Annotated in this window: 110 protein-coding genes, 2 tRNA genes and 1 other RNA gene (1 of these 113 running past the window's edge); 73 read left to right on the top strand and 40 right to left on the bottom strand. The window is 54.9% G+C overall.

Translation table 11 applies throughout. The features are described from left to right. Positions 1-125 precede the first annotated feature (125 nt). Together CNE01S_RS09695 and CNE01S_RS09700 are read right to left on the bottom strand one after the other, a co-directional pair. Positions 126-509: a hypothetical protein gene (locus tag CNE01S_RS09695; protein ID WP_061275521.1), complete on the bottom strand. Its 384-nt coding sequence runs from the start codon at positions 507-509 to the stop codon at positions 126-128. A gap of 4 nt (positions 510-513) precedes the next feature. After that, positions 514-915 (bottom strand): hypothetical protein, encoded by a 402-nt coding sequence (locus CNE01S_RS09700; protein ID WP_061275523.1) that lies wholly within the window; start codon positions 913-915, stop codon positions 514-516. A 93-nt stretch (positions 916-1,008) separates the two neighbouring features. Between CNE01S_RS09700 and CNE01S_RS09705 the strand changes: the two genes are divergently transcribed. Further along, positions 1,009-1,512 carry an ESA_00282 family adhesion-associated protein gene (locus tag CNE01S_RS09705; protein WP_061275525.1) on the top strand — a complete coding sequence of 168 codons (504 nt, stop codon included), beginning with the start codon at positions 1,009-1,011 and terminating at the stop codon, positions 1,510-1,512. 86 nt (positions 1,513-1,598) lie between these two features. Further along, positions 1,599-2,096, top strand: coding sequence for a TIGR00645 family protein (locus CNE01S_RS09710; RefSeq protein WP_039287718.1), 498 nt, complete (start codon positions 1,599-1,601; stop codon positions 2,094-2,096). A gap of 34 nt (positions 2,097-2,130) precedes the next feature. Here the strand turns inward: CNE01S_RS09710 and mgrA are convergent, their stop codons facing one another. Both mgrA and CNE01S_RS09720 read right to left on the bottom strand, forming a co-directional pair. Then, the gene (mgrA, locus tag CNE01S_RS09715) at positions 2,131-3,171 is read right to left on the bottom strand and encodes an L-glyceraldehyde 3-phosphate reductase (RefSeq protein ID WP_061275527.1); all 1,041 of its coding nucleotides are present in this window, start codon (positions 3,169-3,171) and stop codon (positions 2,131-2,133) included. Between the two features lie 80 nt (positions 3,172-3,251). Beyond that, entirely contained in the window at positions 3,252-4,103 is an 852-nt protein-coding gene (locus CNE01S_RS09720; protein WP_008457013.1) for a MurR/RpiR family transcriptional regulator, read from the bottom strand. Between the two features lie 249 nt (positions 4,104-4,352). Here CNE01S_RS09720 and CNE01S_RS09725 point away from each other — a divergent pair, with 249 nt between their 5' ends. The 12 genes from CNE01S_RS09725 to CNE01S_RS09780 all read left to right on the top strand — a co-directional run bounded on the left by CNE01S_RS09725 (position 4,353) and on the right by CNE01S_RS09780 (position 19,600). Next, the gene (locus CNE01S_RS09725) at positions 4,353-5,858 is read left to right on the top strand and encodes a CoA-acylating methylmalonate-semialdehyde dehydrogenase (protein WP_061275529.1); all 1,506 of its coding nucleotides are present in this window, start codon (positions 4,353-4,355) and stop codon (positions 5,856-5,858) included. A gap of 11 nt (positions 5,859-5,869) precedes the next feature. Then, positions 5,870-7,798 (top strand): 3D-(3,5/4)-trihydroxycyclohexane-1,2-dione acylhydrolase (decyclizing), encoded by a 1,929-nt coding sequence (gene iolD, locus CNE01S_RS09730; protein WP_061275531.1) that lies wholly within the window; start codon positions 5,870-5,872, stop codon positions 7,796-7,798. 318 nt (positions 7,799-8,116) lie between these two features. Then, complete coding sequence (iolG, locus tag CNE01S_RS09735) at positions 8,117-9,103, top strand: inositol 2-dehydrogenase (RefSeq protein WP_061275533.1); 987 nt, start codon at positions 8,117-8,119, stop codon at positions 9,101-9,103. Positions 9,104-9,138: 35 nt separating this feature from the next. Further along, complete coding sequence (locus CNE01S_RS09740) at positions 9,139-10,068, top strand: sugar ABC transporter substrate-binding protein (protein ID WP_061275535.1); 930 nt, start codon at positions 9,139-9,141, stop codon at positions 10,066-10,068. 147 nt (positions 10,069-10,215) lie between these two features. Next, positions 10,216-11,763, top strand: a complete 1,548-nt coding sequence (locus CNE01S_RS09745; RefSeq protein WP_061275537.1) for a sugar ABC transporter ATP-binding protein — start codon at positions 10,216-10,218, stop codon at positions 11,761-11,763. A gap of 11 nt (positions 11,764-11,774) precedes the next feature. Beyond that, entirely contained in the window at positions 11,775-12,803 is a 1,029-nt protein-coding gene (locus tag CNE01S_RS09750; RefSeq protein WP_061275539.1) for an ABC transporter permease, read from the top strand. Between the two features lie 113 nt (positions 12,804-12,916). Then, positions 12,917-14,050 (top strand): Gfo/Idh/MocA family protein, encoded by a 1,134-nt coding sequence (locus tag CNE01S_RS09755; RefSeq protein WP_061275541.1) that lies wholly within the window; start codon positions 12,917-12,919, stop codon positions 14,048-14,050. Positions 14,051-14,059: 9 nt separating this feature from the next. Then, a complete protein-coding gene (locus tag CNE01S_RS09760; RefSeq protein WP_061275543.1) occupies positions 14,060-15,973 on the top strand; it encodes a bifunctional 5-dehydro-2-deoxygluconokinase/5-dehydro-2-deoxyphosphogluconate aldolase in 1,914 nt (637 codons plus the stop codon). 10 nt (positions 15,974-15,983) lie between these two features. After that, positions 15,984-16,874, top strand: coding sequence for a myo-inosose-2 dehydratase (gene iolE, locus CNE01S_RS09765; RefSeq protein WP_061275545.1), 891 nt, complete (start codon positions 15,984-15,986; stop codon positions 16,872-16,874). 9 nt (positions 16,875-16,883) lie between these two features. Continuing rightward, positions 16,884-17,708 (top strand): 5-deoxy-glucuronate isomerase, encoded by an 825-nt coding sequence (gene iolB, locus CNE01S_RS09770; RefSeq protein WP_061275547.1) that lies wholly within the window; start codon positions 16,884-16,886, stop codon positions 17,706-17,708. A gap of 208 nt (positions 17,709-17,916) precedes the next feature. Continuing rightward, entirely contained in the window at positions 17,917-18,444 is a 528-nt protein-coding gene (locus tag CNE01S_RS09775; RefSeq protein WP_061275549.1) for a GNAT family N-acetyltransferase, read from the top strand. Position 18,445: 1 nt separating this feature from the next. Further along, a complete protein-coding gene (locus CNE01S_RS09780) occupies positions 18,446-19,600 on the top strand; it encodes an amidohydrolase (protein ID WP_061275551.1) in 1,155 nt (384 codons plus the stop codon). Between the two features lie 15 nt (positions 19,601-19,615). Here the strand turns inward: CNE01S_RS09780 and CNE01S_RS09785 are convergent, their stop codons facing one another. Genes CNE01S_RS09785 through CNE01S_RS09795 form a run of 3 tightly spaced genes read right to left on the bottom strand, consistent with a single transcriptional unit; the run spans position 19,616 to position 23,230 of the window. Further along, on the bottom strand, positions 19,616-20,812 hold the full coding sequence (locus tag CNE01S_RS09785) for an aminotransferase class I/II-fold pyridoxal phosphate-dependent enzyme (protein ID WP_061275553.1): 1,197 nt from the start codon (positions 20,810-20,812) through the stop codon (positions 19,616-19,618). Between the two features lie 5 nt (positions 20,813-20,817). After that, entirely contained in the window at positions 20,818-22,128 is a 1,311-nt protein-coding gene (locus CNE01S_RS09790) for an LLM class flavin-dependent oxidoreductase (protein ID WP_425430199.1), read from the bottom strand. 7 nt (positions 22,129-22,135) lie between these two features. Next, entirely contained in the window at positions 22,136-23,230 is a 1,095-nt protein-coding gene (locus CNE01S_RS09795) for an iron-containing alcohol dehydrogenase family protein (RefSeq protein ID WP_061275555.1), read from the bottom strand. 254 nt (positions 23,231-23,484) lie between these two features. On the opposite strand from CNE01S_RS09795, the gene CNE01S_RS09800 reads away from it, so the two are divergent. Further along, the gene (locus CNE01S_RS09800) at positions 23,485-24,801 is read left to right on the top strand and encodes an MmgE/PrpD family protein (RefSeq protein WP_061275690.1); all 1,317 of its coding nucleotides are present in this window, start codon (positions 23,485-23,487) and stop codon (positions 24,799-24,801) included. Between the two features lie 17 nt (positions 24,802-24,818). On the opposite strand, the gene CNE01S_RS09805 is transcribed toward CNE01S_RS09800, so the two are convergent. The 3 genes from CNE01S_RS09805 to CNE01S_RS09815 are packed head-to-tail and all read right to left on the bottom strand — an operon-like array spanning position 24,819 to position 27,392. Beyond that, entirely contained in the window at positions 24,819-25,580 is a 762-nt protein-coding gene (locus CNE01S_RS09805) for an amino acid ABC transporter ATP-binding protein (RefSeq protein WP_061275557.1), read from the bottom strand. Further along, positions 25,573-26,499, bottom strand: a complete 927-nt coding sequence (locus tag CNE01S_RS09810; protein WP_061275559.1) for an amino acid ABC transporter permease — start codon at positions 26,497-26,499, stop codon at positions 25,573-25,575. The genes CNE01S_RS09805 and CNE01S_RS09810 overlap by 8 nt, the downstream gene beginning before the upstream one ends. Further along, positions 26,496-27,392: an ABC transporter substrate-binding protein gene (locus CNE01S_RS09815; protein WP_061275562.1), complete on the bottom strand. Its 897-nt coding sequence runs from the start codon at positions 27,390-27,392 to the stop codon at positions 26,496-26,498. Before CNE01S_RS09815 ends, CNE01S_RS09810 begins: the two co-directional genes overlap by 4 nt. A 368-nt stretch (positions 27,393-27,760) precedes the next feature. On the opposite strand from CNE01S_RS09815, the gene gss reads away from it, so the two are divergent. From gss to CNE01S_RS09840, 5 genes are all read left to right on the top strand, one after another. Further along, entirely contained in the window at positions 27,761-29,623 is a 1,863-nt protein-coding gene (gss, locus tag CNE01S_RS09820) for a bifunctional glutathionylspermidine amidase/synthase (protein WP_061275564.1), read from the top strand. Positions 29,624-30,124: 501 nt separating this feature from the next. Beyond that, entirely contained in the window at positions 30,125-31,345 is a 1,221-nt protein-coding gene (locus tag CNE01S_RS09825; RefSeq protein WP_061275566.1) for a phosphoadenosine phosphosulfate reductase, read from the top strand. Next, on the top strand, positions 31,345-31,971 hold the full coding sequence (locus CNE01S_RS09830; RefSeq protein WP_061275568.1) for an IbrB-like domain-containing protein: 627 nt from the start codon (positions 31,345-31,347) through the stop codon (positions 31,969-31,971). Before CNE01S_RS09825 ends, CNE01S_RS09830 begins: the two co-directional genes overlap by 1 nt. Positions 31,972-32,274: 303 nt before the next feature. Beyond that, complete coding sequence (locus CNE01S_RS09835) at positions 32,275-32,862, top strand: hypothetical protein (RefSeq protein WP_061275570.1); 588 nt, start codon at positions 32,275-32,277, stop codon at positions 32,860-32,862. 113 nt (positions 32,863-32,975) lie between these two features. Continuing rightward, positions 32,976-33,503, top strand: coding sequence for a hypothetical protein (locus CNE01S_RS09840; protein WP_061275571.1), 528 nt, complete (start codon positions 32,976-32,978; stop codon positions 33,501-33,503). A gap of 211 nt (positions 33,504-33,714) precedes the next feature. Here the strand turns inward: CNE01S_RS09840 and CNE01S_RS09845 are convergent. After that, a tRNA-Phe gene (locus CNE01S_RS09845) sits at positions 33,715-33,790 on the bottom strand. Positions 33,791-34,222: 432 nt separating this feature from the next. Between CNE01S_RS09845 and CNE01S_RS09850 the strand changes: the two genes are divergently transcribed. Continuing rightward, positions 34,223-36,358 (top strand): ornithine decarboxylase, encoded by a 2,136-nt coding sequence (locus CNE01S_RS09850; protein ID WP_061275573.1) that lies wholly within the window; start codon positions 34,223-34,225, stop codon positions 36,356-36,358. Positions 36,359-36,456: 98 nt separating this feature from the next. On the opposite strand, the gene mltC is transcribed toward CNE01S_RS09850, so the two are convergent. The 3 genes from mltC to mutY are packed head-to-tail and all read right to left on the bottom strand — an operon-like array spanning position 36,457 to position 38,940. Next, positions 36,457-37,536: a membrane-bound lytic murein transglycosylase MltC gene (gene mltC / locus CNE01S_RS09855; RefSeq protein ID WP_008461527.1), complete on the bottom strand. Its 1,080-nt coding sequence runs from the start codon at positions 37,534-37,536 to the stop codon at positions 36,457-36,459. Between the two features lie 43 nt (positions 37,537-37,579). Next, positions 37,580-37,855, bottom strand: a complete 276-nt coding sequence (locus CNE01S_RS09860) for an oxidative damage protection protein (RefSeq protein WP_039297939.1) — start codon at positions 37,853-37,855, stop codon at positions 37,580-37,582. A gap of 2 nt (positions 37,856-37,857) precedes the next feature. Then, positions 37,858-38,940, bottom strand: a complete 1,083-nt coding sequence (mutY, locus tag CNE01S_RS09865) for an A/G-specific adenine glycosylase (RefSeq protein ID WP_169799403.1) — start codon at positions 38,938-38,940, stop codon at positions 37,858-37,860. 155 nt (positions 38,941-39,095) lie between these two features. On the opposite strand from mutY, the gene trmB reads away from it, so the two are divergent. The 3 genes from trmB to CNE01S_RS09880 all read left to right on the top strand — a co-directional run bounded on the left by trmB (position 39,096) and on the right by CNE01S_RS09880 (position 40,927). Continuing rightward, complete coding sequence (trmB, locus tag CNE01S_RS09870) at positions 39,096-39,815, top strand: tRNA (guanosine(46)-N7)-methyltransferase TrmB (protein WP_061275576.1); 720 nt, start codon at positions 39,096-39,098, stop codon at positions 39,813-39,815. Further along, positions 39,815-40,141, top strand: coding sequence for a YggL family protein (locus CNE01S_RS09875; protein ID WP_008461534.1), 327 nt, complete (start codon positions 39,815-39,817; stop codon positions 40,139-40,141). The genes trmB and CNE01S_RS09875 overlap by 1 nt, the downstream gene beginning before the upstream one ends. A 69-nt stretch (positions 40,142-40,210) precedes the next feature. After that, positions 40,211-40,927 carry a YggN family protein gene (locus tag CNE01S_RS09880; protein ID WP_061275577.1) on the top strand — a complete coding sequence of 239 codons (717 nt, stop codon included), beginning with the start codon at positions 40,211-40,213 and terminating at the stop codon, positions 40,925-40,927. 108 nt (positions 40,928-41,035) lie between these two features. On the opposite strand, the gene hemW is transcribed toward CNE01S_RS09880, so the two are convergent. The 5 genes from hemW to CNE01S_RS09905 are packed head-to-tail and all read right to left on the bottom strand — an operon-like array spanning position 41,036 to position 44,357. After that, on the bottom strand, positions 41,036-42,178 hold the full coding sequence (gene hemW / locus CNE01S_RS09885; RefSeq protein ID WP_061275578.1) for a radical SAM family heme chaperone HemW: 1,143 nt from the start codon (positions 42,176-42,178) through the stop codon (positions 41,036-41,038). Further along, positions 42,171-42,764, bottom strand: a complete 594-nt coding sequence (locus CNE01S_RS09890; protein WP_061275580.1) for an XTP/dITP diphosphatase — start codon at positions 42,762-42,764, stop codon at positions 42,171-42,173. The genes hemW and CNE01S_RS09890 overlap by 8 nt, the downstream gene beginning before the upstream one ends. A 13-nt stretch (positions 42,765-42,777) precedes the next feature. Continuing rightward, positions 42,778-43,077: a DUF167 family protein YggU gene (gene yggU / locus CNE01S_RS09895; protein WP_061275582.1), complete on the bottom strand. Its 300-nt coding sequence runs from the start codon at positions 43,075-43,077 to the stop codon at positions 42,778-42,780. Further along, positions 43,074-43,628: a YggT family protein gene (locus CNE01S_RS09900; protein WP_061275584.1), complete on the bottom strand. Its 555-nt coding sequence runs from the start codon at positions 43,626-43,628 to the stop codon at positions 43,074-43,076. The genes yggU and CNE01S_RS09900 overlap by 4 nt, the downstream gene beginning before the upstream one ends. 24 nt (positions 43,629-43,652) lie before the next feature. Beyond that, the gene (locus tag CNE01S_RS09905) at positions 43,653-44,357 is read right to left on the bottom strand and encodes a YggS family pyridoxal phosphate-dependent enzyme (RefSeq protein ID WP_061275586.1); all 705 of its coding nucleotides are present in this window, start codon (positions 44,355-44,357) and stop codon (positions 43,653-43,655) included. Between the two features lie 16 nt (positions 44,358-44,373). Here CNE01S_RS09905 and CNE01S_RS09910 point away from each other — a divergent pair, with 16 nt between their 5' ends. The 3 genes from CNE01S_RS09910 to CNE01S_RS09915 all read left to right on the top strand — a co-directional run bounded on the left by CNE01S_RS09910 (position 44,374) and on the right by CNE01S_RS09915 (position 46,121). Next, a complete protein-coding gene (locus CNE01S_RS09910; RefSeq protein ID WP_061275588.1) occupies positions 44,374-45,399 on the top strand; it encodes a type IV pilus twitching motility protein PilT in 1,026 nt (341 codons plus the stop codon). Between the two features lie 61 nt (positions 45,400-45,460). After that, a complete protein-coding gene (locus tag CNE01S_RS24370; RefSeq protein WP_072279126.1) occupies positions 45,461-45,643 on the top strand; it encodes a type II toxin-antitoxin system HicA family toxin in 183 nt (60 codons plus the stop codon). A 22-nt stretch (positions 45,644-45,665) separates the two neighbouring features. Beyond that, entirely contained in the window at positions 45,666-46,121 is a 456-nt protein-coding gene (locus CNE01S_RS09915) for a type II toxin-antitoxin system HicB family antitoxin (protein WP_061275590.1), read from the top strand. Positions 46,122-46,126: 5 nt separating this feature from the next. Here CNE01S_RS09915 and ruvX read toward each other — a convergent pair whose 3' ends face one another. From ruvX to metK, 8 genes are all read right to left on the bottom strand, one after another. After that, the gene (gene ruvX / locus CNE01S_RS09920; RefSeq protein ID WP_008461550.1) at positions 46,127-46,546 is read right to left on the bottom strand and encodes a Holliday junction resolvase RuvX; all 420 of its coding nucleotides are present in this window, start codon (positions 46,544-46,546) and stop codon (positions 46,127-46,129) included. After that, entirely contained in the window at positions 46,546-47,109 is a 564-nt protein-coding gene (locus CNE01S_RS09925) for a YqgE/AlgH family protein (protein WP_061275592.1), read from the bottom strand. Before CNE01S_RS09925 ends, ruvX begins: the two co-directional genes overlap by 1 nt. A gap of 146 nt (positions 47,110-47,255) precedes the next feature. Further along, positions 47,256-48,203, bottom strand: a complete 948-nt coding sequence (gshB, locus tag CNE01S_RS09930) for a glutathione synthase (RefSeq protein WP_061275594.1) — start codon at positions 48,201-48,203, stop codon at positions 47,256-47,258. A gap of 12 nt (positions 48,204-48,215) precedes the next feature. Further along, complete coding sequence (gene rsmE, locus CNE01S_RS09935; protein ID WP_061275596.1) at positions 48,216-48,947, bottom strand: 16S rRNA (uracil(1498)-N(3))-methyltransferase; 732 nt, start codon at positions 48,945-48,947, stop codon at positions 48,216-48,218. A gap of 147 nt (positions 48,948-49,094) precedes the next feature. After that, positions 49,095-49,802, bottom strand: coding sequence for a deoxyribonuclease I (endA, locus tag CNE01S_RS09940; RefSeq protein ID WP_061275598.1), 708 nt, complete (start codon positions 49,800-49,802; stop codon positions 49,095-49,097). A 92-nt stretch (positions 49,803-49,894) separates the two neighbouring features. Further along, a complete protein-coding gene (locus CNE01S_RS09945; RefSeq protein ID WP_061275600.1) occupies positions 49,895-50,410 on the bottom strand; it encodes a SprT family zinc-dependent metalloprotease in 516 nt (171 codons plus the stop codon). Positions 50,411-50,480: 70 nt separating this feature from the next. Beyond that, positions 50,481-51,875: a sugar porter family MFS transporter gene (locus CNE01S_RS09950; RefSeq protein ID WP_061275602.1), complete on the bottom strand. Its 1,395-nt coding sequence runs from the start codon at positions 51,873-51,875 to the stop codon at positions 50,481-50,483. A gap of 392 nt (positions 51,876-52,267) precedes the next feature. Then, positions 52,268-53,422: a methionine adenosyltransferase gene (metK, locus tag CNE01S_RS09955; RefSeq protein WP_008461565.1), complete on the bottom strand. Its 1,155-nt coding sequence runs from the start codon at positions 53,420-53,422 to the stop codon at positions 52,268-52,270. Between the two features lie 412 nt (positions 53,423-53,834). Between metK and yqgG the strand changes: the two genes are divergently transcribed. The 11 genes from yqgG (at position 53,835) to dagF (ending at position 64,806) form a co-directional block, all read left to right on the top strand. Further along, on the top strand, positions 53,835-54,005 hold the full coding sequence (gene yqgG / locus CNE01S_RS26050; RefSeq protein WP_500784306.1) for a small protein YqgG: 171 nt from the start codon (positions 53,835-53,837) through the stop codon (positions 54,003-54,005). 107 nt (positions 54,006-54,112) lie between these two features. Next, entirely contained in the window at positions 54,113-54,253 is a 141-nt protein-coding gene (gene yqgB, locus CNE01S_RS25225; RefSeq protein ID WP_370527354.1) for an acid stress response protein YqgB, read from the top strand. Beyond that, positions 54,246-56,222, top strand: a complete 1,977-nt coding sequence (gene speA, locus CNE01S_RS09960; RefSeq protein WP_072279127.1) for a biosynthetic arginine decarboxylase — start codon at positions 54,246-54,248, stop codon at positions 56,220-56,222. Before yqgB ends, speA begins: the two co-directional genes overlap by 8 nt. Before the next feature lie 199 nt (positions 56,223-56,421). After that, a complete protein-coding gene (gene speB, locus CNE01S_RS09965; RefSeq protein WP_038479002.1) occupies positions 56,422-57,342 on the top strand; it encodes an agmatinase in 921 nt (306 codons plus the stop codon). Positions 57,343-57,487: 145 nt separating this feature from the next. Then, a complete protein-coding gene (gene dagR, locus CNE01S_RS09970; RefSeq protein ID WP_061275606.1) occupies positions 57,488-60,286 on the top strand; it encodes a transcriptional regulator DagR in 2,799 nt (932 codons plus the stop codon). A gap of 118 nt (positions 60,287-60,404) precedes the next feature. Then, on the top strand, positions 60,405-60,830 hold the full coding sequence (locus CNE01S_RS09975; protein ID WP_061275608.1) for a PTS sugar transporter subunit IIA: 426 nt from the start codon (positions 60,405-60,407) through the stop codon (positions 60,828-60,830). Positions 60,831-60,842: 12 nt separating this feature from the next. After that, positions 60,843-61,328, top strand: coding sequence for a PTS sugar transporter subunit IIB (locus CNE01S_RS09980; protein ID WP_061275610.1), 486 nt, complete (start codon positions 60,843-60,845; stop codon positions 61,326-61,328). 25 nt (positions 61,329-61,353) lie between these two features. After that, a complete protein-coding gene (locus tag CNE01S_RS09985; RefSeq protein ID WP_039287601.1) occupies positions 61,354-62,103 on the top strand; it encodes a PTS mannose/fructose/sorbose/N-acetylgalactosamine transporter subunit IIC in 750 nt (249 codons plus the stop codon). After that, positions 62,100-62,960, top strand: a complete 861-nt coding sequence (locus tag CNE01S_RS09990) for a PTS system mannose/fructose/sorbose family transporter subunit IID (protein WP_169799404.1) — start codon at positions 62,100-62,102, stop codon at positions 62,958-62,960. Before CNE01S_RS09985 ends, CNE01S_RS09990 begins: the two co-directional genes overlap by 4 nt. A 3-nt stretch (positions 62,961-62,963) precedes the next feature. Beyond that, on the top strand, positions 62,964-64,073 hold the full coding sequence (gene dgaE / locus CNE01S_RS09995) for a D-glucosaminate-6-phosphate ammonia lyase (protein ID WP_061275614.1): 1,110 nt from the start codon (positions 62,964-62,966) through the stop codon (positions 64,071-64,073). Then, entirely contained in the window at positions 64,060-64,806 is a 747-nt protein-coding gene (gene dagF, locus CNE01S_RS10000; protein ID WP_061275616.1) for a 2-dehydro-3-deoxy-phosphogluconate aldolase, read from the top strand. The genes dgaE and dagF overlap by 14 nt, the downstream gene beginning before the upstream one ends. Positions 64,807-64,844: 38 nt before the next feature. Here dagF and loiP read toward each other — a convergent pair whose 3' ends face one another. Then, on the bottom strand, positions 64,845-65,603 hold the full coding sequence (loiP, locus tag CNE01S_RS10005) for a metalloprotease LoiP (RefSeq protein ID WP_061275618.1): 759 nt from the start codon (positions 65,601-65,603) through the stop codon (positions 64,845-64,847). 268 nt (positions 65,604-65,871) lie between these two features. On the opposite strand from loiP, the gene tkt reads away from it, so the two are divergent. The 12 genes from tkt to CNE01S_RS10065 all read left to right on the top strand — a co-directional run bounded on the left by tkt (position 65,872) and on the right by CNE01S_RS10065 (position 81,612). Next, positions 65,872-67,863, top strand: a complete 1,992-nt coding sequence (gene tkt, locus CNE01S_RS10010) for a transketolase (protein ID WP_008461570.1) — start codon at positions 65,872-65,874, stop codon at positions 67,861-67,863. Between the two features lie 327 nt (positions 67,864-68,190). Further along, a complete protein-coding gene (epd, locus tag CNE01S_RS10015) occupies positions 68,191-69,237 on the top strand; it encodes an erythrose-4-phosphate dehydrogenase (RefSeq protein WP_061275620.1) in 1,047 nt (348 codons plus the stop codon). Between the two features lie 21 nt (positions 69,238-69,258). Further along, a complete protein-coding gene (pgk, locus tag CNE01S_RS10020; RefSeq protein ID WP_038479059.1) occupies positions 69,259-70,422 on the top strand; it encodes a phosphoglycerate kinase in 1,164 nt (387 codons plus the stop codon). 97 nt (positions 70,423-70,519) lie between these two features. Beyond that, positions 70,520-71,599, top strand: a complete 1,080-nt coding sequence (gene fbaA, locus CNE01S_RS10025) for a class II fructose-bisphosphate aldolase (protein ID WP_061275622.1) — start codon at positions 70,520-70,522, stop codon at positions 71,597-71,599. Between the two features lie 402 nt (positions 71,600-72,001). Next, on the top strand, positions 72,002-72,940 hold the full coding sequence (gene tdcA, locus CNE01S_RS10030; protein ID WP_061275624.1) for a transcriptional regulator TdcA: 939 nt from the start codon (positions 72,002-72,004) through the stop codon (positions 72,938-72,940). A gap of 99 nt (positions 72,941-73,039) precedes the next feature. Beyond that, positions 73,040-74,038, top strand: a complete 999-nt coding sequence (gene tdcB / locus CNE01S_RS10035) for a bifunctional threonine ammonia-lyase/L-serine ammonia-lyase TdcB (RefSeq protein ID WP_061275626.1) — start codon at positions 73,040-73,042, stop codon at positions 74,036-74,038. A gap of 15 nt (positions 74,039-74,053) precedes the next feature. Beyond that, positions 74,054-75,385, top strand: coding sequence for a threonine/serine transporter TdcC (gene tdcC, locus CNE01S_RS10040; protein ID WP_061275628.1), 1,332 nt, complete (start codon positions 74,054-74,056; stop codon positions 75,383-75,385). 36 nt (positions 75,386-75,421) lie between these two features. Continuing rightward, a complete protein-coding gene (gene tdcD, locus CNE01S_RS10045) occupies positions 75,422-76,630 on the top strand; it encodes a propionate kinase (protein WP_061275630.1) in 1,209 nt (402 codons plus the stop codon). Positions 76,631-76,659: 29 nt separating this feature from the next. Further along, positions 76,660-78,954: a formate C-acetyltransferase gene (gene pflB, locus CNE01S_RS10050; protein WP_061275632.1), complete on the top strand. Its 2,295-nt coding sequence runs from the start codon at positions 76,660-76,662 to the stop codon at positions 78,952-78,954. A gap of 171 nt (positions 78,955-79,125) precedes the next feature. Continuing rightward, on the top strand, positions 79,126-79,986 hold the full coding sequence (locus CNE01S_RS10055; protein WP_061275634.1) for a small-conductance mechanosensitive channel MscS: 861 nt from the start codon (positions 79,126-79,128) through the stop codon (positions 79,984-79,986). 142 nt (positions 79,987-80,128) lie between these two features. Beyond that, complete coding sequence (gene argO, locus CNE01S_RS10060) at positions 80,129-80,764, top strand: arginine exporter ArgO (RefSeq protein WP_061275635.1); 636 nt, start codon at positions 80,129-80,131, stop codon at positions 80,762-80,764. Positions 80,765-80,874: 110 nt separating this feature from the next. After that, positions 80,875-81,612: an oxidative stress defense protein gene (locus tag CNE01S_RS10065; RefSeq protein ID WP_061275636.1), complete on the top strand. Its 738-nt coding sequence runs from the start codon at positions 80,875-80,877 to the stop codon at positions 81,610-81,612. A gap of 53 nt (positions 81,613-81,665) precedes the next feature. Here CNE01S_RS10065 and argP read toward each other — a convergent pair whose 3' ends face one another. Then, positions 81,666-82,565, bottom strand: a complete 900-nt coding sequence (gene argP, locus CNE01S_RS10070) for a DNA-binding transcriptional regulator ArgP (RefSeq protein ID WP_008461592.1) — start codon at positions 82,563-82,565, stop codon at positions 81,666-81,668. Positions 82,566-82,753: 188 nt separating this feature from the next. On the opposite strand from argP, the gene rpiA reads away from it, so the two are divergent. Both rpiA and serA read left to right on the top strand, forming a co-directional pair. After that, positions 82,754-83,413 carry a ribose-5-phosphate isomerase RpiA gene (gene rpiA, locus CNE01S_RS10075; RefSeq protein ID WP_061275637.1) on the top strand — a complete coding sequence of 220 codons (660 nt, stop codon included), beginning with the start codon at positions 82,754-82,756 and terminating at the stop codon, positions 83,411-83,413. Positions 83,414-83,716: 303 nt separating this feature from the next. After that, on the top strand, positions 83,717-84,955 hold the full coding sequence (gene serA, locus CNE01S_RS10080; protein ID WP_061275639.1) for a phosphoglycerate dehydrogenase: 1,239 nt from the start codon (positions 83,717-83,719) through the stop codon (positions 84,953-84,955). 38 nt (positions 84,956-84,993) lie between these two features. On the opposite strand, the gene CNE01S_RS10085 is transcribed toward serA, so the two are convergent. The 3 genes from CNE01S_RS10085 to zapA all read right to left on the bottom strand — a co-directional run bounded on the left by CNE01S_RS10085 (position 84,994) and on the right by zapA (position 86,165). Next, a complete protein-coding gene (locus tag CNE01S_RS10085; protein ID WP_061275641.1) occupies positions 84,994-85,590 on the bottom strand; it encodes a 5-formyltetrahydrofolate cyclo-ligase in 597 nt (198 codons plus the stop codon). Positions 85,591-85,610: 20 nt separating this feature from the next. Further along, positions 85,611-85,794, bottom strand: a non-coding RNA gene (gene ssrS, locus CNE01S_RS10090) — 6S RNA. Positions 85,795-85,835: 41 nt separating this feature from the next. Next, on the bottom strand, positions 85,836-86,165 hold the full coding sequence (gene zapA / locus CNE01S_RS10095; RefSeq protein WP_008461599.1) for a cell division protein ZapA: 330 nt from the start codon (positions 86,163-86,165) through the stop codon (positions 85,836-85,838). 168 nt (positions 86,166-86,333) lie between these two features. Between zapA and CNE01S_RS10100 the strand changes: the two genes are divergently transcribed. The 8 genes from CNE01S_RS10100 to CNE01S_RS10135 all read left to right on the top strand — a co-directional run bounded on the left by CNE01S_RS10100 (position 86,334) and on the right by CNE01S_RS10135 (position 96,315). Further along, positions 86,334-86,912 (top strand): YecA/YgfB family protein, encoded by a 579-nt coding sequence (locus tag CNE01S_RS10100; protein WP_138089239.1) that lies wholly within the window; start codon positions 86,334-86,336, stop codon positions 86,910-86,912. Positions 86,913-86,935: 23 nt separating this feature from the next. Next, on the top strand, positions 86,936-88,252 hold the full coding sequence (gene pepP, locus CNE01S_RS10105) for a Xaa-Pro aminopeptidase (protein WP_061275645.1): 1,317 nt from the start codon (positions 86,936-86,938) through the stop codon (positions 88,250-88,252). Beyond that, positions 88,249-89,427: a 2-octaprenyl-6-methoxyphenyl hydroxylase gene (gene ubiH, locus CNE01S_RS10110; RefSeq protein ID WP_061275647.1), complete on the top strand. Its 1,179-nt coding sequence runs from the start codon at positions 88,249-88,251 to the stop codon at positions 89,425-89,427. Before pepP ends, ubiH begins: the two co-directional genes overlap by 4 nt. Positions 89,428-89,439: 12 nt before the next feature. Further along, on the top strand, positions 89,440-90,639 hold the full coding sequence (gene ubiI, locus CNE01S_RS10115; RefSeq protein ID WP_061275648.1) for an FAD-dependent 2-octaprenylphenol hydroxylase: 1,200 nt from the start codon (positions 89,440-89,442) through the stop codon (positions 90,637-90,639). A gap of 437 nt (positions 90,640-91,076) precedes the next feature. Then, positions 91,077-92,174 (top strand): glycine cleavage system aminomethyltransferase GcvT, encoded by a 1,098-nt coding sequence (gene gcvT, locus CNE01S_RS10120; protein ID WP_061275650.1) that lies wholly within the window; start codon positions 91,077-91,079, stop codon positions 92,172-92,174. A 29-nt stretch (positions 92,175-92,203) separates the two neighbouring features. Continuing rightward, the gene (gcvH, locus tag CNE01S_RS10125) at positions 92,204-92,593 is read left to right on the top strand and encodes a glycine cleavage system protein GcvH (RefSeq protein ID WP_008461608.1); all 390 of its coding nucleotides are present in this window, start codon (positions 92,204-92,206) and stop codon (positions 92,591-92,593) included. A gap of 55 nt (positions 92,594-92,648) precedes the next feature. After that, entirely contained in the window at positions 92,649-95,522 is a 2,874-nt protein-coding gene (gene gcvP / locus CNE01S_RS10130) for an aminomethyl-transferring glycine dehydrogenase (RefSeq protein ID WP_061275652.1), read from the top strand. 28 nt (positions 95,523-95,550) lie between these two features. After that, complete coding sequence (locus CNE01S_RS10135) at positions 95,551-96,315, top strand: SDR family oxidoreductase (RefSeq protein ID WP_061275654.1); 765 nt, start codon at positions 95,551-95,553, stop codon at positions 96,313-96,315. A 43-nt stretch (positions 96,316-96,358) separates the two neighbouring features. Here CNE01S_RS10135 and CNE01S_RS10140 read toward each other — a convergent pair whose 3' ends face one another. Genes CNE01S_RS10140 through CNE01S_RS10150 form a run of 3 tightly spaced genes read right to left on the bottom strand, consistent with a single transcriptional unit; the run spans position 96,359 to position 98,036 of the window. Continuing rightward, positions 96,359-96,616, bottom strand: a complete 258-nt coding sequence (locus tag CNE01S_RS10140; RefSeq protein WP_061275656.1) for a pentapeptide MXKDX repeat protein — start codon at positions 96,614-96,616, stop codon at positions 96,359-96,361. Between the two features lie 37 nt (positions 96,617-96,653). Further along, the gene (locus CNE01S_RS10145; RefSeq protein WP_061275658.1) at positions 96,654-97,415 is read right to left on the bottom strand and encodes a molybdopterin-dependent oxidoreductase; all 762 of its coding nucleotides are present in this window, start codon (positions 97,413-97,415) and stop codon (positions 96,654-96,656) included. A 9-nt stretch (positions 97,416-97,424) separates the two neighbouring features. Then, positions 97,425-98,036 carry a cytochrome b/b6 domain-containing protein gene (locus CNE01S_RS10150; protein ID WP_061275660.1) on the bottom strand — a complete coding sequence of 204 codons (612 nt, stop codon included), beginning with the start codon at positions 98,034-98,036 and terminating at the stop codon, positions 97,425-97,427. A 145-nt stretch (positions 98,037-98,181) separates the two neighbouring features. Here CNE01S_RS10150 and CNE01S_RS10155 point away from each other — a divergent pair, with 145 nt between their 5' ends. Then, a complete protein-coding gene (locus CNE01S_RS10155) occupies positions 98,182-98,895 on the top strand; it encodes a response regulator transcription factor (RefSeq protein ID WP_061275694.1) in 714 nt (237 codons plus the stop codon). Positions 98,896-98,899: 4 nt separating this feature from the next. After that, positions 98,900-100,366, top strand: coding sequence for a sensor histidine kinase (locus CNE01S_RS10160; RefSeq protein WP_061275662.1), 1,467 nt, complete (start codon positions 98,900-98,902; stop codon positions 100,364-100,366). Positions 100,367-100,437: 71 nt separating this feature from the next. Here CNE01S_RS10160 and CNE01S_RS10165 read toward each other — a convergent pair whose 3' ends face one another. From CNE01S_RS10165 to CNE01S_RS10175, 3 genes are all read right to left on the bottom strand, one after another. Next, complete coding sequence (locus CNE01S_RS10165; protein WP_061275664.1) at positions 100,438-101,871, bottom strand: 6-phospho-beta-glucosidase; 1,434 nt, start codon at positions 101,869-101,871, stop codon at positions 100,438-100,440. A 164-nt stretch (positions 101,872-102,035) separates the two neighbouring features. Continuing rightward, the gene (locus tag CNE01S_RS10170; protein ID WP_061275666.1) at positions 102,036-102,764 is read right to left on the bottom strand and encodes a MurR/RpiR family transcriptional regulator; all 729 of its coding nucleotides are present in this window, start codon (positions 102,762-102,764) and stop codon (positions 102,036-102,038) included. A gap of 42 nt (positions 102,765-102,806) precedes the next feature. Next, complete coding sequence (locus CNE01S_RS10175; protein ID WP_061275668.1) at positions 102,807-103,400, bottom strand: HD domain-containing protein; 594 nt, start codon at positions 103,398-103,400, stop codon at positions 102,807-102,809. Positions 103,401-103,578: 178 nt separating this feature from the next. On the opposite strand from CNE01S_RS10175, the gene trhA reads away from it, so the two are divergent. Next, positions 103,579-104,232, top strand: a complete 654-nt coding sequence (trhA, locus tag CNE01S_RS10180; protein ID WP_039297867.1) for a PAQR family membrane homeostasis protein TrhA — start codon at positions 103,579-103,581, stop codon at positions 104,230-104,232. 57 nt (positions 104,233-104,289) lie between these two features. Here the strand turns inward: trhA and ygfZ are convergent, their stop codons facing one another. Then, positions 104,290-105,276: a tRNA-modifying protein YgfZ gene (gene ygfZ, locus CNE01S_RS10185; protein WP_061275670.1), complete on the bottom strand. Its 987-nt coding sequence runs from the start codon at positions 105,274-105,276 to the stop codon at positions 104,290-104,292. A gap of 246 nt (positions 105,277-105,522) precedes the next feature. Here ygfZ and sdhE point away from each other — a divergent pair, with 246 nt between their 5' ends. Further along, the gene (sdhE, locus tag CNE01S_RS10190) at positions 105,523-105,789 is read left to right on the top strand and encodes an FAD assembly factor SdhE (protein ID WP_038479151.1); all 267 of its coding nucleotides are present in this window, start codon (positions 105,523-105,525) and stop codon (positions 105,787-105,789) included. Continuing rightward, positions 105,770-106,192 (top strand): protein YgfX, encoded by a 423-nt coding sequence (locus tag CNE01S_RS10195; protein ID WP_061275672.1) that lies wholly within the window; start codon positions 105,770-105,772, stop codon positions 106,190-106,192. Before sdhE ends, CNE01S_RS10195 begins: the two co-directional genes overlap by 20 nt. Here the strand turns inward: CNE01S_RS10195 and fldB are convergent. Next, positions 106,189-106,710, bottom strand: coding sequence for a flavodoxin FldB (gene fldB, locus CNE01S_RS10200; RefSeq protein WP_061275674.1), 522 nt, complete (start codon positions 106,708-106,710; stop codon positions 106,189-106,191). The genes CNE01S_RS10195 and fldB overlap by 4 nt on opposite strands. A gap of 102 nt (positions 106,711-106,812) precedes the next feature. Between fldB and xerD the strand changes: the two genes are divergently transcribed. The 8 genes from xerD to CNE01S_RS10240 all read left to right on the top strand — a co-directional run. Then, on the top strand, positions 106,813-107,709 hold the full coding sequence (gene xerD, locus CNE01S_RS10205) for a site-specific tyrosine recombinase XerD (RefSeq protein ID WP_061275676.1): 897 nt from the start codon (positions 106,813-106,815) through the stop codon (positions 107,707-107,709). A 26-nt stretch (positions 107,710-107,735) separates the two neighbouring features. Continuing rightward, a complete protein-coding gene (dsbC, locus tag CNE01S_RS10210; RefSeq protein ID WP_061275678.1) occupies positions 107,736-108,452 on the top strand; it encodes a bifunctional protein-disulfide isomerase/oxidoreductase DsbC in 717 nt (238 codons plus the stop codon). A gap of 6 nt (positions 108,453-108,458) precedes the next feature. After that, positions 108,459-110,192, top strand: coding sequence for a single-stranded-DNA-specific exonuclease RecJ (gene recJ, locus CNE01S_RS10215; RefSeq protein ID WP_039287484.1), 1,734 nt, complete (start codon positions 108,459-108,461; stop codon positions 110,190-110,192). A gap of 139 nt (positions 110,193-110,331) precedes the next feature. Then, positions 110,332-111,430 (top strand): peptide chain release factor 2 gene (prfB, locus tag CNE01S_RS10220; RefSeq protein WP_096753951.1). Its coding sequence is split into 2 segments (ribosomal slippage): positions 110,332-110,406 and positions 110,408-111,430, totalling 1,098 coding nucleotides; the frame shifts between segments, so codons are not numbered across the junction. Positions 111,431-111,439: 9 nt separating this feature from the next. Next, positions 111,440-112,957 (top strand): lysine--tRNA ligase, encoded by a 1,518-nt coding sequence (gene lysS / locus CNE01S_RS10225; RefSeq protein ID WP_061275682.1) that lies wholly within the window; start codon positions 111,440-111,442, stop codon positions 112,955-112,957. A 66-nt stretch (positions 112,958-113,023) separates the two neighbouring features. Further along, complete coding sequence (gene actS / locus CNE01S_RS10230; RefSeq protein WP_082763202.1) at positions 113,024-113,776, top strand: amidase activator ActS; 753 nt, start codon at positions 113,024-113,026, stop codon at positions 113,774-113,776. Between the two features lie 89 nt (positions 113,777-113,865). Beyond that, positions 113,866-113,939, top strand: a tRNA-Gly gene (locus tag CNE01S_RS10235). An 813-nt stretch (positions 113,940-114,752) separates the two neighbouring features. Next, positions 114,753-115,343 carry the 5' portion of a Tc toxin subunit A-related protein gene (locus CNE01S_RS10240; protein WP_061275684.1) on the top strand. It continues 6,984 nt past the right edge of the window, so the window shows 591 of its 7,575 coding nt (coding positions 1-591); the start codon lies at positions 114,753-114,755; its stop codon lies beyond the right edge, outside the window.

Genomic DNA, 115,343 nt, shown 5'->3' on the forward strand with positions numbered 1-115,343 from the left:
GGACACGTTCACAGTTATCTGAGCGTGCAGGGGAAACAAATGTACGGGTGAACGGAAAAACCGCGAATCAAAAGACATCTTCCGGAAGATTTGAAAGGGAAATGTGTAGAAGAGGCAAACCCCACTCATAGAGTGGAACTCTTCCACGTCTTCTCCGCCAGACCGCGGGTTATCGACAGCGTTTGGGCCTCTTGCTCTTTCAGACGCTGATAATGCCCTTCCAGTCGCTTAAGAATTTGCTCTTTAAGCTTCGGATGGTGGCTGAGGATCTCCTCCAGCACGGCACCATACACTTCTTCCTTGGCGCGCCACGGGAAAATCTCACGGCGGTTCATCCATTTCAGGTCGATAAGCGCCGAAGTAATATCTGTGACTTCCTGCGTATTGCGGGTGATGTTTTCATTCTTAAGGCGAATCAGAATCGCTATATTTTTACTTAACGTAAATTCATGGTCTTTATTTTCATCGACGCTAATTAGTACTGGCTGTTTTTTTATTGGCTCTGCCATAGCACTACTCCTCAATTGAATAGCATAATGGCCAGGTTTTTTCCTGAGTCATTTGATTAACCCAAATTTCCTGTTCTTTGCTACTCACCCAGGCGGTTTTATCTTCGATAAGCATCTGCAAATCGGCGGCACTAATAAGTTCTTTTTCAACCAGTTCGCCAATCATGGCGTGTAAGACCTCAATCCGGACCGCGCACAGCAACCGCTCTTTAATATGACGATCGGTTTCTTCAAGCAGGCGGTTTTTGGCCTGGCCTGCGTAATGACTGCCGCTCAGGATGTTTTTTTCCAGCGTTAAAATCTTATCCTGAACGACTTCCGGCGTGTTACTATTTTCAGCTTCTGCAGGGAGCGTTGAAGGTGCAACAACAGGATAGCGCCGTGGTAAGAAGTGTTCAGGCAGCATCGAATGTGATCCTTTGAAATCGGTTCAATATTCAGGTTCAGAGATTCGCGATATGATGCCTCAATTCAAAAATAAAAAAAACAGGAGTTTCTTATGCACAGCATATTTTATTCTATTGTTACAATTTTGATTTTGTTATGCGCCGTGCTGGTTATGCGCAAAGAATTCAGTACCTCAAATAATAAGAAGAATCGTGCTTCCGGTGAAATACAACCAGCTACCTCCAGCGAAGAACGGGAAGATTATTTCGGCATGTTAATGTCAAAAATTACGCCCAGCTATTATTGGCGTATTAACAGTGAGTATATTGACTTCACTCACGCCACAATTAAAAAAATGCGTATCGATGAGCTCACGTCTCAGCCGGTTTTATTTAGTGCCCAGCGCCGCTGCAGTGATTTAAATTCGGCGGTATATAAATATTATGACAATATTAAAAAGCGCTGTGCCGAAGGTGAGCAGGTGCCATTGTCAGATATTGAAGTGCTGAACCTGCGCCAGTGTTTTAACGAGTTTAGCCGGGAAGCTTACCCTGAGCTGGTGGCGCTGGTGTGGCCGCAGTACCAACGCCCTGAGATAAACCTGAACAGCGTATGAGCCTTGTCATCCTGCGTCCGGCACTCACGCTTAAACGCTGGAATTCGCTATAATGACGCCCTTTTTATATTTCCAGACAGGACATTATGGAACGTTTTATTGAGAATGCGATGTACGCCTCGCGCTGGCTTCTGGCCCCGGTTTACTTCGGGTTATCTCTGGCCCTGCTTGCGCTGACGGTGAAGTTTTTCCAGGAGATCATTCACGTTCTGCCGAATATCTTCTCGATTGCGGAAGCTGACTTAATTCTGACCCTGCTCTCGCTGGTGGATATGGCGCTGGTCGGTGGCCTGCTGGTGATGGTGATGTTTTCCGGCTATGAGAACTTTGTCTCGACGCTGGATATTTACGAAGGCAAAGAGAAACTGAGCTGGCTGGGGAAAATGGACTCCGGCTCGCTGAAGAATAAGGTGGCGGCGTCGATCGTGGCCATCTCTTCCATCCATCTGCTGCGTATTTTTATGGACGCTAAAAACGTGCCGGACAACAAACTGATGTGGTATGTGATAATCCACCTGACGTTTGTGCTGTCGGCGTTTGTGATGGGCTATCTCGACAAGCTTTCCCGCAGCGCAAAGTATTAAATATTAAGCCCCTGTTAAATAGGGGCTTTTGCTTTTATTTATCCGACGACGCCTGCCACAAATTCAGTTCGCCATCGGCAACGTGACGGTCGATTCTCTCCAGCTCATCCGCCGTAAATTTCAGGTTATCGAGCGCCTTAACGTTCTCTTTGAGCTGCTCTGCGCGGCTTGCACCGATAAGCACTGAGGTGACCCGCTCATCTTTCAGCAGCCAGCTCAGCGCCATCTGCGCCATCGTCTGGCCTCGCTGCTGCGCCATCTCGTTGAGCAAGCGCAGGCTGCTCAGATTAGCCTCGGTCAGCATCTTTTCATTCAGCCCGCGAATTTTATTGCCCTCTACCTGCATCCTCGAACCTTCCGGGATACCGTTCAGGTATTTGCCGGTCAGCAGACCCTGAGCAAGTGGGGTAAAGGCGATACAGCCGCTGCCGTTGCGCTGCAGCGTGTCCAGCAGGCCGCTTTTATCGACCCAGCGGTTGAGCAGGTTATAGGAGGGTTGATGGATAAGCAGCGGAATCTTCCATTCTCGCAGCAGATCGGCCATTTTTTGCGTACGTTCGGAGGAGTAGGAGGAAATCCCGACGTAGAGCGCTTTACCGCTTTGCACCGCGTGTGCCAGCGCGCCGGCCGTTTCTTCCATCGGCGTTCTCTCATCCACGCGATGGGAATAGAAGATGTCGACGTACTCCAGCCCCATGCGCTTCAGGCTCTGATCCAGACTCGCCAGCAAATATTTGCGCGAGCCGCCGGAGCCGTAAGGCCCTGGCCACATGTCGTAGCCCGCTTTGGTGGCAATAATCAGCTCGTCGCGATAGCCGCTAAAATCCTGCTTCAGCAGGCGGCCAAAGTTTTCTTCCGCCGAGCCGGGAGGCGGCCCGTAGTTGTTTGCCAGATCAAAATGCGTAATGCCAAGATCGAACGCGGTGCGCAGCAGATCGCGCTGTGACTCCAGCGGGCTTACGCCGCCAAAACTGTGCCACAGGCCAAGAGAAAGGGCGGGCAGCGGCAGGCCGCTCTGGCCGCAGTAGCGATACTGCATGGATTGATAACGTGACGGGCTGGCCTCGTACGGCATGGTGTCTCCTTAGGGTAAGAGTTATTTTTTGAAACGCTGTTTTCATCTTAACCCTGCGGAGACATTCGGCAATCCGAAAATCAGGCCTCCGGCGAAAGCGCGCTGTGCGGCGTGCCCTGGTAATACGCGAGCGCCACCATCAGCGACTGCACCAGGCAAAGCGTGGCCGACTGCGAGCGGAAGGCGTCGACCTGCGCCTCTTTCACCACAAAACAGAGATCGCTAAAGGTTGCAAAGGGGCTAATTTGGCTGTCCGTGATCACTATCTGGCGAGCACCCGCCTGCGCGGCAATTTCGCTGACCATCAACGTCTCTTCGGCATACGGAGAGAAGCTTATCGACACCACAATATCTTTCGCTTTAACGCGGTTGACCTGCTCACGCAGCATGCCGCCAAGCCCGTCCAGCAGCACGGCGCGGCAATCAAGGTGACTCAGGGCATAGGTCAGATAGGCCGCCACGCTAAAGGAGCGGCGCAGGCCGACAACGTAGATCGTGTCTGCTTCGGCCAGCAGTTCAACCGCACGCTGCAGCATTTCGGGCTCGGTACGGGCGGCCAACTGCTGCAGCGCCTGAGCATTTGAGCGGGCAAATTCCTGCAAAATATCCAGCGGCGTTTCCGGCACGGCTTCGCTGCCCAGTTCGCGGAACAGCCTCGCCCGGTCAGTGTAGCTGGCCGTCTCTTCCACCAGGTTCATGCGGAACAGCTGTTTCATTTCGTTGAAGCCGCTGAAATCAAAGGCATTGGCAAAGCGGATCAGCGTCGAGGGCGGCACTTCTGCCCGCTCGGCAATGGCGGCCACGGTATCAAATGCCACGCTGTTGGTGTTATCCAGCACGTAGCGGGAAACCTGCTGCAGCCTTTTGCTCAGGCTGTCATAGCGGTCGCGGATCTGCTGCTGGAGTTCGCTCAGGGTTGTCGCCGTGGTCAATTTGCCATCCTCAAAAGTATTCGCTGAAACGTATTTAAGCGTAGTACCGGCAAAAATGAAACAGATGCACCAAAACTGGCAGGGGCTGAAACGTCACTGACGTCTCAGTCTTTGCACCTCATTCTGCGGGTTAACATAAAAACGAAGTGTTGATCACAATAATCAACATTTATTTTATTTCGACTTAAAATGGAATGTTTATTTCATATACAGTGTTCAGGAGACAACCCTAACAGCAAGAGGCCAGAGATGGAGACGGTAGCGAATTTTATCCACGGTGAATGCGTCGCGGGCGAAGGCCAGCGGGTACAGGCGATCTTCAACCCGGCGACCGGCGCACAGATCCGTCAGGTCGCGATGAGCACGGCCCGGCAGACGGAGCAGGCCATTGCCGCTGCCCAGCAGGCGTTTCCGGGCTGGGCCCGCCAGTCTCCGCTCAAGCGTGCCCGCGTGATGTTCCGCTTTAAAAGCCTGCTTGAGGAACAGATGGATGGCCTGGCGAAGCTTATCAGCGAAGAGCACGGCAAAGTCTATTCTGACGCGGTGGGCGAGTTGACTCGCGGCCTCGAAGTGGTGGAGTTCGCCTGCGGGATACCGCATCTGCAAAAGGGCGAACATTCCGCTAACGTGGGGACGGGCGTGGATAGCCACTCGCTGATGCAGCCGCTTGGCGTCTGCGCGGGCATCACGCCGTTTAACTTCCCGGCCATGGTGCCGATGTGGATGTTCCCTATCGCGCTGGCGACCGGCAATACTTTTGTTCTCAAACCATCGGAAAAAGATCCGTCGCTGTCGCTGCGGCTTGCTCAGTTGCTGAAAGAGGCCGGGCTGCCTGACGGCGTATTTAACGTGGTACAGGGCGATAAAGAAGCCGTGGACGTTCTGCTGACCGACTCAAGAGTTCAGGCCGTCAGCTTTGTGGGCTCGACGCCGATTGCCGAGTACATCTACCAGACGGCCTCTGCCCACGGCAAGCGCTGTCAGGCGCTGGGCGGGGCGAAAAACCACTGCATTTTGATGCCGGATGCCGATCTGGAGATGGCAACCAACGCCATCATGGGGGCGGCCTTTGGTGCCGCCGGGGAACGCTGCATGGCGCTTTCGGTGGTGGTGGCCGTGGGCGATGAAACCGCCGACGCGCTGTGTGCCGGGCTGGAAAAACAGCTCGCCACGCTGCGCGTTGGGCCAGGCCTTGGGCATGAACCAGAAAATGATATGGGACCGCTGATTTCCGCCCCGCACCGGGCAAAAGTGCTGGGCTATATTGATAGCGGAGAGCAGCAGGGCGCGACGCTGCGCGTGGATGGCCGGGGCCTTAAGCTGGCGGGCAATGAAGGCGGTTATTTTGTTGGCCCAACGCTGTTTGATCGCGTCACGCCTGAAATGACCATCTATAAAGAAGAAATCTTCGGCCCGGTGCTGTGCGTGGTGCGCGTGCCGGATTACGCCAGCGCGCTGGCGCTGATTAACAAACATGAATACGGCAACGGCACGGCGATTTTTACCCGTGATGGCGGCACAGCCAGGCGCTTTACCGAGGAAGTGCAGGCGGGCATGGTCGGCGTAAACGTGCCGATCCCGGTGCCGATGGCTTTCCACAGCTTCGGCGGCTGGAAGCGTTCCATCTTTGGGCCGCTTAACGTCCACGGCAGCGACGGCGTGCGTTTCTATACGCGCATGAAAACCGTCACCGCCCGCTGGCCGGACACCAGCCATCAGCAAGGCTCTGCGTTCTCGATGCCAACGCTGGGCTAAGGGGAGGAAAGATGACCACACAACGCATGACCATGGCGCAGGCGCTGGTCAGGTTTTTAAACCAGCAGTACGTTGAAATCGACGGGCAGGAGCAGCCGTTTATAGAAGGTGTAATGACCATTTTCGGGCACGGCAACGTGCTCGGTCTTGGGCAGGCGCTGGAGCAAGATCCCGGCCACCTGAAAGTGCATCAGGGCTGTAACGAGCAGGGTATGGCGCATATCGCCACTGGCTTCGCCAAACAGCACCGTCGGCAGCGGATTTATGCCGTGACCTCATCCGTGGGGCCTGGGGCTGCCAATATGGTGACCGCCGCCGCAACGGCCACCGCCAACCGCATTCCGCTGCTGCTCTTGCCCGGCGACATCTACGCCAGCCGCCAGCCGGACCCGGTGCTCCAGCAAATCGAGCAATTTCATGACCTGAGCATCAGCACCAACGACTGCTTCCGGCCGGTGTCCCGCTACTGGGACAGAATCAATCGCCCGGAGCAGCTGATGAGCGCCATGATTAGCGCCATGCGAGTACTTACTAACCCCGTGGATACCGGTGCGGTAACGATTTGCCTGCCGCAGGACGTGCAGGGGGAAGCCTGGGATTATCCGCAAAGCTTCTTCGAGAAGCGAGTACATCATATTGAAAGGCGCCCGCCGGATGAAAACCGGCTGCAGGCTGCGCTAAAGCTGATTGCCAGCAAGCGTCGCCCGCTGGTTATCTGCGGCGGCGGGGTTCGTTATTCAGGCGCGCATCAGGCATTTCAGGATTTTGTGGAGCGTTTCGGGCTGCCGTTTGCCGAAACGCAGGCCGGGAAAGGCGCAATTGTAAGCGAGCACTCACTTAATCTAGGCGGCCTCGGCGTCACCGGCGGCCTGGCGGCTAACCGGCTTGCGCCGCAGGCCGATCTGATTATTGGCGTGGGCACCCGGCTGACCGACTTTACCACCGGTTCCAAATCGCTGTTTTCACCTGAGGCCGACTTCCTGCTGCTGAACGTGGCCGAATTCGACGCCCTGAAGCTGGACGCTACGCCGCTGGTAGCCGATGCCCGGATCGGGCTTGAGCAACTGACTGCCGGCCTGCATCAGGCTAACTACCACGCTGCCTGGCAGGACGAAGCCGCTCACGCTAAAGCGGCCTGGCGCGACGAGTGCCAGCGGCTGTCGACGCGGCAATGGCAGCCGGGTGAAGCCCCGGAAGTGGCGGGCCATCTGGATGAAACATTGCAGGAATACAGCCGCGAGTTAGGCACGTCATTAACCCAAACCCGCGTGCTGGGCCTGGTGAATCAGCATATTGAAGATGACGCTATCGTGGTGGGCGCGGCGGGATCGCTGCCAGGGGATTTACAGCGTCTGTGGCAGGTAAAAACGCCGGACAGCTATCACCTCGAATACGGCTATTCGTGCATGGGCTACGAGATTGCCGCGGCGGTAGGGGCAAAGCTCGCGAAGCCGCAGCAGCCGGTGTATGCGATGGTGGGGGACGGGTCTTATCTGATGCTGCATTCTGAGCTGCAAACCGCCGTGCAGGAAGGGATAAAAATCACCATTCTGTTGTTCGATAACGCGGGGTTCGGCTGCATCAATAACCTGCAAATGGGCCACGGAATGGGCAGCTTTGGCACCGAAAACCGTCACCGTAACCCGCAAAGCGGCAGGCTGGATGGCCCGCTGGTGAAGGTTGATTTTGCCCAAAATGCCGAAAGCTACGGCTGCAAAGCCTGGCGGGTCAATAACGAGGCGGAACTGCTTGCCGCGCTGGAGGCATCTCGTCAGGCGCCGGGGCCAACGCTGCTGGATATTAAAGTGCTGCCTAAAACCATGACCCACGACTATGAAGCCTGGTGGCGCACCGGAGATGCTCAGGTTTCGCGCTCGAGCGGCGTGGCCGATGCCGCGGAACAAACCGCCGCTAAGCTTAAAAACGCCCGCCAGTACTAACCCTTTAGCATTCCGCTGGACTGTCTGGCGGAATGTTTATTTCATTTTTACTTTCTTTCCCTCTTGCCCTGCAGCATGGGTGCGCTCTCCCTCTCAAATCCCTTCCCTGTGCAGGCTTTAATTCACTCGGTGATGTGATTTTGCTAACAAAACACAGCCGATAAATTATCAAAATGTTAACCTCTGCGCAAAAATGAAACTTTCACTCTGCATTAAAATGAAATAAATGTTTTATTTAAGGCGTCGTTATTCAGCTGCATGTGAAAGCCGGAAGACCCGGCTCATGACCCTAATGCAACACCACTTTCGGGAGCCGCCATGTTTAACATTGCTTTACTGGGCGCGGGCCGTATCGGCCAAATCCACGCCGCCAATATTGCCGCCCATCCCCATTCCACCCTCTGGTCCGTTGTCGATCCTAATGCAGAAAACGCCGCGCGCATTGCCGAAAAATACCAGGCGCGCCAGCAGAGCGTTGCCCAGGCGATGAGCGACCCGGAGGTTCATGCGGTGCTGATCGCCTCGGCGACCGACACTCACGCTGACCTGATTGAGCTTGCCGCCAAACATGGCAAAGCAATCTTCTGCGAAAAGCCGGTGCATTTGGATCTGGCCCGTGTGCGCGACTGCCTGAAAGTGGTGAAAGCACATAATGTGCCGCTGTTTATCGGCTTTAACCGTCGCTTCGATCCGCAGTTCCGCAAACTGAAAAACGAAGCGCTGCAGGGGCGCATCGGCACGCCGGAATCGCTGGTGATTATCTCCCGCGATCCATCGCCGCCGCCGGCTGAATATGTGCGTGTCTCCGGCGGCATGTTCCGCGACATGACCATTCATGACTTTGATATGGCCCGCTTCATCATGGGCGAAGAACCCGTTTCTGTGTACGCCCAGGGCAGCAACCTGGTTGACCCGGCGATTGGCGAAGCGGGCGACATCGATACCGCTTTTATCGTCCTGAAATATGCCTCCGGAGCGCTGGCGACCATCGTCAACAGCCGCCGCTCGGCCTATGGCTACGACCAGCGCCTGGAGCTGCATGGCGCTAAGGGCCTGCTGACTGCCGGCAATATCCTGGAAAACCAGGTTCAATTCTTCGGCGACGGCGGGAACACCAGCGCGTTGCCAGAACACTTCTTCCTCCAGCGCTACAAAGATGCCTACGCCGCCGAATGGCAGCACTTTGTTGCCGTCCTGCGCGGTGAGGCCAAACCCGAGTGCAGCGGCGACGACGGTGAACGTGCCCTGTACCTGGCCGACAAGGCGCTGGAGTCACTGCGTAGCCAGCGCGAAGTTGCTTTGTAACCTCCGAAGACCCTACACATAGAAGAGAGATAACAATGAAAAAGCTGATCCTCGCCGCCCTCATCGCCCTGACCACGGCTCCGGCGCTGGCCGAAAACGAACAGATTGTTTTTAGCACCCCAAACCTCGCGATGCCGTTTGAAGTGCATATGCAGCGCACCGCCGTGCAGGCCGCCAAAGAGATGGGCGTTAAGCTGCAAGTGCTCGACAGCCAGGGCAGCTCTCCTAAGCAGGTTGCCGACCTGGAAAACGCCATTACCCGTGGCGCTCAGGGATTTATCGTCTCTCCTAATGACGTTAACGCCGTGTCGAGCGCGGTAGGGGAAATTCAGGATGCCAGGCTGCCGGTGGTGACGCTCGACCGCTCGGTCGCCAGCGACAAGCCGGTGCCGCATTTCGGCGCCAATAACTACAAAGGCGGCCAGGCGGTGGCGGACTTTGTGAAGGCCAAATTCCCTGACGGCGCGGACATCGTGCTGCTGACCGGCCAGCCGGGCTCTTCCTCAAATATCGAACGCACCAAAGGGATCCGTGACGGCCTGAAAGCCGGGGGCGCTAAATACAAGATCGTCGCCGATCAGACCGGGAACTGGATGCGTTCTGAAGGTATGCGCATCGTTGAAAGCGTGCTGCCGTCGCTGCCGAAAAAACCTCAGGTCATTCTTTCCGCCAACGACGATATGGCGCTCGGCGCAATTGAAGCGCTGCAGGGGCAGGGCATGAAGCCGGGTGAAGTGCTGGTCACAGGTTTTGACGCGGTGCCGGAAGCGCTGGCCCGTGTGCGCGATGGCTGGCTGGCGGCAACGGCGGATCAGCGTCCAGGCTTTGCGGTGAAAACGGCGATGAGCCAGCTGGTGGCCAACATTCGCGAGAAGAAGGCGATCACCGGGGCAGATTACGCGCCAACGATGATCACCAAAGATAACCTGGATCAAGCAGAACGTATCGGCGAAGCAGGCAAATAATATCCGTCATCTTTCAAGCTGCAGCGGTGTTGGCTGCCTTCCCGCACCCCGGTCACATAGTTAGCTATGCTCCCGGGGATGCCCTCAGTTGCCGCCGTGCTGCAGCTTGAAATCTATAGGATATTCGCTGAAATGAGGAGCAGTCTGATGTCGCAACCTTTACTGAAAGTGACCGACCTGGCGAAAAGTTTCTCCGGCGTGTGGGCGCTGAGCAGCGCGCAGCTCAGCGTCGGGCAGGGGGAGATTCACGCCCTGCTGGGAGAGAACGGCGCGGGAAAATCCACGCTGCTGAAGGCGCTGGCCGGAGCACAGCCGCAAACGCGCGGCGAGATCTGGTTTAACGGCGAAACGCTGCCCGTAGATGACTCGCCGGTGGAGCGTCAGAACAAAGGCATTATCACTATCTATCAAGAATTTAACCTGCTGCCCAATATGACGGTGGCGGAAAACATGTTTCTTGGCCGCGAGCCGCGTCGCCGTAACCTGATCGTCGACAGCAAGGCGGTGAACCAGGAAGCGCAGGTCATTCTGGATTATTTGCAGCTTAACGTAGCGCCGACGACCGCCGTGGCCCGCCTGAGCGTCGCCCAGCAGCAGATGGTTGAGATTGCCAGAGCGCTGACGCTGAACGCCCGGCTGATCATTATGGATGAGCCTTCCGCAGCCCTGAGCGACAGCGAAGTTGAGAGCCTGCACCGCGTGGTGCGCGAGCTTAAAGGCCGTGGCGTCAGCATTATTTATGTCACCCATCGCCTGCACGAAGTCTTCCAGCTTTGTGACCGTTTCACCGTGTTCCAGGATGGCCGCTATACCGGTTCCGGCGACGTGGCGGGCACCAACGTGGAGCAAATTATTCGCCTGATGGTCGGCCGCGATGTGGTGTTTAACCGCCGCGATGCTAGCCTCACGCACCATGCTGACAAGCCTATCCGCCTGGCGGTGAAGGGGCTAAGCCGCGAAAAACCGCCGCTCGATCCTCACGGCATTGCATTGAAAGATATTAGTTTTCACGTGCACGCCGGAGAAGTGTTAGGCATTGCCGGGCTGGTGGGCGCCGGGCGCACCGAAGTCGCACGCTGCCTGTTTGGCGCAGACAAATTCACCACCGGCAGCTTTGAGCTGGACGGTAAACCCTATCAGCCGCAAAACCCGATGCACGCATTGGAGCAGGGGATCGCGCTGGTGCCGGAGGATCGTAAAAAAGAGGGCGCGGTGCTGGGCCTGTCGATCCGCGACAACCTGTCTTTGTCCAGCCTCTCGTCGCTGCTGACCTGGCGCTATTTCGTTAGCCCACGCAAAGAGGACGCGCTGATCGAGTCCTATCGGCAGGCGCTGCAAATCAAAATGGTTAACGCCGAGCAGGAGGTGCGCAAGCTCTCCGGCGGTAATCAGCAAAAAGTGATCCTGGCGCGCTGTATGGCGTTGAATCCACGGGTGCTGATCGTCGATGAGCCGACCCGCGGCATTGACGTAGGAACTAAATCGGAAGTGCATCAGGTGCTGTTTGATATGGCTAAGCGAGGCGTGGCAGTGATCGTTATCTCTTCCGACCTGCCGGAGATTCTCGCGGTGTCGGATCGGATAATCACCCTCAGCGAAGGGCGGGTGACCGGCGAACTGCACGGCGATGAAGCCAACGAAGAACGGCTGATGACCCTGATGGCCATCAACCATAGCGCCTTAAGCGCCGCATAACGGGGGAGCCCATGACGCAGATGATTACCAAAAGCCAGACTCCGGCAAAAAGCGCTTCGCGCTTCGATCCGATCGCTTTCTTCGAGCGCTTCGGGGTGCTGATCTTCATGTTCCTGCTGCTGATCTTCTTTCAGTCGCAGAACAGCAACTTCCTGTCCGAACGTAATATTTTCAACATCCTGACCGAGGTTTCCATTTACGGGATCATCGCGGTGGGCATGACCTTTGTCATTCTTACTGCGGGTATCGATCTGTCGGTGGGTTCGATCCTGGCCGTGTGCGCGATGACCGCATCCTACGTGATCAAGGGCGACAACTTTACCACCGTCGATCCCAACGCCTGGGGCGGCTTTAGCTGGCTGCTGGGGCTGGGGATCTGCCTGGCTATCGGCACGCTGATAGGCTTCCTGCACGGCCTGGGCGTCACTCGTCTGCGCCTGCCGCCGTTCATCGTCACGCTGGGCGGGATGACCATCTGGCGCGGCCTGACGCTGGTGATCAACGACGGCGCGCCCATCGCCGGGTTTGATGCGGGCTACCGCTGGTGGGGACGCGGAGAAATGCTCGGTATCTCCATTCCTATCTGGATCTTCGCCATTGTCTCGATTCTGGGGTATCTGGCGCTGCATAAAACCCGCTGGGGACGCTTCGTCTATGCCATCGGCGGCAACCCGGAAGCGGCTCGTCTCGCCGGGGTCAACGTTAAGCGCGTGCTGGTCAGCGTGTATGTCGTTATCGGCTGCCTCGCAGGGCTGGCGGGCTTTGTGCTCAGCGCCCGGTTGGGCAGCGCTGAAGCTGTGGCGGGGATCTCCTTTGAACTGCGGGTGATCGCCTCGGTGGTGATCGGCGGCACGTCCCTGATGGGTGGCTACGGGCGGATCAGCGGCACGATCATCGGCGCCATCATTATGGGGATCCTGATTAACGGCCTGGTGCTAATGAACGTCTCGGCCTACTACCAGCAGATCATTACCGGGCTGATTATCGTGCTGGCGGTGGCGTTTGATACCTACGCCAAGAACCGTCGCGGCGCGCTGTAAGGATTGCCCCTCAGCCTAACCCTCTTCCCAGAGGAATCTGCTTTCCCCCTCTCCCTTTCAGGGAGAGGGCCGGGGTGAGGGTAAAGGGCAGGTTACGACTTCAGGAACAACACATGAAAAAGGTCAGAATTGGTTTAATCGGCACCGGCTACATCGGCAAAGCCCATGCAATAGCGTACGCGCAGGCGCCGACGGTCTTTGATCTGCAGGGCGAACTGGTCCGTGAAATGGTAGCGGAAGTCACGCCCGAACTGGCGGCGAAGCGCGCTGCGGCGTTTGGCTTTAATCGTTCCACCGGCGACTGGCGCGAGCTGGTGGCTGACCCAAATATCGATGTGGTGGACATCTGCTCCCCAAACCACCTGCATAAAGAGATGGCGCTGGAGGCGATTCGCCACGGCAAGCACGTCTATTCGGAGAAGCCGTTGGCGCTCAACGCCCGCGATGCCCGGCTGATGGTAGATGCCGCCGATCTGGCTGGCGTGAAGACATTGGTCGGCTTCAACTACATGAAGAACCCGACCGCGCAGCTGGCCAGGCAGATCATCGAACGCGGTGAGATCGGCGAAGTGATCCACTTTTACGGCACCCATAACGAAGACTACATGGCCGATCCGTTTTCGCCGATCCACTGGCACTGCTTCAAAGAAACCGCGGGGCTTGGCGCGCTGGGGGATCTGGCGGCGCACATCGTCAACATGGCGCAGTACCTGGTGGGCGATATTCGCGAAGTCTGCGGTGACCTGAAAATTGTGGTGCCGCAACGCCCGGCTTCGGCAGGCAGCAGCGAAATGATCGCCGTGGAAAACGAGGATCAGGCTCACGCGATGGTGCGTTTTGAAGGTGGCGCTCAGGGCGTGATCGAAACGTCACGCGTCGCCAGCGGCAGAAAAATGGGGCTGACCTGGACGATCACCGGCACGAAAGGGGCGCTGAGCTTTACCCAGGAGCGAATGGCGGAGCTGAAGCTTTATCTGCAAAGCGACCCCGAAGGCCGCCAGGGGTTCCGCACGCTGCTGGTTGGCCCGGCCCACCCGGATTACGGCTCGTTCTGTATGGGCGCGGGACACGGCATCGGTTTTAACGATCAAAAAACGGTGGAGGTGCGCGATCTGATCGACGGCATTGCCGCTGATAAGCCGATGTGGCCGGATTTTGAAGAGGGCTGGAAGGTGTCGCGCATTCTCGATGCTATCGCCCTGTCTCACCAGCAGGGGCGCTGGGTCAACGTATCTGACATTGTCTGAGGACGAAGTATGAAAGAAAAGCAGTTGGATCTGATTTGCATGGGGCGGGTCGCGGTAGATCTTTACAGCCAGCAGATTGGCGCGCGGCTGGAAGATGCCAGCAGCTTCGCCCGCTATCTTGGCGGCTCGTCCGGCAATGTCGCCTATGGCACCGCACGCCAGGGGCTGAAATCTTCCATGCTGGCGCGCGTTGGCGACGAGCATATGGGGCGCTTTCTGCGCGAAGAGCTTAGCCAGGTCGGCTGCGACACCAGCCATTTAATCACCGACAAAGATCGGCTGACGGCGCTGGTGCTGCTGGGGATCAAAGATCGCGACACTTTTCCGCTGATTTTTTACCGCGACAACTGCGCCGATATGGCAATTACGGCGGACGATTTCAGCGAGGAGTACATTGCTTCTGCTCGCTGCCTGGCGATTACCGGCACGCACCTTTCAAACCCACGTACCCGCGAGGCGGTGCTGACCGCGCTGAGCTATGCCCGCCGGAACGATGTGCGCACCGTGCTGGATATCGATTACCGCCCTGTTTTGTGGGGACTGACGTCTCTCGGCGACGGCGAAACGCGCTTTGTTGAAGCCGATCAAGTGACAAAACAGCTGCAATCCGTTTTGCATCTTTTTGACGTCATCGTCGGCACCGAAGAAGAATTTCACATTGCCGGTGGATCAACCGACACGCTGGCGGCGCTGAAAAAAGTGCGGCAGAACACCGAAGCAACGCTGGTCTGCAAGCGCGGGGCGCAAGGTTGTTCCGTATTCCTCGGGCTGATTCCCGATTCGCTGGACGGCGGGATCAACGTCAGCGGCGTGCGTGTGGAAGTGCTCAACGTGCTGGGGGCGGGGGACGCGTTTATGTCCGGGCTGCTGCGCGGATACCTTAATGACGAAGGCTGGGAGCAGGCCTGCCGCTACGCCAATGCCTGCGGGGCGCTGGTGGTTTCACGCCACGGCTGCGCCCCGGCGATGCCGAGCAAAATCGAACTGGATGATTACCTTTCGCGTGAACATACGGTTCCTCGCCCGGATCTCGACGCGCGCCTGAACCACCTGCACCGCGTCACGACTCGCCGCCGCCAGTGGCCGGAACTCTGCGTGATGGCGTTCGATCACCGCAGCCAACTGGAAGAGATGGCGCTCAAAAGCGGGGCGGATTTACGTCGTATTCCAGTTTTGAAACAGCTGATTTTGCAGGCCAGCCGTGATGCCGCTCAGCGTGCCGAACTGGAGGGCAAGGCCGGGCTGCTGTGCGATGGCACCTTCGGGCAAGACGCGCTGAACTCGATCACCGGTGAAGGCTGGTGGATTGGCCGTCCGATTGAACTCCCAGGCTCACGCCCGCTGGAAATGGAGCACGGCAACATCGGCTCGCAGCTGATTAGCTGGCCGCAGGAACACATCGTCAAGTGCCTGGTCTTTTTCCACCCGGAAGACGCCCATGCTTTGCGCCTCGAGCAGGAGCAGAAGATTGCGGAAGTGTACCGCGCCTGCTGCCAGTCGGGTCACGAGCTGCTGCTGGAAGTTATCTTGCCGGCGAATATGCCGCGCAGCGACGAGCTTTATCTCAGAGCCGTTTCCCGCTTCTACAACCTTGGTATTTACCCGGATTGGTGGAAGCTTCCGCCGCTGAGCAGCGCTGGCTGGGCCGCACTGAGCGAGCTGGTTGAGAAGCGCGATCCCCACTGCCGCGGCGTGGTGATCCTCGGCCTGGATGCGCCGGTCGAGGTGCTGCGTGAGGGTTTCAATGCGGCCGCAAATTACCCGATTGTGAAAGGTTTTGCGGTAGGGCGCACGCTGTTTGGCGAAGCCTCGCAGGCCTGGCTAAAACGCGATATCGACGATGCGCAGCTGGTGGCACGCATCCGTGACAATTACCTGCGGCTGATCGCCCTGTGGCGCGAGCGCGGCCAGCATAAACACTAAGGAGAGCATTATGACCGTGCATTTAGGCATTAACCCCCTGACCTGGACCAATGACGATCTGCCTTCTTTGGGCGCCGACACGCCGCTGGATACCTGCCTGAGCGAGGGCAAAGAGGCCGGGTTTGAAGGTTTTGAGCTAGGGAATAAATTCCCGCGAGAGGCCGGCGTGCTGGGGCCGATTCTCGATAAGCATGATTTGAAGCTGGTTTCCGGCTGGTATTCCGGCCGCTTGCTTGAGCGCTCCGTGGAGCAGGAAATTGAAGCCGTGCAGCCGCATCTGACGTTGCTCCGCGAGCTGGGTGCGAAGGTGCTGGTCTTTGCCGAGGTAACTCACTGTATTCACGGGGAGCAACAAACCCCGGTGCATTTACGGCCTCGTTTCCCGGCAGATCGCTGGCAGGAATACGGCGAAAAGCTTACCGCCTTCGCCCGTTATACCCAGCAGCAGGGCGTGCAAATTGCCTATCATCACCATATGGGTACGGTTATCGAGAGCGCAGACGACGTTAATAATTTGATGCTTCACACCGGGCCGGAAGTCGGGTTGCTGCTGGATACGGGGCACCTGACCTTTGCGGGAGCCGATCCTCTGGCCGTGGCCGAGCGCTGGATTTCACGCATTAATCATGTGCATTGCAAAGACGTGCGCGCTGGCGTGCTGGCGGACGTGAAAAACCGCAAAACCAGCTTCCTGGATGCGGTGCTCAGCGGCGTGTTTACCGTGCCAGGCGACGGCTGCGTGAACTATCCGCCGATTATGGCGCTGTTGAAAAAGCAGGGCTATCAGGGCTGGCTGGTTGTTGAAGCCGAGCAGGATCCTGCGGTGGCGCACCCGATGACCTACGCGCGGCTGGGCTACGCTAACCTGAGCCGCTTCGCTCGTGAAGCCGGGCTGATTTAAGGAGGGAGCATGGCCGAATTACTTTCCCGCTGGCAGCAGCCGGACTCGCAGGGTAAAACGCAGCATGTTACGCCGGAAAATGCGGGCTGGGGATACGTGGGATTTGCTGCTTATCAGCTTCAGGAAGGGCAGGTTCTGGAACTGCCCGCCGTGGAGGAAGAGCGTTGTCTGGTGCTGGTCGCGGGGCGTGCGACGGTGGACACGCCGCTCGCTCGCTTCCCTGAAATCGGCGACCGCATGAGCCCGTTTGAGCGCCGTAAACCCTGGGCCGTGTACGTGACGTCCGGTGAGGCGGTCAAGGTTCAGGCACTCACCGCGCTCGAGCTGGCCGTTTGCTCCGCGCCAGGCAAAGGGACTTATGCCACGCGACTGATTGCCCCGCAGGATATTGATGCCGAAGCCCGAGGCAAAGGCCACAACCAGCGCTATGTTCACAACATTTTGCCCGAGGATAAGCCCGCCGACAGCCTGCTGGTGGTGGAGGTGTATACCAATGAGGGCTGCACCAGTTCGTACCCAAGCCACAAGCACGACGTTGATAATCCGCCCCACGAGACCTATCTCGAAGAGACCTATTATCACCGGCTCAACCCGCCGCAGGGCTTCTGCATGCAGCGCGTTTATACCGACGATCGGGCGCTCGACGAGTGTATGGCGGTGTACGACAAAGACGTTGTGAAAGTGCCGAAAGGCTACCATCCGGTGGCGACGATGGCCGGGTACGACAGCTACTACCTGAACGTGATGGCAGGGCCGGTGCGTAAATGGATGTTTAGCTGGGAGAAAGATCACGCCTGGATCAACGGCAGCGAGTACGGCGCTCAGCAGAAGTAGCAGACATAATGCTAATCAAGGCTGCCCAATGAGGCGGCCTTTTTCTTTGGGGTACCGCCTGAGATATATAGCTTTTGGCGCTGGCATATAGCGTTACATTATCACCGGCTCTTATCTGGAATGTTATTTTAGCCGTATCTGGCCCAGAGACAGTGACTGCCGATAGCGTCACCTGTTTCCCCCTAAAAGATGTTCCGGAGTCAAGGTTATGAGCGACAGCTTTCGTCAGTTAACCGCTGAAGATACCGCGATTTATTATCCACTGGTGCATGAGGCGTATGCTTCCGCGCGCGAGCTGGGCATTAAGTTCGATGCCGCCAGCGCCGATGCGGAAAAAATGCAGGCCCACATCAATAGCCACGCCGTTTATGGCATGTTCCGCGACGGCGAGCTTATCGCTTCGGTCACGCTCCGCTACCCGTGGGGGCCGCTGCCGGGCCCGTTTGGCCTGCCGCACATCGGCTGGTTTGCTACGGCTCCGCGCCTCAGAGGGCAGCGCCTTGGGGCTCAGCTACTCGACTGGCTTGAACAGGCCGTATTACACCGGGAGCTGCGTGCGCCCGCGTATTCACTGGGCACCGCCGAGAGCCATCCCTGGCTGATTCAGCTCTACCGCTCGCTGGGGTTTGAAAAAGTCAGCACCAAAGATCTCGGCAAAGGCCATATCACCGTTTATATGCAGAAAACCATTAGCCCCAGACAGCCCGCTTTCGAGCGATGTTTCAGGAGGACATAAGATGAAAGAGCTTCTCGCCGAACACCGGCCACTGGCCGAACAGATTCAGGCTTTCCGCCACGATATGCACCGCTTCCCCGAGTTATCCAATCAGGAATTCGAAACCACTAAAAAAATTCGGGTGGCTCTCAGCGAGGCCGGGATTCGCGTGCTCGATCTGCCGTTAAAAACCGGCCTGGTTGCTGAAGTCGGCGGCTTTCAGCCAGGGCCGCTGGTGGTGCTGCGTTCGGACATTGACGCGCTGCCTATTGAAGAAGAGTCCGGCGTGGCGTTCAGTTCGCAGCACAAAGGCGTGATGCATGCCTGTGGACACGATTTTCATACTTCAGCCGCATTAGGGGCAGCCATTTTGCTGCGCCAGCAGGAGGAGCGCCTGCCCGGGAGAGTTCGAATTCTTTTCCAGGCGGCGGAAGAAACGGGCCTTGGTGCCCCGGATCTGATCGCCACTGGCGCCCTGGATGACGCGGCGGTTATCTTTGGCATTCATAACGATCCCACCCTGCCGGTGGGCGTGCTGGGAGGCAAAGACGGGGCGTTAACGGCGGGCGTCGATCGTTTCGAAATTAAGATCGCCGCCAAAGGTGCTCACGCCGCCAAACCTCATGAAGGTAACGATCCGATCGTGATAGTCAGCCAGATAGTGACTGCGGCGCAGACGCTGATCAGCCGTAATCTGCCGTCCGAACAGAATGCAGTTGTTTCTATCACCCAGATCCACAGCGGCAGCACCTGGAACGTTATTCCTGACACCGCGTATATGGAAGGTACGGTGCGCACCTTCAACGCGCAGGCGCGCGAACTGATTGAAAAGCGTTTCCGTGCTTTGCTGAACGGTCTGGCGGTGGCGTTTGACGCCCAAATTGAGTTTCTGTGGCACGCGGGGCCGCCTTCGGTGGTCAACACGCCTGAATGGGTAGCGTTTGCCCTGGAGCAGGCGAATGAGGTGGGTTTTGAGGCTCGACGGGTTGAAGCGAGCCCCATCGGGGAAGATTTTTCGTTCTATCAGCAGAAGGTGCCGGGCACTTTCATGATGGTCGGCTCCGGCGGGCCCTGGGCGCTGCACCACCCTAAATTCAGGGTGGATGACAAAGCGCTATTCCCGACCGCGCAGTATCTGGCGCAGCTGGCGGTGAAGGCGCTGGAAAAACTGTCTTAGCTTTATGCGCCTGAGCTACCTTAGCGTGGCACAGGCGCGTGCAATTCGCCTGCCGGCTTCGACAACCGTGTCGAAGTCGGTGGCAATGGAAAGTCGGAAATAGGGGGAAAGCCCGTAGGCGCTGCCCGCCACGCCTGAAACACCGTTTTCCAGCAACAAGAGCATCACATCCTCTTCATGTTCAAGGCGTTTACCGTTTGCTTTCACCTTGCCGAGCAAACCTGCGACGCGGATAAAAACAAAAAATGCCCCTTCTGGCTGGAGAAGTTCCAGCCCTTCAACCGGGCGCAAAATAGCGACCAGGGCATCGCGCCTGGCCTGATAAGCGGCCACCTGCTGTGGCAGGAAATCCAGCCCGCCGTTAAACGCGGCGACGGCTGCGGCCTGGCTAATGGCACTTGGGCCGGAGCTAATCTGCGATTGCACCACCGCGAGCTGCTGTGCCAGCGGGGCGGGGGCTGCGCCATAGCCGATTCGCCAGCCCGTCATGGCATAGGTTTTGGACACCCCGCCGACCAGCAGCGCGCGCTGCCGCAGGTCTGGCGCAACGTTGAGCAGGTTTACGTGCCGGCGGTTGTCGAACAGGATGTGCTCATACAATTCATCCAGCAGGATCCAGACCTGCGGGTGCCGACGCAGGACTTCGGCCAGCGCCTCGAGCTCCTGCGGGCTGTAAACCATGCCGGAAGGATTGCCGGGATTATTCAGCACCAGCCAGCGGGTGTGGGGCGTGATAGCTTGCTCAAGCTGGGCCGGGAGCAGCTTATAGTGCTGCTCCAGCGGGCAGGTAAGAATGACGGCTTCTCCACCGTTAAAGCGCACGCTATCCGGGAAGGTCGGCCAGTAGGGGGCGGGAACCAGGACTTCATCGCCTTCATTAAGCGTGGCGGCGAAAGCATTGAAGATTATCTGTTTGGCCCCGTTGGCGATGACGATTTCATCGCTGGTGAAGTCGAGATTATTCTCGCGTAGAAGCTTGGCCTGAACGGCTTGCCGCAGCGGTAAAGTCCCCTGCGTTGGCGTATAGCGGGTTTGCCCCTCTTCCATTGCCTGCCACGCGGCTTCACGAATGTGGCGAGGCGTATCGAAATCCGGTTCGCCTGTCGTCAGGTCGAGGATGTCCACGCCATCGGCCTTTAGCCGGCGGGTTAAATCTCTCGCCGCCGCGTTGGCCGACAGCGTCACCCGCTGAACTCGCTGTGAAAGTTTCACCTTGTTTATACCTCCGGCAGGCCCAGGTTCTCACGCAGCGTCGCGTGTTCATACCCGGCCGGGTACAGGCCCCGACGACGCAGCTCAGGCATGACCAGCTCAACGAACAGATCCAGCTGCTCCGGCATGATGGCGGGCATAATGTTGAAGCCGTCCGCGCCACCTTGCTCCAGCCAAAGCTGGAAGTCGTCGGCAATATCTTCGGCGGTACCAACGATGACGCGGTGCCCGCGAGACCCGGCGGCAACGGCGGCCAGCTCGCGCAGCGTCAGTTTTTCGCGTTTTGCCATGTCGGTCATTAGCTTCACGCGGCTTTGATTACCTTCGCCCAGCGGCACTTCAGGCACGGGGCCATCCAGCGGGAAGGCTGACATGTCCATGCCAAAGCGCAGCGAAAGTTGTTTCAGGCCATTGTCTATATCCACCAGCGCATTTAGCGATTTCCAGAGCGCGGCCGCTTCTTCACGGGTGCGGCCAATAATCGGCATCACGCCCGGCATGATCACCACGTGGTCGGGGTTGCGGCCTGCGGCTTCAACCTGTGATTTTTGCGACTGATAAAAAGCCTGCGCTTCTTCCAGACTTGCTGCAGCGGTGAAAATAACCTCGGCGGTCTCTGCGGCAAGTTTCTGCCCGTCAGAGGATGAACCGGCTTCGATGATAACCGGGCGCCCTTGCGGAGAGCGGGTAATATTGAGCGGCCCCTGGACCTGAAAATGTTCGCCCACGTGGTTAATGGGCTGAGTTTTCTTGTTCACAAAATACTGCCCGCTCTGTTTGTCCGGCTGTACCGCGCCTTCCTGCCAGCCTTCCCACAGCTTAAAAGCGACGTCCAAAAATTCACGGGCACGGGCGTAGCGCTCGGCGTGATTTGGCATGTCATCGCGGCTGAAGTTTTTTGCCACATCGGCGGAGAAAGAAGTCACGACGTTCCATGCGGCGCGACCGCGGCTGATGTGGTCCAGCGATGAGAAGCTACGGGCCATGGTAAACGGGTCGCTAAACGTTGTGGACGCGGTTGCCGCAAGGCCAATGCGCCGGGTGTGGACGGCCAGGGCAGACAGCAGAGTCAGAGGCTCGAGGCGGGCCATGGTCGAAGGCAGGCGATACATGCTGGTGGCCAGCGCATCGCCGACGAAGAACAGGTCGAAGCGGCCTGCTTCGGCTTTTTTGGCAAGCGTAATCAGCCAGTCGATATCCGTCGGCGAACCGAGCTGCTCCGTGAGTCGCCAGCCGCTAACGTGCTGGCCAACAGGTTGCACGAACAGGCCAAGGCGCAGGCGTTTATTTGCGGTTAAAGTGTTGATGTTGTTCATAATAAATTCAAAAGTTGTCCTGAAGCAGCGGTGAAAAATGGTCGGTGGCGAGCAGCGCTTTTTCCAGCGAGTCCGGTGAGAGTACGAACGGCAGCCGGGCGGCACTGGCCGCAGGGAAGCTAAACTGTGTGGCTAACGCCCTAAGTCTTTCTGCACGGTTGCCGATCAGTTCCGGGAGGCGCAGCGGGCTGCCAAAACGGAGCAGCAGCGCCACAAGTTCGTTGTCCGGCTCGCCGTTTTCTTGCTCAAGCACGGACTGCACCAGCAGGCAGTAACCGACTTTTTCACCGTGCAGCCAGGCATGTAATTCCGGCTGGTGGGTGAGTCGGTTATGGATGGCATGGGCGACGCCGGGCGTGGGCAGGTCATCGCGCATGCTGTTAGCCAGCCCGGCTAACACGATATTCGCGTCAATAACGCGTTCCAGCGCAAAGCTCACTCGCTGCGCCTGATTGTCTTCAACCGCCTCATCGCCCCACTGACGATAAGCCTCGACGGCACGCTGCGCGGCCATCACCTTAAGATCGAGCGCGAGGCTGTCGGGATTCTGGCGCTGATAAGGGCGGAATTCGTACCATTTTGCCAGGGCGTCAACAATGCCGGCCTTCAGGTAACGCGCGGGACTGTTGGCAATCACTTCGCTGTCGACCAGAACCAGCACCGGCATTTTCTTCAGCGGCTGGCTGCGCAGGTGCCCGCCTTCGGCATTGTAGATAATCGCCACCGGCGACCAGGCCGCACAGGTGGCTGCCAGCGTAGAAAAGTTGATGACGGAAACGTGCTCCAGCTTATCGCCAGCGGCTTTGGCGCAGTCCAGCACCCGTCCGCCGCCGATGGCCAGAATGGCGCTGGCGCCTTGCTCATGTGTCTGTTCGCTAAGGCCGTTGATGGCTTCGTCGGTGCATTCTCCGGCAAGCCAGGTGACTTCCCAGCGGATCCCGTGGGCGTCAAGGCTCTGAGTCAGTTCAGGGTTTACGGCCTGCCAGGCTTTGGGGGAGGTGATAATGCGAATATGGCTGGCAAAGGGTCTGACGTACTCGCCGACTCTGGCCCGCAGGCCGGGCTGTTGCAGATAGGCTTTGGGGGATTTGATCGCTAACACGTTTCTACCTTGATGAAATAGCCTGATTTCTTATTAACTAATTAATAAGAAAGGGGTAATTGTTTTTTGTTTTAGCGCTAAAGCCTCCCTGAATGGTACGACAACACGAAATTTAAGCAATGCATAATTAGGCGATTGCTATTCACAAATTTGCATAACCTTTGCCTGATTTCAGATATAGAAGGCGAGGGCTTTATTGCTATTCTCCGGCGCTGAGCCACGTAATCTCTTCGAGGGTAAAAATGCAGAATAAAGTGAGCCTGACCGCGTCGCTTAGCCAGTTGATTGTCAGTTCTCAGCCCGATCCCGCCGTGCAGGAAAAGGCGCGGCAGGGGCTGCAGGATTTCTTTGCCGTGAGCTGGCCGGTGCTAACCAGGCAGGTGGCGGACAGCGGTTTACCTGTCTTACAGGCCGTTTATCAGGAGAGATCCCCGTCAGCCCTTGCTTTGCGGCTGGGGTATGCCGGGCACGCGCTGGATTATGATGATTTTCACGCTGATTTTCGTGGCCATCCTGGCGTAGTGATTTTGCCCGCGTTGCTGGCCTGGGCGGGTGAAGTGGCTGAGCTAAGCCTGCCGCACTTTTTTGATGCCTACGCGATTGGCGTTGAAGTGGCCGGGCGGCTGGGGCTGGCGGTCACGCAAAAGCATTACACGCTTGGCTACCACAATACGGCTTCCCTGGGGACTCTTGCGGCCACGGCGGCCCTGGCACGTTTTACCGGTGCAACGGCAGAGCAGACGGCAATGGCGCTTGGGATAGCCGCAACCCAGGCCAGCGGGCTGCGCGCGCAGTTTGGGTCGGCGGTGAAACCGCTTCATGCCGGACTGGCAGCAGAGCGCGCGGTACGCGCCACGCAGCTGGCGCTGGCAGGGTTCGATGGCAAAGCGGAAGGGGTACTGGAAGCCTTCTTGCAAATTGGCAGCGGGAGTGAAGCCTTACCGGAGAAACTGCTGCACGCGTGGGGGCAGCCGTGGCGCATTATCAGCCCAGGGCTTGAGTTTAAGCCGTTCGCAACCTGTGCCGGGACGCACAGCGCGGCGGAGGCCTGCCGTGAGATTCGCCGACGCTGGCAGGCGTCAGGGCGAGCGGCTGCCGATCTGCTGCAAAGCATTGAGCGTATCACGGTGGCTTTCCCGCCCGGCGGAGACATTGCGGCCTCAGTACGCGTGCCGAAAAACGGTATCGAAGCGCGATTTAGCCTCGAATATGCCATTGCAGGTATGCTGATTTACAACGACTTAAGGATGGCCGATTTTGCCGAGGGTGACGTTAACGCAGAAATTATGTCATTGGCGGAAAAAGTGGTGCGCATCCCGGATGACAGCGCGCCATCGGATGCCATTAACCCCGCCCTACGTTTTCATGAGGTGACGCTTTATCTCAGTCATGGCGAGACGTTACGCCAGCGCCGCACTCGCCAGCAGTCCCTTGCCACGCCGATAAACGTGCTGGCGAAGCTGGAGGCCGCGCGCACGCCAGATCACGCCAGCCTGTTTGCCCATGTTGCCCGTCTGGAAAATGAAGGTGATTTGCGCCAGCTGATACTGGCGCTGAACGCTGCGCTTTAGCGGCTCTCAACAAGCTTTTACAGCACGGTGGCGACGAAATTGCGGACGCGCGCGTTGCTGGGGTCATCCAGTACTTGCTGAGTGGGCCCGGCGGCGACAATTTTTCCATTTTCCATAAAGACGATATTGTCGGCAACTTCCCGCGCAAAGCCAATTTCGTGGGTCACAATCACCATGGTGATCCCTGAATGTGCCAACTGCTTGATGGCCTGCAAGACTTCGCCAACCAGCTCCGGGTCCAGCGCGGAGGTGGGTTCGTCGAACAGCATCACGCCGGGGTCCATCGCCAGCGCCCGCGCAATCGCGACGCGTTGCTGCTGGCCGCCCGAAAGGTTCTGCGGCCACTCCTCTTCGCGGCCGGAAAGCCCGACCTGACGTAAGAGCGCCCGCGCTTTTTCCGTGGCCTGCTGGCGGCTCTGGTTTTTCACCCGAACGGGCGCATCGGTGATGTTTTGCAGCACCGTGCGGTGGGGGAACAGGTTGAATTGCTGAAACACCATGCCGATTTCACTGCGCTGACGGGCGATTTCCCGGCTGCTAAGCTCGTGCAGGGCGTTGCCTTTTTGCTTATACCCCACCAGCTCGCCGCCAATCCGAATCGTACCGCCGTCCAGTTTTTCCAGGTGGTTGATACAGCGCAGCAGCGTTGATTTCCCTGAACCCGATGGCCCAAGAATAACGGTGACCGAACCGGCGGGAATGTCCAGATTGACCTCATCGAGAACGGTTACGCCCGAAAAGTGTTTGGTGACCTTACGCAGGGTAATGGCTTCAGCCATGGCTGGTACTCCTTTCTCGGCGCTGCGGGGCAAAGCCATTGAGCAGCGTTTTTAGCAGGCTACGTTTCGCCCCTCGCGTGACGCCACGGGAGAAATAGCGTTCAACATAATATTGGCCGACGGACAGCACCGAGGTGAGCAGCAGATACCAGAGCGTGGCGACCAGCAGCAGCGGGATGACCTCATACGTCCTTTGGTAGATTATCTGTGCGGAAAACAGCACGTCCTGCAGTGAAATCACGGACACCACGGCGGTGGTTTTCAACTGGCCGATGACTTCGTTTCCGGCGGGGGGCAGAATCGCGCGCATGGCCTGCGGCAGAATGGTGTGGCGGAAGATTTGTGCCGGGCGGTAGCCAAGTGCTCTGGCGGCTTCCAGTTGCCCGTTGCTGACGCTCTGAATCCCCGCACGCACAATCTCGGCCGCGTAGGCGGATTGATGCATCACCAGCGCAATGACCGCTGCGCTAAACGGGCTAATTAGCGCGTTAGATTGCGCGCTCCAGAGTTCTCCTACCCCCGGAAGCGAGAGTGAAATGGTGGGGTAGAGCGCCGCGATGTTATACCAAAGAAAGAGCTGGACCAGCATTGGCACGCCGCGGAAAAACCACGTATAGCCCCAGCTCACGGCGACAAGCACCGGATTGGACGAGAGCCGCATTAACGCCAGAACGGTGCCGAAAGCAAAGCCCAGGACCACAGAAATAACGGTCAGTTGCAGGGTCATTAATACCCCCTGCAGAATAGACGTCTCGGTGAAGCTTTGTGCGATCACGCCCCATTCAAAACGTGGGTTGTTGATCATCGAATGCGCCATAGCGGCGACGCAAATCAAGACCACTAACGCGCTGAGCCAGCGGCCATAATAGCGTTTACCGACAATGCGCAAATCGTCCGTATTGTCTGGCGATGGGTTCATTGAAAGATCTCTTCGTTACGTTTGGCTTCGGTGACCGCACCGTAGCCAATGCCCCAGTTGTCGAGGATTTTCTGGTAGCTACCGTCTTTAATCAGCGAGTTCAGTGCAGCCTGTACCGCAGGCTCAAGCGCAGATTCTTTCGGGAAGGCAACGGAAACCGGCGCATCGTTGACGGCAATTTCGCCGCTCATCGCCAGAGGTTTGATGAGCTTCACTTGCCAGGTTAGCCCTTCATAAGGGCCAAAGAACATTGGGACGCGGCCGCTCACAACCGCCTGAACGCCAGCCGGGCGATCCGGGAATACGGCAATTTTGATAGGTGGCTTGCCTGCGACTTCACACGCTTTGCTGGCTTCTTCCAGGCGGGTGATTTGCGTAGTGCCAGCGCCCGCGCCGACTTCTTTCCCACATACGGCGTCGAAGGTTTTAAACGGCGTGATGTTGGCGTTTTTCAGCGAAATAATACCCAGTCTGCTGGCGTTGAAGTAGCCCACAAAATCAACCTGCTTCAGGCGCGCCTGGGTCGCGTTAATATTGGAAAGGGCGACATCGTAGCGGCCCGTTTTCAGGCCCGGAATAATGTTGTCGAAGCCGCCCGTATCCCGCCACTGCACCGCCAGGCCAAGCCTCTCACCCACCGCATTCATGACGTCTATTTCTCTGCCGGCCAGCGTTTTATTGTCTTCTTTGTAGAACGTGGTCGGCGGCGTATTGGGGTTGGTGCCTGCCACGATATACCCGCGCTGGGCGATATCGGCAGGTAGCAGGCTCTTTAATGCAGGATCGGCTTTGACGTGCAGCGTGCTGTCTGTCGGCACCGCAGATTCTGCCGCGAAGGCTGAGTGAGTCGACATGGCGAGGGCAACAAGGGTCAGGCCTTTTGCAATTTTCACTGGGATTTTCTCCTGATATTAACGAATTACAGCTCCCCACTTCGGGGAAATATGCCCGGTGGAAACCCGGACTCAATGTTGAAAAAAGCGTTTTCTTTTTAAATGCAGGAGCGCCCTACATCACCGGCAGGGCCATTCTCAGGGAATAAAGGCGGGCTTAACAAATGCGAATAACGGATAACTATTTCTGTTAAATGGCAAAACGTTTTGGCGATGCGGTGTTTTAAAATTCGGGGCGGTTAGCCGCTTCGTCTCTGCACAAAGTGAGTCGCAGAGGTGTATGATGCTGACTTCTCTGTCAGGTTAATTTTAACGTGCAGACGACAATCAGCGTGACCTTTGCCGCCTGCCTGATTTAGGTTGGACACATGCATACAGGAACACCAGACACCGACGCACCTTTCGGCACTCTTTTGGGCTATGCGCCGGGTGGCGTAGCGATTTACTCCTCTAATTACGGCAGCCTCGACCCCAAAAATTACCCGGAAGACGCTGAATTTCGGAGCTACATCGGCAACGAATACATGGGCCACAAATGGCAGTGCGTAGAGTTTGCGCGCCGCTTCCTCTTCTTAAACTACGGTTTTGTCTTTACCGACGTTCACATGGCGTGGGAAATCTTCTCGCTGCGCTTTTTACGTCAGGTGGTGAACGACAATATTCTGCCGCTGCAGGCCTTTGCGAATGGCTCAAAACGAGCGCCTGAGGCAGGCGCGCTGCTTATCTGGCAGAAGGGCGGGGAGTTTCATGAAACCGGCCATGTCGCCGTGATCACTCAGCTTATCGGCAATAAAGTCCGCATTGCCGAGCAGAACGTGATTCATGCGCCGTTACCCGCCGGGCAACAATGGACACGTGAGCTAACCCTGGTTGAGCACGATGGGCACTATACGCTACAGGATACTTTTGCCGACACGTCGATTCTTGGCTGGATGATTCAGACTGAGGATATGACCTATAGCGAGCCACAGCCAGAAATCGGCGGTGAAGCGTTAAAAATTGGCGGGGCTCGCCTGGCCAATAAACGCCAGTTCGACGGCAAATGGCTGAACGAAAAAGATGAACTCCAGCAGGCCTATATACAGGCCAATGGCCACATTATTAATAAAGATCCTTGCCAGTATTTCACCATTACCGAAAGCGCCGAGCAGGAGCTGATTAAGGCCACCAACGAGCTGCACCTGATGTATCTGCACGCCACGGATAAAGTGCTGAAAGACGACAATCTGCTGGCACTTTTCGATATCCCGAAAATCCTCTGGCCTCGCCTGCGGCTTTCCTGGCAGTGGCGCCGCCACCAAATGGTCAGCGGGCGCATGGATTTTTGTATGGATGAGCGCGGTCTGAAGGTGTACGAATATAACGCCGATTCTGCCTCCTGCCATACCGAGAGTGGGCTGATTCTTGAGGAGTGGGTTAAGACGGGTTATCGCGGAACCGGGCATAATCCAGCGGAAGGATTACTGGAGGAACTTACCGGGGCCTGGAAGCACAGCAGCGCTCGCCCGTTTGTCCACATCATGCAGGACAATGACGCTGAAGAGGACTACCACGCGCTGTTCATGCAGCGTTCGCTGATGCAGGCCGGGTTTGACACCAAAATATTGCACGGCCTGGGCGAGCTAAGTTGGGACAGCGCCGGGCTGCTTATTGATAATGAGGGGCGGGCGGTGAACTGCGTCTGGAAAACCTGGGCGTGGGAAACGGCGATTGAGCAAATCCGTGAGGTTAGCGAGACCGAGTATGCCGCTGTGCCGATCCGAACTGGCCATCCGCAGGGAGAGGTGCGCCTGATAGACGTCTTGCTCCGCCCGGAAGTGCTGGTTTTTGAGCCGCTGTGGACGGTTATTCCCGGCAACAAAGCCATTCTGCCGGTGCTTTGGCAGCTGTTCCCGAACCACCGTTACCTGCTGGATACGGATTTCGAGGTGAATGACCTGCTGGCTAAAACCGGCTACGCGGTGAAGCCGATTGCCGGGCGCTGCGGGAGCAATATCGATCTAATAAGCCACCAGGATGAACTGCTGGATAAAACCAGCGGCAAGTTCGTTGCCCGCAAGAACATCTATCAGCAGCTGTGGTGCCTGCCGAAAGTAGATGGCAAATACATCCAGGTCTGCACTTTTACCGTGGGCGGCAGCTACGGCGGCACTTGTTTGCGTGGGGATGATTCGCTGGTGATTAAAAAAGAGAGCGATATTGAGCCACTGATTGTGGTGAAAAACAGGTAACGGATTCGCAAGACGAAGCGTTGGTTTCTTGCCCGGAGATGATTCCGGGCAAGTAGACAGTGACGCCGAGGCACTTTATGAATATTTGTCTTCTTATTTTCTAACGATGATGATTATTTAGAAAAATAATGGCTGATGATGTTTTTAAACTTTTCACGCTATTGTTTTTAATGATTTTATTTTTTGTCTTAATTGTTTTCATTGCTCTTTAATTTATTTAAAAAAATCATTTAATTCATTGTCTTATGGTGTTTAGGTGGGTTGTTAAATTTTTCTTGTTTAGTCGGTGGGGTGGCGTTAATATTGTTGTATTAACGTATTGATAGCATTTATTTAAATTGTGTGATTGATAATTTATATGAATGTTTATCTTGAGAGTGCAAGTGCCCTGGTGTTGAATAATATTGTTTTAGTGCGCTAACATCTCTTGTCTGGATTGAATGAAATACCAGGATTTAGCTGTCGACAGTAATGTTGAGGCAGCAATAAAAAGGACTTTTTGTGAGAAAAGATAAAAAAATTATTCTTGATGATAATGTGCTTAACGCATCTAAGAAGAGAATCGAATGGGTATTCGATACCTTTAATCAGGTCTGCGTCTCTTTTTCCGGAGGAAAGGATTCCAGCGTGCTTTTTCACCTTGTGGCTGAAATCGCGCGCCGCCGGGAGTGCCAGTTTGACGTGCTGTTTATTGACTGGGAGGTTCAGTTTCAGCATACCATCGACCATGTTTCCCGGCTCAAGCAGCAATATAGCGATATTGTCAGGCGTTTTTACTGGGTTGCTTTGCCACTGACCACCGTGAACGGCGTTTCACAGAGCCAGCCTGAATGGATTAGCTGGGAGACAGGCGTGGAATGGGTTCGTCAGCCGCCAGAAGACGCCATTACCGACCCAGACTTCTTCCCTTTCTATCATTATGGCATGACCTTTGAAGATTTTATGCCTGCGTTCTCTCGCTGGCTTTCTGGAGACAAAGGCATGGCAACGCTAACCGGCATTCGCGCAGATGAATCGCTGAACCGTTTTTTAGCGCTGGCCTCACATAGCAAAACTCGTTATGCCGACGATAAGCCCTGGACGACGGCCAGCAGGGAGGGCACTTACTGTGTTGCTTACCCTTTATATGACTGGAAGGTACAGGATATCTGGATTTTTAACGGCAAATACAAAGCAGCCGGTAACCCTCTTTATGATCTCATGTACCGTGCGGGTGTCCCTATGAGAGCCATGCGGGTTTGTGAACCCTTTGGTCCGGAAGCGCGCCGTGGACTATGGCTTTACCATGTTCTCGAGCCTGAAACCTGGTCTCGGGTCTGTATGCGCGTTGCTGGCGCCAATAGCGGCGCTATTTATGCGCATCAGAGCGGTTCCTTCTATGCCCGCAATACGACTATCTCCAAACCGAGCCATTTAACCTGGCAGGAGTACGCCATGTTTTTACTGGCATCGATGCCGGAAAAAACAGCGGAGCACTACAAAAATAAAATTGCCATTTATTTGAAATGGTACAAAGAGCGAGAATTTCCAGAAAATATTCCTGATGAGCAGGATAAAGATTCAGGATCGAAGGATATACCTTCGTGGCGACGTATTTGTAAAACACTATTGAAGAATGATTTTTGGTGCCGGACGCTGTCATTTAGCCCTAATAAGTCACAGCACTATAACCGGTATCTTGAAAGGATCAAAAAGAAACGGCAAATGTGGGGAATACTCTGATGCTTAATACACTATTAAAACAACTGGATAATTATCTTGCTTCCTTCGAGTCGGATGAATCAAAAGTCGCCGCAATGAACGAAGTCAAAAAAGTCATGCATCAGCACAGCCCTTTTAAAAAAGAGCCGGTTGACTGTGTCCTTTGGGTACGTGAGGGAGATATTATCGCCAATGATTATAACCCTAACGTAATGGCTCCCGTTGAATTAAGCTTGTTAAAACACTCAATTGAGACAGATGGTTACACTCAGCCGATTGTGGTGACGCGACTGAAAGACAAATTTCAGGTCGTGGATGGGTTTCACCGGCATCTGGTGGGAAAAACATCACCTGTGGCAAAAAAGAGAATTAACGGTTTCCTTCCGATTACCGTGGTTAACCTGGCGTCCAGCGGAGAAGCCGAATGTATTGCCGTGACGGTACGCCATAACAGGGCGCGCGGCAAACATCAGATAACGGCGATGTCCGATGTTGTTCGTGATCTTTCCCGATTGGGCTGGGATGATCTAAAGATTGGGGCTGAGTTGGGGATGGACGCAGACGAAGTGCTGCGGCTGAAGCAAATTAGTGGCCTGTCCGAGCTATTCAGCAGCGAAAAGTTTAGTGATGCGTGGACGATAAAATAGGGCTGTAGATATTTAAATCATAAATCCGCCTTTTGGGCGGATTGTTTATTATTCAGGTGTCTTGATACGAAACACTGTAAATACAAAAAATTAGTGGAGAAATTATATTACTCCGCTAATGTATATTAAGATTTTAATTAAGATTCTGATATTCATTAAGCTGATTTATGTTGGACGAGACGAAAAAAACATACACAATAACTCTTGTTGTGTATGTTTTGTTTTTTGAGCTAAAACATTAGCGGACAGAACGACTATATTTTATCGGGAAGATTATTCCTTAAATTTTAAGGTTGTTAATGTATGAGAGTTGGAAAGAAGTGGAGCTATGGAAAAACATACCTTATCACATTGGACCGTTTGGATAAGTTAAAAGATCAGAAAGTATTAGATAATGAACAGGCGGCGCATTACGACAAACATATTCATTTCGATTCTATGAGGGCAAGTGATCTTATTAATGTAAGTATAAACGATAAGCTCATTATTAATGTTCATGGAAACAAATACGGCATAGGTGGGGGTTTTGAAGACAATGATTTGGATAGGCTTGTTTGGAAACTTAAACGATCAGGTTTGAAACAAGCAGGTGTGATTAAATTTCACTCCTGTAATATTGGTGAGGGCGACTGGTTATCGACATTCAGAAAATCTTTGGTTAAATATGGAATAAAATTTTCGTATTTATCTGGTCCAAGTAGCAAAGGTATTCGTGGGCAATATATGATTGGCTATAAGGTGTTGGGGTTTTTATACTCAAGTTTCACGTTAGGTAAGACAAAAGTTGTGCAGGGCAATGTTATTAATAATTTCAAAGGAATTCGGTACACACAGGATAATATAGATGTTTTTGCACCTAAAGTTTGGAGAGGCACTGATTCTTATGTTTGAGGATCAAAAACAACATTTTAGTTAAGTGTGCACATTTGGTTGTTTTTAATAATTCAGCAGTTCTGATATCCGTTGCTATGGGCTGATTCGTATAACTTATGAGGTTTATGAGAATGAAGTTTCTGAAGAGTTGTTATGGGCAAGAACGCATAAATAAAAAGACAATATCATCTCCGGTGGATTTATTTTATAACGATCAAACACGTTATAAAAACCTTCTGTCGCATAGATTGGAAAGGGAACTGGTAGCCATCAATAGGCTTAAGCCAAAAATTGCAGAAATAAAAAGCCTGCCGCAGTTAAAAGCATACTTAAATATAAAAGGGACTGACGGATTATCAGAGCATAACCTGAAATTCATCATCACCAAGCAGAGAACGCTTTTACTTGGTGAGTTTCGTAGAACACCTATGGATTATGTCACTCATGCCGCAATATTCAATGCTCTTGGATATAGCGATTCTGAAGAGATCATTGCAGCAGGAAGAATATCCGCTGCGACTAATTTTCGAGGCAATTTTGAAATCTTCGCAAACAATGAGTCAGGGCACTTTAAACCGGGCGCTGAAGCAGTAAAGCATCTTAATGCTTTAATAAAGCGTTGGGGAGGGTATGGTGCTGTTGATGAAAATGATAGATGATGATTAATCCGAATGGGGTTTATCGCCGGAGTATTCGGAATGGGCCTTGTTGAAGTGAAGCTGCAAAATGTAATATTTGACGTTTTGAACAGCGCTTGCGCTGGCCCCGAAGGGGTGAGTCTCAGGGATGAGACGAATAATCTAACTTGTTCGATGAAGAGTCCAGACGCAGAAAGTAAAAAACCCGCCATTGGCGGGTTCTTCTAAATAGTGGTGCCCGGACTCGGAATCGAACCAAGGACACGGGGATTTTCAATCCCCTGCTCTACCGACTGAGCTATCCGGGCAACGGGGCGCATTAAACCGTAAACCCCATTCCGCGTCAATGGCTTTGTTGCACAGTGCGGTGCGTTTGCCTGATTTATGTGCGGGCTGTTACAGACTTCATGTTGAACCCCCTGGCAGAAGGTGCCATGATTGCGCCAATTTTATTATTCACTACGGGGCGTCTTGATGTTCACTCTCAATTCCCATGCATCTTTCGGGATGGCGCTCGTCCGTGCTGCTATTACCTTCCGAAGTCCCTTGCTCACCATGCGGTGAGGGCAATGTATGCTCGCTGCAGGACATCAGTAAGATCAGACTCCGTCTGGTTTTACTGATGTCTGGCGGTCGAAGTGGATCCACACCTAAGACCCTCAGAACGCCTTCACCGGGGAATTTTCCCTTTGCCGTGCCGGTTGGCACTCACTCATCCTTGCAGACGGGGATTTGTGCTTATGAAATCATTGAAAATTGCCGCCAGCCACGACGTGGCTGCATTACTCTCAACCCATCGTGAAGTGGTCACGCTCGACCAGACCGACTTCACCGATGTGGCGGCAGTTGTCATCTCCGTTGCGGATAGCCGCAGCGGCATTCTGGCCTTGCTTAAGCGCACGGGTTTTAATTTACCGGTATTTATTTTCAGCGAGGCCGCCGTTGACGGTTTGCCTGCGGTAACCGGCGTGATAACCGGGAAAGCGCAGGATTATCTTGAGCTGGAAACTGCGGCCAGTGATTACGAAGAAGATCTGCTGCCGCCGTTCTTCAATACGCTGACTAAGTACGTGGCGATGGACAACAGCACTTTCGCTTGCCCTGGCCACCAGCATGGTAAATTCTTTAAAAAACACCCGGCGGGCCGCCAGTTTTATGATTTTTTTGGTGAGAACGTGTTTCGAGCCGATATGTGCAACGCGGACGTTAAGCTTGGAGATTTGCTGATCCACGAAGGCTCCGCCAAGCACGCGCAGAAATTTGCCGCGAAAGTTTTCCACGCCGATAAAACCTATTTCGTGCTTAACGGCACCTCTGCGGCGAACAAAGTCGTGACCAATGCGCTGCTGACGCGCGGTGACCTGGTGTTATTTGACCGCAACAATCATAAATCAAACCACCACGGGGCGCTCATCCAGGCCGGTGCGACGCCGGTTTACCTGGAAGCTTCCCGTAATCCCTTTGGCTTTATCGGCGGCATTGACGCGCACTGTTTTGATGAGAAATACCTGCGGGAGCTGATTGCGGAAGTGGCGCCCGAGCGTGCTCAGGAAGCAAGGCCGTTCCGCCTGGCGGTTATCCAGCTAGGTACCTATGACGGCACGATTTATAACGCCCGCCAGGTGGTGGATAACATCGGCCATCTGTGCGATTACATCCTCTTCGACTCGGCATGGGTCGGCTACGAGCAGTTTATACCGATGATGGCGGACTGTTCGCCGCTGCTGCTGGATCTGAACGAAAACGATCCGGGGATCTTTGTTACCCAGTCGGTTCACAAGCAGCAGGCCGGGTTCTCCCAGACCTCGCAGATCCATAAGAAAGACAATCACCTTCGGGGCCAGGCTCGCTTCTGCCCGCATAAGCGGCTGAACAATGCTTTCATGCTCCATGCTTCAACCAGCCCGTTCTATCCTCTGTTTGCCGCGCTGGACGTCAATGCCAAGATTCATGAGGGCGAAAGCGGTCGTCGTCTGTGGGCGGAATGCGTAGCGATGGGCATTGAGGCACGCAAAGCGATTATCGCCAACTGTAAGATGATCAAACCGTTCATTCCGCCGGAGGTTGCCGGGCGCCCGTGGCAGGATCATCCCACGGAGAAGATTGCTCAGGAACGCCGCTTCTTCAGCTTTGAGCCGGGTGAGCGCTGGCACGGTTTTGAAGGCTATGCGAAGGACGAATATTTTGTCGATCCCTGCAAGCTGCTGTTAACCACGCCGGGTATCGATCCTGAAACCGGCAGCTATACCGAGTTCGGTGTGCCCGCGGCGATCCTCGCTAACTATCTGCGTGAGAACGGCATTGTGCCGGAGAAATCGGATCTTAACTCGATCCTGTTCCTGCTTACCCCGGCGGAAAGCCAAGAGAAGTTGGCTCAGCTGGTGGCGATGCTGGCACAGTTTGAACAGCATATTGAGGACGACACGCCGCTGGCGGACGTGCTGCCAACGATTTATCAGAAATACCCGGTGCGCTACAAAGGCTACACGTTGCGCGAGCTTTGCCAGGAGATGCACGATCTGTATGTGAGCTTCGAGGTCAAAGAGCTGCAGAAGGCGATGTTCCGCAAGGAGAGCCTGCCTGCCGTGGTGATGAATCCGCAGGACGCCAACATCGAGTTTATTCGCGGCAACGTCGAGCTGGTACGCCTGAGCGAAGCCGAAGGGCGTATCGCGGCGGAAGGCGCGTTGCCTTACCCACCAGGCGTACTTTGCGTGGTGCCGGGTGAAGTTTGGGGCGGGGCGGCGCTGCGTTATTTCCTCGCGCTGGAAGAGGGCGTGAACATGCTGCCGGGCTTCTCGCCTGAGCTGCAAGGCGTTTACAGCGAGACGGATTCGGACGGCATTAAGCGGCTGTATGGCTACATGCTGAAGTAAGAGGGAATAGCCCCTCACCCCAAGGGGGCGAGGGAGCAAAGAAGGGTGAAGAAATATAGCCCTGGAAAATACCCTCTCCCTTTTAGGGAGAGGGTAAATTACCGCCGGCGATAGCTCTTCTGGGCGTTATTCACTTTGTACAAATAACGACGAGACTCTGCGGACGGATGGCGCGTGGTCAACGTTTGATAGACATCGCCCGGCGCCATGCTGTTAATCAGGCTAAACGCCTGCATCTTATCGTTAGAGAACACTCGCAGCACGCTGCCTGCGCCGCCGTTATAAGCCGTAATCACCGCATAGCGACGTGACGTTGGGTTATCAATCTGCCCCAGATAGCTGTTCTGCAAAATCGCCAGATAAGCCGTGCCGGTATCGATATTGCTTTCAGGATCGAACAGGAAGCTGCGGCTTGGTTTACCCCATTTCCCCTGAGCCTTAAACACGTCTACCCCGGCGCTGTGCTGAACAACCTGCATCAGGCCCAGCGCATCCGCATGGCTTACCGCATACGGGTTAAAGCTGGATTCCGTCTGCATAATTGCCAGAATTAGCGACTCGTCCACGCCGTATTTCTTCGACGCTTTACGCACCATCCCGATGTATTTATGAGCACGCTTGTCGAGGTGGTTAGGCACAAGGTTGATGGTCACGCTATAGACGATTTTCAGCCCGGTACTGCGCTTTTGCAGGCGCGTTTGCAGCAGATAATCGGCAAACTTCGTCGCCCGGCCTTCCCAGCGAATGGGCTGGCCGGTGTTATCCACTACCTGCCCGTAAAGGAACGGCTCTTTGGAAATCTGGACGTCGTTGGCGTCAGAGTAAAGATCGATCGAGCCAGGATCGTCGCCCATCAACAAGGTGGTAATGATTGCCTGGCGCAGGTGCGCGGCAGGATCGGTGCCCGCGATGGTCTCAACGGTGATGGTACCTTCGTCAAAGTTGATGTGGCTACGCGTCAGATATTGGTCGGTGTATTTGACGTAATCTTTCGGGCCTGCGATCAGGACCTCTTTCATACCCCAGATATTTTCGATGTTGTTGGCAAACTGCCCCATCAAAATATCGAACCCGTTGGTATCCTTTACGTAAGCTTCGTTAAAAGCATCATCGCCTTTTTTACTGGAGCAGGAGATCAGCAACGGGGCCACGAGAGCCAGCGCGAGAAGTTTTTTCATCATTCCGTGTATGCGTGTTGTGTTTGCAAAAAGGTGCCGACGATTATTGTTTTTCTGGCGGGGTAAAACCTTCGATATGGACTTCTTTTCCTTCAAACAGGAAATTGACCATCTCGTTTTCCAGCTCTTTGCGGTGTTCCGGATTCATCATGCTCATCTTTCTTTCATTGATCAGCATGGTCTGCTTGGACTGCCACTGCGCCCAGGCTTCTTTGGATATTTCGTTGTAGATCCGTTTGCCCAGCTCGCCAGGGTACAGCTGGAAATCCTGGCCTTCAGCTTCGCGCTGCAGGTAAGTACAAAAAATCGTTCTGCTCATGATTATTCCTCTTCTTCGGCGCGAACGGGCGCTAAGGCAACCGGTTCGGCACGTAATTGTTGTAGCAGGCGCTCTACGGGAGCCGCCAGCCCGACAGACGGTGGCTGGCCTAAGTTATACCAGAGAGCGGGGCCTTCATCCATGCAGCCGTCCATTGGCGACACCGGAAGCCACATTGGCACAATGTCCAAATGGAAATGGCTAAAGGTGTGGCGGAAAGCCGTTAACTGCGTGAGATTGTCTGCCGGAATACCGCGCTGCTCCAGCCAGTTATGCAATTCCTGTTCGTCAGAAAACTGTGGGAAGCAGAACAATCCACCCCATAGCCCCACTGCAGGACGCTGCGCCAGGAAGACTTCATCGCCATGCTGCATCATCAGCATATAGCCGGTGCGTTCCGGCAGCGTCACTTTAGGCTTCTTGCCGGGATAGTTTGCCCAACTGTGATTAGCATACGACACGCAGCCGTTGCTCAGCGGGCAAAGCTCACACTTGGGTTTTGAACGCGTGCAGACCATCGCGCCCAGATCCATCATCGCCTGATTAAACTGGCTTACGCCCTGCGCCGGAGTGACTCGCTCGCTTATTTCCCAGAGGCGGTTTTCGACCTCTTTTTTACCCGGCCAACCGGAAACGGCATAGCAACGTGCGAGCACGCGCTTAACGTTGCCGTCGAGAATAGGGAAGTGTTTGCCCAACGAAAGAGACAGAATCGCGCCTGCGGTTGAGCGCCCAACGCCCGGCAGGTCGGCGACTTCTTCATACGTTTGTGGAAAAACGCCCCCGTGTTTATCGGCAACCTGCTGCGCGGCTTTATGCAGATTACGCGCGCGGGCGTAATAACCCAGGCCGGTCCACAGATGCAGCACTTCATCCAGCGGGGCTTTTGCCAGATCGTTCACGGTAGGGAAGCGCGTCATAAAGCGCTCAAAATAAGGGATCACCGTCGCGACCTGGGTTTGTTGCAACATCACCTCAGAGAGCCATACTTTATAAGGCGTTTTCTCCTGCTGCCACGGCAGGGTTTTGCGCCCATACTTGTGGTACCAGTCGAGGACTTGTTGGGAGAATTGAGGAGCTTGCATGGTCAACGCGGGATATCCGGCAAAGGTGTAATAAAGGAGCCGATTCCAGCACAGAGGCGTAAAGCTGTAAACCGGAACTTTCTGCCACTTGCTTCTCATCCTTAACTTTGGATAATGCCCGTTTCCCGAACACTAAGCGAAGCGTTAAGAAAACCATGAAGAATGACGTCATTTCACCGGAATTTAATGAAGAAGGCCGTGTACTGCGCCGCATCCGCAGCTTTGTCCGTCGCCAGGGGCGTCTGACAAAAGGCCAGCAGCACGCGCTGGATAACTACTGGCCGGTGATGGGCGTTGAGTTCCAGGCCGAACCAGCCGACTTTAGCGAGATTTTTGGCCGTGAAGCGCCGGTCACGCTGGAAATCGGTTTCGGTATGGGCACTTCGCTGGTGACCATGGCGGAAACCAATCCGCAGCACAACTACCTCGGCATTGAAGTACATTCGCCGGGGGTCGGCGCCTGCCTGAGCACCGCTCATGAGGCGGGCGTGGAGAACCTCCGCGTGATGTGCCACGACGCGGTGGAAGTGTTGGAAAACATGATTCCTGACAATTCTTTGAACATGGTTCAGCTGTTTTTCCCTGATCCATGGCACAAAGCACGTCATAATAAACGCCGTATCGTTCAGGTACCGTTTGCTGATCTTGTTAAGCGTAAGCTGAAGCTGGGCGGCGTGTTCCATATGGCAACCGACTGGGAACCTTATGCTGAACATATGCTCGAAGTGATGTCCTCTATCGAAGGGTATAAAAACCAGTCGGAGAGTAACGACTACGTACCGCGTCCGGACTCACGTCCGGTGACCAAATTTGAACAACGTGGCCATCGTCTTGGCCACGGCGTATGGGACTTAATGTTCGAGAGGGTGAAATAATGGCAAAGAATCGTAGCCGTCGTCTGCGTAAGAAAATGCACATCGAAGAGTTCCAGGAACTGGGGTTCTCGATTGCCTGGCGCTTCCCGGAGGGCACTTCCGAAGAGCAAATTGATAAAACCGTGGACGAGCTGATCGCTGAAGTGATTGCGCCGAACAAGCTGGCGTTTGACGGCAGCGGTTACCTGGTCTGGGAAGGCCTGGTGTGCATGGAAGAGATTGGCAAATGCACCGAAGAGCATCAGGCGCTGGTGCGTAAATGGTTAGAAGACCGCAAGCTCGAAGATGTTCGCATCAGCGATCTGTTCGACGTCTGGTGGGATTAAGCTTTAACAAAAAACAGGCTGGTTAACTAACCAGCCTTTTTTTCAGGCGCTGATTTTTCAGGAGAAAATATGATCCGTAAGGTTCTTTTAGGCGCGCTGCTGGTCACCGCCGCTTCGGCACACGCGGACTACCAGTGCAGCGCCAATCCACGCGATGACGTGGTCATTAACCCGCAGTCCGTTCAGGTTGTGGGCGAGAACGGCAATCTGGTGATCGCACCTGACGGCAGCGTGAAATACAACGGTGTTCAGAAGACGCTGACCGCCGCTCAGCGCCAGCAGGCGTTGAACTACCAGAAAGCCCTTCGCACGGATTTACCGTGGATCGATAACGGTGCCCGCTCTCGCGTAGAGAAAAGCCGCGTAGCGCTGGACGGCATTATTGCTAAACAGGTCGGGGAGAGCAGCAGCATGCGCAATCGTCTGACCAAGCTGGATGCCCAGTTAAAAGAGCAGATGAACCGGATTATTGAGCGCCGCCAGGATGGGCTGACGTTCCACTATAAAGCGGTCGATCAGGTGAGAGCCGATGGCCAGCAGCTGGTAAATCAGGCGATGGGCGGCATTCTGCAGGACAGCATTAATGAAATGGGCGCGCAGGCGGTGCTGAAAAGCGGCGGCAACCCGCTGCAGAACGTGCTGGGTAATCTGGGTGGCCTGCAAACTGCGGTTCAGAACGAGTGGAATAATCAGCAGGCTGATTTTGAACAGTTCGGCCACGAGGTATGTAACCGGGTTGTGTCGCTGGAAAATCAGCGCAAAGGGCTTGTAGGTTCGCTGAAGTAATTTTCCCCTCACCCTAACTCTCTCCCGAGCGTGGAGAGGGGATAAAAAATTCGCTACCGCTTGTTTCCCCCTCTCCCTTTGGGAGAGGGCCGGGGTGAGGGTAGAAACTTACGCTTCGTCGGCTAAAAACAGCTCCAGCAGGGAATTTAAAAACAGCTTCCCGTGCTCGGTTATCTGCCAGTACTCATCCGTCTCAGTCATGTAGTTTTTCGCCAGCGCCTCATCCAACTGCGGGCGAATCGTGGCTTCATCTAAACCGGTATAAAGCGTGAATTCACTGCGCGGCGCGGCTTCCAGCAGGCGGAAACGGTTCATAAAGAACTCGAATGGCTTATCTGCCTGCTCAACGTCATGCTGGCGGTCGAGGTACTTTCCTTCCATGTAGCCACGCGGATGGCGCGTTTTCGCCGTGCGCATAATTCGCCCGTCCGGGAAGGTGACTTTACCGTGCGCACCGCAGCCAATGCCAAGATAGTCGCCAAAGCGCCAGTAGTTCAGGTTGTGCTGGCACTGGTAGCCTGGTTTCGCATAGGCGGAGGTTTCATATTGCTGGTAGCCTGCGGCGGTGAGCAGCTTGTCGCCCTGCTCGAAAATATCCCACAGCGCGTCGTCATCCGGCAGCTTCGGCGGGCGTGAGCCAAACAGCGTATTCGGCTCGATGGTCAGCTGATACCAGGACAGATGCGGTGGGTTCAGTTCAATGGCCTGGCGCAGATCGTCCAAGGCTTCTTCAAGCGACTGGTCTGGCAGGCCGTGCATCAGGTCAAGGTTAAAGCTGCGCAGGCCCAGGCCGCTTGCCAGATTAGCCGCACGTTTGGCTTCGCCCGCATCATGAATACGGCCCAGGCGTTTTAGCTTAGGTTCGCTAAAGCTCTGTACGCCGATAGAAATGCGGTTCACGCCAGCTTTCTGGTAGCCAACAAAGCGGTCAGCCTCAACCGTACCAGGGTTAGCTTCCATGGTGATTTCAGCGTCATCCGCCAGCTTCAGGCGTGAGCGCACGCCGTCCAGCAGCGTTTGCATCGCTTCACTGGACAGCAGGCTTGGGGTACCGCCCCCGATGAAAATAGTCTTTACCTCACGCCCCTGAGCAAGCGCCACGTCGCGGTCGAGATCGCGCAGCAAATGGCTCACGTATTCGTCGTGCGGCACGTCGCCTTTCAGCGCGTGGGAGTTGAAGTCACAGTACGGGCACTTCTGCACGCACCAGGGGATGTGAATGTAGAGACTAAGAGGTGGCAAATTAGCCATTACGCATTGCTTCCAGTAACAGTTTCAGCGCTTTCCCACGGTGGGAAATTGCACTCTTTTCATCGCGGGTCAGTTCCGCCGCGGTTTTCCCCTCGGACGGAACATAGAAAATAGGATCGTAGCCAAAGCCACCTTGTCCGGCTGGCGCGCGGGTAATTACACCCGGCCAGCTGCCGTGAAACACCAGCGGCGTTGGATCTTCTGCGTGACGCATATAGACCAGCACACAGTGGAACTGAGCCTGGCGTTTTTCGTCCGGTACGTCTTTCAGCGCTTCCAGAAGTTTTTCGAGGTTCTGCCGATCGCTGGCATCTTCGCCCGCATAGCGCGCGGAGTAGATACCCGGTGCGCCGCCCAGGGCATCCACTGCCAGGCCTGAGTCGTCGGCCAACGCCGGAAGTCCGGTCACTTTGGCCGCATGGCGAGCCTTGAGAATGGCATTCTCAATAAAGGTCAGACCGGTCTCTTCTACAGACTCCACGCTCAGCTCGGTTTGCGCGACCACATCAAAGCCAAAATCCGCCAGCAGATTGGCGAGTTCACGCACTTTACCGGCGTTACCGGTAGCTAATACGACTTTTTGCATTGTCAGTCCTGTGTTATTCGAGGGGGGCAATCAATGCCGCGACTTCCGTCGGGATCTGCTGCGGGCCGATAATTTTAACTTGTTTATGGCGACCAAGTTCGCCTTTCTCAATCACCACCTGACCTTTCGCTACCCGGAATTGTTTCGCCAGATATTTTACCAGGTGAGCGTTGGCCTGCCCGTCTACCGGTGGCGCGGTGATGGCGACTTTTAGCTCGTCGCCATGCGCACCGACCAGGCTGTCGCGGCTGGCTTTGGGCTGAATATACAGCCGCAAAACCAGCCCGTCAGGCAGCTGAGTGACAGCACTCAAATGGCGTACCAGAGGCCAGGGAACAGGTCCATACCGAGGTAGTTCAGCGCATAAAGGATAAGAATGACCACCATGGCTGAGAAATCAAGCCCGCCCATTGCCGGTAAAATGCGGCGAATCGGCGCCATCATTGGCTCGGTCATTTGCATGAGCACGTATTCAATAGGGCTGCGGCCCTGGCTTATCCAGCTCATCAGGGAACGAACGATGATCACCCAGAACACCAGAGTACCGGCTGATTTCAGCAGCGACAGCACGCCGATGAGTAAGTTTAACGGATCGAGCGACACCCCGCCGGACTGGATCAGCAGCAGAATAGGGAATTTCAGCGTGGTGAGAATAAATGCCACCAGCAGGGATGAGGTGTCAATTGGGCCCAGGGATGGCAGCACGCGGCGAAGTGGCCCGACGACAGGCTGGGTGACCTTGACAATGAACTGGGCAAACGGGTTGTAGAAATCACAGCGTGCCCACTGCATCCAGATACGGATAAGCAGCACCATTACGTACAGCTCAATCAGGGTTTTGACCAGGAAAGTCAACGTTAGCATGGTTTTCCTCAAGAATGATGGTGATTAACGCGCGGAATAATCCCGCGCGCCGAAAATAGCGGTTCCAATGCGCACCATGGTGCTGCCTGCGGCAATCGCGGCTTCCATGTCATCGGTCATGCCGAGAGATAACGTATCGACCGTGGTAAAACGGTCTTTGAGTGCCTCACAGGACTCTGCCATTTTGCGGCAAACGGCAAGCTGGCGCTCGTAGTCCGGTTCTGGCGCAGGGATGGCCATCAAGCCCCGCAGCGTTAGCCCCGGTAAGGCCGCCACTTCAGCAGCCAATTGCTCCAGCTCATTTAAAGCGATGCCGGATTTACTGTTTTCGTCGCTGATATTAATTTGAATCAGCACGTTTAGCGGCGGCAGCGTTGGCGGTCGTTGTTCGCTGAGTCTGCTGGCAATCTTTAGCCGATCGACGGTATGGCACCAGTCAAAATTTTCCGCCACGAGGCGGCTTTTGTTCGACTGCAGCGGCCCGATAAAGTGCCATTCCAGCCCTTTTACACCTTGTTCAGTGAAGTGGTGAATCTTATCCACGCCTTCCTGCACATAGTTTTCGCCAAAGGCGCGTTGCCCGGCAGCAATTGCTTCTGCGAGGGCGTTCGCAGGTTTTGTTTTGCTGACCGCAAGCAGAGTCACTTCTTCGGGGCTTCTGCCGCAACGTGCCGCAGCGGCTGAGATTTTCCCATGTACCTGTGCCAGATTGTGCGCTATCTCATTCATGATCGTTGGAAGTGATATGGATATCGAAGAAATTGTGGCCCTTAGTGTAAAGCATAATGTGTCCGATCTACACCTGTGCGCGCGCCAGGCGGCACGCTGGCGAAAGTGTGGCAGGCTCGAAGTCTGTCCGGAGAAAGTGCCGGAAGTCGAAGAGGTTCTCAACAGATGGTTCAGTGAAGAGCAAAAGTTGCAGCTTAGCCACGCTGGCCAGCTCGATTTTTCTCTTACGCTCGTGAACGGCATCAGGCTACGCGGCAACGCTTTTCGCCATCAGGAAGGTTATTCGCTGGCGCTTAGATTATTGGCGTCTTCTTGCCCGGACCTGCATACGCTTGGCGCGCCGCCCCAACTGAAGACGCTTTTGCGGGAAAGCGAAGGGCTGATACTGATTACCGGGGCCACCGGGAGCGGGAAGTCTACAACGCTCGCCGCGATGATACAGCATCTCAACCAGCATCTTGATGGCCATGTGCTAACGCTGGAAGACCCCATCGAATTTATTCACACCTCTGGTCGTTGTCTGATTCAACAGCGGGAGCCAGGCCTGCACTGTGAAAGCTACGCTTCGGCGCTAAAAGCCGCTTTACGGGAAGACCCCGATGTCATTCTGCTGGGTGAGCTGCGTGATAGCGAAACGATAGGCCTCGCGCTGACCGCCGCAGAGACTGGGCATTTAGTGCTGGCGACTTTGCATACGCGTGGCGCTGCACAGGCGATAGAGCGACTGGTGGATGTGTTCCCTGCTCAGGAGAAAAGCCTGATTCAAACTCAGCTTGCCGGGAGCCTGAAAGCCGTGCTGGCGCAGAAGCTTGTACCGTCTTGTGACGGTGGTCGGGTGGCACTTTACGAACTGCTGGTTAACACCTCTGCGGTGGCAAACCTGATTCGTGAAGGGAAGACGCATCAACTGCCTGGCGTGCTGCAAACCGGCCAGCAGCATGGTATGCAAAGCTTTGCCCAGAGTGAGGCTCAGCGACAACGTGAAGGCAGGATTGCTGAGGATGAGCGAGCCGTAGGTGGGCCGTGGGAGACGACAATTTGAACGCTTTTATTGCCATTGTGTGTATTGGTGTGTATATTTATCATCACTCAGGGAGAGCATGATGACCTCCGCTGAGCTGATAAAGGAATTGAGGGCCGCAGGGTGTGAACCCGTCAGGCGTTCTGGGGGCAGCCACTGGATTTGGTGGTCGCCCGCAACCGGAATAACGTTCCCCGTTCCACATCCCAAAAAGGATTTGCCCATCGGGACTGTCAAATCCATACGCAAAATGGCAGGGATTTAGCCTGCACAGCCGGAGGTTAATGATGTTTTTTTCTGTTGGTGTGGAATTACCCGCAACTGAAAATGAAGCGTTTGGCCTGGTCGTGCCCGCGTTATGCACCGATGAATTTGGTTGCGTATCGGCGGCAGATAGCCAGGTGGATATCGCTCCGATGGTGCAGGACGCAGTGCTGTCGATAGTGGATTTAATGGTAGAGAGCGGAAAAGACATTACTCAGCTTTGTGATGCCGGGCCTTTTGCTTATGCCGCAGACCCGGAGTACAGCTACTGTCAGCAATGGCTGCTGGTCGATGTGGATCTATCCGCCCTGGAAGGAAAGCAGCAGCGGTTAAACATTATGCTGCCGGACGCGCTGCTGCGGCGTATCGATTCCCGCGTTAAGCAACCCTCGTCAGGCTACCGGGATCGCAGCCATTTTCTGGCAATTGCCGCAAGGCATGAACTGCTGAACGCAGGGCGCGACACGCCCGGCAGTTAAGCTCTTCACGGATGGTACTCGAACCAGCTTTCAAGAATAATCACGGCGGAGGCGGAGTCGATACTGCCTTTGTTCAGAGCTCGGAAACCGCCGTGTTCGAACAACCCTGCGCGGGCTTCGACGGTGCTCAGGCGCTCGTCCTGCAAAGAGACTTTCACGCCAAAGCGGCCGTGCAGCCGGTTAGCAAACTTGCGGGCTCTCGCCGTCAGGGGCTGTTCGGTGCCATCCATATTCAGCGGCAGGCCGACTACCACTTCTTCCGGCTGCCACTCTTTCAGGATTTTTTCTACCGCGTTCCAGTCTGGCGTGCCGTCCTGCGCCTTAAGCGCGGTTAACGGGCGTGCAGTGCCTGTAATGCGCTGGCCTATAGCGACGCCGATACTTTTGGTGCCGAAGTCAAAAGCCATTAACGTTCCGCTGCTCATCAGGCGTGCCCCGCTTCGCTTGGCATGGTGTGGATATCAATGCCAATCAGACGGGCAGCCTCGCGCCAGCGCTCTGAAATGGGCGTATGGAACAGGATCTCAGATGAGGCGGGTGCCGTCAGCCATGAGTTTTCCATGATCTCCTGCTCAAGCTGCCCCTTTTCCCAGGAAGCATAGCCGAGGGCAACGATCACCTCTTTCGGCTGTTTGGCCGTGCCTAATGTTTCCAGCACATCACGAGAGGTGGTAATCACCGTGTCGTCGGAAATCCTAATGCTCGAGCCGAAGTTGTCCGGCGGCGAGTGCAGGATGAAGCCGCGATCTTCCGCCAGCGGGCCGCCGATGAAAACAGGCTTATCCAGGCGAATAGTTGCGTCGCGCGGGTCCGGTTCGATTTTTAGCTTTTCGAGAACGCCATCCACCTGCAGGTTTTCCAGCGGTTTATTGATGATAATCCCCATCGCGCCTTCATCGTTGTATTCACAGATATAGACTACAGAACGCTTAAATAAGGGGTCCTGGAGAGCCGGCATGGCAATAAGAAAGTGATGCTGTAAATTCATTGTCAGAGGTTCTGATCCCGGTTGATAAAAGCGGCAGTGGCTGCGCGAAGTCTGGCCAGCTTACCACTAATGAAGGAAGGCGGGCTACCCGGTCTCTAGCGTGCCTTCGAAGGGGAAGGCGGGTAGCTGCTACCCGCCAGATGTGCTTAGTGTGCGAGGCGTTTTTCGATAGCGTCGAACAGCATACCGGTAATCGATACCGGGAATTCGGCTTCGATTTCGCGGATGCAGGTTGGGCTGGTGACGTTAATCTCGGTCAGGCGATCGCCGATAATATCCAGACCAACAAAAATCAGCCCTTTAGCCTTAAGCGTAGGCCCAACGCGGCGGGCGATTTCCCAGTCGCTGTCGGTCAACGGACGCGGTTCACCGCGGCCACCGGCGGCCAGGTTGCCGCGAGTCTCGCCGCCCTGCGGAATACGCGCCAGGCAATACGGCACCGGTTCGCCATCTACCACCAGCACGCGTTTGTCGCCGTCTTTAATGGCCGGCAGGTAGTTCTGCGCCATGCAGTAGCGGGTGCCCAGTTCGGTAAGGGTTTCGGCAATAACGCCGATGTTTGGGTCATCCTGCTTCACGCGGAAAATAGACGCGCCGCCCATGCCGTCCAGCGGTTTCATAATGATGTCGCCGTGCTGCTGCCAGAAGGCTTTCAGCTGCGCTTTGTTGCGAGTGACCAGCGTTTCCGGCGTTAAGTCGGCAAACCAGGCGGTAAACAGCTTTTCGTTACAGTCACGCAGGCTCTGCGGCTTGTTTACGATCAGTGTGCCTTTCTCTTCTGCGCGCTCAAGAATGTAGGTCGCGTAGATAAATTCGGTGTCGAACGGCGGGTCTTTACGCATCAGTACGACGTTCAGGTCTGCCAGAGCGATATCCTGCTCGGAGCCAAACTCATACCATTTGTCGTAGTTCTGCTCGACGCTGAGCAGGCGAGTGCGTGCGCGTGCCTCGCCGTTGTTCAGATACAAATCGGCCATTTCCATGTAGTGCAGTTCGTAACCACGACGCTGCGCTTCCAGCAACATGGCAAAGCTGGAGTCTTTTTTGATGTTGATGTGTGCGATGGGGTCCATCACGATGCCGAGCTTGATCATTGTTGTTCTCCTTTAGCCCAGGTCGCCAAAGCGCACCTGCAGTGCGGTGATGGCGGTGAGCGCGGTGGTCTCAGTACGCAGAACGCGCGGTCCCAACAGAATATCAGTAAATTGGTGCTCTGCGGTCATGGCAATCTCATCCGCAGACAGGCCACCTTCCGGGCCAATCAGCAGACGGACGCGCTCGACCGGCTGCGGCAGCGTGTTGATGCTGGCGCTGGCTCGCGGATGCAGATTGAGCTTTAGGGCCGCATCCTGCTCGGCACACCAGTCTGCCAGCTCCATCGCCGGGCGAACTTCTGGCACCCGGTTACGGCCGCATTGTTCGCAGGCAGCAATCGCAATCTTTTGCCACTGCTGGAGTTTCTTGTTCAGCCTTTCCGCATCCAGTTTTACCCCGCAGCGTTCGGAAAACAATGGGGTGATAACGTTCACGCCCAATTCCACGGCCTTCTGAATGGTAAATTCCATTTTTTCGCCGCGTGACATGACCTGGCCGAGATGCAGCCAGAGCGGTGACTCACGGTCGTCTTCGTTGCCCGCCAGCACTTTTACGCGCACGCTTTTTTTGTCCGCCTGCACAATTTCCGCGTCGAACACCTGATTACTGCCGTCGAACAGCTGAATGGTCTGGCCCGCGCCCATGCGCAGCACTCGTCCAACGTGGTTAGCAGCATCTTCGCTCAGGGCAACGTCCTGGCCAACGGAAAGATTTTCAGGATGATGAATGCGGGGTATACGCATGAAGTTAGTTCCGGTTAGTTGCGCTGCAGGAGTTGGCTCTTATCCTGACCTTCTCCCAAAAAGGGAGAAGGGATTTTCCGCCCCTTTCTCTGTGGACCTGGGGGGCGATGTTCGTCACAGCAAATAAAGAATTGCCGCTAGTGTAGGTTAGCTGTTTCGCGCCTGGCAAGCCCGCAGCACATATGGATTATGATTGCCCTGGACTCTCGCAATACGTTCATCCCGCTCGCATTCCCAGTCGTTGACCGGATAGCGCTTGTCCCAGGCCTGGAAAAGCTGGGTCTGCTGGCGTGAAAGCGAAAGCTGGTACTGGTCGCGCATGTAGAAATAAGTGCGCGCAATTGCGCCTCTCGCACGCTCCGGCGGTTCGGCTACTTTATCTTTGAAATCAACCTTCATTGCGCACTGGCCATATTGCCCTTCACCGCCGTTCCACTGGCTGTACATGAAGTTATTTCTGTCTGCGTTAACCTCTCCAACCGCAGGCTGCAGGTTGTGCATATCGCTTTCGATTTTGCGGTATACCGGATCTTTGGCGCAGTTTTTACGCCCGCCGTCCTGCCAGCATTGCAGCAGGTGTCCGAACTGCCAGGCCGGCATGACGTGCTCCCACTCAATGCGGGTGGCTCGGTTCTCGTTTTTCCGCACTTTATAGCCACAGGACTCAAGGTCCGGGATGCCCTTTTTACCCTGCCAGCTGATTTTGCAGCCGCAGTAGAAGTCGCCCGGGGCATCGGCGTTGACCTTCACGCCTGCGGTTTTGGCCTGGGCGAAGCTGTTGATACCGGTGCTGAATGCGGGAAGCGAGCTGAGGGCTGCAACGAATGCAACAGCCCAAGAAATTTTGCGAGACATTTCTAGAATCCTTACTAAAACGTGCCCGCACCCTAACTGATCGGATATCCAGTTTCAATCGGCGATGGCGTAAAAATTCCAGAAATAAATGATTAATTACATGGGGTTGTAACGTCGGGTTTTAATAACTGGCCGCAATGAGTGCAGCGATATTCGGCTTCGCCACGCAGAACCCGATTGTGGCGGCGCACGGTGAGCTGATGCTGTTGGCAGGGGCAGCGGTAGGGGAAGGTATTTTTGCGTACCGAATCCACTTCAAACCGATGGGTGCGGCGAGCGGGCACGCCAAGCACGGTTTCCATCATCCATTTCCACTCTCTGCCGTGAGGGGCAACGCGGCCAAAATGCTTCCAGACCAGCAGATGAGCCAGTTCATGGGGCACAACTTCGTCCACAAAAGCCTGCTGATTTTCCATCAGCAGCACTGGATTGAGGCGAATTTCGTAGCTTTCCAGCCAGGCGGTTCCGGCCGCTGTGCCGCGCTGCTGATAGACCATTTTGGGCTCAGGATAATGGGTGCCTAAATGCGAGTTGGCCTGCTGGAGCTTTTCACGCAGGCAGCGCATCACGGCTTGCTGGATGGCTATGGGGAGTCGGGGGGCTTTCATAACGGCAGAGAATAATGGGGCGGGAAGCGCGGTGCAAGCCCCTCCCGCTACCGGGAAGGGCCATTCGGGCTTAGTCGTGCGCGCCGATTTCGCGTAATTTACGGCCTTTCATCAAGTTACGTTCGATGTGTTCCAGCGAGACGTGTTTTGTCTCAGGAATAAGCCACAGCGTCAGGACGATGAAGAACAGGTTCAGCGCCGCATAAACCCAGAAGGTGTTGGCGTTGCCCAGCGTGTTCAGCATGGTCAGGAAGGTGGCGCCGACGATCATATTGGCAATCCAGTTGGTGGCGGTGGAACAGGTGATGCCGAAATCACGCCCTTTGAGTGGCTGGATTTCGGAGCACAGTACCCAAATCAGCGGGCCTGCGCTCATGGCGAAGCCAACGATAAACATCAGCAGCATGGCAATCGCGAAGTACTGCGCGCCCTGAGAGTGAATACCGATGTGCAGCATGGTGCCCAGCACGCCCATCCCAACGGCCATGACCAGGAAGCCAAGCACCAGCGTAGGTTTACGCCCCCAGCGATCCACCAGGCCGATAGCGATGAAGGTCGCCAGCACGTTAATCAGGCCGACGATCACGGTGCCCCACATTTGCTGTGTGGTGTTGGCAAACCCGGCAATTTCGAAGATTTTTGGCGCGTAGTACATGATGACGTTCATGCCGGTGAACTGCTGCATGACCTGCAGCAGCACGCCAAGAAAGACCGCACGACGGAAGTTAGAGTTGTCCTTAAACAGTGACCAGCCGCTCTGCTTGACCTTCAGGCTTTCGCGGATTTCTTCCAGCTCACGTTTCGCTTCTGCGCTGGTATCGCGCAGGCGCAGCAGCACGCGTTCAGCATCGTGGAAACGGCGCTTGGCGGCAAACCAGCGCGGGCTGTCCGGCAGGAAAAACACGCCAACCAGCAGCAACAGGGCGGGAAGGGTGATCACGCCCAGCATCCAGCGCCAGGATTCGGTATAGCTGAAGGCGGTATCAGAGAGATAAGCCCCCAGAATACCTATTGTTATCATGAGCTGATACATGGAGATCATGCTGCCGCGGATTTTCTCCGGGGCAATTTCTGACAGGTAGAGCGGCGCGGTGTAGGAAGCTACGCCGACGGCCAGGCCCAGCAGAACACGAGAAATGATTAACACTTCAACGTTGGGTGCAAAGGCCGAGAACAGAGAACCGAGCACAAACAGCACGGCACCGATCATCAGGCTGTATTTTCGCCCCAGTTTGAAGGAGAGCCAGCCGCTGCCGATGGCGCCGACGGCAGCCCCGAACATCATCGAGCTCACCACCCATTCCTGGGTGTGTGAGCTGATGGCGAAGTCTTTAGCGATAAACGGCAGCGCACCGGCAATGACGCCGATATCCAGGCCAAACAGCAGGCCGGCGAGTGCGGCGAGGAAGCAGACGAAAAAGGTCATGCTTTTGTTTGAGCGCCCGGATTTTTTATTGTCAGGCATAACGCCCTCCACGTGGGTTATTCGGATTTGACGGTTTTAAGGGTAGGTCAGCGAAAGGCAAAAGTGTGTGATGATAATCACAGCTATGTAATCGGTTACACTGGCGATGCGGATTAAAAAGAGGCGGAATGATGATAAAACATGAGATTGATGGTGACTAAAGTCCATATCGCGGTCAAAAATCAGCTTAATCTGAAGCGTTATGTAACAAATGATGTATCTGAGCTGAAGGTGGATCAAAAGTGATAGCAGGAGTCTTTATTTACGAATGTAATCGGTTTCACGATGGCGGGGAGCGGCTCGGGGAACGGGAAAAAAGAGGCGTGCTGACGCAGCGCCAGAAAGCAAAAGGCCAGCATAAGCTGGCCTTTAAAGCACAAAGCGGTGGCGAGTTATTTCAGGCCAGCGGCTTCACGCAGCAGTGCGGCTTTGTCGGTTTTTTCCCATGGGAAATGTTCACGACCAAAGTGACCATAAGCGGCGGTCTCTTTGTAAATCGGGTGCAGCAGATCCAGCATCTGGATCAGGCCGTATGGGCGCAAGTCGAAGAACTCACGCACCAGCAGGGTCAGTTGCTCGGTAGAGATTTTCTCGGTACCGAAGGTTTCCACCATGATGGAGGTAGGTTCTGCCACGCCGATAGCGTAGGACACCTGAATCTCACAGCGGTCAGCCAGGCCTGCAGCCACGATGTTTTTCGCAACATAACGCGCAGCGTAGGCAGCAGAACGGTCTACTTTAGACGGATCTTTACCGGAGAATGCGCCGCCACCGTGGCGAGCCATGCCGCCGTAGGTATCAACGATGATTTTACGCCCGGTCAGACCGCAGTCACCCATTGGGCCGCCGATAACAAAACGGCCGGTTGGGTTGATGTGGTATTTGGTGGATGCATTCAGCCACTCGCCCGGCAGAACAGGTTTGATGATCTCTTCCATCACCGCTTCCTGCAGGTCTTTCAGCGCGATGTCTTCAGAGTGCTGAGTAGACAGCACAACCGCATCGATGCCGACGATTTTACCGTCGTCGTACTGGAAGGTGATCTGGCTTTTCGCGTCCGGGCGCAGCCACGGCAGAGTGCCGTTTTTGCGCACTTCAGCCTGGCGCTGCACCAGACGGTGTGCGTAGGTGATTGGCGCTGGCATCAGCACGTCGGTTTCGTTAGTCGCGTAGCCAAACATCAGGCCCTGATCGCCTGCACCCTGTTCCAGCGGATCGGTACGGTCAACGCCCTGATTGATGTCCGGGGATTGTTTACCAATCGCGCTCAGAACGGCGCAGGAGTTGGCGTCAAAGCCCATATCTGAATGCACATAGCCGATTTCACGCACGGTTTTACGGGTGATTTCTTCGATATCAACCCACGCACTGGTGGTGATTTCGCCGCCAACCAGAACCATACCGGTTTTGACATAGGTCTCACAGGCTACGCGTGCTTTCGGATCCTGCTCGAGGATGGCGTCAAGGACGGCGTCGGAGATTTGGTCAGCGATTTTATCAGGATGCCCTTCAGATACAGACTCGGACGTAAAAAGGTGTTTAGCCATATTTTCTTCACCCTAAGAGGATTTATTTAGTTCAGGCTGCTGCTCTACGCCACAGCGGTGGCGAGATAGACCAACCCGGGAACTTATTGCCACAGATTGAAAAACAGGCAGTCTAACAGTTAATCAGTATAGATGGATTAACATCTGGACGGCCATTTTAGATTAGACAATCGGCAGATAGCCAGAATTTTTTAGGGTAACGGCAATATGTGATAAATCTTTAGTGGAAAGCGGGGCTGACACTGCTGGCAATTTACACATTTTGTTTTGCTTTTTACCCCTTATATCGGTATAAAGCGGCGCGCGCGGCTTAATCAAAAGCACACGATTCGTGTTGCCCACTTCCAGCCGGGTTGAGCAATTATTTAGAGCCTGTCAGGTACAGTGTTCGCAGCTTTGGCTTGTCGCATACATGTTCAACGTGTGCGTGGAGGTGATACGAGTAATGAACCGCCGTCATTCAATTAACCTGGCCCGCCGTCCTGGCGCGCATATGCTCCTCGCAGCCTGCATCTCATGTTTTCAAACTTGCCGATGTTTTACCCATCTCGGCGCTTCTCAGGATCCCCGGGCCGGTCTGTAATCCGCCGTGGTCACTGAACAAGGGCGCTCTTGTAATACAAGAGTTTTCTCGTGGTTTCGCCGTCCTGTCATACAGGGTTCGGATACGTGTTTTACAATGATATGAAAATGAAACCGGTCGCACAGCCTGGCTGTCAGCGTCTTGTGCTGTCAATACGCGCTGTTAATGGGTTGTTATTGCAGGATACCCCTGCGATAGTAGTCAACTGTTTTGCACAATCGACAAAATTTGAGGTTCGCCATGACTGACAAAATCACTTCTGTTTCGGGTTCGTCAGTGGGCGAGCAGGATGTACATCGTTCCATTCAGGAGGTTGCCATGAGCTCCGAGGAAGCCAGCAAGATGCTGCGTACATACAATATTGCCTGGTGGGGCAATAACTATTACGACGTCAACGAACTGGGCCACATCAGCGTTTGCCCGGATCCGGACGTTCCGGAAGCTCGCGTGGATCTCGCCGAGCTGGTGAAAGCCCGCGAAGCTCAGGGCCAGCGCCTGCCTGCGCTGTTCTGCTTCCCGCAGATCCTGCAGCACCGCCTGCGTTCAATTAACGCCGCCTTTAAGCGTGCGCGTGAATCCTACGGCTATAACGGCGATTACTTCTTGGTTTACCCGATCAAAGTTAACCAGCACCGCCGCGTAATTGAGTCACTGATCCATTCCGGCGAGCCGCTGGGCCTGGAAGCAGGCTCTAAAGCCGAGCTGATGGCCGTGCTGGCGCACGCTGGCATGACCCGTTCTGTTATTGTTTGTAACGGCTATAAAGACCGCGAATACATCCGCCTGGCGCTGATCGGCGAGAAGATGGGCCACAAGGTCTATCTGGTCATCGAGAAGATGTCCGAGATTAGCATCGTGCTGGAAGAAGCCGAGCGTCTGAATGTGATTCCTCGCCTGGGCGTTCGCGCCCGTCTGGCTTCCCAGGGCTCCGGTAAGTGGCAGTCCTCCGGCGGTGAGAAATCCAAATTCGGCCTGGCGGCAAACCAGGTTCTGCAACTGGTGGAAATCCTGCGTGAACGCGGCCGCCTGGACAGCATTCAGCTTCTGCACTTCCACCTCGGTTCGCAGATGGCGAACATTCGCGATATCGCCACCGGCGTTCGTGAGTCCGCGCGTTTCTACGTTGAGCTGCATAAGCTGGGCGTGAACATCCAGTGTTTCGACGTTGGCGGTGGCCTGGGCGTGGACTACGAAGGGACGCGTTCCCAGTCCGATTGCTCCGTTAACTACGGCCTGAATGAATACGCGAACAACATTATTTGGGCAATCGGCGATGCCTGCGAAGAGAATGGCCTGCCGCACCCGACGGTGATTACCGAGTCTGGTCGCGCCGTGACCGCGCACCACACCGTACTGGTTTCCAACATCATCGGCGTTGAGCGTAACGAATACACCGAAGCGACCCCGCCTGCGGATGACGCGCCGCGCGCGCTGCAAAGCATGTGGGAAACCTGGCTTGAAATGCACCAGCCGGGCACGCGCCGTTCGCTGCGTGAATGGCTGCACGACAGCCAGATGGACCTGCACGATATCCACGTCGGCTACTCCTCCGGGGCGTATAGCCTGCAGGAACGTGCCTGGGCCGAGCAGCTCTACCTGAACATGTGCCACGACGTGCAGAAGCAGCTTGATCCAAGCAACCGCGCGCACCGTCCAATTATCGACGAGCTGCAGGAGCGCATGGCGGACAAAATGTACGTCAACTTCTCGCTGTTCCAGTCGATGCCGGACGCATGGGGCATCGATCAGCTGTTCCCGGTGATGCCGCTGGAAGGGCTGAACCACGCGCCTGAGCGCCGTGCCGTGCTGCTGGACATTACCTGCGACTCCGACGGTGCAATCGACCACTATGTGGACGGCGACGGTATCGCAACGACCATGCCAATGCCGGAATACGACCCGGAGAACCCGCCTATGCTGGGCTTCTTTATGGTGGGCGCGTATCAGGAAATTTTGGGCAACATGCACAACCTGTTCGGCGACACCGAAGCGGTGGACGTCTTCGTCTTCCCTGACGGTTCTGTGGAAGTTGAGCTGTCCGACGAAGGCGATACCGTGGCGGATATGCTGCAGTACGTGCAGCTTGACCCAAACAAACTGCTGACCCAGTTCCGTGACCAGGTGAAGAACACCGGCCTTGACGATGCGCTGCAGCAGCAGTTCCTCGAAGAGTTTGAAGCCGGCCTGTACGGTTATACGTATCTGGAAGACGAGTAAGTTATCGCTTTCCCTCTCCTCTTTGAGGAGAGGGGCAAAGACGGTTCGATAGCCTATACTCTCTTGAACCCGTATGAATTAGCGGCGATAATCCGCTCAATAAATAGCAGTCCCCCAATCCAATCCCTTCCTCGTCGGGTTTAACGACGCGGAGGGGATTTTTTTTAGGCTTTTTTAACCCCAACCGAGAGGTCAGACAATGAGCACCTTAGGCCACAAATACGATAACTCCCTGGTATCTAATGCCTTTGGTTTTTTGCGTTTCCCGCTGAACTTCCAGCCGTACGATAGCGATGCGGACTGGGTGATCACCGGCGTTCCGTTTGATGCGGCAACTTCCGGTCGTGCAGGCGGCCGCCACGGCCCGGCAGCGATTCGTCAGGTGTCCACCAACCTGGCATGGGAAGGAAACCGCTTCCCGTGGAACTTCGACATGCGCGAGCGTCTGAACGTTGTGGACTGCGGCGACCTGGTCTACGCCTTCGGCGATGCCCGTGAGATGAGCGAAAATCTCCAGGCACACGCCGAGCGTCTGCTGGCTGCCGGCAAGCGTATGCTCTCCTTCGGTGGTGACCACTTCGTCACTCTGCCGCTGCTGCGCGCGCACGCTAAGCACTTCGGCAAAATGGCGCTGGTCCACTTTGATGCCCACACCGATACCTACGCGAACGGCTGCGAGTTCGACCACGGCACCATGTTCTACACCGCGCCAAACGAAGGCCTGATCGATCCGAATCACTCCGTGCAGATCGGTATTCGCACCGAGTTCGACAAAGATAACGGCTTCACCGTGCTGGATGCCTGCCAGGTTAACGATCGTGGCGTAGACGATATCATTGCCCAGGTTAAGCAGATCGTCGGTGATATGCCGGTGTACCTGACCTTCGACATCGACTGCCTGGATCCTGCATTTGCGCCGGGTACCGGTACGCCGGTGATCGGTGGCCTGACGTCCGATCGCGCTATCAAACTGGTGCGTGGCCTGAAAGATCTGAACATCGTGGGGATGGACGTGGTGGAAGTGGCTCCGGCCTATGACCAGTCTGAAATCACCGCCCTGGCCGCGGCAACCCTGGCGCTGGAAATGCTGTATATCCAGGCGGCCAAGAAAGGCGAATAAGCCCTACCCGCTGATTACTGCTGCGCGACGCATGCGCAGCAGTATTTCTCATCCAACAAGCCGGATTCTTCCCGGTGCGTCTCTTTCTTGCTTAAAAGAATCGTGTATGTTCTGAACGATCATTCACTTTTTAAGCGGTAAAGAGATGAGACGGATTGAGATTATCCTGGGGGAGCTGGAACGACTTACACAGGGAGTAGATCTTACTGATTTAGCGAAGGAAACGGCATTCACGGCAGAAGCTATTGGCTTTAACCTCGGGCTGGCGAGAAACTCGGTCAGTAAAGATCTTAATCAGTTATGGAACGATGGCCTGGCCATCAAAAGCCGGGGCCGCCCGGTCTTCTTTTTGCACCGTCATGCGCTGGAAGCGGTTCTCGGGCGCAAACTTGATGACGCCGAACGTGAAGTGCGATCCGTTGCCGATCTGCTTCCATGTCAGGAAAAGCTTAACGGTGACGATCCTTTTAGCGGGCTGATTGGCTACGATCGCAGCCTGCGCGATGCGGTAGACAAAGGCCGTGCCGCAGTACTTTACCCCCACGGATTACACGTGCTGCTGACCGGGCCTTCCGGCGTCGGCAAAACCTTCTTCGCCGAATTAATGCACCGCTTTGCCTGTGAGCACGCCTCTGGCGGCACGCCGCCGCTGGTCTATTTTAACTGCGCCGAATATGCCCATAACCCGGAACTGCTTTCCTCGCACCTGTTCGGCCACCGCCAGGGGGCATTTACCGGGGCCAATGAAAACAAACCTGGCCTTGTGGAGCAGGCAGACGGCGGTTATTTGCTGCTGGATGAAGTACATCGCTTGCCGTATGAAGGGCAGGAGAAACTCTTTTCTATTCTCGACAAAGGGGAATACCGGCCGCTGGGATCCAGCGCCGTGGCTCGCCCGATCTCAGTCCGCCTGATTTGTGCCACCACTGAACCCGTTAATTCCGCGCTGCTGCGTACTTTCCAGCGGCGTATTCAGGTGTGTATTGATTTACCGGGCATTCGCCAGCGTTCTGTTGAAGAGCAGGTTGAACTGATTATTGGGTTCTTGCAGCGAGAAAGCCGCAAGATAGAGCGCACGGTAAGTCTGGATAAAACCCTGCTGCTCTGGCTGCTCAATAAGCCGCTGGAAGGTAACATCGGCCAGCTCAAAAGCGATATTCAGTTCTTGTGCGCTCAGGCATGGGCGTCGGGCATGACTGAGCATCAAGACACGCTGCAGCTGGATAAGCGACTGGCGGAAATGCCGTTTAATGCCACGCCAGAACAGCGGCTGTTGGTTGATACGTTATTTGATGGCAAAGATCGTTTAAACGTTGATGCACGTACGCTGCCGGCGCTAAAAAGCTCACTGGCAACCGGAAGTGAGATAGAAGAGAGCGATCTCTTTTACAGCTTCCTGACTCGCGAATACGTCAACCTGCGCAACAGTAACGTCCCGCCGGCGGAAACGCTGGCGATCCTGAAAAATAAGCTGAGTTCGATTTTTGAATACGGTCTTTACAGCCGGGACAGCGTTGTTCATCCCCCACGATATGGCGGCCAGGTGGAAGAGCGTGTGACGCTGCTTATCGGCTGCGTGGAGCAGGTGCTTGGCTTTTCACTGCCTGAAAATCTGGTTAATCCGCTACGTAAACACTTTCTGGCGCTGATTGGCTACGTGCAGCGCGGCCTGATCCCGCAGCTTTATTCTTCAAGCCTGATCCTCGACCGCTGCAAGGACGAGTACGAAAATGCCACGCAGCTGTGCCGAAAAATTAACGAGCTGCTGCATATTCAGTGCCCGGCGACGGAAGTGGTTTGGCTGTGCCTGTTCTTGAAAGAGTGCCGACATTATCGCCAGCGCATCGACGCCAGCCCCGACTGCGGGGTCATTTTGATTGCCCACGGCGCGACGACTGCCACCAGTATGGCGCAGTACGTGAATCGCGTTTTAGAGCGCGATCTGTTCAGCGCTATTGATATGCCTTTCGAACAGTCGGTACATGACACGCTGGAAACGTTAACCCTGATGATTCAGACCCGGGGCTATCGGCGGCTGATCCTGATGGTGGACATTGGCTCACTGGTGCATTTTGGCAGCACCGTCAGCAAGTTATTCCAGATAGACGTTCTGCTGATGCCGAATATTACGCTCACCAGTCTGTTGGAGATGGGGCTGGATTTAAGCTATGAAACCAGTGAGCTCCCGCAGCTTGCCGCATTGATGCAAAGCAAAAGTATTCCCTGTCAGCTCTGCACGCCGCAGCAGGAGAGCGGGGGAAAAGTGCTGGTGGTGTCCTGTATTACCGGCATGGGAACGGCAGAGAAAATCAAAAAAGTCCTGGAGGAGAGCTTTGGCGAGCTGATGTCGCAGGACACGAGAATGATTATTCTCGATTACAACGAAGTCCGCAGCCTGGAGCGTGTGCAGCAGGCGCTGGGCGTCGGCGAGCGGCTGGCGGGGATTGTCGGGACTTTCCAGCCTGGCCTGCCCGATATTCCGTTTATTTCGCTGGAGGAGCTGTTCTCCGAGCAGGGGCCGGAACTGGTGTTAAGCCTGCTGACGCCCGATCTCTCCAGCAGTGAACGCCGCCTGGAGATGGAACGTAGCGCCATGCGTTTTATCAGCGCGCTGACCATGGAAAGTATCATTAATCACATTTCAGTGCTCAACCCACAGCGCATTCTGAAAGAGATGGAGGGCGTACTAAATCACCTGACCACGGCGCTTTCGCTGAAACCGAGCCGTCAGGTGACACTGCGCTTTCTGATCCACTGTTGCTGCATGGTCGAGCGTATCGTGATTAACCGTAAACCGTTACAGATGGCGCTGGAAAGCCGGCCGGATCTGGATGTTCGCGCGTTTAGTGTCATCAAATCTGCGTTCCAGCCAATCGAAGAGGCCTACGGCATCCGCTTATCGGATGCAGAATATATTTATATTTACGAACTGCTTTATAGCTAATCCCACAACTGGCGGGGCATTACGCTCCGCCAGGCCTTTCTCACTCCTCGCGTGACACAAACTCTGGCACATCCTTTGCTCTCTACGTATGTAAACGTAATCGAGCCAGGAGGCCACTTTGACTACCACTGAATCCTTGCCCCAGATCCTGCTGTTAACGCACGGCGGTTGGGGGCAACAGCTTTGCAACAGCCTGCGCATGGTGATGGGCGAAATTGAAGGCGTGACGGAAATCGCGCTGATGCCGGTCGACACGCTGGGTGATTTTTATCAACGCGTTGAAGCGGTGGTGAAAACGTTGCCGGAAGGCTCGCTGATCCTCACCGATTTTGTCGGCGGCACAACGTCTAACGTAGCGGCGCGCCTGAGTGCTGATTATCCGATAGCGGTGGTTTCCGGCCTGAACGCCTCTTTATTGCTGGAAGCACTGGACCGGCGTGAGCACGGTTTACTCACTGCCTGCGTCGCTGAGGTGGTTGAGGCCGGCCGCAGCAGCTGCCTCGATGTCGTGGCCCACGTTCGTCAATTACAACAAACAAAATAAAGGAAAAATATCATGGCAAAGATCGTTTTATGTCGCATCGATAGTCGCCTTATTCATGGACAGGTGGTGACGAAATGGGTGGGCCAGTCCCAGGCAAACCGGATTGCGGTGGTCAGCGATGAACTGGATGCAGATCCGTTTATGAAAAATATCTACCTGATGGCCGCGCCGCCGAGCATCAAAGTGGACTGCTATAGCAACCAAAGTTTCGCGGCATCGTGGAAAGAAAATCAGCTCGGCGAAGGTAGCGTGCTGGTGCTGTTCCCGTCTCTGGCGGCGATTCAGGACGCGGTGGAGCAAGGTTTTGACGTGACGGATATTCAGGTTGGCGGGTTAGGCGGTGGGCCAAACCGCAAAGCGGTTTTCCAGAACATCACCCTCGATGAAAAAGACGTCGGCATTCTTAACGACCTGAAAAGTCGTGGGATTAAGGCCATTTTCCAGACTATCCCGGAAGATAAGCCGCAGTCGCTGGACGATATCCTGAAAAAATTCTAATCCTTTGATAATAAGGTAAATAATTATGGATACTTTAGTCTTTGCAAGCCTGATGGGGTTGTATTACTGGTTTGCCCGTTTACGCCTTGGCTACACCTTCTCCGCCATGTTGCTCCAGCCTGTGGTGATTGCCGTCTTCGTTGGTTTACTGCTAGGCAATATGCAAACGGCGATGATCATTGGCGCCGGTATGCAGCTCGTCTACCTCGGCGTGACGTCGACGCCCGGCGGGAATGTTCCGTCCGATCCGGCACTGGCAGCCTGTATTTCCATTCCCATCGCCGTTAAGGCAGGCATGGATCCGAACCTGGCCATTGCGCTGGCGATCCCCTTTGGTGTGATTGGCGTGTTCCTCGATCAGCTACGCCGCACGCTGAACGCCGCATGGGTACACATGGCCGACAAGCACGCCGAAACGGCCAATATGGCGGGCATCATGCGCTGCGCTTTCCTTTATCCGGCTTTACTCGGGCTGGTGCTGCGCTTCCCGGTGGTGTTTGCCGCCAACTACTTTGGTCAGAACGTGGTGGAAAGCTTCCTTAAGCTGATGCCGCACTGGCTGACTCACTCCTTTGAAATCATGGGCGGGATCCTGCCTGCGCTGGGCTTCGCCATCACTATCATGGTGATTGGTAAAAAGAGCCTGCTGCCGTGGTTTATCGGCGGATTCTTCGCGGTGCTGTACCTCAAGGTGGACATCATGGCGATGGCAATCTTCGGCACCTGCGTGGCCTTCCTGATTAAAGGCCTGGCGAAAAATGAAGGAGCAGCATGATGAGCACCGATGTAATGCAGCATGAACTGGTTGAACGCGCGCGCGAAAGCGGCGCACTGACCAAAGCCGATATCACCAAAGCGTGGTTTATCTACTGGCTGGGGGCCGAAGTTTCCAGCTCGTATGAGCGCCTGCAGAGCCTGATTTTCTGCGCTTCGATGACGCCAATTATCAAAAAACTCTACCCGCAAAAAGAAGAGCAGGTGGAAGCGTTAAAACGCCATCTGAACTTTTTCAACTCAGAGCAGACTTTTGGCGCGGTTATCCAGGGGATCTCGATCGCCATGGAGGAACAAAAGACGCGCGGTGAGCCGATAAGTGACGCGTCGATCACCGGGATCAAAACCGGCCTGATGGGACCGCTGGCCGGGATGGGGGACTCGATTATTTGGGCTGCGGTGATGCCGCTGCTGATCGCTATCTTTATCCCGTTTGCCGCCAGCGGCAGCGCAATGGGCGGCATTATTCCGCTGATTCTCTACCCGGCAATTACGCTGGCGATCAGTTACGGCATGGTTCACAAAGGCTACACCCTGGGGCGTGACTCGATAATCGGCCTGCTGCAAGGAGGGCGAATAAAAGAGCTTATCTACGGCGCTAACGTGCTGGGCCTGATAATGATGGGGGCGCTCTCGGCAAGCTACGTCAAGATAACCACGCCGCTCAAAATCAGCGCGCTAAAAGGGTCTGAAGTGGTGGTGCAGCAAATCCTGGATTCTATTGCTCCCGGCCTGTTGCCGCTGGCCGCGGTGTTTGCGATCTACTTCTACCTGGTGAAAAAAGGGCCGCGATATACCACCATCTTGCTGTCAATTGTGGCGTTGAGCGTGGCCTGTTCGCTGTTGGGAGTACTGTAAGTCATGGCACAGAACATCTATCAACAGCTGGGTTTAAAACAGGTGATAAACGCCTGCGGAAAAATGACGATTCTGGGCGTTTCAAGCGTTTCCCCTGACGTGATGCAGGCCACGGCGAAGGCGGCCTCGGCCTTTGTGGAGATTGACCGGTTAGTGGACCGAACGGGGGAGCTAATCTCCCACTATACCGGCGCGGAAGACAGTTACGCCACGTCCTGCGCCTCTGCAGGAATTGCGATTGCCGTGGCCGCGGCGATTACCCGTGGCGACCAGGCGCGGGTAACGTTAATGCCTGATAGCTCGGGCATGGCCAATGAAGTGGTGATGTTACGTGGGCATAACGTCGACTATGGTGCGCCAATCACCAGTGCGGTTCGTCTGGGCGGTGGGCGGGTAGTAGAAGTTGGCTCCAGTAATCTGGCCGCTCGCTGGCAACTGGAGAGCGCAGTGACTGAAAACAGCGCAGCGCTGCTGTACGTGAAGTCACATCACTGCGTGCAGAAAGGGATGTTGAGCATTGAGGATTTCGTGCAGGTGGCGCAGCGCCATAATTTGCCGCTGATTGTTGATGCCGCCGCCGAGGAGGATTTGCAGGCCTGGGTGGCAAACGGTGCGGATATGGTTATTTACAGCGGGGCAAAAGCCTTTAATGCACCGACCTCCGGGTTTATCACCGGCAGAAAACAGTGGATTGCCGCCTGCAAGGCACAGCATCACGGCATTGCCCGGGCGATGAAGATTGGCAAAGAGAATATGGTCGGGTTGGTGTATGCCCTTGAGAACTATCATCAGGGCCAGACCATCGTCACAGCAGAGCAACTGCGGCCAACGGTGGAAGCTATTTCCGCCATTCGTGGGCTGAGCGCTGATATAGAACAAGACGAGGCCGGACGAGCCATCTGGCGTGTTCGTATTCGGGTGAATGCCCAGGAACTGGGGCTGGATGCGCGGGAGGTTGAAGCCCGGCTGCGCGGTGGCGATATCGCTATTTATGCCCGCCGCTATAACCTGCATCAGGGCGTTTTTAGCCTCGACCCAAGAACGGTGGCTGAAGGGGAAATGGCGCTTATCGTCGCGCGACTACAGGAGATTGCAGACCATGCAGCAGATTAACTTTTATCGTCAGCGTGTGGCGATTAACGTGCTGGCAAAAGATATCGCCAACGCCCGGGAAATCTACGAGGCAGCCGAAGGTCATGCGGTCATCGGTGTGCTTTCCGCCCGGTTTGATTCCGTTGATGATGGGATCAAGGAGGTTCAACGCTGGGTGTCGGAGGTACCGTCCATTTCCGTGGGACTGGGTGCCGGCGATCCGGCGCAATTTTACAAAGCGGCGATGATTGCATCCAGGGTGCATCCGGCTCACGTCAACCAGACCTTTACCGGGTGTGGGTTTGCGGCGGGAGCGCTGGCGGCAACGGGCGGTGAAAAAACTCACATTAACGCTTTAGTCAGTCCAACAGGAATAGCGGGAGAGGTGCTTATCTCTACCGGCGTTAGCAGCAGTAAAGGCCCGCCCGCCCGGGTTTCCTGCGATGCCGCCGTGCGCATGATGCTGGATTCCGGGGCGCATGCGGCGAAGTTCTTCCCGATGGGGGGCGAGAAAGCGTTACCTGAGCTTTATGCCCTGGCAGAGACGGCGGCGCGTAACGGCATGACGCTGATTGAACCTACCGGCGGGATTGACCTGGATAACTTTGGCATTATTTTGCAAACCTGCCTGGAAGCTGGGATGCTGCGCGTTATGCCGCACGTTTACACGTCAATTATTGACCCGCAGACGGGCAACACCAGGCCGGAAGATGTGGTTCGCTTGATGGACATCGTGAAGTCGCTGGTGGAATAAGTTTTGCGCACCGCTGGGTGCGCAAAGTCTTTTGATGCTTACTTAATGCCATCGGCCGCCATGCGGTCGCGGATGTGCTGGGCACGCGCTGCCGACGCCGGGTGATCGTCCAGCATGGAGCTTTGACGGCCTTCGTCGAGCTTAGCCAGCTTCTCAAAGCTGGTGGCAAGGCCGGTGGGATTGATACCGCGTTTGCGCAACAGATCGTAAGAGTAATCGTCCGCTTCGGATTCCTGGCGCTGGGAGAACTGAGCGTTCACCAGTTTTTCGCCTAAATCCCCAAGCTGAGACTGCGACAGATTGCCAATTACGCCGCCTGCGGATGCCGCTGCAACACGTGCCGCGTTAGCCCCGAGCGCGACCTGCATGCCTTTTTTCACGTGGCCCAGCGCGACGTGCCCCATTTCATGGCCAATCACCGCTTCGACTTCGTTGTCGTCCATCATATCCATCAGGCCGCTGTAAACGCGGATACAGCCGTTCGCCATGGCGAAGGCGTTGACGTCTTTGGTCACATAAACCTTGTAGTTAACCGGCAGGCCGTTGATGTTATCGCCCAGCGCGGAGGCAATTTTGTTCAGCCGCTGGGTGTAAGGGCTGTCTGCCGGCGCGAGAGTGGCTTTGCTGTCCTGCTGCTTACAGGCATCATCGCTCAGGGCTTTCACCTGAGCGTCGCTTAGGGTGTAGGCTTGAAACGCTTCGGCTCCAGAGGTAAGCAGGCCGTTGGAATCCATTCCCTGGCAGCCGCTCAGCAGGGCGGCGACGCTCAGGCTCAACAATATTGGGCGCATCTTCATGGCCATTTTCCTTTCTTTATAATAGGTAAAAACAGAATCGGATTTACCGCAGGCGAGGCGGCTCCAGACTCAGTATAAAGAAGAATAAATGGCCTGCGCATCAGGTTGCGCAACTTGCGAGCGTTATCCAGAGATTTCTTACCCTGTCAACGGCGCGCCGCATGTACATGACCATTCCCCTGGTGTACATTGTTGTCACATTTTCGGGCGTAGCCCATAACGCATCGTAGTCAAGGCGCGATCTTCAACCATCCGATCTGGAGTCAAAATGTCCTCTCGTAAAGAGCTTGCCAATGCTATTCGTGCGCTCAGCATGGACGCAGTACAAAAAGCCAAATCCGGTCACCCGGGTGCCCCTATGGGCATGGCCGACATTGCCGAAGTCCTGTGGCGTGATTTCCTGAACCATAACCCGCAGAACCCATCATGGGCTGACCGCGACCGCTTCGTGCTGTCCAACGGCCACGGTTCTATGCTGATTTACAGCCTGCTGCACCTCAGCGGTTATGACCTGCCGATTGAACAGCTGAAAAACTTCCGTCAGCTGCACTCTCAGACTCCGGGCCACCCGGAAGTGGGCTACACCGCAGGTGTTGAAACCACGACTGGCCCACTGGGTCAGGGTATTGCGAACGCAGTAGGTATGGCTATCGCAGAGAAAACGCTGGCGGCGCAGTTCAACCGTCCTGGCCACGACATCGTTGACCACTTCACCTATGCATTCATGGGTGATGGCTGCATGATGGAAGGCATCTCTCACGAGGTTTGCTCTCTGGCGGGTACCCTGAAGCTGGGTAAACTAGTCGCGTTCTATGACGACAACGGCATCTCCATCGACGGCCACGTTGAAGGCTGGTTCACCGACGATACCGCGAAACGCTTTGAAGCCTACGGCTGGCACGTAGTGCGTGGCGTAGACGGTCACGATGCGGCTGCTATCAAACGTGCGGTAGAAGAAGCGCGCGCTGTTACCGACAAACCTTCCCTGCTGATGTGCAAAACCATCATCGGTTTCGGTTCCCCTAACAAAGCCGGTACCCATGACTCTCACGGTGCACCGCTGGGTGATGCAGAAATCGCACTGACCCGCGAAGCGCTGGGCTGGAACCACGCGCCGTTCGAAATCCCTTCTGACATCTATGCTCAGTGGGATGCGAAAGAAGCTGGCCAGGCTAAAGAAGCCGCATGGAACGAGAAGTTCGCAGCTTACGCGAAAGCCTTCCCTCAGGAAGCCGCTGAGTTCACTCGCCGCGTGAAAGGCGAAATGCCTTCTGATTTCGATGCCAAAGCTAACGAATTCATCGCTAAGCTGCAGGCTAATCCATCCAAGATCGCCAGCCGTAAGGCATCTCAGAACGCAATCGAAGCGTTTGGCCCGTTACTGCCAGAATTCCTGGGCGGTTCCGCTGACCTGGCGCCTTCTAACCTGACTATCTGGTCCGGTTCTAAAGCGATTAACGAAGATACCGCCGGGAACTACATCCACTACGGCGTGCGCGAATTCGGTATGACCGCTATTGCCAACGGTATCTCCCTGCATGGCGGTTTCCTGCCGTACACCTCTACCTTCCTGATGTTCGTAGAATATGCCCGTAACGCGGTGCGTATGGCTGCGCTGATGAAACAGCGTCAGGTGATGGTTTACACCCACGACTCCATCGGCCTGGGCGAAGATGGCCCGACTCACCAGCCGGTTGAGCAGGTTGCTTCCCTGCGTGTGACCCCGAACATGAGCACCTGGCGCCCATGTGACCAGGTTGAGTCCGCGGTGGCGTGGAAATATGGCGTTGAGCGTCACGACGGCCCGACCGCACTGATCCTTTCCCGCCAGAACCTGGCTCAGCAGGATCGTACCGAGCAGCAGCTGAAAGACATCGCTCGCGGTGGCTACGTGCTGAAAGACTGCGCGGGTCAGCCTGAGCTTATCTTCATCGCTACCGGTTCCGAAGTTGAGCTGGCCGTTGCGGCATGGGACAAGCTGACTGCCGAAGGCGTGAAGGCGCGCGTGGTTTCCATGCCGTCTACCGACGCATTCGACAAGCAGGATGCTGCTTACCGTGAATCCGTGCTGCCAAAAGCCGTTTCTGCTCGCGTGGCTATCGAAGCCGGCATCGCTGACTACTGGTACAAATACGTTGGCCTGAACGGCGCTATCGTTGGCATGACCACCTTCGGTGAGTCTGCGCCAGCGGAACTGCTGTTCGAAGAGTTTGGCTTCACCGTGGAAAACGTGGTGAAACAGGCTAAAGCGATTCTGTAATCCGTCTCGCTAAAGAATAGGGTCGCTTCGGCGGCCCTTTTTTATGCCGATTATTCCACTTATGCCCTGTTCTTTATTCCACCACTGCGGCGCTCAGTTGCAGTTATTCCACCAAAACTGTGATGTACGTCAGAAGTTGAGCGGAGCGTGTTGGGGTATCGTTCCTTTTATTCCCGCTTTCGCTTAACATAGCTGAAGCGTTTCAGTCGAATAAATGTTCGACAATTAAGCAAACAAGTGCAGTTTCATGAGTGCGAGGATTCCCCTCAGGCGGTTGCTGGATTACTCTGTCAGCCACTAAATCCCAGGGATTCTGGCAGGAGAGATATGACCGTACGCATCGCTATTAATGGCTTCGGTCGCATTGGGCGCAACGTGGTACGTGCTTTGTACGAATCTGGTCGCCGTGCGGAAATTACCGTGGTAGCAATCAACGAACTGGCAGACGCTGCGGGTATCGCGCATCTGTTGAAGTACGATACCAGCCACGGCCGCTTTGCCTGGGATGTGCGCCAGGAGCGCGAAGTCCTGTTTGTGGGCGATGACAGCATTCGCCTGCTGCACGAACCGTCCATCGAGGCGCTGCCATGGCGCGAACTGGGCGTTGATATCGTGCTGGACTGCACCGGCGTGTTCGGCTCCCGCGCTGACGGTGAAGCTCACCTTGCGGCAGGGGCGAAGAAAGTCCTGTTCTCGCACCCTGGCGGTAACGATCTCGATACTACCGTCGTTTATGGCGTTAACCATGAATTGGTCGAAGACAGCCATCGCATCGTCTCCAACGCCTCCTGCACTACAAACTGTATTATTCCGATTATTAAACTGCTGGATGAAGCGTTTGGCATTGAATCCGGGACGGTCACGACCATCCACTCGGCAATGCACGATCAGCAGGTTATTGACGCCTATCACCCCGATTTACGACGCACCCGCGCGGCGAGTCAGTCGATCATTCCGGTGGATACGCGTCTTGCAGCCGGTATCACGCGTATTTTCCCACAGTTTAATGACCGTTTTGAGGCCATTGCGGTGCGGGTGCCGACAATAAACGTCACGGCAATAGATTTGAGCGTGACGGTCAGGAATTCAGTAAATGCATGTGAAGTCAACCACTTGCTGCAAAAAGCGGCACAGGAAGCATTTCATGGTATAGTTGACTATACGGAATTACCGTTGGTCTCTACTGATTTTAACCACGATCCGCACAGTGCAATCGTCGACGGCACGCAAACGCGGGTCAGTGGGCAACATCTGATTAAAACTCTAGTCTGGTGTGATAACGAATGGGGCTTTGCCAACAGGATGCTCGATACCACGTTGGTTATGGCTCAATGGATTTCAGGTAAGGCGCACGTTGCGTCTGCAAAACTTTAAGAATCAACGAGAGGATTCACCATGTCTGTAATTAAGATGACCGATCTGGATCTGGCGGGCAAACGCGTATTCATCCGTGCCGATCTGAACGTGCCGGTTAAAGACGGGAAAGTCACCAGCGACGCGCGTATTCGTGCTTCTCTGCCAACCATTGAACTGGCTCTGAAACAGGGCGCTAAAGTCATGGTTACTTCTCACCTGGGTCGTCCGACCGAAGGCGAGTACAACGAAGAATTCTCTCTGCTGCCAGTCGTTAACTACCTGAAAGACAAACTGTCTAACCCGGTTCGTCTGGTAAAAGATTACCTGGACGGCGTAGAAGTTGCCGCCGGTGAACTGGTTGTGCTGGAAAACGTTCGCTTCAACAAAGGCGAGAAAAAAGACGACGAAGCGCTGTCCAAAAAATACGCCGCACTGTGCGACGTGTTCGTGATGGACGCATTCGGTACTGCACACCGTGCGCAGGCTTCTACTCACGGCATCGCTAAATTTGCTGACGTTGCCTGTGCAGGCCCGCTGCTGGCAGACGAGCTGGAAGCGCTGGGTAAAGCTCTGAAAGAACCTGCTCGTCCAATGGTTGCTATCGTTGGCGGTTCTAAAGTTTCTACCAAACTGACCGTGCTGGACTCCCTGTCCAAAATTGCTGACCAGCTGATCGTTGGCGGCGGCATCGCGAACACCTTCGTGGCAGCTCAAGGCCACAACGTGGGTAAATCCCTGTACGAAGCAGACCTGGTTGATACCGCGAAAGAACTGCTGACCCGCTGCGATATCCCAGTACCAACCGACGTTCGTGTTGCTACCGAGTTCTCCGAAACCGCGACTGCAACCCTGAAGTCCGTGAACGACATCAAAGACGAAGAGCAGATTCTGGACATGGGCGACGTTTCCGCTGAGAAACTGGCTGAAATCCTGAAAAACGCGAAAACCATTCTGTGGAATGGCCCGGTTGGCGTGTTCGAATTCCCTAACTTCCGTAAAGGGACCGAAATCGTTGCTCGCGCTATCGCAGACAGCGAAGCCTTCTCTATCGCAGGCGGCGGCGACACTCTGGCGGCTATCGATCTGTTCGGTATCGCAGACAAAATTTCCTACATCTCCACCGGCGGCGGCGCATTCCTCGAGTTCGTGGAAGGCAAAGTACTGCCAGCTGTAGCGATGCTCGAAGAGCGCGCTAAGAAGTAATTCCTACGGGCAGGGTATCCTGCCCGTTGTTTTATTGCCGCCCGGCAAGATTCAGGACGGTGATTCGATTTTTCCAAGGCCTACAGGACACATCAACATGTCTAAAATTTTTGATTTCGTAAAACCAGGTGTTGTAACTGGCGACGACGTACAGAAAATCTTCCAGGTAGCAAAAGAGAACAACTTTGCTCTGCCGGCCGTTAACTGCGTCGGTACCGACTCTATTAACGCCGTTCTGGAAACCGCTGCGAAAGTAAAATCTCCGGTTATCGTTCAGTTCTCCAACGGCGGTGCTGCTTTCATCGCTGGTAAAGGCGTGAAAACTGATGTTCCACAGGGTGCTGCTATCCTGGGTGCAATCTCTGGCGCGCATCACGTTCACCAGATGGCTGAACATTACGGTGTTCCAGTTATCCTGCACACTGACCACTGCGCTAAGAAACTGCTGCCATGGATCGACGGCCTGCTGGACGCGGGTGAAAAACACTTTGCCGCTACCGGTAAACCACTGTTCTCTTCCCACATGATTGACCTGTCCGAAGAGTCTCTGGAAGAAAACATCGAAATCAGCTCCAAGTACCTGGCTCGCATGTCCAAACTGGGCATGACCCTGGAAATCGAACTGGGCTGCACCGGCGGTGAAGAAGACGGCGTGGACAACAGCCACATGGACGCTTCTGCTCTGTACACCCAGCCAGAAGACGTTGATTACGCTTACACCGAGCTGAGCAAAATCAGCCCACGCTTCACCATCGCGGCTTCCTTCGGTAACGTGCACGGCGTGTACAAACCAGGTAACGTGGTTCTGACCCCAACCATCCTGCGCGACTCTCAGGACTATGTTTCTAAGAAACATAACCTGCCGCACAACAGCCTGAACTTCGTCTTCCACGGCGGTTCCGGTTCTTCCGCTCAGGAAATCAAAGACTCCGTAAGCTACGGCGTTATCAAAATGAACATCGATACCGACACCCAATGGGCGACCTGGGAAGGTATTCTGAACTACTACAAAGAAAACGAAGCTTACCTGCAGGGTCAGCTGGGTAACCCGAAAGGCGCTGACCAGCCGAACAAAAAATACTACGATCCACGCGTTTGGCTGCGTGCAGCACAGAGCTCCATGATCGTTCGCCTGGAGCAGGCATTCAAAGAGCTGAACGCGGTAGACGTTCTGTAATTTGAGTTAAGCCTTGTTTTTGTGAAAACCCGCTTCGGCGGGTTTTTTTATATTCAAATAAAAGTGTAATATTTGCAGGTGTTTTTAATATTAAATTATATTTTGACCTGTCTGGATGAATTAACGGCAATCTGTATAAATTTTCATTTCCGATAACAGCTTACTGACATTTATATGAATTTATTATCACCATAACTTTATTTTATTCAGGATATTTAGGTTGACCTTAATCATATAAATGGCAGATCGTAAAATTACAACTCATTGTTATTTATTGGTTTTATGGTATTCGAGTGCTTATTGAACAAATCATGGTTGAGCAGTTGTGAGTCGCCGCACATAACCTTTAACGGGGAATTCGTAAGATCGCCGCCATCGGCAACTTATTAGGCATGGCGCTTTATGGATAATACGACATTACCTAAAACACAGCACCTGGTCGTATTTCAGGAAGTGGTAAGAAGTGGTTCGTTTGGCTCCGCGGCGAAGCAGCTGGGTTTGACTCAGCCAGCGGTAAGCAAAATTATCAGCGACATGGAGGCCCTGTTCGGACTGGAGCTTATCATTCGGAAAAATACCGGCGTTCAGCTCACCGTTGCGGGAAAAGTGCTGCTCGGTTACGCGGAGTCGATTACCCGTGAAATGCGCAACATGTGCAACGAAATGAACAGTCTGGTCGGCAGTGAGGCGGTAGATGTTTCATTCGGCTATCCCTCACTTATCGGATTTACTTTCCTGCCGGGCATGATGAAAGCCTTCAAAGAGTTGTACCCTCATGCCGAAGTCTCGATGTTTGAAGCGCAGCTTTGCTCCTTCTTACCGGCAATACGCGACGGCAGGCTGGACTTTGCTATCGGCACGCTCAGCGACGAAATGCTGCTTCAGGATTTACATATTGAGCCGCTGTTCGAATCAGACTTTATTCTGGTTGCCAGCCGAACACGAACGCGCGGAGGCGCGATGACGCTACGCTCATTAAGCCATGAGCAGTGGGTGTTGCCTCACACCGAAATGGGCTACTACAGCGAACTTCTGACCATCCTGCAAAAGAACCACATCACCAGCGATAAAATCATCAAAACCGACTCCGTAGTCACCATCTATAACATGGTGTTGACCGCCGGTTTCCTGACGATTATTCCCCGTGAAATGATCGCCCCTTTTGGCTCTCAGGAATTTATTCAGGTTCCCTTAACGGATGAATTACCTGTCGCGCGCTATGCCGCAGTCTGGTCAAAAAATTGCCGAATAAAAAAATCAGCTGCGACGCTGGTCGAATTAGCCAGGGTGCATTCGGTGCGTAACAAGTATCAATTTAATAAATTAACGGTGGTGGCTTAGCAAAACTAACCAACTCGCTTTTTATTATTAATTAACCCAGGGCGGCAAATTGAATCTATTTGCCTTCTCTAATATTGCATTTTTAATGCAGAGGTCAACATGCATATCGACAACGAACTTCCTGTCACTATTAATGATGTTCTCGAAGCGAAAAAAAGAATATCTGGATTTGTGTATAAAACCGGGATGCCTCGCTCTAATTATCTTAGCGAATGCTGTAAGGGTGACATCTATTTAAAATTTGAAAATATGCAGCGCACCGGCTCGTTTAAAATGCGCGGCGCGTTCAACAAGCTAAGCTCGCTGAGTGAAGAGGAAAGAGCCCGGGGTGTCGTGGCTTGCTCTGCGGGGAATCATGCCCAGGGCGTGTCACTGTCCTGTGCGCTTCTCGGCATCAACGGCAAGGTGGTGATGCCCAAAGGGGCGCCAAAGTCGAAGGTCGCCGCCACCACAGATTATTCGGCTCAGGTCATTATCCACGGCGACAATTTTAACGAAACCATCGCTAAGGTTAGCGAGATTGTTGAAACCGAAGGGCGCATCTTTATCCCACCTTATGATGATGAAAAAGTGATTGCCGGGCAGGGCACGATTGGCCTGGAGATTCTTGAAGATCTTTACGACGTCGATAATGTGATTGTGCCGATTGGCGGCGGTGGGCTGATTGCCGGAATCGCGGTGGCGATTAAATCCATTAACCCAACGATTAATATTATTGGCGTGCAAGCAGAAAACGTTCACGGCATGGCCTCTTCTTTCCGCACTGGCGAAATTACCGCGTACCGTGCGAGCAGTACATTAGCTGACGGTTGTGACGTCGCTCGCCCAGGGACGTTAACCTTCGAAATCGTTAAGAAATTAGTTACCGATATTATTTTGGTCAGCGAAGAAGATATCAGAAATAGCATGGTAGCACTTATTCAGAGAAACAAAATTGTCACTGAGGGGGCCGGTGCGCTTGCCTGTGCCGCTTTATTAAGCGGCAAGCTTGACCATTATATTAAAGGCCGGAAAACCGTGAGTATTATTTCTGGTGGAAATATTGATTTGTCTCGCGTCTCTGAAATTACTGGCACTGCGGAAGCCTGCCTGAGCTAAATAAGGATCTTCATTATGAGTAATGCAGAAACAACCCTTGTTGGTCAAAAAGAATCCTCCCTGTGGCGTAAGTCCGATACCACCTGGACTCTCGGCCTGTTTGGCACCGCCATCGGCGCGGGTGTGCTGTTTTTCCCGATTCGCGCGGGCTATGGCGGCCTGATCCCAATATTAATCATGCTGGTCCTGGCCTACCCAATTGCTTTCTTCTGCCACCGGGCGCTGGCGCGGCTGTGCCTTTCCGGCAGTAACCCATCGGGAAATATCACCGAAACCGTCGAGGAGCATTTTGGTAAAACCGGCGGGGTGGTTATCACTTTCCTGTACTTCTTTGCCATTTGCCCGCTGTTGTGGATTTACGGCGTCACCATCACTAACACCTTCATGACCTTCTGGGAAAACCAACTCCAGCTTATGCCGCTCAATCGTGGACTGGTCGCGCTGTTGCTGCTGATGCTGATGGCCTTTGTCATCTTCTTCGGCAAGGATCTGATGGTGAAGGTGATGAGCTATCTCGTTTTCCCGTTCATCGCGAGCCTGATCATTATTTCCCTGTCGCTGATCCCTTACTGGAATTCGGCGGTAATCGATCAGGTGAATCTGAGCGACATCGCATTGACCGGTAATGACGGGATCCTGGTGACGGTGTGGCTCGGGATCTCCATCATGGTGTTCTCCTTTAACTTCTCGCCGATTGTCTCTTCCTTTGTGGTGTCGAAGCGCGAAGAGTACGAAGCGGATTTCGGGAAAGAATATACCGAGGATAAGTGTTCAAAAATCATCTCACGTGCCAGCATGCTGATGGTCGGCGTGGTGATGTTCTTCGCCTTCAGTTGCCTGTTCACGCTGTCGCCGCAGAACATGGCTGAAGCGAAAGCGCAGAACATTCCGGTGCTTTCCTACCTCGCCAACCACTTCTCTTCGCTGTCCGGTTCTAAGTCTACTTTTGCCACGGTGCTGGAATACGGCGCATCGATTATCGCCCTGGTGGCGATTTTCAAATCCTTCTTCGGTCACTACCTGGGCACGCTGGAAGGGCTGAACGGCCTGGTCCTGAAGTTTGGCTATAAGAGTGACAAAACGAAGATTTCTCAGGGCAAACTTAATCTGATCAGTATGGCGTTTATCATGGGGTCAACCTGGGTTGTGGCCTACGCGAATCCCAACATTCTTGACCTGATTGAAGCGATGGGCGCCCCGATTATTGCCTCGCTGCTTTGCCTGCTACCGATGTACGCCATTCGTAAAGTTCCGGCGCTCAGCAAATATAAAGGCAGAACCGAAAACATCTTTGTTACCGTAATCGGTGTGCTGACGATCCTGAATATCGTATACAAAATCATGTAATTAACCGCCACTGGCTCAGGATGAGTAAACGTTAATATGAATGAATATCCGGTAATATTAACCATAAATTGTGGTTCATCTTCGGTTAAATTTTCCGTGCTGGATGAATTAACTCTGGAACCACTTTTAACGGGCATTTGCGAGGGCATAAATACCGAATCCGCAACGCTTATCGTTAATAGCGGTGAACCGGTGAAGCTGGCGCATTCAGATTATGAGGATGCGCTGGCGGCAATCGCCCTTGAGCTTGAAAAACGCAGTCTGATTGAAAGCGTGGCCTATATAGGCCACCGTATTGCCCACGGCGGTGCGGTTTTTGGCGAATCGGTATTGCTCACGGATGACGTTGTGGAGCAAATTCGTGCCGTTTCGCCGCTCGCTCCGCTGCACAATTATGCCAATCTTAGCGGCGTCGCTTCTGCCCGGCAGCGCTTTCCAGGCGTGCCGCAGGTCGCGGTATTTGATACCAGCTTTCATCAGACGCTTCGTCCGGAAGCCTACCTTTATGGCCTGCCTTACCGCTATTTCAAAGAACACGGCGTCAGGCGCTATGGGTTCCACGGCACCTCTCACCGCTACGTTTCAATGCAGGCTGCTGAGTTACCTGAACTGAAAGGCGTCTCATCAGGGTTGGTGATAGCTCATCTGGGGAACGGTGCATCGGTGTGCGCGGTTGCTGAAGGGCGAAGCGCTGATACTTCGATGGGGATGACGCCGCTGGAAGGGTTAATCATGGGCACACGCTGTGGTGACGTCGACTTCGGAGCGATGGTGTGGCTGGCAAGGCAAACCGGGCAATCGCTGGACGATCTTGAGCAGGTGGCAAATACCGAGTCTGGCCTGCTGGGGCTTTCGGGCATATCTTCCGACCTGAGGACGCTGGAGAAAGCCTGGCAGCAGGGTGATGCCCGAGCGGAGCTGGCGATCAACACGTTTGTGCACCGCATAGCCAAAGCCATCGGCGGGCACGCAACGTCGCTGCCAAATTTTGATGGGCTAATTTTTACCGGCGGCATTGGTGAAAACTCTACTCTTATTCGTCGTCTGGTTATTCAACATTTGCGGGTATTCGGTTTTGAATTGGATGAAAAAGAGAATGCCCGGCCTAATTCTGACGGCGAGCGTGTTATTTCAACAAAAAATTCGGCAGTGCTGTGCGCGGTAATTCCGACTAACGAAGAAAAAATGATTGCTATTGATGCCCGTGAATTGGGCAAGGCATCACAGTTTGCGGAATTCGCTTAATATTATTTGCGGTACAGAGGATGGAATGAATGAAAACGGATATTGATATTTCCCATGATAATTATGCTCAGGCCTGGCAGCAGTTTCGTGGGGAATCCTGGCAGCATGAGATAAATGTTCGGGATTTTATCCAGCAAAACTATACGCCGTATGAAGGGGACGACACATTTCTGACGGGGGCGACGGCGGCCACTACGGCGCTGTGGGAAAAGGTCATGGAAGGCATTCGCGTCGAAAACGCCACCCATGCGCCGGTAGACTTTGACACTAACGTTGCTACTTCAATTACCGCCCACGCCCCCGGCTACATCATCCAGCAACATGAGAAAATTGTGGGGCTGCAGACGGACAAACCGCTAAAGCGCGCGCTGCATCCTTTTGGTGGCATCAATATGATCAAAAGCTCGTTTGAGGCCTATGGTCGCAAAATGGATCCTGAGTTTGAGTATCAGTTTACCGAGCTGAGGAAAACGCACAATCAGGGCGTGTTCGACGTTTATTCGCCGGATATTCTGCGCTGCCGTAAGTCCGGCGTACTGACGGGTCTGCCGGACGGCTACGGGCGCGGCCGAATCATCGGCGATTACCGCCGCGTGGCGCTGTACGGTATTACTTATCTGGTGCGCGAGCGTGAGCTGCAGTTTGCCGACCTGCAGCAGAAACTGGAGCGTGGGGAGGATCTTGAAGCGACTATTCGCCTGCGTGAAGAGCTGGCGGAACATCGCCACGCGTTACTGCAAATCCAGGAAATGGCCGCCGGATACGGTTTCGATATCTCAAGGCCGGCGAGCAACGCGCAGGAGGCGATTCAGTGGCTTTATTTCGCCTATCTGGCGGCGGTGAAGTCGCAAAACGGTGGAGCAATGTCGCTTGGCCGTACCGCGACCTTTATCGATGTTTATATCGAACGTGATATTCGCTCTGGCCTGCTCAATGAGCAGCAGGCGCAGGAGCTTATTGACCACTTTATTATGAAAATCCGCATGGTGCGCTTCCTGCGCACGCCGGAGTTTGATTCGCTGTTCTCCGGCGATCCTATCTGGGCCACCGAAGTGTTGGGCGGAATGGGGCTGGACGGTCGTACGCTGGTGACGAAAAGCACTTTCCGCTATCTGAATACGCTGCACACGATGGGGCCTGCTCCAGAGCCGAACCTGACCATTCTTTGGTCCGAAGCGCTGCCGAGCGCGTTTAAAGTCTATGCTGCCAAAGTGTCTATCGAAACCTCGTCATTGCAGTATGAAAATGATGACCTGATGCGCAGCGATTTCGACAGTGACGATTACGCCATTGCCTGCTGTGTAAGCCCGATGATCATTGGCAAACAGATGCAGTTCTTTGGCGCTCGCGCCAACCTGGCGAAAACGCTGCTGTACTGCATCAACGGGGGAATGGATGAAAAGCTGAAGATCCAGGTCGGGCCCAAAACCCCAATGTTGCTTGACGAGGTGCTGGACTACGACAAGGTGATGGCCAGCCTGGACAATTTTATGGACTGGCTGGCGGTGCAGTATGTGACGGCCCTGAACCTGATCCACTACATGCACGATAAATACAGCTACGAAGCTTCGCTGATGGCCCTGCATGACAGGGATGTTTACCGGACAATGGCCTGCGGCATCGCCGGGCTTTCGGTGGCGGTGGACTCACTTTCTGCCATCAAACACGCGGTGGTTAAGCCAGTGCGCGACCACACCGGGCTGGCGGTAGATTTCGTGATTGAGGGCGACTATCCGCAATACGGCAATAACGACGATCGCGTGGACGCCATTGCCTGCGATCTGGTTGAGCGCTTTATGAAGAAAATTCAGGCGCTGCCAACTTATCGCGACGCGGTGCCGACGCAGTCTATTTTGACCATCACCTCGAATGTGGTTTACGGGCAAAAAACGGGGAATACGCCGGATGGGCGCAGGGGCGGAACGCCGTTCGCTCCCGGCGCTAACCCGATGCACGGGCGAGATACTAAGGGAGCGGTAGCCTCGCTGACTTCCGTGGCGAAGCTGCCGTTTAGCTACGCGAAGGACGGCATTTCCTACACGTTTTCCATCGTTCCGGCCGCGCTGGGTAAAGATGACTCCGTCCGTCGCCATAACCTGGTGGGGCTGCTTGACGGTTATTTCCATCACGATGTTAAAACGGAAGGCGGCCAGCACCTGAACGTCAACGTAATGAATCGTGGGATGCTAATGGATGCCATTGAACATCCGGAAAATTACCCAACGCTAACCATTCGTGTTTCCGGTTACGCGGTGCGTTTTAACGCGCTTACCCGCGAGCAGCAGCAGGACGTGATATCCAGAACCTTCACCCAGGCGCTGTAAGCCGCTAATAAGCCCTGGCATATGTCAGGGCTTTTCCCTTCTTTTGCCGCATTAACACTCAATTCGTGAACAATTTTGTGACCTGCTTGGCACATTCATGCGTTTTTGTTTACCCTTTACGGTCTGAGCTGCCTCTCCAGGCGTAGAAACTTTTCGGACAAGGAACAGTAAATGGAAGATCTCAACGTAGTAGACAGTATTCACAATGCAGGAGGCTGGCTGGCGAGAAATCAGGAGCTCCTGCTCAGTTATGTGGTAAACATCGTTGCCGCAATCGCCATCCTGATTGTCGGGATGATCGTTGCCCGCCTGATCTCCAGCACGGTGAACCGCCTGATGCTGGCTCGTAGCATCGACAGCACCGTGGCTGATTTTCTCTCCGCGCTGGTGCGCTACGGCATTATTGCCTTCACGCTGATTGCGGCCTTGAGCCGGGTTGGGGTGCAAACCGCTTCCGTGATTGCCGTTCTCGGTGCCGCCGGTCTGGCCGTTGGTCTGGCGCTGCAAGGTTCGCTGTCCAACCTGGCCGCAGGCGTGTTGTTGGTCACCTTCCGCCCGTTCCGTACCGGGGAGTATGTCGATCTCGGCGGCATTGCAGGCACCGTGCTGAACGTGCAGATCTTCTCCACCACGATGCGCACCGTTGATGGCAAAATCGTGGTAGTGCCGAACGGGAAAATCATCGCCGGCAATATCATTAACTTCTCCCGCGAACCCGCCCGCCGCAACGAATTCATCATCGGCGTGGCCTACGATGCGGACATCGATCGGGTAAAGCAGATCCTGACTGAGATCATCACCAGCGACGAGCGTGTACTGAAGGATCGCGATATCACCGTGCGCCTTAACGAGCTTGGTCCTTCTTCGGTAAACTTTGTGGTGCGCGCCTGGAGCAAAAGTGGCGACCTGCAAAACGTGTACTGGGACGTGCTGGAGCGTATTAAGAAAGCGCTCGATGCCAACGGCATCGGCATTCCTTATCCGCAGATGGACGTTCACGTTCGCCAGATTAAAGAGTCTGACAACGCATAATCTTCAGGGCCAGCTTTCGCTGGCCTTATTTTTATCTGTAATAATTAGCCATTCTTATCAGTGATTAAAACTATCAATTTCCTCTAATAATTTTTGCACATTACACTCACGCTCAATGATGAACATTTAAAGGGTGTGCCGCGTGTTATCTTATTATTTTCAGGGTATTGCATTGGGAGCAGCGCTAATTCTGCCGCTGGGGCCGCAGAATGCGTTCGTGATGAACCAGGGGATTCGTCGGCAGTATCATCTGATGATTGCTTCTTTGTGTGCCCTGAGCGACATCATTTTGATTTGCGGCGGGATTTTTGGCGGCAGCGCCATTCTGATGCAGTCTCCCTGGCTACTGGCGCTGGTCACCTGGGGCGGCGTGGCGTTTCTACTGTGGTACGGCTGGGGGGCGCTGCGCACTGCGATGAGCAGCAATGTGGAACTGGCCTCGGCAGAAGTGCTCAAGCAGGGCCGCTGGAAAATCGTCGTCACCATGCTGGCGGTGACCTGGCTCAACCCGCATGTTTATCTGGATACTTTTGTGGTGCTCGGCAGCCTGGGCGGCCAGCTCGCTGACGAAGCAAAACGCTGGTTTGCCTTGGGCACCATTAGCGCCTCCATTCTCTGGTTTTACGGTCTGGCTATTCTTGCCGCCTGGCTTGCCCCTCGTCTGCGTACCGCGAAAGCCCAGCGCATTATCAACGGCGTGGTTGGGATTGTGATGTGGTTTATTGCCGCTCAACTGGCCCGGGATGGCGTGCAACATATTGCGTCGCTCGTGGGCTAATTCGCCATAATCTGATAGACAAGTTGCCATTACAGGCTAAGCTTGCTGGCAGATGCCGGGAGTTTGTTGATCGGCGAAATCACAGTGGAACGTAGCACGGAGGAGTTACAGTGAAGTTTAAAATTTTAGCATTAGCCGCGTTAATGGGATTAGGTTCTGTTTCCGTACAGGCAGGCGAGTTGCCAAACGGGCCGCACGTGGTCACCTCCGGGACAGCCAGCGTCGATGCCGTACCTGATATCGCTACGCTCGCCATTGAAGTCAATGTGTCCGCTAAGGACGCGGCTTCCGCCAAAAAACAGGCTGACGATCGCGTGGCGCAATACCTGACCTTCCTGCAGAAAAATGGCGTAGAGAAGAAGGACATCAATGCCGCCAACCTGCGCACACAGCCAGAATATGATTATCTGAAAGACGGTAAAACCCAGCTTAAGGGCTACCGTGCGGTACGCCAGGTGGAAGTTACTCTGCGTCAGCTGGATAAAATGAACGAACTGCTTGATGGCGCGCTGAAGTCTGGCCTGAACGAAATCCGTTCCGTGTCGCTGGGCGTTGCACATCCGGAAGAATACAAGGATAAAGCACGTAAAGAAGCGATTACCGATGCGACCCGCCAGGCTAAGCTGTTGGCCGAAGGCTTTAACAGCAAGCTGGGCCCGGTTTACAGCGTGCGTTACCACGTTTCTAACTACCAGCCAGCGCCGATGGTTCGCATGATGAAAGCGGACGCGGCTGCACCGGTTTCCGCTCAGGATACCTACGATCAGCAGACTATTCAGTTTGACGATCAGGTCGATGTGGTGTTTGAACTGCAGGGCGCACAAACGCCGGCTGCTCCTGCTCAGTAAGATTTGATCTTCACCTTAACCCTCGCCGCTCCAGGCGAGGGTTAATCAAAACGTTATTCAGTATCCTGCCTCAATACCTTATGCCCGTACTCCAGCAAAGCATCCGTCACGTTACGCATCATGCGGCTTTCCGGCGCAAAGCGGTGCCAGTAAAGCATGCGTCGCTGCAGCAGGCCCGGCGTCAGGTCGATTAATTCGCCGCTATTCAACTCGCGCTCAATTTGCAGATGCGGGATCATACAGCAGGTTGTGCCCTGACGAGCCAGTTGCACAAAGGCTTCCGAAGAGTTGACGATATGGCACGGCACGCTGCCCGGCGACAGGTCAAAGTTCTGCTGTAAAAACGCCTGATGCATGTCGTCGAGATGATCGAACGCAACGGCGGGAGCCTTAAGCAGGGCTGAACGCGTGACGCCGTTAGGGAAGTAGCGCTCGGCAAAATCTTTCGATCCAACAAACAGGTAGTCCAGCGCGCCCAGGCGATCTACCAGGCAGCTCGGCAGCGGCTGAGGCTGAATTGACACCGCGCCGACCACTTCACCCCGGCGCAGGCGTTCCTGAGTCCGGGTTTCATCTTCAACCTGAAGATTCAGGCGAATAGGCGAGTCGGCTAATACCGGCGCCAGAGCCGGCAGCAGCCAGGTTGCCAGACTGTCGGCGTTGACCGCCAGGGAAAGCAGCAGCGGCGTGGAGCCGGTTTGCTCGTCGCCCAGCCACTCTTCTTCCAGTAGTTCAACCTGGCGTAAAAGCGCCAGCAGTTTTTGCCCCTGCTCGGTAGGACGAGGCGGCACGGTGCGCACCAACAATGGCTGGCCGAACATCGTTTCCAGTTGCTTAATACGTTGTGAGACGGCTGATTGAGTAATGCACAGCTTCTGCGCCGCACGCTCAAACCCTCGTTCACGGATTACCGCATCCAGCGCCTGCAGCGTTCTGTAGTCCGGGCGTTTCATTGTTGTTCATCTGCTCCTGATTTCGTCGAGCAATCACTATGACATAAATTTGCCGTTGATTCAGACCAAATCGGCGAGCGGTGATTTCGTTCGAACGTGATGACGTTGGCATTGCGGCAAAGCCGGGGACATTTTTCCGACGCATGCTTTATAATGCGCGTCAGTTTCCACATCACAGGCATAAAATTATGACGCAGGATGAACTGAAAAAAGCAGTCGGATGGGCAGCACTCCAGTACGTGCAGCCGGGCACCATTGTGGGCGTGGGTACGGGCTCAACTGCCGCACACTTTATTGATGCTTTGGGCACCATCAAACACCAGATTGAAGGCGCTGTTTCCAGCTCCGACGCTTCCACCGCGAAACTGAAAAGCCTTGGGATCCCCGTTTTCGATCTCAACGAGGTGGACTCATTAGGCGTTTACGTTGACGGTGCCGATGAGATCAACCACCAGATGCAGATGATCAAAGGCGGTGGCGCGGCCCTGACCCGCGAGAAAATCATCGCCTCTGTTGCCGACAAATTTGTCTGCATTGCGGACTCGTCCAAGCAGGTCGATATCCTTGGCAACTTCCCACTGCCGGTTGAGGTTATCCCGATGGCGCGCAGTGCCGTAGCGCGTGAGCTGGTGAAGCTGGGCGGCCGCCCGGAATATCGCCAGGGCGTGGTCACGGACAACGGCAACATCATTCTGGATGTGCATGGTCTAAGCATCATGGAGCCGATGAAGCTGGAAAACATCATCAACGGTATGCCAGGCGTAGTTACCGTGGGCCTGTTTGCGAACCGTGGCGCGGATGTGGCGCTGATCGGTACCGCTGACGGCGTGAAAACCATCGTGAAATGATCTGGCCGGGGCGCGTTCTGCGCCCCAAAAAACCGTATAAAAAATGACAAATTATTTTAACGGCATATTTGGTGACATATATCACATTTTGGTAACAGTCCTGTGATTCATTCCTGGTTCTTCCTCCCTCCCAGCATTTTATTCTGACACCTGCCGCCTTATTCCCGCCTGACGATACGGCGACGCAATCGTTCATATTGCCCCAAACGTAGATTTTGATATTTTGACAGAAGGGTAACTTATAGGCGGTGGCGCATCACCGCCCAGAAACGAACACAACAGCACAGAAATAGGGTCGGGGAAATGGCAAAAGTATCACTGGATAAAGACAGAATTAAATTCCTGCTTGTCGAAGGCGTGCACCAAAAAGCGGTGGATAATCTTCGCGCGGCGGGATACACCAACATTGAATTTCATAAAGGCGCGCTGGATTCCGAAGCGCTCAAAGAGTCGATCCGTGATGCTCACTTTATTGGCCTGCGTTCCCGCACCCATTTGACCGAAGAGATCTTTGCTGCGGCTGAAAAACTGGTGGCGGTGGGCTGCTTCTGCATTGGCACTAACCAGGTTGACCTGGAAGCCGCCGCGAAGCGCGGTGTCCCTGTGTTCAACGCCCCGTTCTCTAACACCCGTTCCGTTGCCGAACTGGTGATTGGCGAATTGGTGCTGCTGCTGCGCGGCATTCCTGAAGCTAACGCTAAAGCGCACCGTGGCGTGTGGAACAAACTGGCCGTGGGTTCTTACGAGGCTCGTGGTAAAAAACTGGGCATTATCGGTTACGGCCACATCGGCACGCAGCTGGGGATTCTGGCTGAATCTCTGGGGATGCACGTCTACTTCTACGACATCGAAAACAAGCTGCCGCTGGGCAACGCCACTCAGGTTCAGCATCTTTCCGATCTGCTGAATATGAGCGATGTGGTGAGTCTGCACGTGCCGGAAAACACCTCCACCAAAAACATGATTGGCGCGAACGAACTGGCGCTGATGAAGCCGGGCTCGCTGCTGATCAATGCCTCTCGCGGTACGGTGGTAGATATTCCTGCTCTGTGTGGCGCGCTTTCCAGCAAACATCTGTCTGGTGCGGCTATCGACGTCTTCCCGACTGAACCTGCCACCAACAGCGATCCGTTTAATTCACCGCTGTGCGAGTTCGATAACGTGATCCTGACGCCACACATCGGTGGTTCGACTCAGGAAGCGCAGGAAAATATCGGCCTGGAAGTTGCGGGCAAGCTGGCGAAATATTCCGATAACGGCTCTACGCTGTCTGCGGTTAACTTCCCGGAAGTTTCTCTGCCGCTGCACGGCGGTACAACCAGCCGTCTGCTGCATATTCATGAGAACCGTCCGGGGATCCTGACCGCGCTTAACCAGATCTTTGCCGAGCAGGGCATCAATATTGCCGCTCAGTTCCTGCAGACTACGCCGCACATGGGCTACGTCGTGATTGATATTGATGCGCCGGAAGATGTTGCGGAGAAAGCGCTGAAATCAATGAAAGCCATTCCGGGCACCATCCGCGCCCGCCTGCTGTACTGATAGACGAGGCGGCCTCTTCCTCTGATGGGGAAGGGGCATTACCACTGCCAGAGGCGCGAAGGCGTGACTACGGCTGGTAAAGGGATATCCCACTGCTCTACTGGCAACGCATCCACCTGCTGGCAATCGTGCGCCAGGCCAACCGGGTAAAGGCCGTGCTGCTGCCAATTCTGTAGCGTTCTGTCGTAAAACCCGCCGCCCATCCCCAAACGCTGCCCGGTTTCATCAAAGGCAACCAGTGGCGTAACCAGCACGTCCAACTTATTCAGCGGCAACACGTCGCGAACGTCCAGCTTAGGTTCAAGAATTTTCAGGCGATTGGTGACCAAAGTGCTTTGCGGCGTGTAGCGCAAAAACAGCAGGTTACCGGCGCTAAAAGGATGAAGTACCGGAAGGTAAACCTCTTTTCCCGCCTGCCATAAAGCCTCAACCAGCGGCGTGGTATCAAGCTCGCCGTCGAACGAGAGAAACACCGCTACGGTCTGAGCACGAATAACCGGCTCAAACGCTAACATGCGTTCAGCGGCCTGTAGGGCAAAGGTTTGTTGTTCAGCGGGGGTGAGAGACCGACGTCTCTGCCGGATAGTTTGGCGAATGTCCTGACGAAGCGTTGAGGTTAACGGGATATGCGTCATGATGGCCGGGTAGTAAAGAGGGAATCTCCGAGATGCCGCCGCAGGCTGTAACCCTTGAACCCTTGGTTCAAGGTGAGTGTGTCGTCATGGTTTTCAGGCTTCTCGGACGGACCGAGCATGCTCACCAACCGCGGAGCGCCACACTCTTGTGGTATGAAATATCGGCTCAGGGGACTGGCCCGCTTGCAAACATCTCAGAGAAATTTTGTCTTCGAAGTTACTCTACCATAGTCAACTGCGAAGTGTTATTCAAACTTTGGACCCTGTCGGTCTGCAATGCGACCTTGCTCAAGCAATGCTTGTTCGATGGTCTGCTGTAGCATCCGAATACGCTCTTCCATGTTGGCGGCGTAGTCACGGGTTTTCGACTTTTCCTGAGCCAGTTCGTAGCAAATGTTCAGTGCTGCGATGAAGACCAGCTGCTCGGTATTTGTGACTCTAGTGCGAACTTTTAAATCTTGCAACCGCTGATTCAGCTCTTCCGCAGCCTGATTCAGCGCATCCTGTTGTTCAGGCGGACAATTCACGCGCAATGAACGACCGAAAATTTGAATATCGACTGGTTGTGCAGACATGCCACCTTCCTGCTGTTTACTCGGCTGCCTTTACGCTACCGGCCCCGGTAGCGGAAGGGGCGCCACTATAGCTATCCCGATATCAAGATACAAGCCCTTTTCTGGTATCTGCGGGGGTCCTGGTGGTAGCATAACACACACTATTCCTGCCAACGATGACGAATGCGCATGTCAATACAGAACGCAATGCCTGACTACGACTTAGTCGGCCAACTTTTGAACCAACAGGGTGTGGGTCTGACGCCTGCAGAAATGCACGGCTTGATCAGCGGCATGCTGTGCGGCGGTAACAAAGATACCAGCTGGCAAACGCTGCTGCATGACCTGACGAACGAAGGCCTCGCCTTTAGCCAGAACCTGGCGGATCCGCTGCGCCAGATGCACGGCGCCATTGGCGACGCGCTGGAAGACGAAGGCTTCCTGTTCCAGCTCTACCTGCCGGACGGGGATGATGTCTCCGTTTTCGATCGCGCCGATGCACTTTCCGGCTGGGTAAATCACTTCCTGCTGGGCCTCGGCGTCACGCAGAGCAAGCTCGACAAAGTCACCGGCGAAACCGGTGAAGCGATTGACGACCTGCGTAACATTGCCCAGTTGGGTTATGACGAGGACGAAGATCAGGAAGAGCTGGAAATGTCGCTCGAAGAAATTATTGAGTACGTGCGTGTTGCCGCGCTGCTGTGCCACGACACCTTTACTCATGCGGCACCGACCGCGCCCGAGGTACGTAAGCCAACGCTCCACTAACGATAAAGATGTCAGGAGGTGTGATGAATCAGCAGGAATTTCTTCGTCGCCGCCAGGCGCTACTGGCTAAGATGATGCCGGGCAGCGCAGCGTTAATTTTTGCGGCTCCGGAAGCAACCCGCAATGCGGATAGTGAGTATCCCTATCGGCAGAGCAGCGATTTTTGGTACTTCACGGGCTTTAACGAGCCAGAAGCCGTGCTGGTGCTCATCAAAAGCGATGAGTCGCATAATCACAGCGTGCTGTTCAACCGCGTGAGAGATAAAAGCGCAGAAATTTGGTTTGGCCGTCGGCTTGGCCAGGAAGCTGCGCCGCAGAAGCTAGGCGTGGATCGCGCGCTGGCCTTCAGCGAAATCGGTGAGCAATTGCATCTCCTGCTAAACGGCCTGGATGTGGTTTACCACGCTCAGGGCGAGTACGAATACGCGGACAGCATCGTTTTTGCCGCTTTGGATAAGTTGCGTCGTGGTTCGCGTCAAAACCTGGCCGCGCCTGCAACGCTGACGGACTGGCGTCCAGCGGTACACGAACTGCGTCTCTTCAAATCCGAAGAGGAGATTGCCGTTATGCGTCGCGCCGGGGAAATCACCGCACTGGCGCATACTCGTGCCATGCAGGCCTGCCGTCCAGGCATGTTCGAATATCAGCTCGAGGGTGAAATTCACCACGAGTTTACCCGCCACGGCGCGCGTTATCCTTCGTACACCACCATTGTTGGCGGCGGCGAAAACGGCTGTATTCTGCATTACACCGAAAACGAAAGTGAGCTGCGCGAAGGCGATCTGGTACTGATAGACGCCGGATGTGAATACCAAAGCTACGCCGGAGACATCACGCGTACCTTCCCGGTCAACGGGAAATTCAGCCCGGCCCAGCGTGAGATTTACGACATCGTCCTGGAGTCCCTGGAAACCTCGCTAAAACTCTACCGCCCTGGCACCTCCATGCAGGAAGTGACGGCGGAAGTCGTACGCATTATGGTTAAAGGGCTGGTGAAGCTAGGCATTCTCAAAGGCGATGTCGATCAGCTTATTGCCAGCAATGCCCACCGTGCCTTCTTTATGCATGGCCTGAGCCACTGGCTGGGTCTCGACGTTCATGACGTGGGCGCTTATGGCCTGGACAAGTCACGTGTGCTCGAACCGGGCATGGTTATTACCGTTGAGCCGGGGCTTTATATCGCGCCGGATGCGGACGTGCCCGCGCAGTACCGTGGCATTGGCATCCGCATTGAGGACGACATCGTTATCACCGAAGATGGCAATGAAAATCTGACCGCCAGCGTGGTGAAATCCGCAGACGATATTGAAGCGCTGATGGCTGCGGCGCGTCAGCAATGAGCGTCATCATTGTTGGCGGTGGCATGGCGGGGGCAACGCTGGCGCTGGCCATTTCGACGCTCACCCAGGGCAAACTGCCGGTACACCTTATCGAAGCGATTGCTCCGGACTCAACGGCTCATCCGGGGTTTGATGCCAGGGCCATCGCGCTCGCCCAGGGTACCCGCCAGCAGTTGGCTCGCATTGGCGTATGGTCTGCGCTTGCCGACTGCGCCACGGCAATTAAAACCGTACACGTTAGCGACCAGGGCCACGCTGGTTTCGTCACCCTCGAGGCTGAAGATTACCAGATTGATGCGCTTGGTCAGGTTGTGGAGCTTCACGACGTCGGGCTGCGTCTTTTCAGCCTGCTGCGTAAAGCGCCAGGCGTAACGCTGCATTGCCCGCAGCGTGTTTCGTCATTTACCCGGCACGAGCATTTCGTGCAGGTTGTGCTGAATAACGGCGTTGAACTGCAGGGCAGCGTTTTGGTTGCCGCAGATGGCACGCGCTCTAAGCTGGCAGCGCAGTGCGGCGTTACCTGGCAGCCGCAGAGCTACCAGCAAATCGCCGTGATTGCCAACGTCACCACCTCCGAGCTCCATCATGGTCGGGCGTTTGAGCGTTTTACCGGGCACGGGCCGATTGCCATGTTACCGATGTCCGACGGGCGCTGCTCGCTGGTCTGGTGCCACGCGCTGGACGCCCGTGAGGAAGTTGAAAGCTGGAGTGAAGCCGAGTTTTGCCAACAGCTTCAGCGAGCCTTTGGCTGGCGGCTGGGGCGAATTACCCATGCAGGTATTCGACATCATTATCCGCTGGCGCTGCAGCAGGCTTCGCAGACCGTATCCCATCGCCTGGCGCTGGTCGGTAATGCCGCGCAAACGCTGCATCCGATAGCCGGGCAGGGGTTCAATCTTGGCTTGCGCGACGTTATGTCTTTGGCTGAAGGGCTGGCAGAGGCGCATGCCACAGGTACAGATGTCGGCAGTTTCCCGGTGCTGGCTGCTTATCAGCAGCGCCGGGCCGCAGATAAAGCGGCAACTATCGGCGTCACTGACGGGTTGGTTCAGCTGTTTGCCAACCGTTGGGCACCGCTGGTGGTGGGCCGTAACCTTGGCCTGATGGCGATGGAACATTTTACTCCGGCACGAGACGTGCTGGCTCAGCGCACCCTGGGTTGGGTGGCGCGTTAAAGGAGAGTCAATTTGCAAAGCGTAGATGTGGCGATTGTCGGCGGCGGCATGGTGGGGCTGGCGGTAGCCTGTGGGCTCCAGGGCAGCGGCCTGCGCGTTGCGGTCATTGAAAGCCAACTTCCTCAGCCGCTGGTGCCTGAAGCTGCACCGGAACTGCGCGTTTCGGCGATCAACGCGGCGAGCGAAAAATTGCTGACGCATCTGGGCGCGTGGTCAAAAATTAGCGAGCGAGCCAGCAGCTATCACGGGATGGAAGTCTGGGAGCGAGACAGCTTCGGGCAAATCGCCTTTGATGATAAGAGTTTCGGCTTTAGCCATCTGGGGCACATTATCGAAAACTCGGTGATCCACCAGGCGCTGTGGCAACGTGCGGAGCAATGCAGCGACATCAGCCTGATGGCACCTGTGGATATTAGCCAGGTTGCCTGGGGTGAAAACGAAGCGTTCTTGACCTTTAAAGATGGCACGATGTTAACCGCCAGGCTGGTGGTGGGCGCAGATGGCGCCAACTCCTGGCTGCGCGACAAAGCGGACATTCCGCTGACGTTCTGGGACTACAATCATCATGCACTGGTAGCGACAATTCGCACTGCCGAACCGCATCAGGCTGTTGCGCGTCAGGTGTTCCACGGGGAAGGCATTCTGGCATTTCTGCCGCTTTCTGACCCGCATCTGTGCTCGATTGTCTGGTCGCTGCCGCCGGAAGAAGCCGCGCGTATGCAGCAGGCCGACGATGAAGCGTTCAATCAGGCGCTTTCCGTCGCTTTTAACATGCGTCTGGGACTGTGCTCTGTTGAAAGTGAGCGCCGCACCTTCCCGCTGACGGGCCGCTACGCCCGCAGCTTTGCCGCTCATCGTCTGGCGCTGGTGGGGGATGCCGCGCATACCATTCATCCGCTGGCCGGGCAGGGGGTGAATCTCGGCTTTATGGATGCTGCTGAATTGATTGCGGAAATTCGCCGTTTGCATCGCGAAGGCAAAGATTTCGGGCAGCATCTCTACCTGCGCCGCTATGAGCGCAGCCGCAAGCACAGCGCGGCGGTGATGCTGGCCAGTATGCAAGGGTTCCGCGACCTGTTTGCCGGCAGCAACCCGGCTAAAAAGCTTTTCAGAGACATTGGCCTGAAGCTTGCCGATACGCTGCCGGGGGTTAAACCGCAGCTAGTTCGCCAGGCGATGGGGCTGCAAGACTTGCCGTCCTGGCTACGTTGAATCTCTAAGTGATAACCCCGTCACATTTCCCTTCCCGATGACCGGGAAGGGCACCTTCGCCCTCGTTTGAAATATTCTAATCTCAGGACAAATCTCGGATTACATTTTCTAATCTTACAAATTCTGTGATGTAGTCAATTTGTTTCTGAAATGGTCGTAAATGTTAGCTAGTACTAAATTCGACGCTAAATACCTGCTGTTAATGTGGAGTGCATCGCATTTTTACAGTGAATTACTCTGCACACTTCCTCTCTCATTTTGGTCATAAGCTAATGCAATGACCGTTTTCCGCTTATGGTTTACGCCCCCGTTCGGTGGTAAGTTCAGGTCAAAGGTAACGTTTGCGTCGCTATCGGGGAACGGTGGCGATGCCGGGTTTCGTCTGACGGTTGGCAAAGCCAAATCCGCTTTGCAACCAGATGGTTAAAGAGGAAAAGATGACTCAACAGACCCCCTTATATGAACAGCACACGCTTTGCGGCGCCCGCATGGTTGATTTCCACGGCTGGATGATGCCGCTGCACTACGGCTCGCAAATTGATGAGCACCACGCTGTACGCACCGACGCCGGTATGTTCGACGTTTCGCACATGACCATCGTCGACCTGCACGGCAGCCGTACCCGCGAGTTTCTGCGTTACTTAGTCGCCAACGACGTCGCCAAACTTTCCCAGCCGGGCAAAGCGCTTTACACCGCCATGCTCAACGCTTCCGGTGGCGTGATTGACGACCTGATTATCTACTTCTTCACCGAAGACAACTTCCGCCTCGTTGTTAACTCCGCCACCCGTGAAAAAGACCTTGCCTGGATTAACCAGCATGCCGAGACGTATGGCGTGTCCGTTACCGTGCGCGATGACCTGTCGCTGATCGCGGTTCAGGGCCCGAACGCGAAGGCCAAAGCCGCCACGCTGTTTAGCGAAGAGCAGCGTAAAGCCGTTGAAGGCATGAAGCCGTTCTTTGGCGTGCAGTCCGGCGATTTGTTCATTGCCACCACCGGCTACACCGGTGAAGCGGGCTACGAAATTGCGATGCCGAACGAAAAGGCCGCAGAGTTCTGGGCGCAGCTGGTTGAAGCCGGCGTGAAGCCTTGCGGCCTGGGCGCTCGCGACACGCTGCGCCTGGAAGCGGGCATGAACCTCTACGGCCAGGACATGGACGAAGGCGTTTCTCCACTGGCGGCCAATATGGGCTGGACTATCGCCTGGCAGCCAGAAGATCGTGATTTCATCGGCCGTGAAGCACTGGAAGCGCAGCGCGCCAGCGGCACTGAGCAGCTGGTTGGCTTGATCATGACCGAAAAAGGCGTATTACGTAATGAGCTGCCGGTACGGTTTACCGACGCGCAGGGCAATACGCATGAAGGGGCAATCACCAGCGGCACCTTCTCGCCAACGCTCGGCTACAGCATTGCGCTGGCTCGCGTACCGGCGGGCATCGGTGAAACGGCGATCGTGCAGATTCGCAACCGCGAAATGCCGGTCAAAGTCACCAAACCTATTTTTGTTCGCGCCGGTAAGCCGGTCGCGCTTTAAATTTTGAAATCAGGTATCAGGAGAAAACAATGAGCAATGTGCCGAACGAACTGAAATACAGCAAAGAGCACGAATGGCTGCGTAAAGAAGCTGACGGCAGCTACACCGTGGGCATCACCGAACACGCGCAGGAACTGCTGGGTGACATGGTATTTGTTGACCTGCCTGAAGTGGGCGCCACCGTTTCTGCCGGTGATGATTGTGCCGTTGCTGAATCCGTGAAAGCGGCGTCTGACATCTACGCCCCAATCAGCGGTGAAATCGTTGCGGTTAACGACGCGCTGAGCGACAGCCCGGAGCTGGTCAACAGCGAGCCTTACGGCGAAGGCTGGATCTTCAAAATTAAGGCCAGCGACGAAGCACAGGTTGCCGCGCTGCTGGATGCTTCTGCTTATGAAGCCCTGTTAGAAGACGAGTAATTTTTAAACCCCTCTCCCTGGTGGGGAGGGGAAAACATTTCAGGAATCACCGCTCATGACCCAGTCTTTACGTCAGTTAGAGAATCACGAAGCGTTTATCGACCGTCACATTGGCCCGGACGCGCAGCAGCAGCAAGAAATGCTGGAAACCGTCGGCGCGAAGACGCTCCCCGACCTGATCGCCAGCATTGTTCCGCAGGACATTCAGCTTGCTGAGCCGCCTCAGATTGGCGCCGCGGCGACCGAGTTTGCCGCGCTGGCCGAGTTAAAAACCATCGCCAGCCGCAATAAACGCTTCAAAACTTACATTGGCATGGGTTATACCGCGGTACAAACGCCGCCGGTGATTTTGCGTAACATGCTGGAAAATCCGGGCTGGTATACCGCCTACACGCCTTACCAGCCGGAAGTTTCCCAGGGCCGTCTCGAGGCGCTGCTGAACTTCCAGCAGGTCACGCTTGACCTCACCGGCATGGACATTGCTTCTGCTTCTCTGCTTGACGAAGCCACCGCGGCAGCCGAAGCGATGGCGATGGCCAAACGCGTCAGCAAGCTGAAAAACGCTAACCGCTTCTTTGTGGCATCCGACGTTCACCCACAAACGCTGGACGTGGTGCGTACCCGCGCGGAAACCTTCGGCTTTGACGTCATTGTCGATGATGCTGCAAAAGTGCTGGATCATCAGGATGTATTCGGCGTGCTGCTCCAGCAGGTTGGCACCACCGGTGAAGTGCATGATTACACTGCGCTGATTGCCGAACTGAAGCTGCGCAAAGTTGTGGTAAGCGTCGCCGCTGATTTCATGACGCTGGTTATGCTGACCGCGCCGGGCAAACAGGGCGCGGATATCGTCTTCGGCTCAGCTCAGCGCTTCGGCGTACCAATGGGCTACGGCGGGCCGCACGCGGCGTTCTTTGGCGCTCGCGATGAATTTAAACGCTCTATGCCTGGCCGTATTATCGGCGTTTCCCGCGATGCCGCTGGCCGCACCGCGCTGCGCATGGCGATGCAAACTCGCGAGCAGCATATTCGCCGTGAGAAAGCGAACTCCAACATCTGTACTTCTCAGGTTCTGCTGGCGAACATTGCCAGCCTGTATGCGGTCTTCCACGGCCCGGCTGGCCTGAAGCGCATTGCTGGCCGCATCCATCGCCTGACCGACATTCTTGCCGCTGGCCTGCAGCAGAAAGGCCTGGTGCTGCGTCACAAACACTGGTTCGACACTCTTTGTGTTGAAGTGGCTGACAAGGCCGCCGTGCTGGCGCGTGCCGAAGCGCGTGAAATCAACCTGCGCAGCGATATCCTGAACGCGGTGGGCATCACCCTTGATGAAGCCACCAACCGTGAAGACATTGTTGCCCTGTTCGACGTGCTGCTGGGTGATGCTCACGGCCTGGACATCGACAAGCTGGACCGTGACGTTGCCAACGACAGCAAATCCATCCCGGCACCGATGCTGCGCGACGACGAGATCCTGACTCATCCGGTCTTCAACCGCTACCACAGCGAAACCGAGATGATGCGTTACATGCACTCTCTGGAGCGTAAAGATCTGGCGCTCAACCAGGCGATGATCCCGCTCGGCTCCTGCACCATGAAGCTGAACGCCGCCGCCGAAATGATCCCTATCACCTGGCCGGAATTTGCCGAGCTGCACCCGTTCTGCCCGGCAAACCAGGCTGAAGGTTATCACCAGATGATTGCCCAGCTGTCCGACTGGCTGGTGAAGCTGACCGGTTATGACGCGCTGTGCATGCAGCCGAACTCCGGCGCACAGGGCGAATATGCAGGCCTGCTGGCTATCCGCCGCTACCACGAAAGCCGCAACGAAGGCAGCCGTAATATCTGCCTGATCCCAAGCTCCGCGCACGGTACCAACCCGGCCTCCGCGCAGATGGCGGGCATGGAAGTGATCGTTGTGGCCTGTGATAAACAAGGCAACATCGATCTGCAGGATCTGCGAGCTAAAGCCGAACAGGCTGGCGAAGCGCTCTCCTGCATCATGGTGACCTACCCGTCGACCCACGGCGTGTACGAAGAAACCATCCGCGAAGTTTGCCAAATTGTTCACCAGTTCGGCGGCCAGGTGTACCTGGACGGTGCGAACATGAACGCCCAGGTGGGGATCACCACGCCGGGTTATATCGGCGCAGATGTTTCACACCTTAACCTGCACAAAACCTTCTGCATTCCGCACGGCGGCGGCGGTCCGGGCATGGGCCCAATCGGCGTGAAAGCGCATCTGGCTCCGTTTGTGCCAGGCCACAGCGTGGTGCAGATTGAAGAGATGCTGACCCAGCAGGGCGCGGTTTCTGCAGCACCGTTCGGCAGCGCCTCTATCCTGCCAATCAGCTGGATGTACATCCGCATGATGGGCGCGGATGGGCTGAAGAAAGCCAGCTCCGTGGCGATTCTGAACGCCAACTACATCGCGACCCGCCTGAAGTCTGCGTACCCGGTGCTGTATACCGGCGCGAACGGCCGCGTGGCTCACGAATGTATTCTGGATATTCGTCCGCTGAAAGAAGAAACCGGCATCAGCGAGCTGGACATCGCCAAGCGTCTGATCGACTTCGGCTTCCATGCGCCAACCATGTCGTTCCCGGTAGCGGGTACGCTGATGGTTGAGCCAACCGAATCCGAAGGCAAAGTGGAGCTGGACCGCTTCATCGACGCTATGCTCTCTATCCGCAGCGAAATTGACCGCGTGGTAGCTGGCGAATGGACTCTGGAAGACAACCCGCTGGTGAACGCGCCGCACACTCAGGACGAAATCGTTGCCGAATGGGCGCACCCGTACACCCGCGAACTGGCGGTCTTCCCGGCTGGTCACGGCAATAAATACTGGCCAACCGTGAAGCGCCTCGACGACGTTTACGGCGACCGTAATCTGTTCTGCTCCTGCGTGCCGATGAGCGAATACGAATAGTTTTAACAACTTGATTAAGGGCACTTCGGTGCCCTTTCTTGTTTCTGGAGAATCACATGCAGATAGCTCCGGCGGCAGCCGGGGAATCGGCAAAGCCACCTCGCTTTTACTGGCCCAGCATGGCTATAAAGTGGTGGTCAACTACCTTCGCAATAAGCAGGCTGCGGACGACGTGGTGAATACCATTGTCGCCAACGGCGGCGAAGCGCTGGCGCTGCGGGCGGATATTGCCGATGAGCTTCAGGTGATGGCGATGTTCGCCGAAATCGATAACGCGTTTGGGCCGGTGACCGCGCTGGTGAACAATGCCGGGATCCTGTTTCAACAATCGACGATTGAAAATCTGACGGCGGATCGTATTAACCGTGTGCTGACGACTAACGTCACCGGATATTTTCTCTGCTGCAGGGAGGCGGTGAAACGCATGGCATACCGCCACGGTGGAGAAGGCGGAGCAATTGTTAACGTTTCCTCTGCGGCATCCCGGTTAGGGGCGGCGGGAGAATATGTGGACTATGCGGCGTCAAAAGGTGCGGTTGATACGTTGACCACCGGGCTGGCGGTAGAGGTTGCCGCGCAGGGCATTCGTGTGAACGGCGTGAGGCCTGGTTTCATTTATACCGAAATGCATGCCTCAGGCGGAGAAGCGGGGCGAGTCGAGCGGGTGAAAACGGCATTGCCGATGCAGCGCGGCGGCCAGCCGGAAGAAATAGCTGAAGCGATTGTTTGGCTGCTAAGCGAGAAGGCTTCTTATGTGACCGGCACGTTTATTGATGCGGCCGGAGGGAAATAAGATCGCTACGCCAGAAGAGGGTGAGACTGGCGTAGCGTAAGGCTTATTGCTTGCTCATGCTGTCTTTAGCCATACCGTCTTTGGCCATGCTGTCTTTGCCCATGTGATCTTTGCTCATGCCGTCTTTCTTCATCCCATCTTTGGACATGCAGTCTTTCTTCATGCCGTCTTTACAGGTGTGGGTCATTTTGCCCATCCCGTCTTTGGCCATTGAATCTTTGCTCATCGAGTCGGCCGCGTTGGCACCGGCAATCCCGAACAGCATGGTGGAGCACAGCAGAGCAGCGTAGATCTTTTTCATTTTTTGATTCCTTACGTTCACAGTGAGATACAGAGAATTAACTACCGCCGAACCAGTTATAGCCCTGGTCTTCCCAGTAGCCGCCGGGGTAGCGATTGGTGACTTCAATGACCTGAATATGCTTCGGGTTCTTGTAGCCGAGTTTGGTTGGGATGCGCAGTTTCATCGGGTAGCCGTATTTGCGCGGCAGGACTTTGCCATCCCAGGTTAAAGCAATCAGCGTTTGCGGGTGCAGCGCGGTGGCCATATCGATGCTGGTGTAGTAATCATCCGCGCATTTGAAGCTGACGTATTTGGCTCGCAGGTCGGCGCCAATCCCTTTCAGGAACAGGGCAAAAGGGACGCCACCCCATTTGCCGATGGCGCTCCAGCCTTCGACGCAGATGTGGCGAGTGACCTGGCTGACCTGCGCCATCTGGTGAAGCTGTGCCAGGGTCCACGGACGCTTGTCGGTAATCAGCCCGGCAAGCTCCAGGCGATAGCTGTCACCGTTGATGTCTGGCGCTTCGTCCTCGCTGTAAAAGGCGTTAAACGGGAAGTTAAGGTCGATCATGCTTTCCGGGTAAACCGGTGCCAGCTGGCTGCCGTTAAACAGCCAGGCCTGGATGCGGTCGTTAAAACGTGAAATCTTGTTGAGCGAACTTTCAACCGTGGCGTTATCACTGATATCGCAGCCGGTAAGCATCGCGATGCCGCCGAGCGTTAAGCCCTGCTTTAAAAAACGACGGCGGCCTTCCTGCGAGAGCTGCTTATTAATCAGCTGCGTCGCTTCTTTAATGATTTCGTTTTTATCGCTCATGTTTCTTCCTCAGCGGCCACGGAGCATGGCGAGCAACGTGCGGGGTACCAGCGCCACCATCAGCAGATGAATCACCACGAAACCGACCAGCGCGGACATGGCATAAAAGTGGATAAACCTCGCCGTGTCGTAGCCGCCAAGCAATTCTCGCAGCAGGGCAAACTGCACGGACTTCCACACCACCAGGCCGGAAACGACCAGCAGCAGACAGTCGGCGATAACAAACAGATAGGCCGCCTTTTGCACCATGTTGTAATGGCTCAGGTCAGCGTGGGCTAATTTCCCCCGCAGCGCCGCCAGGGCATCATGGAAGAATTCACGAGGCGATAAGGGCCAGTATTTCTGCTTAAAGCGGCCACTGAAGAGGTTGCACAGCAGGTAAATCACGCCGTTGACCGCAAACAGCCACATCCCGGCAAAGTGCCACTGCAGCGCGCCACCCAGCCAGCCGCCGAGGGTGAGTTCGTTGGCAAACTGGAAATGAAACAGCGGAGAGGCGTTATAAATGCGCCAGCCGCTGGTGACCATAATCAGTATCGCCAGCGCATTCAGCCAGTGGCAAAGCCTCAGCCATAGCGGGTGAATGAGCGTTGGGGCGGTATGCAGCGTTGAGCTTTCCATCGTCCGGCTTCCTCGTGATTCGATGCAGCGAGTATTGGCCGGATTTGTTCCCGATTGCCTCACGCAAAGTTAAATTAAATGTGACAACTTAACCGACGCGAGTTGTGTAAACTTTGGCTATGCCAGGCGTGTGGGGACGGACAAAGTGAATCAGGCAAAAAAAATCTTAATCGTGGAAGACGACGAAAATATCGCCGAGCTTTTGCAACTGCATTTGCGGGAAGAAGGCTTTGAGATTGTGCATGCCGCCGACGGCAATGTCGGGCTGGAAAAGTTGAGGCAGGGCGGCTGGGATGCGCTGATTCTCGATCTCATGCTGCCCGGCGTTGATGGCCTGGAGATTTGCCGCTTTGCCAGAAGCATGACGCGCTACACGCCGATTATCATGATCAGCGCCCGCTCCAGCGAAACGCACCGCGTGTTGGGGCTTGAGCTGGGCGCGGACGACTACCTGGCGAAACCTTTTTCAATGCTCGAGCTGGTGGCTCGCGTGAAGGCGCTGTTCCGCCGCCAGGAAGCCATGAGCCAGAACCTTAAGATAGATGCCGGGACTTTGACCTTTGGCACTCTTTCGATTGACCCTCTGGCCAGAGACGTTCGCCTGAATCAACTGCCGGTAGAGCTAACTCCGCGAGAGTTTGACCTGCTTTATTTCTTTGCCCGTAATCCGGACAAAGTGTTTTCGCGGCTGAATCTGCTCAACCAGGTTTGGGGTTACCAGCACGAAGGCTACGAGCACACCGTTAACACCCATATCAACCGCCTGCGGATTAAGATTGAAGACAACCCGGCGGAGCCGAATTTCATCCGCACCGTGTGGGGTAAAGGCTACAAATTTACCGCCCAGATACGTGAGTAACCCTATGCGAATCCTTACGCTTTCCCGGCGCCTGACGCTGGTTTTCGCCGTGCTGCTGCTGACCGCCTGCGCCTTTTTGGGCTGGCTGCAGGTCCGTACCAGCACGCAGTACAGCCAGGCCGTTATCCAGCAGCTTTCCGGTGACCTGGCGCAGCACATCAACCAAAGCTATCCGCTGCTCGGGCAGGATGGGTTAAACAAAGACTCGGTGCGCACGCTGTTCGACCATCTGATGGCCGTTAACCCCAGCGTGGAAGTTTATCTGCTGGATAAGCAAGGCAATATCATAGGTGACGCAGCGCCGGATGGGCATATAAAGCGCCATCAGGTCGATCTCGCGCCGCTTCAGGCCGCGCTGAATGGCGGTAAGTTCCCGCTTTATGGCGACGACCCGCGCAGCATTGACGGGCAAAAGGTGTTTAGCGTGGCGCCGATGCTGCGGGACGGCAAGCTGGAAGGCTATTTGTACGTGGTGTTGCTGGGGGAAACCTATAATCAGCTCGCCAACAGCGCCCAGTTTGATGCTGTCTTGAAGCTTAGCCTGCTGTTGTTGAGCCTGATCTGCGTGCTGGGGCTGGTGGTTGGCGGCCTGGCGTTCCGTTGGATAACGCGCCCGCTACGCGAACTTTCGCAGCACGTTAAGGCCCTGGAATCGGGCGGTATGGCCGAAATGCAGGCGATGGCGGCGCTCCCGCAAAAAGCAGGCGGAGACGGGGATGAGCTTGCCCAGCTGCGTCACGGGGTGATTGCTATGGCCGGGCGAATCTCCGAGCAGTGGCACAGCCTGACGCAGCAGGATCAGCTGCGGCGTGAGTTTATCGCCAATATTTCTCATGACCTGCGCACCCCGCTGACGTCTCTGCATGGCTATCTTGAAAGCCTGTCGGTGATGTCTGCCACCCTGAGCGAGGCCGATAAAAAACGTTATCTGGATATCGCCCTCGCACAAAGCCAGAAGGTCGGTGCGCTGGCGCAATCGCTGTTTGAGCTGGCCCGTCTGGAATATGGCGTGGTTAAGCCGCATAAGGAGAGCTTCTCTATCAGCGAACTGCTGCAGGATGTATTCCAGAAATTTGAGCTACCGGCGCAGACTCGCCAGCTTGATCTTTTGGCTGACATTCAGCCTGGATTGCCGCTGATTGAAGCCGATGTCAGCATGATTGAGCGAGTGTTAACCAATTTGTTGGACAACGCGATCCGCCATACGCCGGACAAAGGCGTGATTTCGGTCCGGCTATGGAAGGAGCTGGATAAGGTGATGGTACAGGTCAGCGACAGCGGGCCGGGTATTCCGCAGGAGCTAAAAGAGGGACTGTTTGTAAGGCCTTCGATTGTGCACCAGTCCCGGCTCAGGGTTGGCGGGCTTGGCCTGATGATCGTCCGACAGATGCTGCAGCTTCACGGCAGCGATATTTCCCTGGTCGACTTGCCACAGCGCGGAGCCTGCTTCCGGTTTGGCCTGCCCGTTTAAGTAAAAAAGGCGCCATCCAGGCGCCTTTTGCTTATCAACTCTAAACCACCTCCTGTTGAGGTGGTGGTTGCTTAAAGATTCTCGCCGTTGCTGGCGATCACTTCTTTGTACCAGTTGAAGCTCTTCTTGCGGGAGCGAGACATATCGCCGGTGCCGTCGTCGTGTTTGTTGACGTAGATAAAGCCGTAGCGCTTGCTGTACTGGCCGGTGGTAAACGACACGCAGTCAATGCAGCCCCATGGCGTATAGCCCATCAAATCCACGCCATCGTAGGTCACGGCTTTTTTCAATTCTTCAACGTGAGCACGCAGGTAATCAATGCGGTAGTCATCGTTGATGGCGCCGTCTGCCTCGACCTTGTCGTAAGCGCCAAAGCCGTTTTCCACGATGAACAGCGGTTTCTGATAACGCTCATACAGTTCGCAGAGCGCATAACGCAGGCCAACCGGGTCAATCTGCCAGCCCCAGTCGGAGGCTTTGACGTGCGGGTTCGGCACGCTGCCCTGGAAGCCGGAGAGAGCATCGCCGCTGCCGCCTTCGGCCTGAACGGCGTTCGTCATGTAGTAGCTAAAGCCGAGGTAATCGCAAACACCCTCGCGCAGGATTTGCTCGTCACCAGCTTCCATTTTGATGTTGAACTCGCGGCGTTCCCACTCGTTCAGCACGTAGGAAGGGTAATAGCCACGCAGCTGCACGTCGGTAAACACGTAACGCTCGCGCATCGACTCCTGGGCGTACATCTGATCTTCTGGCTTACAGGAGAAGGCATAAAGCGGCACCATCGCCAGCATGCAGCCAATCTTCATTTCCGGGTTGATGCGGTGGCCGATTTTCACCGCCATTGCGCTGGCTACAAACTGGTGGTGAAGCACCTGGTACATCACCTCTTCCGGGTTGTCGTGCTCGGTGTAAACCACGCCGGAACAGCAGTAGCCAAACAGCGGCGCGCGCCAGTTACGCTGGTTGTTGATTTCGTTAAACGTCATCCAGTACTTCACTTTGCTCTTGTAGCGCTCGAACACGACCTCGGCGAAACGAACAAAGAAATCGACCACTTTACGGCTGGTCCAGCCGCCGTATTCGGTGACCAGATGATGCGGCATTTCGAAGTGGGAGAGGGTGATAACCGGCTCGATGTTGTACTTCAGCAGCTCATCGAACATGTCATCGTAGAACTTCAGGCCGGCTTCATTAGGCTGCAGTTCGTCGCCATTAGGGAAAATTCGGGTCCAGGCAATCGAGGTGCGGAAACACTTGAAGCCCATCTCGGCGAAGAGCTTGATGTCTTCTTTGTAGCGGCCATGAAAATCAATCGCTTCATGGTTTGGATAATATTTACCGGGCACAACCTGCTGAGTAATCTCGCGTGGTACGCCGTGGGCGCCGCCCGTCAGTACGTCACAAATGCTTGGGCCTTTACCGTCTTTGTTCCAGCCGCCTTCTACCTGGTGAGCGGCGACCGCGCCGCCCCATAAAAAGTCCTTCGGTAACTTCAGTTGTTTCATATTATTTCATCTCATCGTTAGCGCAGAAAATAATGTGCGTTGAATCACACTGTGGCGCTGAATTTATTATTTCTGTTTTGGAGTCTAACAAATGAAATAGGATTGTCACGATATAACAAATAGCGTGAATTGTGATTTGTCACAAATAAAAAACAGGGTGTTTTTTACAGCATCCTTTTCGCCAAACGACGGCCAATGGTTTCGAGAATATAAATAACGGGAATTTGTGTAGTGATGTCATAAACCCCGGCAATACGTACCGGTGGAATATGCCAGGAAATATTAAAGTCGGCTAACTTAGCCAGCGACGAGTTCTCATGGCTGGTAATAGACATCACTTTACAGTGGTGGAGGCTGAACTGGCTGGCAAAGCGTAAGATCTCTTCCGTCTCGCCGGAAACCGAAAGTACAATGGCCAGTGCGTTACGTGCCATATCGTTGGTGACCGGGAAATAAGGATCATCTATATGATTGCTAAATTTTCCAACGTTTGAGAAAAAGCGTGCGCCGTATTTAGCTAAGGCACCAGATGTTCCTGCACCAACAAAAATAATACGCTCAGATGAACATATAATATCTATCGCATGATCGATGAGAGTATCAAATTCTTCGTTATTGGTGCTTTTAAAAAAACTGATGATTTCGCTGCTGCCGAAATTAGCAGGCTGGGTTTCCGTTTGCTCCAGATATAATTTAAAGCGAACACGAAACTCAGAATACCCTTCACAGTTGAGCTTGCGGCAAAAACGCAGCACGGTAGTGGTGGAGACACCTGCGGCATCCGCCAGCTCCCTGATGGTCATGTACATCACTTTGTCTTTGTTTTTGATGACAAAGTTGTAGACCATCATTTCGAGGCCGTTCAGGTTGGCGATTGCCGCGTGGGTAAACATACTCTCTCTTCCTGCTGAGTCGACTTTTGCTAACGGCCAGGGCTAACGCAGCCAGCCTTTCTCGTGCGCCAGATATAATTGGCGCTCGACATGTTGCCATAATTCCGGCCAGCTTTCTCCCACCTGCGCATTGCGGGTTAATACCTGCTGCAGGGAGATATTATTCTCCCGCCAGCTCTGCCCTTCGTTATGAAGGTTTAGCAGAATAGGTAAAATACGATCCAGCGCTCCGGCAAAACGAGCATCAGGGCTGGTGCCCGACTCATATTCTTCCCACAGTGCGAGGAATTGTGGCCCCTGTGGCGCGGGTAATAAACCAAACAGGCGGCGTGCGGCCGCAGCTTCTTTGTCGGCAATGGCTTCACGGGCGGCAATGTCATAAACCAGCACATCGCCAACGTCGATTTCCACGATGTCATGTAACAGCGCCATCTGAATCACTCGCTGGATATTCACGTCTTTTTCGGCCCAGGGCGCAAGGCTCATCGCCGCCACGGCGAAATGCCAGCTGTGCTCCGCAGAATTTTCATGGCGTTCATGGCCGATGATTTTGGTACGGCGCTGGACCAGCTTGAGTTTATCGATCTCCATCAGAAAATGGATGACCCCACTCATTTCGCCAAATGCCTGTTGCATCGTGTTTTTTCCTGTTTTTTACGCTGTCGTTTGATTGTAAAAGAAATCATCCAAACTGACGAACTACGGTCGTCACAGGCGCTCACACATTTATTTTAGCTTACATGTGTTCACTGGAATCATTCTCAGTTAGGCTAGTGGTGCTGCGTTATTCTTCTATATCTCCGGGAGGAGCCAGATGGCTCGTAAACCACTTATCGCGCATGGATATTCTCTGGCTGAGGAAGTAGCCAATAGCATCAGCCACGGCATTGGGCTGGTGTTCGGCATTGTTGGCCTGGTGTTGTTGCTGGTGCAGGCGGTCGATGCCAATGCCAGCGCAACGGCAATCACCAGCTACAGCCTTTACGGCGGCAGCATGATCCTGCTGTTTCTCGCCTCAACGCTTTACCACGCCATTCCGCACGAGCGGGCCAAACGATGGCTGAAAAAGTTCGACCACTGCGCCATCTACCTGCTGATTGCCGGAACTTACACGCCTTTTTTACTGGTGGGGCTCAACTCGCCGCTCTCAAAAGGCCTGATGATTGTTATCTGGAGTCTGGCGCTGGCCGGGATCCTGTTTAAGCTCACTATCGCCCACCGGTTTAAGGTGCTGTCGTTGGTGACCTATCTACTGATGGGCTGGCTGTCGCTGGTGGTTATCTACCAGATGGTGGTCAAACTGGCGCCGGGCAGCGTGACGCTACTGGCGATTGGCGGCATCGTTTATTCGCTCGGGGTGATTTTCTACGTTTGCAAACGTATTCCGTACAATCACGCCATCTGGCACGGGTTTGTGCTGGGCGGCAGCGTTTGCCACTTCCTCGCGATTTATCTCTATATTCGTTAAAGCGTGTAACTCGCCAAAATCAAAATATTGAGCCCCGGTTTCGGGGCTCAGCGTCGATTAATTTTCTTCCAGAGAATAGGGCAGTGGCTCAAGTGTCAGCTTGCTGTTTGCATCGTCACGTACGCGCAAGACGCTGTCCGGCTCAAGATCGTTGTTCATCACAGCCTGCACAACAAGACGTCCATCTTCTAATCTCGAAGCGGCCAGCACGGTGCCGGTACGACGCCAGTTCTCACCCATCTGCAACTCAAGATCTTCGCCTGCTTCAGGCACGCGGCTTGCGCTACCGGCCAGCAGCCAGAGTGCACGCTTATTTGCCCCGCGGAACTTGGCTCGGGCGACCATTTCCTGCCCGGTGTAGCAGCCTTTTTTAAAGCTGATACCGCCCAGCGCCTGAAGGTTCGTCGCCTGCGGAATGAATTGTGCGCTGTTTACGCTATCAATGATCGGTAATCCGCCTTCGATATCCAGCGTCAGCCACTGCTGGCTATCATTGCGCTGTGCTTCTTCACTGAGTTTTTCGGTTAACGCCTGAGCCGTTTCTTCATCAGTAATAATCAGGAAGCGTTCCGCTGGCAGGTTCAGCCATAGCAATGTTGTTGTACCCTGCTGTACAACCTGGGTTTGTTCGTCCGGCAGCGTGTCGAAAACGGCAGCAAGCGCAGAGCGGGCCTTGAAACCAGCCAGCCCTAACAAGACGCTGGCATCATCCGCATTAAAGGTGACTTTAGAGAAAACGGAATATTTCTTCAGCTCTGTGAGTTGAGCGTCACGCAGGTTGCGGCGCTCAATAAAAGCAAAGCCTTCACCGCGATGGAACAGACGCAGGTTGCTCCACATCTTGCCTTTGGCATCGCAATGGGCGCATAGCAGATGCTGGCCCGCGTCAAGTTTAGCTACATCCGCGGTAACCTGACCCTGAAGATATTTTTCAGCGTCTGCACCGACGGCAGTAACGAGAGCCCAGTCGTCAAGCGTCATTAACGTCAGCGGCAGACGGGTGGCGGCGCTGGGCTGGCGAGGAGGAAACGGATTAAAAGCCATAACAAAGATCCCGGGTTATCCAACGGTTTAATTTCTCAATGGTAAAAGAGCCTGAGGGCAATGCAAGCAGTTTGATAACGCCATTCGTGCGTTTACGAGCAGCCTCGGAGAATCTTGTGCAATCGATGCTGTTACAGCGCTTTGTGCCGGGAAAGTACGCACAATAAAACATTCCGGTAATCCCGCTGACGAAAACACGTTACACTAACTCCGTACCCAACTTGATGGCTAAGCAGGAAAGTGCACATGGATATCAATAATAAAGCCCGAATTCACTGGGCATGCCGCCGTGGAATGCGCGAGCTCGATATTTCGATTATGCCGTTCTTCGAACATGAATACGAAACGCTCAGCGACAGCGATAAGCAGCTGTTTGTTCGCCTGCTGGAGTCTGACGACCCAGACCTGTTTAACTGGTTGATGAACCACGGTAAACCTGCGGATACGGAACTTCAGCGTATGGTTAGCCTGATTCAGACTCGGAATAAAGAACGTGGTCCTGTGGCAATCTGATCTGCGGGTTTCATGGCGCGCGCAATGGATGTCATTACTCCTCCACGGCCTGGTGGCGCTGTTTGTGCTGCTAATGCCGTGGCCGATGAGCTACACGCTGGTCTGGATGCTGCTGCTTTCCCTGGTGGTTTTCGACAGCGTGCGCAGCCAGCGCCGTATTCACGCTCGCCAGGGTGAAATTAAACTGCTGGCGGACTTTCGCTTGCGCTGGCAGGGGCGTGACTGGGATATCGTCGGAAATCCGTGGATGATTGACAGCGGAGTGATGCTAAGGCTGCGAAGGGCCGGAAAGCATCGCTGCCAGCATCTTTGGCTGGCTGCTGACAGCATGGATATCGTTGAGTGGCGAGATTTACGCCGCCTGCTGACGCAGCAACAGGCGAGCGGAAGCGGGCAGATTTAAGCGAAGCGCTCGGCCATTTCGCCCAGGATTTGCTCGCACCAGGTTTCAATCCGTTCGTCGCTCAGATCGTACTGGTTTGTTTCATCCAGCGCGAGGCCGACAAACAGCTGCCCGTCGGCAATCACCGGTTTTGGGCTGGTAAATTCGTAGCCTTCCGTTGGCCAGTAGCCGATGAACTGCGCCCCGCGCGGTGCCAGCTTGTCGTGCAGCATGCCTAACGCGTCCAGGAACCACTCACCGTAGCCAAGCTGGTCGCCCATGCCGTAAAGCGCCACGAGTTTGCCTTCCAGGTTCAGTTCCTCCAACTGCGGCCAGACGGTTTCCCAGTCTTCCTGCAGTTCGCCAAAATCCCAGGTTGGAATGCCAAGGATCAGAACGTCATACTGCTCCATCATGGCCGGGGCGTCGTCTTTCAGGTTGTGAAGCGTCACCAGTTCCGGGCCAATGATGTCGCGAATTTTTTCGGCCGCCATTTCGGTGTAGCAGGTGCTGGAGCCGTAAAAAAGACCAATGTTCATAGCAATAACAACTCATTTTAAACGCGTGCAGATGGCCAAGTGTACCAGATCCCGTTCGCCATCATGCATAATGGACACAATTCGCCAAATCAGGAGTGGAGCGTGGAACAGGATAAGATCCGTATCGAACAGTTTCTGGATGCGCTGTGGCTGGAAAGAAATCTGGCCGAAAATACGCTCAGCTCCTATCGCCGCGATCTTACTATGGTGGCCGAGTGGCTTCAGCGTCATCAGCTTAGTTTTTTAACCGTTCAGGCTTCTGATCTCCAGTCGCTGCTTGCGGAGCGCGTTGAGGGCGGTTATAAAGCCACCAGTTCCGCGCGGTTGCTCAGCGCTATGCGGCGGTTATTCCAGTACCTGTATCGCGAAAAAATGCGGGAAGACGACCCTAGCGCGCTGCTTTCATCCCCCAAGCTACCCCAGCGTCTACCAAAGGATTTAAGCGAGGCTCAGGTTGAGCGGCTATTGCAATCTCCGTGTCTCGATCAGCCGATTGAGCTGCGCGATAAAGCCATGCTGGAAGTCTTGTACGCAACCGGGCTGCGTGTCTCGGAGCTGGTCGGGCTTACAATGAGCGATATCAGCCTGCGGCAGGGCGTCGTGCGGGTGATTGGTAAAGGTAACAAAGAGCGCCTGGTGCCGTTGGGAGAAGAGGCCGTACACTGGATTGAAGAATACCTGAAGTATGCCCGCCCGGAACTGTTAAACGGGCAGTCTCTGGATGTACTCTTCCCCAGCAACCGCGCGCAGCAAATGACGCGACAAACCTTCTGGCATCGCATTAAGCACTATGCCGTGCTGGCGGGCATCGACAGCGAAAAACTGTCGCCGCATGTGTTGCGCCATGCTTTTGCCACGCACTTGCTGAACCATGGCGCGGATCTCCGTGTCGTACAGATGCTGCTGGGCCATAGTGATTTGTCCACCACACAAATTTATACACATGTAGCGACGGCGCGTTTACGTCAGCTGCATCAACAGCACCACCCTCGAGCGTGAGTGCCACAAGAGATAAAGGAATCCTCATGAAAAAAGGTTTTTGGCTGCTTTCGCTGCTGGCCGCTTCCGTTTCCGGTTTTGCTCACGCGGATGACGCCGCCATTAAACAATCGCTGGCGAAGCTCGGCGTGCAGGGCGCGGACATTCAATCTGCTCCGGTTGCCGGAATGAAAACCGTACTGACCGACAGCGGCGTGCTCTACGTTACCGAAGACGGCAAACATGTGATTCAGGGGCCACTTTACGATGTGAGCGGCGCCCAGCCGGTGAACGTGACCAACCAACTGCTGATCGGCAAGCTGAACGCGCTTGAAAAAGAGATGATTATCTACAAAGCGCCGAAGGAGCAGCATGTGATTACGGTGTTCACCGACATCACCTGCGGCTACTGCCACAAACTGCACGAAGAGATGAGCGACTACAACGCGCTGGGGATCACCGTGCGTTATCTGGCATTCCCGCGTCAGGGGCTGCAAAGCCAGGCTGAAAGCGATATGAAGTCCATCTGGTGCGCCAAAGACCGTAACAAAGCGTTTGATGCCGCGATGAAGGGTGGCGATGTGGCGCCGGCAAGCTGCGACATTAACCTGGCTAACCACTACAACCTGGGCGTGCAGTTTGGCGTGCAGGGGACGCCAGCGATAGTCCTGAGCAACGGCAGCATGATCCCGGGTTATCAGGGGCCAAAAGAAATGAAACAAATGCTGGATGCTCACAAGCAGTTAATGAAAGCGGGTGGTTAATTTCGGGTGAAACAGCAAACGCAACTCCGCCGCCGGGTCGTTGACAGCTCGGTGGCGCTTCCGGCTACGCTGCCTCCTTTGTTACAGCGGCTGTATGCCAGCCGGGGCGTGCGTGGCGAACAAGAACTGGAGCGCGGCGTAAAAGGGATGCTGCCGTGGCAGCAGCTCAGCGGCATCGACCGGGCCGTCGTCATGCTTTATAACGCCTTTCGTGAAGGCCTGCGCATTATCGTTGTCGGTGATTTTGATGCCGATGGGGCAACCAGCACGGCGCTTAGCGTTCTGGCCCTGCGCAGCATGGGGGCTGAAAATATTGGCTACCTGGTGCCGAATCGCTTTGAAGATGGCTATGGGCTTAGCCCGGAAGTGGTCGATCAGGCTCACGCCCGCGGTGCGCAGGTGATAGTGACCGTCGATAACGGCATCTCATCCCATGCGGGCGTTGAGCGCGCTCATGCGCTGGGGATCCCGGTGCTGGTGACCGATCACCACCTGCCAGGGGAAACGCTTCCCGCCGCTGAAGCTATCATTAACCCTAATCTTGCAGACTGCGCGTTTCCGTCGAAATCTTTGGCCGGCGTTGGCGTCGCATTTTATTTGATGCTGGCGTTACGCACGCATCTGCGTGATAACGGCTGGTTCGAACAGCGTGGCCTGGCCATTCCCAATCTGGCTGAACTGCTCGATTTAGTCGCGTTGGGCACCGTGGCGGACGTGGTGCCGTTGGATGCCAACAACCGCATTCTGACCTGGCAGGGGCTAAGCCGTATTCGCGCGGGTAAATGTCGTCCTGGTATTCGCGCGCTGCTTGAAGTGGCAAACCGTGAGCCGCAAAAGATCGCCGCCAGCGATCTGGGCTTTGCGCTGGGGCCGCGCCTGAACGCTGCGGGTCGACTGGATGATATGTCGGTTGGCGTGGCGCTGCTGCTCAGCGAAAATATTGGTGAAGCGCGCATGCTTGCCAACGAACTGGACGCGCTGAACCAAACGCGTAAAGAGATTGAACAGGGCATGCAGGTTGAAGCACTCACTCTTTGCGAACAGCTGGAGCGCAGCAGTGAACAACTGCCTTACGGGCTGGCTATGTATCACCCGGAATGGCACCAGGGCGTGGTCGGTATTCTGGCCTCGCGCATCAAAGAGCGTTTCCACCGCCCGGTAATCGCGTTTGCGCCTGCGGGAGACGGCACGCTTAAAGGCTCCGGCCGCTCGGTTCAGGGGCTGCACATGCGCGATGCCTTAGAGCGTCTGGACACACTCTATCCGGGCATGATGCTGAAATTCGGCGGTCACGCTATGGCCGCAGGTTTGTCGCTGGAAGAGGCTCGTTTTGAGGAATTCCGTCAGCGCTTTGGTGACCTGGTCGGCGAGTGGCTGGACCCGGCGTTGTTGCAGGGGGAAATCTGGTCCGACGGCCCGCTTTCTGCCCAGGAGATGACGCTGGAAGTGGCGGAGATGCTAAGGGACGCGGGGCCGTGGGGGCAAATGTTCCCGGAGCCGCTGTTTGACGGCAAGTTCCGCATCCTCCAGCAACGTCTGGTCGGCGAGCGCCACCTGAAGGTGATGGTCGAGCCTGTCGGCGGTGGTCCGCTGCTGGACGGTATCGCCTTTAACGTGGATACCACCCGCTGGCCGGACAACGGCGTGCGCGAAGTTGAACTGGCCTACAAGCTGGACGTGAACGAGTTTCGCGGCAACCGAAGCGTGCAGCTTTTGATTGATCATCTCTGGCCGATCTAACCCGCATTCTCAACGCTGCCGCAGCGTTAATTACTTGGCTATATGTCAGGGAGAATGCTACAAAATGCGGCGTAAATCCGGTAAACTTTCCGGTTTACGACCGCATTTCGTCTTCTGAAATCAACATAAGAAATTACGCATGTTTGAAATTAATCCGGTAAAAAGCCGCATCCAGGACCTCACAGAGCGCAGCGACGTTCTTAGGGGGTATCTTTGACTACGATGCCAAGAAAGAGCGCCTCGAAGAAGTAAACGCCGAGCTGGAACAGCCCGATGTCTGGAACGAACCTGAACGCGCACAGGCGCTGGGGAAAGAACGTTCCTCGCTGGAAGCGATTGTCCAGACTTTAGACCAGATGGCCCAGGGCCTGGAAGACGTTTCCGGCCTGCTCGAGCTGGCGGTAGAAGCCGACGATGAAGAGACCTTTAATGAGGCCGTCGCCGAGCTGGACGTGCTGGACGCCAAACTGGCGCAGCTTGAATTCCGCCGCATGTTCTCTGGCGAGTACGACAGCGCCGACTGCTATATCGACATCCAGGCAGGCTCCGGCGGTACGGAAGCGCAGGACTGGGCGAGCATGCTGGAGCGTATGTACCTGCGCTGGGCAGAAGCTCGCGGTTTCAAAACCGAAATTATTGAAGAGTCCGAAGGCGAAGTGGCGGGCATCAAGTCCGTGACCATTCGCATTCAGGGCGACTATGCCTTTGGCTGGCTGCGTACCGAAACCGGCGTTCACCGCCTGGTGCGTAAGAGTCCGTTTGACTCCGGTGGCCGCCGCCATACTTCGTTCAGCTCCGCGTTTGTTTACCCGGAAGTGGACGACGACATTGATATCGACATCAACCCGGCGGACCTGCGCATTGACGTTTATCGCGCATCCGGTGCGGGTGGTCAGCACGTTAACCGTACGGAATCTGCGGTACGTATTACCCACATTCCAACCGGTACCGTGACCCAGTGCCAGAATGATCGTTCTCAGCACAAGAACAAAGATCAGGCGATGAAGCAGATGAAGGCGAAGCTGTACGAGCTGGAAATGCAGAAAAAGAATGCTGAAAAGCAGGCGCTGGAAGACAACAAATCGGATATCGGCTGGGGCAGCCAGATTCGTTCTTACGTCCTCGACGACTCCCGCATTAAAGATCTGCGTACCGGGGTTGAAACCCGTAACACGCAGGCGGTGCTGGACGGCGATCTGGACAAATTTATCGAAGCAAGTTTGAAAGCAGGGTTATGAGGAACCAACATGTCTGAACAACAAGCACAGGGCGTAGACGCAGCAGCCGATCTTAACAATGAACTGAAAGCGCGCCGTGAGAAGCTGGTGGCTCTGCGTGAGCAGGGTATCCCATTCCCGAACGATTTCCGTCGTGACCACACCTCAGACCAACTGCACGCTGACTTCGATGCGAAAGAGAACGAAGAGCTGGAAGACCTTGGCGTTGAGGTAAGCGTGGCTGGCCGTATGATGACCCGCCGTATCATGGGGAAAGCTTCCTTCGTGACGCTGCAGGACGTTGGTGGCCGCATTCAGCTGTACGTGTCCCGCGACGACCTGGCGGAAGGCATCTACAACGAGCAGTTCAAGAAATGGGACCTGGGCGATATCCTGGGCGCGCGCGGCAAGCTGTTCAAAACCAAAACCGGCGAGCTGTCCATTCACTGTACTGAACTGCGTCTGCTGACCAAGGCGCTGCGCCCGCTGCCGGACAAATTCCACGGCCTGGCCGATCAGGAAACCCGCTACCGCCAGCGTTACCTGGACCTCATCGCTAACGATGACTCTCGTAACACTTTCAAAGTGCGTTCGCAGATCATGGCCGGTATCCGCCAGTTCATGGTTGGTCGTGACTTTATGGAAGTGGAAACGCCAATGATGCAGGTGATCCCTGGCGGCGCGTCTGCTCGTCCGTTCATCACGCACCACAACGCGCTGGACATCGACATGTACCTGCGTATCGCGCCTGAGCTATATCTGAAGCGCCTGGTGGTGGGTGGTTTCGACCGCGTCTTCGAGATCAACCGTAACTTCCGTAACGAAGGTATCTCCCCGCGCCATAACCCAGAGTTCACCATGATGGAACTCTATATGGCTTATGCGGACTACAAAGATCTGATTGAGCTGACCGAATCCCTGTTCCGCACCCTGGCGCAGGACGTTCTGGGCACCACCGAAGTGCAGTACGGCGAAGAAACCTTCGACTTCGGCAAGCCGTTTGAAAAGCTCACCATGCGTGAAGCTATCAAAAAGCACCGTCCGGAAACCAACCTGGCCGATCTCGACGACATGGACAAAGCGGTAGCTATCGCCCAGTCCATCGGCATCAAAATCGAGAAGAGCTGGGGTCTGGGTCGCGTAGTGACTGAGATCTTCGAAGAAGTTGCGGAAAGCCACCTGATTCAGCCGACCTTCATCACTGAATATCCGGCAGAAGTCTCTCCGCTGGCTCGCCGTAACGACGAAAACCCTGAAATTACCGACCGCTTTGAATTCTTCATCGGTGGCCGTGAAATCGGGAACGGCTTCTCCGAGCTGAACGACGCAGAAGACCAGGCGCAGCGCTTCCAGGATCAGGTTGATGCGAAAGCGGCAGGCGACGACGAAGCCATGTTCTTCGACGAAGACTACGTCACCGCGCTGGAGCATGGCCTGCCGCCAACGGCGGGTCTGGGCATTGGTATCGACCGTATGGTTATGCTGTTCACCAACAGCCACACCATCCGCGACGTTATCCTGTTCCCGGCTCTGCGTCCGACTAAGTAATATCTTTATCCCTCTCCGCAAGGGGAGGGATTTCCCTCAAGTTCATCAACGTTACCGGGGACTGGTTTGCGCAAGGAAAGCATTTTTAAACGCTGGCACATTACCGCTTTCATTATCATGATGAGCCTGATGCTGACGGCCTGCTCCTCCTCAAAATCAGCCAAAAGCACCCGAAACGAAGGCACCTTCAGCGGCGCGGTTTACACCGTGAAGCGCGGTGACACGCTCTCTAAAATCTCCAGAATGACCGGCAGCAGCGTGGGTGAGCTCGCCCGGCTGAACGGGATACCTTCGCCTTACACTATTCAGGTGGGCCAGCGTATTCGGATCAAAGGCTCAGGCTCTGTAAGCAGACCGAAAAACACCGCCACGGCCAAAAACACCACTGCGCCTGCTCGCACACAAAACTCGTCCATTGCCAAAGTAGCACCGCCGCCGGTGGGCGCTCGTTGCTGGCTGTGGCCGACGAAGGGCAATATTGTTGAACCGTTCTCCAGCAGCGACGGCGGCAATAAAGGCATCGATATCTCTGGCTCTCGCGGGCAGCCTATTTATGCTTCAGGTGCGGGAACGGTGGTTTATGTCGGCAACCAACTGCGTGGTTACGGCAATCTGGTGATGATTAAACACAGCGAAGAGTACATCACCGCTTACGCCCATAATGACACGATGCTGGTGAATACCGGGGAAAAAGTGAAGGCCGGGCAGAAGATTGCCACGATGGGTAACACTGGGGCGGATTCGGTGCGTTTGCACTTCCAGATTCGCTACCGGGCCACAGCCATCGACCCGCAGCGTTATCTCAAACCGTCGTGTTAATTTAAAAAAGTGCTTGAAAAACCATCACCTGGACTCAAAGGCACTTGCCAGCGGGTGCTGAAAGTCTATAATGCCTAACGCACCTTAAAGCGGGCGTAGTTCAATGGTAGAACGAGAGCTTCCCAAGCTCTATACGAGGGTTCGATTCCCTTCGCCCGCTCCAATCCTTCTCTGATGCATCCACCCGGCACTTTTCGTAACAGCACTTGTGACTTATGTATGCGATCCCGCGCAGACATTTTTCGGCATGGCTGTCAGCTTAGTCGCTGGAAGCCGCGAGCCAGTTCAACGCCAGGGCATGCTCATCAGAATTTTCTTGTATGTCGTTTATCTTTAAACGTTTATCCCCCTCTATCAGATTCTTATCCTTGATTCTTTGAGAAGAACAAATCTTGTATTTCAGATATCACTATGAGCACATGGATTTAACGCATCGTTAATATATTCACAGAATGATGACGCTTTCACTGTGGAACTATTTATAAATTTCCTCAGCATTCTTAACAGGTAAAGAATTGATAATCTCTTTTTTACCCAGAATTAATAATTTCATACATCATGCCTACTAAATGAGGTAGGTGTGAGTGATGATATTATGAACTATTGTTTTGAGGCCTCTGTTTTATGACCTCTCTCTTAATATCATTTTCTTTGATAGGGTACAGAGTTAAGTCTCAATAAAACAGTGTGTTAACGGTAATGGCGGCAAAAGAGCGATCGCGGGGACTGTTAGTGTGTTAATTATTTCAGTGCTGGCAAAAAATTATCGGAAAGCCTTTTTTATTGCTGAGGATTTTATTGTGAATCACTAATGAGACTCTTCTGATGTATTTTAAAGGGTTGCAATATTTATTGATGTAAATCATGCCGGGTCGCTTTGCTTTATTGATTTCAAAAGAATGCCGCTGCTACGCTAAATTAACCATTTCGGACATTGTGCCCGGAGTGTTAATCTTTAATAAGAGCGGTGAAAAGTATGTTAAATACCGGCGAGCTGTTATCTAAAATAAATGAGAGTAATAATAACGATGAAGAAGTATTATTAGCCTCCTTACAGCATTTATCCTTCAGCGAAATTCAAGATAAATACAGCGATGTAATAACGTATTCCCAGGCTAAGCACATCTTTGATGAAGCCCAGGAAGCAAAAAAAGCGAACACCCTGCTTGAGACCCGCGTTTTTACCCGGGCAAACCCTCAGCTTCCTGACGCTATTCGCGCCGGTATTGCCAGCAATATAGAATCCCAAAGCTATGACGAGATGTTCGGCTCACGTTCGTCCTCTTTTGTGTTGCCCGGCTCCGTTGCCTCAATGTTTTCCCCGGCAGGCTACCTGACCGAGCTGTATCGGGAAGCGAAGGACCTCTTTGTCGAAAGTTCAGCCTTCAACCTTCAGGTCCGTCGCCCGGATCTGGCCGAGCTTGTGCTGAACCAGGCCAATATGGACGAAGAGATTTCCACGTTAACGCTGTCGAATGAGATTCTGCTGGCGCATGTGGAAAAAGAGACGGGAAAGACCGGCGATAAGTTACTGCAATATTTCGCCTCGGCGCGCCAGGCGGGCTCG

Source organism: Cedecea neteri NBRC 105707 = ATCC 33855 (assembly GCF_001571265.1).
GTDB lineage: Bacteria > Pseudomonadota > Gammaproteobacteria > Enterobacterales > Enterobacteriaceae > Cedecea > Cedecea neteri.

Coding starts and splice junctions, on each gene's coding strand:
- CNE01S_RS09700 (WP_061275523.1), bottom strand. CDS start 915: ATGCTGCCTGAACACTTCTTACCACGGCGCTATCCTGTTGTTGCACCT.
- yqgG (WP_500784306.1), top strand. CDS start 53,835: ATGTTCAACGTGTGCGTGGAGGTGATACGAGTAATGAACCGCCGTCAT.
- pepP (WP_061275645.1), top strand. CDS start 86,936: ATGAATCAGCAGGAATTTCTTCGTCGCCGCCAGGCGCTACTGGCTAAG.
- CNE01S_RS10055 (WP_061275634.1), top strand. CDS start 79,126: ATGGAAGATCTCAACGTAGTAGACAGTATTCACAATGCAGGAGGCTGG.
- dsbC (WP_061275678.1), top strand. CDS start 107,736: ATGAAAAAAGGTTTTTGGCTGCTTTCGCTGCTGGCCGCTTCCGTTTCC.
- ruvX (WP_008461550.1), bottom strand. CDS start 46,546: ATGAGCAGCGGAACGTTAATGGCTTTTGACTTCGGCACCAAAAGTATC.
- serA (WP_061275639.1), top strand. CDS start 83,717: ATGGCAAAAGTATCACTGGATAAAGACAGAATTAAATTCCTGCTTGTC.
- CNE01S_RS09945 (WP_061275600.1), bottom strand. CDS start 50,410: ATGAAAGCCCCCCGACTCCCCATAGCCATCCAGCAAGCCGTGATGCGC.
- iolG (WP_061275533.1), top strand. CDS start 8,117: ATGTTTAACATTGCTTTACTGGGCGCGGGCCGTATCGGCCAAATCCAC.
- CNE01S_RS09905 (WP_061275586.1), bottom strand. CDS start 44,357: ATGAATGAGATAGCGCACAATCTGGCACAGGTACATGGGAAAATCTCA.
- CNE01S_RS09915 (WP_061275590.1), top strand. CDS start 45,666: ATGTTTTTTTCTGTTGGTGTGGAATTACCCGCAACTGAAAATGAAGCG.
- hemW (WP_061275578.1), bottom strand. CDS start 42,178: ATGGCTAATTTGCCACCTCTTAGTCTCTACATTCACATCCCCTGGTGC.
- mgrA (WP_061275527.1), bottom strand. CDS start 3,171: ATGCCGTACGAGGCCAGCCCGTCACGTTATCAATCCATGCAGTATCGC.
- CNE01S_RS09830 (WP_061275568.1), top strand. CDS start 31,345: ATGCTTAATACACTATTAAAACAACTGGATAATTATCTTGCTTCCTTC.
- tdcA (WP_061275624.1), top strand. CDS start 72,002: ATGGATAATACGACATTACCTAAAACACAGCACCTGGTCGTATTTCAG.
- metK (WP_008461565.1), bottom strand. CDS start 53,422: ATGGCTAAACACCTTTTTACGTCCGAGTCTGTATCTGAAGGGCATCCT.
- ygfZ (WP_061275670.1), bottom strand. CDS start 105,276: ATGGCTTTTAATCCGTTTCCTCCTCGCCAGCCCAGCGCCGCCACCCGT.
- CNE01S_RS09750 (WP_061275539.1), top strand. CDS start 11,775: ATGACGCAGATGATTACCAAAAGCCAGACTCCGGCAAAAAGCGCTTCG.
- CNE01S_RS09900 (WP_061275584.1), bottom strand. CDS start 43,628: ATGCTAACGTTGACTTTCCTGGTCAAAACCCTGATTGAGCTGTACGTA.
- CNE01S_RS09695 (WP_061275521.1), bottom strand. CDS start 509: ATGGCAGAGCCAATAAAAAAACAGCCAGTACTAATTAGCGTCGATGAA.
- CNE01S_RS10165 (WP_061275664.1), bottom strand. CDS start 101,871: ATGAAACAACTGAAGTTACCGAAGGACTTTTTATGGGGCGGCGCGGTC.
- argP (WP_008461592.1), bottom strand. CDS start 82,565: ATGAAACGCCCGGACTACAGAACGCTGCAGGCGCTGGATGCGGTAATC.
- CNE01S_RS09925 (WP_061275592.1), bottom strand. CDS start 47,109: ATGAATTTACAGCATCACTTTCTTATTGCCATGCCGGCTCTCCAGGAC.
- iolB (WP_061275547.1), top strand. CDS start 16,884: ATGGCCGAATTACTTTCCCGCTGGCAGCAGCCGGACTCGCAGGGTAAA.
- pflB (WP_061275632.1), top strand. CDS start 76,660: ATGAAAACGGATATTGATATTTCCCATGATAATTATGCTCAGGCCTGG.
- CNE01S_RS09775 (WP_061275549.1), top strand. CDS start 17,917: ATGAGCGACAGCTTTCGTCAGTTAACCGCTGAAGATACCGCGATTTAT.
- fldB (WP_061275674.1), bottom strand. CDS start 106,710: ATGAACATTGGTCTTTTTTACGGCTCCAGCACCTGCTACACCGAAATG.
- speB (WP_038479002.1), top strand. CDS start 56,422: ATGAGCACCTTAGGCCACAAATACGATAACTCCCTGGTATCTAATGCC.
- CNE01S_RS09910 (WP_061275588.1), top strand. CDS start 44,374: ATGGATATCGAAGAAATTGTGGCCCTTAGTGTAAAGCATAATGTGTCC.
- dagF (WP_061275616.1), top strand. CDS start 64,060: ATGCAGCAGATTAACTTTTATCGTCAGCGTGTGGCGATTAACGTGCTG.
- CNE01S_RS09745 (WP_061275537.1), top strand. CDS start 10,216: ATGTCGCAACCTTTACTGAAAGTGACCGACCTGGCGAAAAGTTTCTCC.
- tdcC (WP_061275628.1), top strand. CDS start 74,054: ATGAGTAATGCAGAAACAACCCTTGTTGGTCAAAAAGAATCCTCCCTG.
- tdcB (WP_061275626.1), top strand. CDS start 73,040: ATGCATATCGACAACGAACTTCCTGTCACTATTAATGATGTTCTCGAA.
- speA (WP_072279127.1), top strand. CDS start 54,246: ATGACTGACAAAATCACTTCTGTTTCGGGTTCGTCAGTGGGCGAGCAG.
- CNE01S_RS24370 (WP_072279126.1), top strand. CDS start 45,461: ATGACCTCCGCTGAGCTGATAAAGGAATTGAGGGCCGCAGGGTGTGAA.
- dagR (WP_061275606.1), top strand. CDS start 57,488: ATGAGACGGATTGAGATTATCCTGGGGGAGCTGGAACGACTTACACAG.
- rpiA (WP_061275637.1), top strand. CDS start 82,754: ATGACGCAGGATGAACTGAAAAAAGCAGTCGGATGGGCAGCACTCCAG.
- gss (WP_061275564.1), top strand. CDS start 27,761: ATGCATACAGGAACACCAGACACCGACGCACCTTTCGGCACTCTTTTG.
- CNE01S_RS09760 (WP_061275543.1), top strand. CDS start 14,060: ATGAAAGAAAAGCAGTTGGATCTGATTTGCATGGGGCGGGTCGCGGTA.
- mutY (WP_169799403.1), bottom strand. CDS start 38,940: ATGCAAGCTCCTCAATTCTCCCAACAAGTCCTCGACTGGTACCACAAG.
- CNE01S_RS09840 (WP_061275571.1), top strand. CDS start 32,976: ATGAAGTTTCTGAAGAGTTGTTATGGGCAAGAACGCATAAATAAAAAG.
- CNE01S_RS09875 (WP_008461534.1), top strand. CDS start 39,815: ATGGCAAAGAATCGTAGCCGTCGTCTGCGTAAGAAAATGCACATCGAA.
- CNE01S_RS09890 (WP_061275580.1), bottom strand. CDS start 42,764: ATGCAAAAAGTCGTATTAGCTACCGGTAACGCCGGTAAAGTGCGTGAA.
- mltC (WP_008461527.1), bottom strand. CDS start 37,536: ATGAAAAAACTTCTCGCGCTGGCTCTCGTGGCCCCGTTGCTGATCTCC.
- yqgB (WP_370527354.1), top strand. CDS start 54,113: ATGAAACCGGTCGCACAGCCTGGCTGTCAGCGTCTTGTGCTGTCAATA.
- CNE01S_RS09710 (WP_039287718.1), top strand. CDS start 1,599: ATGGAACGTTTTATTGAGAATGCGATGTACGCCTCGCGCTGGCTTCTG.
- CNE01S_RS09860 (WP_039297939.1), bottom strand. CDS start 37,855: ATGAGCAGAACGATTTTTTGTACTTACCTGCAGCGCGAAGCTGAAGGC.
- CNE01S_RS09780 (WP_061275551.1), top strand. CDS start 18,446: ATGAAAGAGCTTCTCGCCGAACACCGGCCACTGGCCGAACAGATTCAG.
- CNE01S_RS09725 (WP_061275529.1), top strand. CDS start 4,353: ATGGAGACGGTAGCGAATTTTATCCACGGTGAATGCGTCGCGGGCGAA.
- CNE01S_RS10140 (WP_061275656.1), bottom strand. CDS start 96,616: ATGAAAAAGATCTACGCTGCTCTGCTGTGCTCCACCATGCTGTTCGGG.
- CNE01S_RS10170 (WP_061275666.1), bottom strand. CDS start 102,764: ATGTTTACCCACGCGGCAATCGCCAACCTGAACGGCCTCGAAATGATG.
- CNE01S_RS09990 (WP_169799404.1), top strand. CDS start 62,100: ATGATGAGCACCGATGTAATGCAGCATGAACTGGTTGAACGCGCGCGC.
- CNE01S_RS09740 (WP_061275535.1), top strand. CDS start 9,139: ATGAAAAAGCTGATCCTCGCCGCCCTCATCGCCCTGACCACGGCTCCG.
- loiP (WP_061275618.1), bottom strand. CDS start 65,603: ATGAAGATGCGCCCAATATTGTTGAGCCTGAGCGTCGCCGCCCTGCTG.
- gcvT (WP_061275650.1), top strand. CDS start 91,077: ATGACTCAACAGACCCCCTTATATGAACAGCACACGCTTTGCGGCGCC.
- CNE01S_RS10145 (WP_061275658.1), bottom strand. CDS start 97,415: ATGAGCGATAAAAACGAAATCATTAAAGAAGCGACGCAGCTGATTAAT.
- CNE01S_RS09810 (WP_061275559.1), bottom strand. CDS start 26,499: ATGAACCCATCGCCAGACAATACGGACGATTTGCGCATTGTCGGTAAA.
- CNE01S_RS09835 (WP_061275570.1), top strand. CDS start 32,275: ATGAGAGTTGGAAAGAAGTGGAGCTATGGAAAAACATACCTTATCACA.
- CNE01S_RS10085 (WP_061275641.1), bottom strand. CDS start 85,590: ATGACGCATATCCCGTTAACCTCAACGCTTCGTCAGGACATTCGCCAA.
- iolE (WP_061275545.1), top strand. CDS start 15,984: ATGACCGTGCATTTAGGCATTAACCCCCTGACCTGGACCAATGACGAT.
- CNE01S_RS09980 (WP_061275610.1), top strand. CDS start 60,843: ATGGCAAAGATCGTTTTATGTCGCATCGATAGTCGCCTTATTCATGGA.
- CNE01S_RS10100 (WP_138089239.1), top strand. CDS start 86,334: ATGTCAATACAGAACGCAATGCCTGACTACGACTTAGTCGGCCAACTT.
- gshB (WP_061275594.1), bottom strand. CDS start 48,203: ATGATCAAGCTCGGCATCGTGATGGACCCCATCGCACACATCAACATC.
- gcvH (WP_008461608.1), top strand. CDS start 92,204: ATGAGCAATGTGCCGAACGAACTGAAATACAGCAAAGAGCACGAATGG.
- CNE01S_RS09850 (WP_061275573.1), top strand. CDS start 34,223: ATGAAATCATTGAAAATTGCCGCCAGCCACGACGTGGCTGCATTACTC.
- trmB (WP_061275576.1), top strand. CDS start 39,096: ATGAAGAATGACGTCATTTCACCGGAATTTAATGAAGAAGGCCGTGTA.
- pgk (WP_038479059.1), top strand. CDS start 69,259: ATGTCTGTAATTAAGATGACCGATCTGGATCTGGCGGGCAAACGCGTA.
- trhA (WP_039297867.1), top strand. CDS start 103,579: ATGGCTCGTAAACCACTTATCGCGCATGGATATTCTCTGGCTGAGGAA.
- epd (WP_061275620.1), top strand. CDS start 68,191: ATGACCGTACGCATCGCTATTAATGGCTTCGGTCGCATTGGGCGCAAC.
- zapA (WP_008461599.1), bottom strand. CDS start 86,165: ATGTCTGCACAACCAGTCGATATTCAAATTTTCGGTCGTTCATTGCGC.
- tdcD (WP_061275630.1), top strand. CDS start 75,422: ATGAATGAATATCCGGTAATATTAACCATAAATTGTGGTTCATCTTCG.
- gcvP (WP_061275652.1), top strand. CDS start 92,649: ATGACCCAGTCTTTACGTCAGTTAGAGAATCACGAAGCGTTTATCGAC.
- CNE01S_RS09805 (WP_061275557.1), bottom strand. CDS start 25,580: ATGGCTGAAGCCATTACCCTGCGTAAGGTCACCAAACACTTTTCGGGC.
- CNE01S_RS09755 (WP_061275541.1), top strand. CDS start 12,917: ATGAAAAAGGTCAGAATTGGTTTAATCGGCACCGGCTACATCGGCAAA.
- tkt (WP_008461570.1), top strand. CDS start 65,872: ATGTCCTCTCGTAAAGAGCTTGCCAATGCTATTCGTGCGCTCAGCATG.
- endA (WP_061275598.1), bottom strand. CDS start 49,802: ATGTCTCGCAAAATTTCTTGGGCTGTTGCATTCGTTGCAGCCCTCAGC.
- CNE01S_RS10150 (WP_061275660.1), bottom strand. CDS start 98,036: ATGGAAAGCTCAACGCTGCATACCGCCCCAACGCTCATTCACCCGCTA.
- sdhE (WP_038479151.1), top strand. CDS start 105,523: ATGGATATCAATAATAAAGCCCGAATTCACTGGGCATGCCGCCGTGGA.
- CNE01S_RS10175 (WP_061275668.1), bottom strand. CDS start 103,400: ATGCAACAGGCATTTGGCGAAATGAGTGGGGTCATCCATTTTCTGATG.
- ubiH (WP_061275647.1), top strand. CDS start 88,249: ATGAGCGTCATCATTGTTGGCGGTGGCATGGCGGGGGCAACGCTGGCG.
- CNE01S_RS09950 (WP_061275602.1), bottom strand. CDS start 51,875: ATGCCTGACAATAAAAAATCCGGGCGCTCAAACAAAAGCATGACCTTT.
- dgaE (WP_061275614.1), top strand. CDS start 62,964: ATGGCACAGAACATCTATCAACAGCTGGGTTTAAAACAGGTGATAAAC.
- fbaA (WP_061275622.1), top strand. CDS start 70,520: ATGTCTAAAATTTTTGATTTCGTAAAACCAGGTGTTGTAACTGGCGAC.
- rsmE (WP_061275596.1), bottom strand. CDS start 48,947: ATGCGTATACCCCGCATTCATCATCCTGAAAATCTTTCCGTTGGCCAG.
- CNE01S_RS09880 (WP_061275577.1), top strand. CDS start 40,211: ATGATCCGTAAGGTTCTTTTAGGCGCGCTGCTGGTCACCGCCGCTTCG.
- CNE01S_RS09705 (WP_061275525.1), top strand. CDS start 1,009: ATGCACAGCATATTTTATTCTATTGTTACAATTTTGATTTTGTTATGC.
- lysS (WP_061275682.1), top strand. CDS start 111,440: ATGTCTGAACAACAAGCACAGGGCGTAGACGCAGCAGCCGATCTTAAC.
- CNE01S_RS09790 (WP_425430199.1), bottom strand. CDS start 22,128: ATGAACAACATCAACACTTTAACCGCAAATAAACGCCTGCGCCTTGGC.
- CNE01S_RS09985 (WP_039287601.1), top strand. CDS start 61,354: ATGGATACTTTAGTCTTTGCAAGCCTGATGGGGTTGTATTACTGGTTT.
- CNE01S_RS10160 (WP_061275662.1), top strand. CDS start 98,900: ATGCGAATCCTTACGCTTTCCCGGCGCCTGACGCTGGTTTTCGCCGTG.
- iolD (WP_061275531.1), top strand. CDS start 5,870: ATGACCACACAACGCATGACCATGGCGCAGGCGCTGGTCAGGTTTTTA.